Origin of the sequence: Pseudomonas sp. NBRC 111132, from assembly GCF_001320565.1 — a bacterium.
Taxonomy (GTDB): domain Bacteria; phylum Pseudomonadota; class Gammaproteobacteria; order Pseudomonadales; family Pseudomonadaceae; genus Aquipseudomonas; species Aquipseudomonas putida_P.
In genome coordinates this window covers 1-94,280 of sequence record NZ_BCBI01000019.1, presented here as the reverse complement: position 1 = coordinate 94,280, position 94,280 = coordinate 1, and the positions used below count along the sequence as shown (strand labels likewise).

Annotated in this window: 88 protein-coding genes and 1 pseudogene; 57 read left to right on the top strand and 32 right to left on the bottom strand. The window is 63.2% G+C overall.

Annotation, left to right across the window (positions count from 1 at the left end):
* Together APH35_RS11695 and APH35_RS11690 are read right to left on the bottom strand one after the other, a co-directional pair.
* Nucleotides 1-927 (bottom strand): CBS domain-containing protein (locus APH35_RS11695; protein WP_060514832.1); only part of this gene is annotated, 927 nt, incomplete at its 3' end.
* 9 nt (nucleotides 928-936) lie between these two features.
* Complete coding sequence (locus tag APH35_RS11690) at nucleotides 937-1,746, bottom strand: cytochrome C assembly family protein (RefSeq protein ID WP_012270757.1); 810 nt, start codon at nucleotides 1,744-1,746, stop codon at nucleotides 937-939.
* A gap of 230 nt (nucleotides 1,747-1,976) precedes the next feature.
* Between APH35_RS11690 and ffh the strand changes: the two genes are divergently transcribed.
* The 6 genes from ffh (at nucleotide 1,977) to APH35_RS11660 (ending at nucleotide 6,055) form a co-directional block, all read left to right on the top strand.
* On the top strand, nucleotides 1,977-3,353 hold the full coding sequence (gene ffh / locus APH35_RS11685) for a signal recognition particle protein (RefSeq protein WP_012270758.1): 1,377 nt from the start codon (nucleotides 1,977-1,979) through the stop codon (nucleotides 3,351-3,353).
* 257 nt (nucleotides 3,354-3,610) lie between these two features.
* Nucleotides 3,611-3,862 carry a 30S ribosomal protein S16 gene (gene rpsP / locus APH35_RS11680; RefSeq protein ID WP_003252142.1) on the top strand — a complete coding sequence of 84 codons (252 nt, stop codon included), beginning with the start codon at nucleotides 3,611-3,613 and terminating at the stop codon, nucleotides 3,860-3,862.
* A 5-nt stretch (nucleotides 3,863-3,867) separates the two neighbouring features.
* Complete coding sequence (gene rimM, locus APH35_RS11675; protein WP_012270759.1) at nucleotides 3,868-4,404, top strand: ribosome maturation factor RimM; 537 nt, start codon at nucleotides 3,868-3,870, stop codon at nucleotides 4,402-4,404.
* A 3-nt stretch (nucleotides 4,405-4,407) separates the two neighbouring features.
* Nucleotides 4,408-5,160, top strand: a complete 753-nt coding sequence (gene trmD, locus APH35_RS11670) for a tRNA (guanosine(37)-N1)-methyltransferase TrmD (RefSeq protein WP_003252146.1) — start codon at nucleotides 4,408-4,410, stop codon at nucleotides 5,158-5,160.
* 42 nt (nucleotides 5,161-5,202) lie between these two features.
* Entirely contained in the window at nucleotides 5,203-5,553 is a 351-nt protein-coding gene (rplS, locus tag APH35_RS11665) for a 50S ribosomal protein L19 (RefSeq protein WP_003252148.1), read from the top strand.
* A gap of 94 nt (nucleotides 5,554-5,647) precedes the next feature.
* Nucleotides 5,648-6,055 (top strand): acyl-CoA thioesterase, encoded by a 408-nt coding sequence (locus APH35_RS11660; protein ID WP_012270761.1) that lies wholly within the window; start codon nucleotides 5,648-5,650, stop codon nucleotides 6,053-6,055.
* A 3-nt stretch (nucleotides 6,056-6,058) separates the two neighbouring features.
* On the opposite strand, the gene APH35_RS11655 is transcribed toward APH35_RS11660, so the two are convergent.
* Nucleotides 6,059-7,864 carry a cation:proton antiporter gene (locus APH35_RS11655; protein ID WP_060514831.1) on the bottom strand — a complete coding sequence of 602 codons (1,806 nt, stop codon included), beginning with the start codon at nucleotides 7,862-7,864 and terminating at the stop codon, nucleotides 6,059-6,061.
* 68 nt (nucleotides 7,865-7,932) lie between these two features.
* On the opposite strand from APH35_RS11655, the gene xerD reads away from it, so the two are divergent.
* From xerD to APH35_RS11625, 6 genes are all read left to right on the top strand, one after another.
* Nucleotides 7,933-8,829 carry a site-specific tyrosine recombinase XerD gene (gene xerD, locus APH35_RS11650; RefSeq protein ID WP_060514830.1) on the top strand — a complete coding sequence of 299 codons (897 nt, stop codon included), beginning with the start codon at nucleotides 7,933-7,935 and terminating at the stop codon, nucleotides 8,827-8,829.
* 153 nt (nucleotides 8,830-8,982) lie between these two features.
* Entirely contained in the window at nucleotides 8,983-9,726 is a 744-nt protein-coding gene (locus APH35_RS11645; RefSeq protein WP_012270764.1) for a thioredoxin fold domain-containing protein, read from the top strand.
* A gap of 83 nt (nucleotides 9,727-9,809) precedes the next feature.
* Nucleotides 9,810-11,114: a homoserine dehydrogenase gene (locus APH35_RS11640; protein ID WP_012270765.1), complete on the top strand. Its 1,305-nt coding sequence runs from the start codon at nucleotides 9,810-9,812 to the stop codon at nucleotides 11,112-11,114.
* A gap of 61 nt (nucleotides 11,115-11,175) precedes the next feature.
* A complete protein-coding gene (gene thrC, locus APH35_RS11635) occupies nucleotides 11,176-12,585 on the top strand; it encodes a threonine synthase (protein ID WP_012270766.1) in 1,410 nt (469 codons plus the stop codon).
* A gap of 131 nt (nucleotides 12,586-12,716) precedes the next feature.
* Nucleotides 12,717-13,136, top strand: coding sequence for a response regulator (locus APH35_RS11630; protein WP_012270767.1), 420 nt, complete (start codon nucleotides 12,717-12,719; stop codon nucleotides 13,134-13,136).
* A gap of 79 nt (nucleotides 13,137-13,215) precedes the next feature.
* Nucleotides 13,216-13,497 carry a DUF3509 domain-containing protein gene (locus tag APH35_RS11625; protein ID WP_012270768.1) on the top strand — a complete coding sequence of 94 codons (282 nt, stop codon included), beginning with the start codon at nucleotides 13,216-13,218 and terminating at the stop codon, nucleotides 13,495-13,497.
* A gap of 184 nt (nucleotides 13,498-13,681) precedes the next feature.
* On the opposite strand, the gene APH35_RS11620 is transcribed toward APH35_RS11625, so the two are convergent.
* Entirely contained in the window at nucleotides 13,682-14,557 is an 876-nt protein-coding gene (locus tag APH35_RS11620) for a TIGR02285 family protein (RefSeq protein ID WP_012270769.1), read from the bottom strand.
* 20 nt (nucleotides 14,558-14,577) lie between these two features.
* On the bottom strand, nucleotides 14,578-15,777 hold the full coding sequence (locus tag APH35_RS11615) for a CaiB/BaiF CoA transferase family protein (protein ID WP_012270770.1): 1,200 nt from the start codon (nucleotides 15,775-15,777) through the stop codon (nucleotides 14,578-14,580).
* A gap of 131 nt (nucleotides 15,778-15,908) precedes the next feature.
* Here APH35_RS11615 and APH35_RS11610 point away from each other — a divergent pair, with 131 nt between their 5' ends.
* Together APH35_RS11610 and recJ are read left to right on the top strand one after the other, a co-directional pair.
* Nucleotides 15,909-16,451: a YaeQ family protein gene (locus APH35_RS11610; protein ID WP_003252169.1), complete on the top strand. Its 543-nt coding sequence runs from the start codon at nucleotides 15,909-15,911 to the stop codon at nucleotides 16,449-16,451.
* 8 nt (nucleotides 16,452-16,459) lie between these two features.
* Nucleotides 16,460-18,169 (top strand): single-stranded-DNA-specific exonuclease RecJ, encoded by a 1,710-nt coding sequence (recJ, locus tag APH35_RS11605; protein WP_012270771.1) that lies wholly within the window; start codon nucleotides 16,460-16,462, stop codon nucleotides 18,167-18,169.
* 149 nt (nucleotides 18,170-18,318) lie between these two features.
* Here recJ and APH35_RS11600 read toward each other — a convergent pair whose 3' ends face one another.
* Nucleotides 18,319-18,564 (bottom strand): hypothetical protein, encoded by a 246-nt coding sequence (locus tag APH35_RS11600; protein ID WP_060492691.1) that lies wholly within the window; start codon nucleotides 18,562-18,564, stop codon nucleotides 18,319-18,321.
* Nucleotides 18,565-18,673: 109 nt separating this feature from the next.
* On the opposite strand from APH35_RS11600, the gene APH35_RS11595 reads away from it, so the two are divergent.
* On the top strand, nucleotides 18,674-19,780 hold the full coding sequence (locus tag APH35_RS11595; protein ID WP_060492690.1) for an NADH:flavin oxidoreductase/NADH oxidase: 1,107 nt from the start codon (nucleotides 18,674-18,676) through the stop codon (nucleotides 19,778-19,780).
* Between the two features lie 69 nt (nucleotides 19,781-19,849).
* Here the strand turns inward: APH35_RS11595 and APH35_RS11590 are convergent, their stop codons facing one another.
* The 5 genes from APH35_RS11590 to ydcS all read right to left on the bottom strand — a co-directional run bounded on the left by APH35_RS11590 (nucleotide 19,850) and on the right by ydcS (nucleotide 25,272).
* Nucleotides 19,850-21,274: a gamma-aminobutyraldehyde dehydrogenase gene (locus APH35_RS11590; protein ID WP_060514829.1), complete on the bottom strand. Its 1,425-nt coding sequence runs from the start codon at nucleotides 21,272-21,274 to the stop codon at nucleotides 19,850-19,852.
* A 17-nt stretch (nucleotides 21,275-21,291) separates the two neighbouring features.
* A complete protein-coding gene (locus APH35_RS11585) occupies nucleotides 21,292-22,098 on the bottom strand; it encodes an ABC transporter permease (RefSeq protein ID WP_012270777.1) in 807 nt (268 codons plus the stop codon).
* Nucleotides 22,088-22,999, bottom strand: coding sequence for an ABC transporter permease (locus APH35_RS11580; RefSeq protein WP_012270778.1), 912 nt, complete (start codon nucleotides 22,997-22,999; stop codon nucleotides 22,088-22,090). Before APH35_RS11580 ends, APH35_RS11585 begins: the two co-directional genes overlap by 11 nt.
* Before the next feature lies 1 nt (nucleotide 23,000).
* The gene (locus APH35_RS11575) at nucleotides 23,001-24,032 is read right to left on the bottom strand and encodes an ABC transporter ATP-binding protein (RefSeq protein ID WP_041166392.1); all 1,032 of its coding nucleotides are present in this window, start codon (nucleotides 24,030-24,032) and stop codon (nucleotides 23,001-23,003) included.
* Between the two features lie 88 nt (nucleotides 24,033-24,120).
* On the bottom strand, nucleotides 24,121-25,272 hold the full coding sequence (gene ydcS / locus APH35_RS11570) for a putative ABC transporter substrate-binding protein YdcS (protein ID WP_012270780.1): 1,152 nt from the start codon (nucleotides 25,270-25,272) through the stop codon (nucleotides 24,121-24,123).
* A 217-nt stretch (nucleotides 25,273-25,489) separates the two neighbouring features.
* On the opposite strand from ydcS, the gene APH35_RS11565 reads away from it, so the two are divergent.
* The 15 genes from APH35_RS11565 to APH35_RS11495 all read left to right on the top strand — a co-directional run bounded on the left by APH35_RS11565 (nucleotide 25,490) and on the right by APH35_RS11495 (nucleotide 41,560).
* Entirely contained in the window at nucleotides 25,490-26,170 is a 681-nt protein-coding gene (locus tag APH35_RS11565) for a tellurite resistance TerB family protein (protein WP_012270781.1), read from the top strand.
* Between the two features lie 159 nt (nucleotides 26,171-26,329).
* Entirely contained in the window at nucleotides 26,330-27,952 is a 1,623-nt protein-coding gene (locus APH35_RS11560) for a methyl-accepting chemotaxis protein (RefSeq protein ID WP_012270782.1), read from the top strand.
* A gap of 5 nt (nucleotides 27,953-27,957) precedes the next feature.
* Nucleotides 27,958-28,464: a chemotaxis protein CheW gene (locus APH35_RS11555; RefSeq protein ID WP_060514828.1), complete on the top strand. Its 507-nt coding sequence runs from the start codon at nucleotides 27,958-27,960 to the stop codon at nucleotides 28,462-28,464.
* On the top strand, nucleotides 28,461-29,735 hold the full coding sequence (locus APH35_RS11550; protein WP_060514827.1) for a CheR family methyltransferase: 1,275 nt from the start codon (nucleotides 28,461-28,463) through the stop codon (nucleotides 29,733-29,735). Before APH35_RS11555 ends, APH35_RS11550 begins: the two co-directional genes overlap by 4 nt.
* Nucleotides 29,732-30,397, top strand: coding sequence for a chemotaxis protein CheW (locus tag APH35_RS11545; protein WP_060514826.1), 666 nt, complete (start codon nucleotides 29,732-29,734; stop codon nucleotides 30,395-30,397). Before APH35_RS11550 ends, APH35_RS11545 begins: the two co-directional genes overlap by 4 nt.
* On the top strand, nucleotides 30,394-32,697 hold the full coding sequence (locus tag APH35_RS11540) for a hybrid sensor histidine kinase/response regulator (protein WP_060492685.1): 2,304 nt from the start codon (nucleotides 30,394-30,396) through the stop codon (nucleotides 32,695-32,697). Before APH35_RS11545 ends, APH35_RS11540 begins: the two co-directional genes overlap by 4 nt.
* Nucleotides 32,694-33,707: a Wsp signal transduction system protein-glutamate methylesterase WspF gene (wspF, locus tag APH35_RS11535; protein WP_012270787.1), complete on the top strand. Its 1,014-nt coding sequence runs from the start codon at nucleotides 32,694-32,696 to the stop codon at nucleotides 33,705-33,707. Before APH35_RS11540 ends, wspF begins: the two co-directional genes overlap by 4 nt.
* Nucleotides 33,708-33,758: 51 nt before the next feature.
* The gene (wspR, locus tag APH35_RS11530; protein ID WP_012270788.1) at nucleotides 33,759-34,763 is read left to right on the top strand and encodes a Wsp signal transduction system regulator diguanylate cyclase WspR; all 1,005 of its coding nucleotides are present in this window, start codon (nucleotides 33,759-33,761) and stop codon (nucleotides 34,761-34,763) included.
* A gap of 131 nt (nucleotides 34,764-34,894) precedes the next feature.
* Nucleotides 34,895-35,990, top strand: a protein-coding gene (gene prfB, locus APH35_RS28830; protein ID WP_123109230.1) for a peptide chain release factor 2 whose coding sequence is annotated in 2 segments (ribosomal slippage) — nucleotides 34,895-34,966 and nucleotides 34,968-35,990 — 1,095 coding nt in all. Because the reading frame shifts where the segments join, the coding sequence is not laid out codon by codon here.
* 93 nt (nucleotides 35,991-36,083) lie between these two features.
* Nucleotides 36,084-37,586 (top strand): lysine--tRNA ligase, encoded by a 1,503-nt coding sequence (lysS, locus tag APH35_RS11520; RefSeq protein WP_012270790.1) that lies wholly within the window; start codon nucleotides 36,084-36,086, stop codon nucleotides 37,584-37,586.
* A gap of 144 nt (nucleotides 37,587-37,730) precedes the next feature.
* Nucleotides 37,731-38,435 (top strand): TetR/AcrR family transcriptional regulator, encoded by a 705-nt coding sequence (locus APH35_RS11515; protein WP_012270791.1) that lies wholly within the window; start codon nucleotides 37,731-37,733, stop codon nucleotides 38,433-38,435.
* Nucleotides 38,436-38,464: 29 nt separating this feature from the next.
* Nucleotides 38,465-39,013, top strand: a complete 549-nt coding sequence (locus APH35_RS11510) for a hypothetical protein (RefSeq protein ID WP_056796298.1) — start codon at nucleotides 38,465-38,467, stop codon at nucleotides 39,011-39,013.
* Nucleotides 39,014-39,064: 51 nt separating this feature from the next.
* On the top strand, nucleotides 39,065-40,342 hold the full coding sequence (locus APH35_RS11505; protein ID WP_012270793.1) for a flavohemoglobin expression-modulating QEGLA motif protein: 1,278 nt from the start codon (nucleotides 39,065-39,067) through the stop codon (nucleotides 40,340-40,342).
* Nucleotides 40,314-41,237 (top strand): alpha/beta hydrolase, encoded by a 924-nt coding sequence (locus tag APH35_RS11500; RefSeq protein WP_060514825.1) that lies wholly within the window; start codon nucleotides 40,314-40,316, stop codon nucleotides 41,235-41,237. The genes APH35_RS11505 and APH35_RS11500 overlap by 29 nt, the downstream gene beginning before the upstream one ends.
* On the top strand, nucleotides 41,234-41,560 hold the full coding sequence (locus tag APH35_RS11495; protein WP_060514824.1) for a hypothetical protein: 327 nt from the start codon (nucleotides 41,234-41,236) through the stop codon (nucleotides 41,558-41,560). Before APH35_RS11500 ends, APH35_RS11495 begins: the two co-directional genes overlap by 4 nt.
* 104 nt (nucleotides 41,561-41,664) lie before the next feature.
* Here APH35_RS11495 and APH35_RS11490 read toward each other — a convergent pair whose 3' ends face one another.
* From APH35_RS11490 to APH35_RS11475, 3 genes are all read right to left on the bottom strand, one after another.
* Complete coding sequence (locus APH35_RS11490) at nucleotides 41,665-42,456, bottom strand: OmpA family protein (RefSeq protein WP_012270796.1); 792 nt, start codon at nucleotides 42,454-42,456, stop codon at nucleotides 41,665-41,667.
* A 50-nt stretch (nucleotides 42,457-42,506) separates the two neighbouring features.
* Nucleotides 42,507-42,920 carry a DUF4398 domain-containing protein gene (locus tag APH35_RS11485; protein WP_012270797.1) on the bottom strand — a complete coding sequence of 138 codons (414 nt, stop codon included), beginning with the start codon at nucleotides 42,918-42,920 and terminating at the stop codon, nucleotides 42,507-42,509.
* Nucleotides 42,921-43,194: 274 nt separating this feature from the next.
* Nucleotides 43,195-43,539 (bottom strand): hypothetical protein, encoded by a 345-nt coding sequence (locus APH35_RS11475; protein WP_012270798.1) that lies wholly within the window; start codon nucleotides 43,537-43,539, stop codon nucleotides 43,195-43,197.
* A gap of 165 nt (nucleotides 43,540-43,704) precedes the next feature.
* Between APH35_RS11475 and ppc the strand changes: the two genes are divergently transcribed.
* The 7 genes from ppc to APH35_RS11440 all read left to right on the top strand — a co-directional run bounded on the left by ppc (nucleotide 43,705) and on the right by APH35_RS11440 (nucleotide 50,849).
* On the top strand, nucleotides 43,705-46,332 hold the full coding sequence (gene ppc, locus APH35_RS11470; protein ID WP_060492682.1) for a phosphoenolpyruvate carboxylase: 2,628 nt from the start codon (nucleotides 43,705-43,707) through the stop codon (nucleotides 46,330-46,332).
* Between the two features lie 257 nt (nucleotides 46,333-46,589).
* A complete protein-coding gene (gene adk / locus APH35_RS11465) occupies nucleotides 46,590-47,240 on the top strand; it encodes an adenylate kinase (protein WP_012270800.1) in 651 nt (216 codons plus the stop codon).
* Nucleotides 47,241-47,331: 91 nt separating this feature from the next.
* On the top strand, nucleotides 47,332-48,006 hold the full coding sequence (tsaB, locus tag APH35_RS11460; protein WP_012270801.1) for a tRNA (adenosine(37)-N6)-threonylcarbamoyltransferase complex dimerization subunit type 1 TsaB: 675 nt from the start codon (nucleotides 47,332-47,334) through the stop codon (nucleotides 48,004-48,006).
* A 131-nt stretch (nucleotides 48,007-48,137) separates the two neighbouring features.
* Nucleotides 48,138-48,428 (top strand): hypothetical protein, encoded by a 291-nt coding sequence (locus tag APH35_RS11455; RefSeq protein ID WP_012270802.1) that lies wholly within the window; start codon nucleotides 48,138-48,140, stop codon nucleotides 48,426-48,428.
* 3 nt (nucleotides 48,429-48,431) lie between these two features.
* A complete protein-coding gene (locus APH35_RS11450; protein WP_012270803.1) occupies nucleotides 48,432-49,301 on the top strand; it encodes a DUF72 domain-containing protein in 870 nt (289 codons plus the stop codon).
* A gap of 28 nt (nucleotides 49,302-49,329) precedes the next feature.
* On the top strand, nucleotides 49,330-50,160 hold the full coding sequence (locus APH35_RS11445; protein WP_012270804.1) for an isocitrate lyase/PEP mutase family protein: 831 nt from the start codon (nucleotides 49,330-49,332) through the stop codon (nucleotides 50,158-50,160).
* Complete coding sequence (locus APH35_RS11440) at nucleotides 50,160-50,849, top strand: extensin-like domain-containing protein (protein WP_060514823.1); 690 nt, start codon at nucleotides 50,160-50,162, stop codon at nucleotides 50,847-50,849. Before APH35_RS11445 ends, APH35_RS11440 begins: the two co-directional genes overlap by 1 nt.
* A 2-nt stretch (nucleotides 50,850-50,851) precedes the next feature.
* Here the strand turns inward: APH35_RS11440 and APH35_RS11435 are convergent, their stop codons facing one another.
* Nucleotides 50,852-51,472: a hypothetical protein gene (locus APH35_RS11435; RefSeq protein ID WP_060492679.1), complete on the bottom strand. Its 621-nt coding sequence runs from the start codon at nucleotides 51,470-51,472 to the stop codon at nucleotides 50,852-50,854.
* A gap of 103 nt (nucleotides 51,473-51,575) precedes the next feature.
* On the opposite strand from APH35_RS11435, the gene APH35_RS11430 reads away from it, so the two are divergent.
* Nucleotides 51,576-52,352, top strand: a complete 777-nt coding sequence (locus APH35_RS11430; protein ID WP_012270807.1) for a class I SAM-dependent methyltransferase — start codon at nucleotides 51,576-51,578, stop codon at nucleotides 52,350-52,352.
* Nucleotides 52,353-52,584: 232 nt separating this feature from the next.
* Here the strand turns inward: APH35_RS11430 and APH35_RS11425 are convergent, their stop codons facing one another.
* A complete protein-coding gene (locus APH35_RS11425; RefSeq protein WP_012270808.1) occupies nucleotides 52,585-53,226 on the bottom strand; it encodes a TetR/AcrR family transcriptional regulator in 642 nt (213 codons plus the stop codon).
* 237 nt (nucleotides 53,227-53,463) lie between these two features.
* Between APH35_RS11425 and APH35_RS11420 the strand changes: the two genes are divergently transcribed.
* On the top strand, nucleotides 53,464-54,849 hold the full coding sequence (locus APH35_RS11420; RefSeq protein ID WP_012270809.1) for an LLM class flavin-dependent oxidoreductase: 1,386 nt from the start codon (nucleotides 53,464-53,466) through the stop codon (nucleotides 54,847-54,849).
* Nucleotides 54,850-54,885: 36 nt separating this feature from the next.
* On the opposite strand, the gene APH35_RS11415 is transcribed toward APH35_RS11420, so the two are convergent.
* Nucleotides 54,886-56,127 carry an acyl-CoA dehydrogenase family protein gene (locus APH35_RS11415; protein ID WP_060514822.1) on the bottom strand — a complete coding sequence of 414 codons (1,242 nt, stop codon included), beginning with the start codon at nucleotides 56,125-56,127 and terminating at the stop codon, nucleotides 54,886-54,888.
* Between the two features lie 283 nt (nucleotides 56,128-56,410).
* On the opposite strand from APH35_RS11415, the gene APH35_RS11410 reads away from it, so the two are divergent.
* Together APH35_RS11410 and APH35_RS11405 are read left to right on the top strand one after the other, a co-directional pair.
* A complete protein-coding gene (locus APH35_RS11410; RefSeq protein WP_012270811.1) occupies nucleotides 56,411-57,511 on the top strand; it encodes an efflux RND transporter periplasmic adaptor subunit in 1,101 nt (366 codons plus the stop codon).
* A gap of 6 nt (nucleotides 57,512-57,517) precedes the next feature.
* A complete protein-coding gene (locus APH35_RS11405) occupies nucleotides 57,518-60,583 on the top strand; it encodes an efflux RND transporter permease subunit (RefSeq protein ID WP_060514821.1) in 3,066 nt (1,021 codons plus the stop codon).
* A gap of 36 nt (nucleotides 60,584-60,619) precedes the next feature.
* On the opposite strand, the gene APH35_RS11400 is transcribed toward APH35_RS11405, so the two are convergent.
* The 3 genes from APH35_RS11400 to plsB form a co-directional block, all read right to left on the bottom strand.
* On the bottom strand, nucleotides 60,620-61,309 hold the full coding sequence (locus APH35_RS11400; protein ID WP_012270813.1) for a DUF4197 domain-containing protein: 690 nt from the start codon (nucleotides 61,307-61,309) through the stop codon (nucleotides 60,620-60,622).
* 33 nt (nucleotides 61,310-61,342) lie between these two features.
* Nucleotides 61,343-61,741, bottom strand: a complete 399-nt coding sequence (locus APH35_RS11395) for a YbaY family lipoprotein (RefSeq protein ID WP_012270814.1) — start codon at nucleotides 61,739-61,741, stop codon at nucleotides 61,343-61,345.
* 76 nt (nucleotides 61,742-61,817) lie between these two features.
* Nucleotides 61,818-64,304, bottom strand: a complete 2,487-nt coding sequence (gene plsB / locus APH35_RS11390; RefSeq protein ID WP_012270815.1) for a glycerol-3-phosphate 1-O-acyltransferase PlsB — start codon at nucleotides 64,302-64,304, stop codon at nucleotides 61,818-61,820.
* Nucleotides 64,305-64,537: 233 nt separating this feature from the next.
* On the opposite strand from plsB, the gene APH35_RS11385 reads away from it, so the two are divergent.
* Nucleotides 64,538-64,747, top strand: coding sequence for a cold-shock protein (locus tag APH35_RS11385; protein WP_003252255.1), 210 nt, complete (start codon nucleotides 64,538-64,540; stop codon nucleotides 64,745-64,747).
* Nucleotides 64,748-64,811: 64 nt separating this feature from the next.
* On the opposite strand, the gene APH35_RS11380 is transcribed toward APH35_RS11385, so the two are convergent.
* Genes APH35_RS11380 through dapE form a run of 3 tightly spaced genes read right to left on the bottom strand, consistent with a single transcriptional unit; the run spans nucleotide 64,812 to nucleotide 67,171 of the window.
* A complete protein-coding gene (locus APH35_RS11380) occupies nucleotides 64,812-65,189 on the bottom strand; it encodes a hypothetical protein (RefSeq protein ID WP_012270816.1) in 378 nt (125 codons plus the stop codon).
* Between the two features lie 18 nt (nucleotides 65,190-65,207).
* A complete protein-coding gene (locus APH35_RS11375; protein ID WP_012270817.1) occupies nucleotides 65,208-66,020 on the bottom strand; it encodes a putative RNA methyltransferase in 813 nt (270 codons plus the stop codon).
* A complete protein-coding gene (gene dapE, locus APH35_RS11370) occupies nucleotides 66,020-67,171 on the bottom strand; it encodes a succinyl-diaminopimelate desuccinylase (RefSeq protein ID WP_060514820.1) in 1,152 nt (383 codons plus the stop codon). Before dapE ends, APH35_RS11375 begins: the two co-directional genes overlap by 1 nt.
* A 206-nt stretch (nucleotides 67,172-67,377) precedes the next feature.
* On the opposite strand from dapE, the gene APH35_RS11365 reads away from it, so the two are divergent.
* The 4 genes from APH35_RS11365 (at nucleotide 67,378) to APH35_RS11350 (ending at nucleotide 72,355) form a co-directional block, all read left to right on the top strand.
* Complete coding sequence (locus APH35_RS11365; protein WP_060514819.1) at nucleotides 67,378-68,025, top strand: DUF1120 domain-containing protein; 648 nt, start codon at nucleotides 67,378-67,380, stop codon at nucleotides 68,023-68,025.
* 106 nt (nucleotides 68,026-68,131) lie between these two features.
* The gene (locus APH35_RS11360) at nucleotides 68,132-68,845 is read left to right on the top strand and encodes a fimbria/pilus chaperone family protein (RefSeq protein ID WP_012270820.1); all 714 of its coding nucleotides are present in this window, start codon (nucleotides 68,132-68,134) and stop codon (nucleotides 68,843-68,845) included.
* Nucleotides 68,846-68,889: 44 nt separating this feature from the next.
* Nucleotides 68,890-71,241: a fimbria/pilus outer membrane usher protein gene (locus APH35_RS11355; protein WP_060514818.1), complete on the top strand. Its 2,352-nt coding sequence runs from the start codon at nucleotides 68,890-68,892 to the stop codon at nucleotides 71,239-71,241.
* Nucleotides 71,207-72,355 carry a DUF1120 domain-containing protein gene (locus APH35_RS11350; RefSeq protein ID WP_082425774.1) on the top strand — a complete coding sequence of 383 codons (1,149 nt, stop codon included), beginning with the start codon at nucleotides 71,207-71,209 and terminating at the stop codon, nucleotides 72,353-72,355. Before APH35_RS11355 ends, APH35_RS11350 begins: the two co-directional genes overlap by 35 nt.
* 30 nt (nucleotides 72,356-72,385) lie before the next feature.
* Here the strand turns inward: APH35_RS11350 and APH35_RS11345 are convergent, their stop codons facing one another.
* On the bottom strand, nucleotides 72,386-74,974 hold the full coding sequence (locus APH35_RS11345) for a glycosyltransferase (RefSeq protein WP_012270823.1): 2,589 nt from the start codon (nucleotides 74,972-74,974) through the stop codon (nucleotides 72,386-72,388).
* 119 nt (nucleotides 74,975-75,093) lie between these two features.
* Here APH35_RS11345 and tcdA point away from each other — a divergent pair, with 119 nt between their 5' ends.
* Nucleotides 75,094-75,903, top strand: coding sequence for a tRNA cyclic N6-threonylcarbamoyladenosine(37) synthase TcdA (gene tcdA, locus APH35_RS11340; RefSeq protein ID WP_012270824.1), 810 nt, complete (start codon nucleotides 75,094-75,096; stop codon nucleotides 75,901-75,903).
* Nucleotides 75,904-76,065: 162 nt separating this feature from the next.
* Here tcdA and APH35_RS11335 read toward each other — a convergent pair whose 3' ends face one another.
* The 4 genes from APH35_RS11335 to APH35_RS11320 all read right to left on the bottom strand — a co-directional run bounded on the left by APH35_RS11335 (nucleotide 76,066) and on the right by APH35_RS11320 (nucleotide 79,173).
* Nucleotides 76,066-76,476 carry a SufE family protein gene (locus APH35_RS11335; RefSeq protein ID WP_012270825.1) on the bottom strand — a complete coding sequence of 137 codons (411 nt, stop codon included), beginning with the start codon at nucleotides 76,474-76,476 and terminating at the stop codon, nucleotides 76,066-76,068.
* Nucleotides 76,473-77,678 carry a cysteine desulfurase gene (locus APH35_RS11330; RefSeq protein WP_060492669.1) on the bottom strand — a complete coding sequence of 402 codons (1,206 nt, stop codon included), beginning with the start codon at nucleotides 77,676-77,678 and terminating at the stop codon, nucleotides 76,473-76,475. Before APH35_RS11330 ends, APH35_RS11335 begins: the two co-directional genes overlap by 4 nt.
* Before the next feature lie 81 nt (nucleotides 77,679-77,759).
* Nucleotides 77,760-78,794 (bottom strand): 2,3,4,5-tetrahydropyridine-2,6-dicarboxylate N-succinyltransferase, encoded by a 1,035-nt coding sequence (gene dapD / locus APH35_RS11325; RefSeq protein WP_012270827.1) that lies wholly within the window; start codon nucleotides 78,792-78,794, stop codon nucleotides 77,760-77,762.
* Between the two features lie 31 nt (nucleotides 78,795-78,825).
* Nucleotides 78,826-79,173 (bottom strand): ArsC family reductase, encoded by a 348-nt coding sequence (locus tag APH35_RS11320; protein ID WP_003252272.1) that lies wholly within the window; start codon nucleotides 79,171-79,173, stop codon nucleotides 78,826-78,828.
* A gap of 308 nt (nucleotides 79,174-79,481) precedes the next feature.
* On the opposite strand from APH35_RS11320, the gene APH35_RS11315 reads away from it, so the two are divergent.
* Entirely contained in the window at nucleotides 79,482-81,128 is a 1,647-nt protein-coding gene (locus APH35_RS11315; RefSeq protein WP_012270829.1) for a Na+/H+ antiporter, read from the top strand.
* A 56-nt stretch (nucleotides 81,129-81,184) separates the two neighbouring features.
* Here the strand turns inward: APH35_RS11315 and APH35_RS11310 are convergent, their stop codons facing one another.
* From APH35_RS11310 to map, 4 genes are all read right to left on the bottom strand, one after another.
* Nucleotides 81,185-81,415 carry a hypothetical protein gene (locus APH35_RS11310; protein WP_060492668.1) on the bottom strand — a complete coding sequence of 77 codons (231 nt, stop codon included), beginning with the start codon at nucleotides 81,413-81,415 and terminating at the stop codon, nucleotides 81,185-81,187.
* Nucleotides 81,416-81,556: 141 nt separating this feature from the next.
* Nucleotides 81,557-82,756 carry a succinyldiaminopimelate transaminase gene (gene dapC / locus APH35_RS11305; RefSeq protein ID WP_012270831.1) on the bottom strand — a complete coding sequence of 400 codons (1,200 nt, stop codon included), beginning with the start codon at nucleotides 82,754-82,756 and terminating at the stop codon, nucleotides 81,557-81,559.
* Nucleotides 82,757-82,786: 30 nt separating this feature from the next.
* The gene (locus APH35_RS11300; RefSeq protein ID WP_012270832.1) at nucleotides 82,787-85,489 is read right to left on the bottom strand and encodes a [protein-PII] uridylyltransferase; all 2,703 of its coding nucleotides are present in this window, start codon (nucleotides 85,487-85,489) and stop codon (nucleotides 82,787-82,789) included.
* A gap of 42 nt (nucleotides 85,490-85,531) precedes the next feature.
* Nucleotides 85,532-86,314: a type I methionyl aminopeptidase gene (gene map / locus APH35_RS11295; protein ID WP_012270833.1), complete on the bottom strand. Its 783-nt coding sequence runs from the start codon at nucleotides 86,312-86,314 to the stop codon at nucleotides 85,532-85,534.
* 345 nt (nucleotides 86,315-86,659) lie between these two features.
* Here map and rpsB point away from each other — a divergent pair, with 345 nt between their 5' ends.
* The 9 genes and pseudogenes from rpsB to APH35_RS29715 all read left to right on the top strand — a co-directional run.
* Complete coding sequence (rpsB, locus tag APH35_RS11290; protein WP_012270834.1) at nucleotides 86,660-87,397, top strand: 30S ribosomal protein S2; 738 nt, start codon at nucleotides 86,660-86,662, stop codon at nucleotides 87,395-87,397.
* Between the two features lie 185 nt (nucleotides 87,398-87,582).
* Complete coding sequence (gene tsf, locus APH35_RS11285) at nucleotides 87,583-88,446, top strand: translation elongation factor Ts (protein WP_012270835.1); 864 nt, start codon at nucleotides 87,583-87,585, stop codon at nucleotides 88,444-88,446.
* A gap of 180 nt (nucleotides 88,447-88,626) precedes the next feature.
* Nucleotides 88,627-89,370 carry a UMP kinase gene (gene pyrH / locus APH35_RS11280; protein ID WP_012270836.1) on the top strand — a complete coding sequence of 248 codons (744 nt, stop codon included), beginning with the start codon at nucleotides 88,627-88,629 and terminating at the stop codon, nucleotides 89,368-89,370.
* Entirely contained in the window at nucleotides 89,367-89,924 is a 558-nt protein-coding gene (gene frr, locus APH35_RS11275) for a ribosome recycling factor (RefSeq protein ID WP_012270837.1), read from the top strand. The genes pyrH and frr overlap by 4 nt, the downstream gene beginning before the upstream one ends.
* A gap of 15 nt (nucleotides 89,925-89,939) precedes the next feature.
* The gene (gene uppS, locus APH35_RS11270) at nucleotides 89,940-90,695 is read left to right on the top strand and encodes a polyprenyl diphosphate synthase (RefSeq protein ID WP_012270838.1); all 756 of its coding nucleotides are present in this window, start codon (nucleotides 89,940-89,942) and stop codon (nucleotides 90,693-90,695) included.
* Entirely contained in the window at nucleotides 90,695-91,510 is an 816-nt protein-coding gene (locus APH35_RS11265; protein ID WP_060514816.1) for a phosphatidate cytidylyltransferase, read from the top strand. The genes uppS and APH35_RS11265 overlap by 1 nt, the downstream gene beginning before the upstream one ends.
* Nucleotides 91,507-92,697 (top strand): 1-deoxy-D-xylulose-5-phosphate reductoisomerase, encoded by a 1,191-nt coding sequence (ispC, locus tag APH35_RS11260; protein ID WP_060514815.1) that lies wholly within the window; start codon nucleotides 91,507-91,509, stop codon nucleotides 92,695-92,697. Before APH35_RS11265 ends, ispC begins: the two co-directional genes overlap by 4 nt.
* Nucleotides 92,698-92,768: 71 nt before the next feature.
* Complete coding sequence (gene rseP / locus APH35_RS11255; protein WP_060514814.1) at nucleotides 92,769-94,121, top strand: RIP metalloprotease RseP; 1,353 nt, start codon at nucleotides 92,769-92,771, stop codon at nucleotides 94,119-94,121.
* A gap of 74 nt (nucleotides 94,122-94,195) precedes the next feature.
* A pseudogene (locus tag APH35_RS29715) lies at nucleotides 94,196-94,280 on the top strand (POTRA domain-containing protein); the annotation flags it as partial.

Here is a 94,280-nt window from a genome sequence, read left to right as displayed (position 1 = left end):
GAACTCGCCGACGATCTCTTCGAGGATGTCTTCCAGGGTGACGATGCCCAGTACCTCGCCGTATTCGTCCACCACCACGCCCAAGCGGCGTTGTTGTTTGTGGAAGTTCAGCAGTTGCATTTGCAGGGGCGTGCTTTCGGGTACGAAATAGGGTTCGTAGCAGGCGCTGTGCAGCGCATCCAGGGTCAGCTCGGCCTTGGGCAGCAGGTGGCTGATCAGCTTGGTGTTGAGGATGGCTTCGACTTGGTTGATGTCGTTGTGGTAGACCGGCAGGCGGGTGTGGCGGCTGACGATCAACTGCTCGATGATCCGCTCGATCGGCTCGTCGAGGTTGATGCCGTCCACTTCGTTACGTGGCACCAGGATGTCGTTGACGGTGACCTTGTCCAGCGACTGCAGGCCGTCGAGCAGGCCGTGGCGAGGTGGTTCGTGTTCCTCGTCTTCGTCGAAGTCATCCGATTCCTGAGCATGCAAGGCCACGGCTGTGGGCTGTACGCGGAACGGGCGCAGCAGCAGCTTGGCGAAGCCGTCCAGCAGGTAGGCCAGCGGCTGCAGCAGGGCGAGGGGGACTTTCAGCAGGCTGGTGCCCAGGCTGACGAACGCCTGCGGGTTGCGCCGGGCCAGGCGCCGCGGCAGGTATTCGGCGAACACCAGCAAGCTGAGGGTGGCGGCCAGACCGGCCAGCCAGAAGCCGTGCTCGCCACTGTAGCGCTGGCCCACCAGGCAGGCCAGGCCCAGCACCAGCAGTTTGCCCAGGCTGGCACACAGCACCAGGGCCTGGGCTGGCAGCATGGGCTGGCCAACTTCGCCAGCGCGTTGCGTGCCATTGAGTTGCAAGCGGGCGGCATCCACGGCGGTGAACAGTGCTGACCACAACAGGGCCAGTGCCAGTGTGCCGAATAGCGGTGCGTACGGCAGGGTGTCCATGGGCGGCCGTCAGATATGCAAGATGAATTCGCGAACCAGCTTGCTGCCGAAATAGGCCAGCATCAGCAGGCAGAAACCGGCCAGCGTCCAGCGGATGGCCTTGTGGCCCCGCCAGCCCAGGCGGGTACGGCCCCACAGCAGCACGCTGAACACCACCCAGGCGACACAGGCCAGCAACGTCTTGTGCACCAGGTGCTGGGCGAACAGGTTGTCGAGGAACAGCCAGCCGGAGATCAACGACAGCGACAGCAGGCACCAGCCGGCCCAGAGAAAGCCGAACAGCAGGCTTTCCATGGTTTGCAGCGGTGGGAAGTTGCGGATAAGCCCGGACGGGTGCTTGTTCTTCAACTGGCGGTCCTGCAGCAGCAACAGCAGTGACTGGAAAACCGCGATGGTGAACAGCCCATAGGCCAGGATCGACAACAGGATATGGGCGAGAATGCCCGGTTCTTCGTTTATCAGTGGCACCGTGCCGGGTGGCGCGAACTGCGCCAGCAACGCTGTCACCGCGCCCAGCGGGAACAGCAACAACAGCAGGTTTTCTACCGGTATGCGCAGGCAGGCCAGCAGGGTCAGGGTGATGACGGCCACGGCGATCAGGCTGGCGGCGCTGAAGAAGTCCAGGCTCAGGCCCAGCGGGGTGATCAACTGGAAGAACAGCGCGCCGGCCTGGGCCAGCACCGCGACGGCGCCCAGCAGGCCAAGCAGGCGCTTGTCGGCCTTGCGGCCCTGGGCCAGGTACGAGCCCTGGTAGATGGCCGCAGCTATATATAGGCCGGCAGCGATCAGGTTGGGGATGAGGCTGGGAGAGGAGACCATAAGTCCTGGTTGGCGAGCCTTAAAGAGACGGAGTTTGGCATAGATTCCGCTGCTCTAGGAAGACTGGTAGGCCGCGTCGCGGCATTCGCGGGTAAAGCCACCGAATATCTCCCAAGGTGTGCGCCGCCGCCGCACTTCGCTATAATCGCCGCCTTGCTGTGCCCGGCGGGTGTGTATTTCCCCTGGGCGCCTGACAAACCTCGGCTTTTACTGGGCCTGAAAGGATCACCATGTTCGAAAACCTGACCGACCGCCTGTCACAGACGCTGCGCCATGTCACCGGCAAGGCCAAGCTGACCGAAGACAACATCAAGGACACGCTGCGCGAAGTGCGCATGGCCCTGCTCGAGGCCGACGTTGCCCTGCCGGTGGTCAAGGATTTCGTCAACAGCGTCAAGGAACGTGCGGTCGGCACCGAAGTCTCGCGTAGCCTGACCCCGGGCCAGGCATTCGTGAAGATCGTCCAGGCCGAGCTGGAAAGCCTGATGGGCGCGGCCAACGAAGACCTCGCACTGAACGCCGCCCCGCCTGCCGTGGTGCTGATGGCCGGCCTGCAAGGCGCCGGTAAGACCACCACCGCCGGCAAGCTGGCGCGCTTCCTTAAAGAGCGCAAGAAAAAGAGCGTGATGGTGGTGTCCGCCGACGTTTATCGCCCGGCGGCGATCAAACAGCTGGAAACCCTGGCCAACGACATCGGTGTCACCTTCTTCCCGTCCGATATCAGCCAGAAGCCGGTGGCCATTGCCGAAGCGGCCATCCGTGAAGCCAAGCTGAAGTTCATCGACGTGGTCATCGTCGACACCGCCGGCCGTTTGCACATCGACGCCGACATGATGGACGAGATCAAGGCGCTGCACGCCGCGGTCAAGCCAATCGAGACGCTGTTCGTGGTCGACGCCATGACCGGCCAGGACGCCGCCAACACCGCCAAGGCCTTTGGCGAGGCGCTGCCGCTGACCGGTGTGGTACTGACCAAGGTCGACGGTGACGCCCGTGGTGGTGCTGCGCTGTCGGTGCGTGCCATCACCGGCAAGCCGATCAAGTTCATCGGTATGGGTGAGAAGACCGAGGCTCTCGAGCCGTTCCACCCCGATCGCGTCGCTTCGCGCATTCTCGGCATGGGTGACGTGCTCAGCCTGATCGAGCAGGCCGAGCAGACCATCGACAAGGCCAAGGCCGACAAGCTGGCCAAGAAGCTGAAGAAGGGCAAGGGCTTCGACCTCGAGGACTTCCGCGACCAGCTGCAACAAATGAAGAACATGGGCGGCCTCGGTGGCCTGATGGACAAGCTGCCGAGCATCGGCGGTGTCAACCTGTCGCAGATGGGCAACGCCCAGGGCGCCGCCGAGAAGCAGTTCAAACAGATGGAAGCGATCATCAACTCCATGACCCCGGCCGAGCGCCGTGACCCTGACCTGATCAGCGGTTCGCGCAAGCGCCGTATCGCCCTGGGTTCCGGTACCCAGGTGCAGGACATCGGCCGCTTGATCAAGCAGCATAAGCAGATGCAGAAGATGATGAAAAAATTCTCTGCCAAAGGCGGCATGGCCAAGATGATGCGCGGCCTGGGCGGGATGCTGCCAGGCGGCGGCATGCCGAAGCTGTAACTTATTCCGGGTGCCTGCCTTTCGTCGGGCTGGCGCCCAGAACCCCCGCTGTAGTGGGGTAACGGCCGCGGATTTCGCGGCACAACCGGCAAATCTGGACGGTAGGGCATGGCCTTGCCGAAAAAGTCATTTGCAAATGTCCGTGTATTCCCCGAGAATATGCGGCCTTTTGGGCACCCGTGTGCCTATTTGGCATTCAGATTTGCAGTACCAGCTGCTGTATCAACTGCAGCACCGACTATAGGAACGATGTTCACATGGTAACCATCCGTCTGGCCCGTGGCGGCTCGAAAAAGCGCCCATTCTACCACCTGACCGTGACCAACTCGCGTAACGCCCGTGATGGCCGTTTCGTTGAGCGCGTAGGTTTCTTCAACCCGATCGCTGCTGGCGCCGAAGTTAAACTGTCGGTCAACCAAGAGCGCGTCACCTACTGGCTGAGCCAGGGTGCACAGCCGTCTGAGCGTGTTGCTCAGCTGCTGAAGGAAGCTGCCAAGGCCGCTGCCTGAATAGTATGAACGCGACGCCAGAAAAGGCTGACGACCTGATCGTCGTTGGCAAGATTTTTTCGGTTCACGGCGTTCGCGGCGAGGTGAAGGTGTATTCCTTTACCGATCCGATTGAAAACCTGTTGGATTATCCGCGCTGGACGCTTCGGCACGAAGGCAAGGTAAAGCAGGTCGAGCTGGTCAGCGGTCGTGGCTCCCAAAAGGGCCTGGTCGTGAAGCTCAAAGGCCTCGAAGATCGCGATGAAGCCCGTCTTCTGAGCGGTTACGAAATCTGCATTGCGCGGAGCCTTTTGCCCAACCTGGCTGCCGACGAGTACTACTGGTACCAGTTGGTCGGTCTGAAGGTCATCAACCAGGACGAACACCTGTTCGGCAAGGTCGATCACCTGTTGGAGACCGGTGCGAACGATGTAATGGTGGTCAAACCCTGCGCAGGCAGCCTGGATGATCGCGAGCGTCTGTTGCCCTATACGGCGCAATGCGTGCTGGCAATCGACCTGGAAGCAGGCGTGATGCGGGTTGAGTGGGACGCGGACTTCTAAACGATGGGTAACCTTCGCGTAGACGTCATCACGTTGTTCCCCGAGATGTTCTCGGCCATCACGGAGTACGGCATTACCAGCCGCGCGGTGAAACAGGGGTTGCTTCAGGTAACTTGCTGGAACCCGCGGGACTACACCACAGATCGTCACCACACGGTAGATGATCGGCCGTTTGGCGGTGGTCCGGGCATGGTGATGAAAATCAAGCCTCTGGAAGATGCCCTGGTTAGCGCCAGGCAAGCGACCGGAGCTGCGGCAAAGGTGATCTACCTTTCGCCACAAGGCCGCAAGCTGACTCAGCAGGCGGTCAAAGGCCTGGCCGAACAGGAATCGTTGATCCTGATCGCCGGTCGTTATGAAGGCATCGACGAGCGCTTTATCGAGGCTCATGTCGATGAGGAGTGGTCGATTGGCGACTATGTGCTTTCCGGTGGCGAGCTGCCGGCCATGGTACTGATCGATGCGGTTACGCGGCTGCTGCCCGGAGCTTTAGGGCATGTGGACTCGGCGGAAGAAGATTCCTTCACCGACGGTCTGCTCGATTGCCCGCACTACACCCGACCTGAGGTGTATGCGGATCAGCGTGTTCCCGACGTGTTGCTAAGTGGCAACCATGCACATATCCGGCGTTGGAGGATGAAGCAGTCCCTTGGTAGGACCTTCGAACGACGCGCCGATCTTCTGGAAAGTCGCTCGCTTTCTGGAGAAGAGAAGAAGCTGCTCGAGGAATATCTCCGCGAGCGGGACGATAGTTAAACGTATCGATGGTGGATCACGTATCCATCTTAGGAGCACAGCATGACCAACAAGATCATCCAGCAGCTCGAAGCCGAGCAGATGAGCAAGGAAATCCCGACCTTCGCACCAGGCGACACCGTTGTCGTTCAGGTTAAAGTGAAGGAAGGTGAGCGTTCCCGTCTGCAGGCGTTCGAAGGCGTCGTTATCGCCAAGCGTAACCGCGGTCTGAACAGCGCCTTCACCGTGCGCAAGATCTCCAGCGGCGTTGGCGTAGAGCGTACCTTCCAGACCTACAGCCCGCAAATCGACAGCCTGGCCGTGAAACGTCGTGGTGACGTGCGTAAAGCCAAGCTGTACTACCTGCGCGACCTGTCCGGCAAAGCCGCTCGCATCAAGGAAAAACTGTCCTGAGTACAGTTTGCCCGGTGGCCGAGGCCGCCTAGCGAGAAAAAAGCAGCCTTCGGGCTGCTTTTTTGCGTTTTGAAACCCCGAAGATGTGATTGCCATGACTACCCGAGACCAGGAAATCCAGCGCCGCACCGAGCTGTCGGTGACCCGCGTGACCAAGGCGGTGTTCCCCAACACCACCAACCACCACAACACCCTGTTCGGCGGCACCGCACTGGCCTGGATGGACGAAGTGTCGTTCATCGCCGCCACGCGCTTCTGCCGCCTGCCGCTGGTGACCGTTTCTACCGACCGCATCGACTTCAAGCACCCGATCCCGGCGGGCTCGATCGTCGAGCTGGTGGGGACGGTGATCAAGGTCGGCAATACCAGCTTGCAGGTGCAGGTGGATGTGTTTGTCGAGAACATGTACCTGGACGGCCGTGAGCGGGCGATCCATGGGGTGTTCAGCTTCGTCGCCATCGACGAGGACAAGCGCCCGGTGCCCGTGCTGCCAAGCGCCTGAAGATCAGGGTTCTGGCGCTGGCTCGATCAACGCCACCAGGGTCCAGCCCGGTTGCGGCTGCAGCGGGTTGTCGGGGCTGGCTACATGCACCCAGCCATGGCCATCGCGGGCGAACAGCAGGTGTGCACGTTCGCCATGCAGTGCCTGGTAGGCATCCCAGCCAAAGCCTTCGGTGAGGTTGGTGCTGTACAACTCGGCGCCTTGATGCAGGCGGTTGGCCAGTTGCAGGTAGGTCATCGGGTTGGCCCCCAGCAGATGGCCACGATGCTCCTCGGCCGCCCGGTGCTTGTCGCTACGTTGTTTCTCCAGGCCGCTGGCCAGCACGAACAGCCGCCCGTGCCCGAAATCATGGCGAAACCTTGCGCAGGCCAGGGCATTGATTTCGCCAGCGGGAGAAAGGCCCAGCAAGTGCCCGAGGCCGACCAGGTCCAGGTGGGCATCGGCATGCTGCGAGGCGGGGTTGCCAAAATAGGTCGGAAGACCGTCCATGCGCGCAGCGCGGATGTTTTCCCAGCTGGAGTCCGTCAGCAACACCCGGCAGCCCAGCTGCTGCAGGGCTTTGGCGATGGCGCGGGCTGGTTCGTTGGCACCGACGATGAGAAACCCGCTGGGTGCTGGTTCGGCGACCTTGAGCAGGCGTGCCAGCGGCCTGGCCGTGGCGCTTTGCAGTACCACCGTGCCGATGATCACCGCGAAGGTCAGCGGCACCAGCAGCAGGGCGTCCTGGTGGCCGGCCTGGTGCAGGCGGATGGCAAAGATCGCGGAAACAGCGGCTGCGACGATGCCGCGGGGCGCAATCCAGGCCAGCAGTGCGCGCTCGCGCCAGCTGAGTGTCGAGCCCAGCGTGGACAGCCACACGTTGAGCGGGCGTGCCACCAGCTGGATCACCAGCAACAAGGCCAGCACCGCAGGGCCGAGGCCTAGCAGGGCATGCAGGTCAAGGCGCGCGGCGAGCAGGATGAACAGGCCGGAAATCAGCAGTACGCTGAGGTTTTCCTTGAAGTGCAGGATTTGTCGCACATCGACCCCGCGCATGTTGGCCAGCCACATGCCCATCACGGTCACCGCCAGCAGCCCGGATTCATGCATGATCTGGTTGGCGGCGATGAAAATGCCCAGTACCGCCGCCAGCGATGCGAGGTTGTGCAGGTACTCCGGTAGCCACTGCTCGCGCATGATCTGCCCCAGCAGCCACCCGCCGGCCGCGCCCAGGGCTGTGCCGCAAAAAATCACCCCGGCAAAAGTGGTCAGGCTCTGGCTCAGCCCGTTGCCATCGGCGCTTGCGATGATGAAGCTGTACACCACCACGGCGAGTAGCGCGCCGATGGGGTCGATCATGATCCCTTCCCAGCGCAGGATGTTGGCGATCGTCGACTTTGGCCGCACCACGCGAAGCATGGGTACGATCACCGTGGGCCCGGTCACTAGGGTCAGGGTGCCGAACAGAATCGACAGCGGCCAGTCGAACCCGAGTAGCCAGTGGGTCGCCAGGGCGATCACCAGCCAGGTGAGCAGGGCACCCACGGTGACCAGGCGATGCACCACGCTGCCGATCTCGCGCCACTGCGACAGGTGCAGGGTCAGGCTGCCTTCGAACAGGATCAGTGCCACTGCCAGCGACACCAGCGGCATCAACAACGGGCCGAACAGTGCTTCGGGATCGAGCCAGCCCAGTGCCGGGCCGGCGATGATCCCGGCCAGCAGCAGAAACAGAATCGCCGGCAGTTTCAGGCGCCAGGCCAGCCATTGGCAGGCAAGCGCGGCGGCACCGATACCGCCGACGCTGAGAAGAATCTGCTGTTCGCTCATACGGGCTCCCTATGCCTGCAGTGTTATGAAAGACTAAGCGTCAATTCGCCGTTTGCCACCGAGTCTTCATGCCCGCCCTCGATCACCCCCTGATAGACCAGTTTCTCGACGCCCTGTGGCTTGAAAAAGGCCTGTCCGAAAACACCCGAGTGTCCTACCGCAGTGACCTGGCCTTGTTCAATGGCTGGCTGCAGGAACAGGCAGTGTCGCTGCCGGATGCCGGCCGCGAGCTTATCCTCGATCACCTGGCCTGGCGCCTCGACCAAGGCTACAAGCCGCGCTCCACGGCGCGCTTCCTGTCCGGCCTGCGTGGTTTTTTCCGCTACCTGCTGCGGGAAAGGCTGGTGGCCATCGACCCGACCTTGCAGGTCGACATGCCACAACTGGGCAAACCACTGCCCAAGTCACTCTCCGAAGCCGATGTCGAAGCCCTGCTGCAGGCACCGGACCTGGGCGAAGCCATCGGCCAGCGCGACCGTGCCATGCTCGAAGTGCTCTATGCCTGCGGCCTGCGCGTCACCGAGCTGGTCAGCCTGACCCTCGACCAGGTCAACCTGCGCCAGGGTGTGCTGCGGGTAATGGGCAAGGGCAGCAAGGAGCGCCTGGTGCCCATGGGTGAAGAGGCGGTGGTGTGGCTGGAACGCTACCAGCGCGATGGCCGCGCCGAACTGCTTAACGGCCGCCCCAGCGACGTGCTGTTCCCCAGCCTGAGAGGCGAGCAGATGACTCGCCAGACCTTCTGGCACCGCATCAAGCATCATGCCCGGGTTGCTGGCATCGACAAGCCGCTGTCGCCGCACACCTTGCGGCATGCCTTCGCCACCCACCTGCTCAACCACGGTGCCGACTTGCGTGTGGTGCAGATGCTGCTGGGCCACAGCGACCTGTCGACCACGCAGATCTATACCCACGTCGCCAAGGCCCGCCTGCAGCAGTTGCACGCCCAGCACCACCCGCGTGGATGAATGTTTTTCATGTTCCGCCGGCCGGTCCTTGCCAGCCCCTTCACCGGCAGCGTGATGTGGTAGGCTTGGGCGGTTTGCACCAAGGGCCGCACGGTCACCGCGTATTTTCCGCAGGTGGCGCCCTCCGGCCCCTGTCCGCCTTCAGGAGTTCCCATGCGCGTGACCCAGTTTTTCGCCGCCGCCGCTTTGGCGCTGGCCAGTACCTTTGCCGTCGCTGCGGCAACCGATAGCAACGCCGGGGCCGAGCAGGCCATCCGTAAATCGTTGCAGAACCTAGAGCTGGAAGTGCCCGTGGAAAGCGTGGCCAGCAGCCCCCTCAACGGCCTGTATGAAGTCAAGCTGCAGGGTGGTCGCGTGCTCTACGCCAGCGCCGACGGCCAGTTCGTGATGCAGGGTTACCTGTTCCAGATCCAGGACGGCAAGCCGGTCAACCTCACCGAGAAGACCGAACGTCAAGGCATCGCCAAGCTCATCAACGGCATTCCAGCCGCCGAGATGGTGGTTTATCCTGCCAAGGGCGAGACCAAGTCGCATATCACCGTGTTCACCGACACCACCTGCCCGTACTGCCACAAGCTGCATGCCGAAGTGCCCGAGCTGAACCGTCGCGGTATCGAAGTGCGCTATGTCGCGTTCCCGCGTCAGGGCCTCGGCTCGCCGGGTGACCAGCAGTTGCAGGCGGTGTGGTGCTCCAGCGACCGCCGTGGGGCGATGGACAAAATGGTCGAAGGTGAAGAAATCAAGGCCGCCAAGTGCACCAATCCTGTCAGCAAGCAGTTCCAGCTGGGCCAGTCGATCGGTGTCAATGGCACGCCGGCCATCGTCCTTGAAAGCGGCCAGGTCATTCCGGGCTACCAGCCGGCACCGCAAGTTGCCAAGCTGGCACTTGCCAAGTAATTCAATCAAGTACGCCGTCGTCATGGGGTGACGGCATGTTTCACGGTCGGCAAGCGTGTCGACCGTTCAATGGGGAGTTCACAGTGAAACCGGTCAAAGTAGGCATCTGTGGGTTGGGGACCGTCGGTGGCGGAACCTTCAATGTACTTCAGCGCAACGCCGAGGAGATTGCCCGCCGTGCCGGGCGCGGTATTGAAGTGGCACAGATCGCCATGCGCTCGCAGAACCCGAACTGCCAGATTACCGGTACCCCCATTACCGCTGACGTGTTCGAAGTTGCGAGCAACCCGGAGATCGACATTGTCATCGAGCTGATCGGTGGCTATACCATCGCCCGCGACCTGGTGCTCAAGGCCATCGAAAACGGCAAGCACGTGGTCACCGCCAACAAGGCGCTGATTGCCGTGCACGGCAACGAAATTTTCGCTAAAGCCCGCGAGAAGGGCGTCATTGTCGCCTTCGAAGCGGCTGTGGCCGGTGGCATCCCGGTCATCAAGGCTATCCGCGAAGGCCTGTCGGCCAACCGCATCAACTGGCTGGCCGGCATCATCAACGGCACCGGCAACTTCATCCTCACCGAAATGCGTGAGAAGGGCCGCGCCTTCCCGGACGTGCTCGCCGAAGCGCAGGCGCTGGGTTACGCCGAAGCCGACCCGACGTTCGACGTCGAAGGCATCGACGCCGCGCACAAGCTGACCATCCTGGCGTCCATCGCGTTCGGCATTCCGCTGCAATTCGACAAGGCCTACACCGAAGGCATCACCCAGCTGACCACGGCGGACGTGAACTACGCCGAGGCCCTGGGCTACCGCATCAAGCACCTGGGTGTTGCCCGTCGCACCGCCGAAGGTATCGAGCTGCGCGTGCACCCGACGCTGATCCCAGCCGACCGCCTGATCGCCAACGTCAACGGCGTGATGAACGCCGTCATGGTCAACGGTGACGCGGCCGGGTCTACCCTGTACTACGGCGCGGGCGCTGGTATGGAGCCCACCGCTTCGTCGGTGGTCGGCGACCTGGTCGACGTGGTCCGTGCCATGACCTCCGACCCGGAAAACCGCGTGCCGCACCTGGCCTTCCAGCCAGACTCGTTGTCGGCCCACCCGATCCTGCCGATTGAAGCCTGCGAAAGCGCCTACTACCTGCGCATTCAGGCCAAGGATCACCCGGGCGTACTGGCCCAGGTGGCCAGCATTCTCTCGGAGCGTGGCATCAACATCGAGTCGATCATGCAGAAGGAAGCCGAGGAGCAGGACGGCCTGGTGCCGATGATCCTGCTGACCCATGGTGTGGTCGAGCAGCGTATCAACGATGCCATCATCGCCCTGGAAGCCCTGCAGGACGTGGTCGGCAAGGTTGTGCGCATTCGCGTCGAACAGCTCAACTAACAAAATTAGTGCCGTCGGGCCGCCAGCGCGGCCCCGGCCCCAGCATCGAAGGTTTGCACCCATGCGCTATATCAGTACCCGCGGCCAGGCACCGGCCCTGAATTTCGAAGACGTGCTGCTGGCTGGCCTGGCCAGTGACGGCGGCTTGTACGTGCCGGAAAACCTGCCACGCTTCACCCAGGAAGAAATCGCCTCGTGGGCCGGTCTGCCGTACCACGAGCTGGCTTTCCGAGTGATGCGCCCGTTCGTCGAAGGCAGCATCGCCGACGCCGACTTCAAGAAGATCCTCGAAGAAACCTACGGCGAGTTCGCCCACGCGGCGGTCGCACCGCTGCGCCAGCTGAACAGCAACGAATGGGTGCTGGAGCTGTTCCACGGCCCGACCCTGGCGTTCAAGGACTTTGCCCTGCAGTTGCTCGGCCGTCTGCTCGACCACGTGCTGGCCAAGCGCAACGAGCGCGTGGTGATCGTCGGCGCCACCAGTGGTGACACCGGTTCCGCCGCCATCGAAGGCTGCCGCCGTTGCGACAACGTCGACATCTTCATCCTGCACCCGCACCAGCGCGTGTCGGAAGTGCAGCGTCGGCAGATGACCACCATCTTCGGCGACAACATCCACAACATCGCCATCGAAGGCAACTTCGACGACTGCCAGGAAATGGTCAAGGCCAGCTTCGCCGACCAGTCGTTCCTCAAGGGCACCCGCCTGGTAGCCGTCAACTCGATCAACTGGGCGCGGATCATGGCCCAGATCGTCTACTACTTCCACGCAGCGCTGCAGTTGGGCGGCCCGGCGCGCTCGGTGGCGTTCTCGGTACCGACTGGCAACTTCGGCGACATTTTCGCCGGCTACCTGGCGCGCAACATGGGCCTGCCGGTCAGCCAGCTGATCGTCGCCACCAACCGCAACGACATCCTGCACCGCTTCATGAGCGGCAACCAATACGTCAAGGACACCCTGCACGCGACCTTGTCGCCGTCGATGGACATCATGGTCTCGTCCAACTTCGAGCGCCTGCTGTTCGACCTGCACGGCCGCAACGGGGGGGCGATTGCCGAGCTGATGGCCAACTTCAAGCAAGGTGGCGGCTTCAGCGTCGAGCAAGACCGCTGGACCGAAGCGCGCAAGCTGTTCGACTCGCTGGCTGTGAGCGACGAGCAAACCTGCGAGACCATTGCCGAAGTATTCGCCGCCACCGGTGAAGTGCTCGACCCGCATACCGCGATCGGCGTCAAGGCTGCCCGCGAGTGCCGCCGTAGCCTGGATACGCCGATGGTGGTGCTGGGCACCGCGCACCCGGTCAAGTTCCCGGAAGCGGTGGAGAAGGCCGGTGTGGGCAAGGCGCTGGAACTGCCGGCGCACCTCAGCGACCTGTTCAGCCGTGAAGAGCGTTGCACGGTGCTGGCCAATGACCTGAAAGCTGTACAGGGCTTTGTCAGCCAGCACGGCAACCGCGGCAAGCCGCTGTAACCGAGTGGGTTTGGGGGGCCGCTACGCGGCCCCAGCTTCTCGGACTTTTCCCACGATCGCCTCTGAAAAGCCCTATTCAGCCTGCTGGGCGCAACGCCTAGATTAGCCGGTCCTCCCATCCGGAGCGGCTCATGCACCAGACCTACGTGTTGATCCACCAGGCACGCCCATCCCACCAGATCCTGCTGCACCAGGCGCTCAATAGCCAGGGTGTCTTCAACGTGCGCATCAGCGCGAGCACCGGTGACCTGGATGCCTGCCTCAGCGCTGAGCATCGCCCCGATTTGTTGATCCTCGACCACGCCATGTCAACGCGGGCCGGTCTTGCCTTGCTCGCCCAGCAACACAATGCGCGCGCATTGCTGTTCGTCGGCCAGCCCGCGCCCAATCGTCAAAACCTTGCCCAAGAGGCCAGAAAACGCGGCCTGTGGGTGCTCGCCGAGCTGCCCTGGCCGCTGTCGATGCCGGGCCTGCAGCACGCCCTGCAAACACTGCAGGTGCGCCCAGGGCGGTGTAGTAAAGCTGTCATGTCGGCCCCGCATGCTCACTGAGACAGCCGCAGTGTGACGAACTTTCTGCTGTGCCTGTTGGTCAGTTCCTTTAGATCCCACCACGCAGCGAGTGATCCGGATGGAAAGAATCTGCAGCCTGCTCAACGACGCCCTAGCCCCCTATCAGGCACACCTCGGCAGCGCCGATGCCAGTGGCAATCGCCAATTGACCGTTCATGACCGCCTTGCCGGTATTACCTTGCGGCGCATGGTCAGCGAGCGACAGTTGCAGGAGCAACGCCTGCTGATCGATTTGGTGGATGGCTTGCACCGTGACTTGCAAATAGCAGAAGGGCGTTTGCAGCCGTGTGTGATTGCCGCATTGCAGCAGCGTCAGCAACCCCAGGGAACCTTTGCCTGAGTGGCTTATCAGACACAGTAGGGGCAGCCGGCCAGCGCTTTGCTCCGGCGCTGGCAGGGCTGTCACGGGAAGTCTCCAAGGACTTTCGCTTGGCCCCGGGCGTCTTCCCCAGCGTCCGGGGTTTCTTTTTGGGTTCTGCGCAGTCGCCTGTAGGCGCGGCTTTTTTTGGCGCGATGGGCTGCAACTACTGCGCTTCGAAGAAACGCTTGCTCTCTTCCAGGTAGTCTTCCTGCAGCGCAGGGTCCAGCCAGCGCGCATACAGCGCCGGCAATACATCCTGGCGCAGCCTGGGTAACAGCTGATCGATATGCGCAATCGCTTCGCGCCCCAGAGGGTTGTCCGAGCAACCCACATGCAGAAACTGATAGCGTTCTACCCCCTGCACAGGATGAAACTGGTAATCAGCCAGTGAACCACCTTGTTGCTGGATGAGATAGCGCACCTCAGGCCAGTAGCCGAGCACCAGGCGCAGACGCCCCAGTTGTTGCATCTGCAGCAGGTTGGCAGTGGCGTCGTTGCCATAATGGCGGCTGAGCGCGGTGTCGGGCAACTGACGCAGAATGGCGTCGATCTGCGTGCCGTAACTGCGTTCTGCAACAATCCCCAGCTTCAGCGCGTTGTTGCTCAGCAAACCATGCAGGTCTACCTGCTGGCCGTCGAGGTAGGGCGCCATCAGCGCCTGGTTTTCCTTGCGCAGCACCAGCCCGCCGCTGACCACACCCAGCGACGGCATGGAAAAACGCACGTATTCGGCCCGTTCCGGGGTCCATAGCAGGGTCGGGTCGCAGGTGAAGCTGTTGCGGTCTTGCAGCATCTGAAGGCCGCGGGCGCGGTTGACCCGCAAAATGGTGTGGTCGTACTCGGGCATCTGCCCGATCAGCAGTGGCAACAACTGGTCGATCACCCCCTGGCCTTTTTCCGGGCCTTCGAAAATGGTGAACGGCGGCAGGTCGCGCACCAGCCAGAAGATGTGTTCCTTGGCACTGACAGGCTGTAGCAGCAGTGCGGGCAATAGCCCGCACAGCAGGACCAGGTGACGTAGGCAGCGGGCCGCGCGCATGAAACCGGGCAGCGCCAGAGTCAGACCGTGCCTGCTACGCGCAGGCTGGCGATGGCCGCCGCGTCATAGCCCAGGCTGGCGAGCAGTGCCTCGGTGTGCTCGCCAAGGGCCGGGCCGACCCATTCGCTGGAACCGGGGGTCTCCGACAACTTGGGCACAATGCCGGGCATGCGAAATGGCTTGCCATCCGGTAGCTTGGCCTGCAGGAACATCTCGCGTGCCAGGTACTGCGGGTCGTTGAACATGTCTTCGGCTGAATAGATACGGCTGGCCGGTACTTCGGCGGTGGTAAGCACCTGCATCAATTGCTCCAGCGGCAGGCTGTTGGCCCAGCGATCGATCACCCCGTACAACTCGTCACGACGCAGGTCGCGGCCGTCGTTGCTGGCCAGGGTCGGGTCGTCGGCCAGGTCGTCGCGGCCGATCGCTTGCATGAAGCGCTTGAAGATCGCATCGCCGTTGGCGCCGATCTGCACATGCTTGCCGTCGGCGCTGGTGTGGATGGAGGAGGGCGTAATGCCTGGCATGATGTTGCCAGTGCGTTCGCGGATAAAACCGAACACATCGAATTCCGGGACCATGCTTTCCATCATGGCAAAGATCGCTTCGTACAGCGCCACGTCCACCACCTGGCCCTGGCCGCCATTGACTTCCCGGTGGCGCAACGCCATTAGTGCGCCGATTACCCCCCACAGGGCGGCAATCGAATCACCGATGGAAATGCCCGTGCGCACCGGCGGGCGGTCGTCGAAACCGGTGATGTAGCGCAGGCCGCCCATCGACTCGCCCACCGCGCCGAAGCCCGGCTGGTCTTTCATCGGCCCGGTTTGGCCAAAGCCTGACAGGCGCACCATTACCAGGCGCGGGTTCAGCGCATGCAGTACATCCCAGCCCAGGCCAAGCTTTTCCAGCACGCCTGGGCGAAAGTTTTCGATCAGGATGTCGGCCTCGGCCAGCAGGCGCTTGAGAATCTCGCGCCCCTCGGGGTGCTTGAGGTTGAGGGTGAGCGACTGTTTGTTGCGGGCCTGCACGAACCACCATAGCGACGTGCCCTCGTACAGCTTGCGCCACTTGCGCAACGGGTCGCCGCCATCGGGCGATTCGACCTTGACCACCTCGGCGCCGAATTCGGCACAGATACGCGAGGCGAACGGCCCGGCGATCAAGGTGCCGAGTTCGACAACTTTAAGGCCGGCGAGGGGTTTGCTGGGCGTCGACATGGGGCATCCGTGGCAGTTGGGCAGTGCCGTGGTTTTATCACACGTCGGTTTCGCCGGGTACTGCTGCGGCGCATGGAAGGTGCGGATGGGGTAGACTGTGCCACTTTTCTTTTGCACGAAGCCCGTCGACCATGGCCCAGCCGTCCACCACCTACAAGTTCGAATTGAATCTCACCGACCTTGACCGCAACGTCTACGAAAGCGTCAAGCAGACCATCGCTCGCCACCCTTCGGAAACCGAAGAGCGTATGGCGGTTCGTCTGTTGGCGTATGCGCTCTGGTACAACGAGAACTTGTCGTTTGGCCGTGGCCTGTCGGATGTCGATGAGCCGGCGCTTTGGGAAAAGAGCCTGGACGATCGCGTGTTGCATTGGATCGAAGTGGGCCAGCCAGACGCCGACCGCCTGACCTGGTGCTCGCGCCGTACCGAACGCACCAGCCTGCTGGCCTACGGCAGCCTGCGGGTGTGGGAGGGCAAAGTGGTGAGCGCGGTCAAGAACCTGAAGAACCTGAGCATTGCCGCTGTACCGCAAGAGGTGCTGGAAACCTTGGCGACCGACATGCCGCGCAGCATCAAGTGGGACGTGATGATCAGCGAAGGCACGGTATTCGTCACCGACGACCGTGGCCAGCATGAGGTACAACTGCAGTGGCTGCTTGGTGAGCGTGGCTGAAGCAACCCATGCGCATCGAACCTCGCCCTCTGCCGCCGACCCTGCCATTTCTGGGTAATCTGCCACCTTTGCTCACCCGTCTGTACGCCGCGCGCGGCGTGCAGAGCGAGGCCGAGCTGGACAAAAGCCTGGCGCGCCTGCTGCCGTACCAGCAGCTAAAGGGCATCGAGGCAGGTGTCGACCTGCTGGTCGAGGCGCTCGACCAGCGCCAGCGTATCCTCATTGTTGGCGATTTCGATGCCGACGGTGCCACCGCAAGCACCGTAGGGGTGCTGGGCCTGCGCCTGCTGGGTGCGGCCCATGTCGATTACCTGGTACCCAACCGCTTCGAGTATGGCTATGGCCTGACCCCGGAAATCGTCGAAGTGGCGCTGCAACGCCAGCCGCAACTGCTGATTACCGTGGACAACGGCATTTCCAGCGTCGAGGGTGTGGCGGCGGCCAAGGCCGCTGGGCTCAAGGTGCTGGTCACCGACCATCACCTGCCAGGCCAGCAGTTGCCCGACGCAGACGCCATCATCAACCCCAATCAGCCGGGCTGTACGTTCCCCAGCAAGTCGTTGGCCGGGGTAGGGGTGATCTTCTACGTGCTGATGGCCCTGCGCGCGCGACTGCGCAGCCTGGGGCGTTACGAGACGCAAGCACAGCCGAACATAGGCGAACTGCTCGACCTGGTCGCGTTGGGCAGCGTTGCCGACGTGGTGCCGCTGGATGCCAACAACCGCATCCTGGTGCACCAGGGCCTCGAGCGCATCCGCGCCGGTCGTGCCCGGCCAGGGCTGAAGGCGATTCTCGAAGTGGCCCGCCGCGATCACCGGCGTATCACCTCGACTGACCTGGGTTTCATCCTCGGCCCACGGCTGAACGCCGCCGGTCGCCTGGACGACATGAGCCTGGGCATTGAATGCCTGCTGTGCGAAGACGCGGCACTGGCCCAGGACATGGCCCAGCAGCTAGACGACCTGAACCAGGACCGCAAGTCCATCGAGCAGGGGATGCAGCGCGAAGCCCTGGCCCAGCTCAAGGACCTGCCGGTCGAGTCGATGCCGTATGGTCTGTGTTTGTTCGATGCCGACTGGCACCAGGGTGTAATCGGTATTTTGGCGTCGCGCCTTAAAGAGCGTTATCACCGTCCAACCATTGCCTTTGCCGATGCCGGCGAAGGCATGCTGAAAGGCTCGGCGCGTTCGGTACCAGGGTTCCATATCCGCGACGCGCTGGATGCCGTAGCGGCCCGTCACCCGCAACTGATCAGCAAATTCGGCGGCCACGCCATGGCGGCGGGGTTGTCGTTGCCTGAAGGCAATTTCCAGGCGTTTGCCGAGGCGTTCGACGAAGAAGTGCGGCGCCAGCTGCGCGAGGAAGACCTGACAGGCCGGCTGTTGTCTGATGGCAGCCTGGCCGTGGAGGAATTCCACCTCGACCTGGCCAAGGCCTTGCGCCATGCCGGGCCGTGGGGCCAGCATTTCCCCGAGCCGCTGTTCCACGGCGTGTTCCAACTGGTGGAGCAGCGCGTGGTGGGCGAGCGGCACCTGAAGGTGGTGCTCAAGAGCGAGTGTGGTTCGGTGCGACTGGATGGCATCGCCTTCGGCGTTGACCGCGAAGTGTGGCCGAACCCGACCGTGCGCTGGGTCGAACTGGCGTACAAGCTGGATGTGAACGAGTTTCGTGGCAATGAAAGTGTGCAGTTGATGATTGCCCACATGGAGCCACGCTGAGCCCAACGCTCCCAGAGGGCCGGCGGCTGGTTCAGGGCTTGCGCAGTACCTGTGGGAGCGGGTTTACCCGCGAACACCGGCAAAGCCGGTGCCATTCACCGCGTCACATTCTTCACGGGTAAACCCGCCCCCGGTGTCAGGTGCAACGGCTATTGACTGATCTCGGATTGTTTTTTCCGCTGCCGGTTTTGCCAGTGCATTACGCCTGCTGCGACAAACGAGGCCAAACCAAGCAGTGAGAAGAACACAATGCCTTCCACTGCTTCCCGGTTGTACGTCTCGATCACACACACCAGATCTGAGTCGTAGGGAACATCTGAAATTCCTATCAGGTATGGGCCCGCTAAAATCTGCCTTTGACCGACCGCCAGCCACCCCAAAATCCCACGGAACATCCCCCCCACCCATTCTGGTCTAGTCTGAAGTTATGACCGGACCTGGGCCAGGGACGTGCAATTGAGTGTCCGGGCCGGATCACCATTGGAGTCCTTGGGAGGTGCCCTCATGAGCCTGCTGCTTGAGCCTTACACCCTGCGTCAGCTGACCCTGCCCAACCGCATCGCCGTCTCGCCGATGTGCCAGTATTCCGCTATCGATGGCCTGGCCAACGATTGGCACCTTGTCCATTTAGGCAGCCGCGCCGTTGGTGGTGCGGGCCTGGTGATCACCGAAGCCGTGGCGGTCACCGCCGATGGCCGCATCACCGCCGAAGACCTCGGCCTGTGGGACGACACGCAGATCGCCCCGTTGCAACGCATCACTCGCTTCATCACCGCCCAAGGCGCCGTGCCCGGTATCCAGCTGGCACACGCCGGGCGCAAGGCCAGCACCTATCGCCCATGGCTGGGCAAGCAGGGTAGTGTGAAGCTCGAAGACGGCGGGTGGCAGCCGGTGGGCCCTTCGAAGATCGCCTTCGACCCGCAGCACACAGCGCCACGCGAGCTGACCGAGAACGAGATCCAGGGTGTTATCGACGCCTTCGTTGCCTCGACTGAGCGCGCCTTGAAGGCCGGTTTCAAGGTGGTGGAAATTCATGCTGCCCATGGCTACCTGTTGCACCAGTTCCTCTCGCCGCTGAGTAACCAACGCCGCGACGAGTACGGCAGCTGCTTCGAAAACCGCATCCGCCTGACCTTGCAAGTGGTGGAGGCCGTGCGCAAGGTCTGGCCGGCCGAGTTGCCATTGTTCGTGCGGGTATCGGCAACCGATTGGGTCGAAGATGGCTGGAACCCCGATGAAACCGTTGAACTGGCCCGACGTCTGCGAGGGTTGGGCGTAGACCTGATCGATGTGTCCTCTGGCGGGACCTCGGTAAACGCCGAAATCCCCACCGGCCCTGGCTATCAGACCCGCTTCGCCGAGCGCGTGCGCAAGGAATCGGAAATCGCCACCGGCACCGTGGGCATGATCACCGAACCGGCCCAGGCCGAGCATATTTTGCGCACCGGCCAGGCCGATATCATCTTCCTCGCCCGTGAACTGCTGCGCGACCCGTACTGGCCGCTGCATGCCGACGATGACCTGGGCGGCAACAAGGCGACCTGGCCTGCGCAATACCAGCGCGCGACCAGCCGGGCCAACCCGATTCACGAGTCGGATCTGCGGGACTGATCCAGGCCTTTACGCGGTTGTTGTAGGAACGCATGCGCGCACCTACAACAACCGCGTATGTTCAGCGGGCTAGTGCTTGATCATCACATGCCGCACGCAGGTGTAATCCTCAAGCCCATACATCGACATGTCCTTCCCATACCCTGAGTGCTTCTGCCCGCCATGGGGCATTTCACTGACCAGCATGAAGTGGGTATTCACCCAAGTGCAGCCGTACTGCAAGCGCGCCGCCAGGCGGTGGGCACGGCCTGTGTCGCGGGTCCATACCGATGAGGCCAGGCCGTAGTTGGAGTCGTTGGCCCATTCCAGCGCCTGCGCTTCATCGGTAAAGCGGGTGACCGATACCACTGGGCCGAACACTTCGTTGCGCACGATCTCGTCGTCCTGCTGGGCATCCGCCAGCACGGTCGGCTCGAAGAAGAAGCCGTCGCCGTCAATCGCCTTGCCACCGGTTACCAGGCGAATGTGCGGCTGGGCGATGGCCCGCTGCACCAGCCCGGCAACCTTGTCGCGGTGCTGGGCACTGATCAGCGGCCCCAGCTCGGTGTCCTCGGCCTCCTGCAAGCCCGGTTTCAGGCTCGCTACGGCTTCACCCAGGCGTTCGACAAAGCGCTCGTAGATACCGTCCTGCACATACAGGCGGCAGGCTGCGGTGCAGTCCTGGCCGGCGTTGTAGAAGCCGAAGGTGCGGATGCCATCGATGGCGGCGTCGATGTCGGCGTCGTCGAACACCAGCACAGGGGCCTTGCCACCCAGCTCCATGTGCATGCGCTTCACACTGTCGGCGGTGGCGCTGATGATGTGTGCACCTGTGGGGATCGAGCCGGTCAGCGACACCATGCGCACCTTGGGATGGTTGACCAGCGGGTTGCCGACGGTCTGGCCGCGGCCAAAGAGAATGTTCAGTACACCCGGTGGCAGCAGATCCTTGGCCAACTCGCCCAGGCGCAGGGCCGTCAGCGGCGTCAGCTCCGACGGTTTGATCACCACCGTATTGCCGGCTGCCAGGGCCGGGGCGATCTTCCAGGCCAGCATCATCAATGGGTAGTTCCACGGGGCAATCGAGGCCACCACGCCCAGCGGGTCGCGGCGGATCATCGAGGTGTGGCCTGGTAGGTACTCGCCCGCCGCCGAGCCGCCCAGGCAGCGCGCCGCACCGGCAAAGTAACGAAACACGTCGGCAATCGCCGGTATCTCGTCATTCAGCGCGGCGCTCAGCGGCTTGCCGCAGTTCTGCGATTCCAGCCGGGCCAGTTCATCGCCGTGGGCTTCGATGGCGTCCGCCAGCGCCAGCAAGGCCTGCGAGCGCTCTTTGGGGCTGGTTTGCGACCAGCTGTCGAAGGCCAGGTCGGCGGCGCGCACGGCGCTGTCAACCTGGGCCTCGGTGGCTTCGTTGATCTGCGCCAGGGCGGTGCCCTGCGCCGGGTCGAGCACGGTCCAGGCGGGGCCTTGGCCCGCGACCAGTTGGCCATTGATCAGCATCTGCGTTTGCATCGGGGACTCCTCCAGGGTCATTTGCCACTGCCCGCGACGCTTTCGCCGCCACGGGTCAGGTAATAGGCGCCAAGGATTGGCAGCATGGTCACCAGCATCACCAGCATGGCGACCACGTTGGTCACCGGTACGTCACGCGGGCGGCTGAGTTGGTTGAGCAGCCAGATCGGCAGCGTGCGTTCGTGGCCGGCGGTGAAGGTGGTGACGATGATTTCATCGAACGACAGGGCAAAGGCCAGCATGCCGCCGGCCAGCAGCGCCGAACCGAGGTTGGGCAGGATGATGTAGCGGAAGGTCTGCCAGCCATCGGCGCCCAGGTCCATCGACGCTTCGATCAGGCTCTGCGAGGTGCGCCGCAGGCGGGCGATCACGTTGTTGTAGACGATCACCACGCAGAACGTGGCGTGGCCGACCACGATGGTGAACACACCAGGCTCGATCCCCAAGGTCTTGAACGCCGAGAGCAGGGCGATGCCGGTGATGATGCCGGGCAGGGCGATGGGCAGGATCAGCATCAGCGAAATGCTCTCCTTGCCGAAAAAGCTGCGCCGGTACAGCGCAGCCGAGGCTAGTGTGCCCAGTACCAGCGCGATCAGCGTGGCGAGGCAGGCCACCTGCAGTGACAGCTTGATTGCCTCCAGCACATCGGGCCGGGCGAAGGCCACGCCAATCCACTTCAGGGTGAAGCCCTTGGGCGGGAAGCTGAACGCGGCGTCTTCGGTGTTGAAGGCGTACAGAAAGATGATCAGGATCGGGAAGTGCAGGAACAGCAACCCGCCCCAGGCCGCCAGGCGCAGCCCCGGTGATGCTTTTTCAGAGTGCATCGAAGGCCCCCAGGCGCTTGACGATGGACAGGTACACCGCGATTAGCACGATGGGCACCAAGGTGAACGCGGCAGCCATCGGCATGTTGCCAATCGCCCCCTGCTGGGCATAGACCATGCTGCCGATGAAGTAGCCGGGCGGGCCGACCAGTTGCGGCACGATGAAGTCGCCCAGGGTGAGCGAGAAGGTGAAGATCGAGCCGGCGGCGATGCCGGGGATCGACAACGGCAGGATCACCTGCACGAACGTTTGCCCCGGCCGTGCGCCGAGGTCGGCCGAAGCTTGCAGCAGCGACGGTGGCAAGCGCTCCAGCGAGGCCTGGATGGGCAGGATCATGAACGGCAGCCAGATGTACACGAACACCAGAAAGCGCCCCAGGTGCGAGGTCGACAGCGTGCTGCCGCCCACGCCAGGCACCGCCAACAGCGCCTGCAGCAGGGCATCCAGGTGCAACAACTGGACGAACCACTGGGCCACGCCGCCCTTGGCCAACAGCAGGGTCCAGGCATAGGTTTTGACGATATAGCTGGCCCACATCGGCATCATCACCGCGATGTAGAAAAATGCCTTGGTCTTGCCGCTGGTATAGCGCGCCATGTAGTAGGCGATGGGGAAGGCCAGCACCGCACTGGCCAGCGACACCGCCACTGCCATGCCCAGGGTGCGCAGGATGATGTCGAAGTTCGACGGGTTGAACAGCGCGGCGAAGTTGCCCAGGGTCAGGTCCGGGGTCACCGCCATGGTGAAATCGTCGAAGGTATAGAAACCCTGCCACAGCAGGTTCAGCAGCGAGCCCAGGTAGATTGCGCCGAACCAGGTCAGCGGCGGTATCAATAGCAGTGCCAGGTACAGGTTGGGGCGCCGGTACAGCAGGTTGGATAGGCCGCGCAGTGTGCTCATGTCAGCGGCCCTCGGTTTCCTGCAGCACCGTCATTGCCTCGCGGGGCCAGTGCGCCTGCAGCCGCTGCCCGGTCTGCCAGGCCTGTGCCTGTGCTTGCCAGCGGTCGTTGGCCTGGCTTACCGCCAGCAGTTGGCCGTTGTCCAATTGCAGCTCGTAGCGGGTGGCGCTGCCCTGGTACTGGATATCGCGCAACAGGCCGCTTACCTGCACTTCGTGGCTGGTGACCACAAGGTCGCCCAGGCGGATGTGCTCGGGACGGATGGAGAAGGGGGCCGGGCTGCCGTTGAGCTGCATGGCCAGCTCGCCACGTACCACGTTGGAGGTGCCGACGAATTCGGCGACGAAGGTGGTGGCGGGCTTCATGTACAGATTGCGCGGGGTGTCGACCTGTTCGATGCGGCCACGGTTGAACACCGCGACCCGGTCGGACATCGACAGCGCTTCGGTCTGGTCGTGGGTGACGAAGATAAAGGTGATGCCCAGCTGGCGTTGCAGCTTTTTCAGCTCCCCTTGCATCTGTTCGCGCAACTTCAGGTCCAGTGCGCCCAGCGGCTCGTCCAGCAGCAGCACGCGCGGCCGGTTGACCAGTGCACGGGCCAGGGCCACACGCTGGCGCTGGCCGCCAGACAGTTGCGCTGGTTTGCGCGTGCCGTAGCCGGCCAGGGCCACCATGGCCAGGGCTTCTTCGGCGCGACTATGGCGTTCGGCCTTGGCCACGCCCTTTACCTTCAGGCCATAGGCGATGTTGTCCAACACGTTCATGTGCGGGAACAGTGCGTAGTCCTGGAACACGGTGTTGACGTCACGTTGGTAGGGCGGCATGCCAGCGGCCTCCACCCCGTGGATGCGGATCGAACCGCTGGAGGGTTGTTCGAAGCCGGCGATCAGGCGCAGGCAAGTGGTCTTGCCCGAGCCGGAAGGGCCAAGCATGGAGAAGAACTCGCCATCGATGATATCGATGCTGACCTGGTCGACGGCCTTGACCTCGCCGAAGGTGCGGGAAACCTGGGTGAACTGGACGGCTAGGGGCATGCGTGGGCTCCGGGCAATGGGCTTGCTCCTGATCCTGCCTTTGCGCGCGTAAACCCGCGAAAAGGCAGGATCAGGCATTCAGGCAACCTCAGCGCCCACCCATGATTGCAATGTAGTCCTGGGTCCAGCGGCTATACGGCACGAACTTGCCGCCCTGGGCCTGTGGGGTTTTCCAGAAGGCAATCTTGTCGAAATTGTCGAAGCCATTGGTCTTGCAGCCCTCGGCGCCCAGCAATTGGCTGCCTGTACAGGCAGCCGGCACCGCCGGCAACGAGCCGAACCAGGCCGCCACGTCGCCCTGCACCTTCGGCTGCAGCGACCAGTCCATCCACTTGTAGGCGCAGTTGGGGTGCTTGGCCTCGGCGTGCAGCATGGTGGTGTCGGCCCAGCCGGTCGCACCCTCCTTGGGAATGGTCGAGGCCACTGGCTGGTTCTCGGCCTTCAGGCCATTGACCATGTAGCCCCATGAACTGGAGGCGACCACGCCTTCGTTCTTCACGTCGCTCATCTGCACCGTGGCGTCATGCCAGTAGCGGTGGATCAGCGGTTGCTGCTGGCGCAGCAGTTCCAGCACGGCCTTGTATTGCTCCTCGTTCAGTTCGTACGGGTCCTTGATACCCAGTTCGGGCTTGGCCGACTTCAAGTACAGGGCGGCGTCGGCGATGTAGATCGGCCCGTCATAGGCTTGCACGCGCCCCTTGTTCGGTTTGCCGTCAGGCAGGTCCTGCGGCTGGAACACAACGCTCCAGCTGGTTGGCGCCTGCTTGAAGGTATTGGTGTTGTACAGCAGCACGTTCGGCCCCCATTGATACGGGGTGCCATACACTTGCTTGTCGACCACGTACCAGCCGCCGTTCTGCAGGCGTGGGTCGATGTTTTTCCAGTTGGGGATCAAGGCGGTGTTGATCGGCTGTACGCGCTTGCCGACGATCAGCCGCAGCGAGGCGTCGCCCGAGGCGGTCACCAGGTCATAGCCGCCCTTGGTCATCAGGCTGACCATTTCGTCCGAGGTGGCGGCGGTTTTCACGCTGACCTTGCAGCCGGTTTCCTTCTCGAAACCGGTCACCCAGTCGTAGGCCTTGTCGCTTTCACCGCGCTCGATGTAGCCGGGCCAGGCGACGATGTCCAGGCGCCCCTCGCCGGCCCCCAGGGCCTTGGGCGGTTCGGCGGCCTGCAGGCTGGCGCTGGCCAGCACGGCGCCAGTCATGGCGCCGAGCAATGCGGTCTTGTGCACTGACATGGTGTTCCCTCTTCTTGGCGATCTTGTTCGGGGCAGTCATCAAGCAAGCGGTGAAGCAATCGTTATAAGCGTAGTGCGCGGGTGCGAGGTATTGGCGATATCGAGTCTAGTTGGCTTTTTGCCAGCTAACGCAACATCCGGAAGCAAATCCCTGCATGGCGTGTGCTGCGCCAAGCCTTACTCTGGCGCTTGAATCTTCTTACGTGGAGACACGCGCATGAATACTCGGGGTTTGCTTGATCAGCTCCTCAAGTCCGGCCAGCAATTGCTTGAAAAACAAGGCGGCGCCAACAAGCCTGGCGGCGCGTCAGGCGGGCTTGGCGGGCTGTTGTCTGGAGCAGGCGGCGGCCTGTTGGGTGGGGGGGCGCTGGGCTTGTTGCTGGGGAACAAGAAGGCGCGCAAGTACGGCGGCAAGGCTCTGACTTACGGTGGCTTGGCCGCGCTGGGCGTGTTGGCCTACAAAGCTTACGGCAACTGGCAGGCCAATCAGCGGGTAGCTGCAAGCGAGCCGCAAACCGTCGACCGCCTGCCGCCGGCCCAGGTCGAGCAGCACAGCCAGGCGGTGCTGAGGGCGCTGGTGGCAGCGGCCAAGTCCGATGGCCATATCGACGAGCGCGAGCGGGCGTTGATCGAGGGCGAGTTCACCCGCCTGGACAGCGACCGCGAATTGCAGCACTGGCTGCATGCCGAGTTGAACAAGCCGCTGGACCCGGCTGAAGTGGCCCGCGCCGCGCAAACGCCGGAGATGGCTGCCGAGATGTACCTGGCCAGCGTGATGATGGTCGACGAGGAAAACTTCATGGAGCGGGCCTACCTGGACGAGCTGGCCCGTCAGTTGCGCCTGGACCCAGGCTTGCGCCAGGCGCTGGATAGCCAGGCGCGGCTTGCCGCAGGTTAGTGATCGGGGCCGCGCAGCGGCCCCAATTGCCTTTGCCCAAATGGCGTGTCCATCAGCACTGCTGCCTGTTTACCCTTCACTTCACCCGCAAAACCGTAAGGCCTCTAGGCTATACTTCGGCGATTTTTCCCGCTCGTTGTGAATTCCTGAGGGCTGAATGTGAAAAACTGGACCTTGCGCCAACGGATCCTGGCAAGTTTCGCCGTGATCATCGCCATCATGCTGCTGATGATCGTGGCCGCCTATTCGCGGTTGGTGACCATCGAAACCGCCGAAGAGGCGGTAGGGACCGACAGCATTCCCGGGGTCTACTACAGCTCGATGATCCGCAGCGCCTGGGTCGATAGCTACGTCACCAGCCAGCAACTGGTGGGCCTGTCCAACCACCGTGAAATCACTTCGGCCGACATGGAGCTGTTCAAAAGCTTCGAAGACCGGCTCAAGCAACACATGGCCAGCTACCAGGCCACCATCCAGGACAAGGATGATCAAACCCGCTTCGACAACTTCGTGCAGTTGGAAGAGGGCTACCTGAAGATCGTCAACCAGGTGCTGGATACTTACCGCCAGCACAACTACGCCGAAGCCGAACGGCTGATCATCGAAGTGCTGACCCCGGCCTGGGTAGATGGGCGCAAGCACTTGAATGAAGTGATCGAGAACAACCGGGCATCAGCCGACGCCGCCACCAACGAGATCGTCAGCGCCGTGAGCACGGCCAAGGGCAGCATGGTCGTTTCGCTGCTGCTGGCAATCGTTGCCGCTGGCATCTGCGGCTTGCTGCTGATGCGCGCCATCACCGCGCCCATGCAACGTATCGTGCATGCCCTCGACAAGCTGCGCTCGGGCGACCTGAGCATGCGCCTGAGCCTGGACCGCAAGGACGAGTTCGGTGCCATCGAAAGCGGTTTCAACGAGATGGCCGAAGCACTGGCCAACCTGGTAGCCCAGGCGCAACGTTCGTCGGTGCAGGTGACCACCTCGGTTACCGAAATTGCCGCCACGTCCAAGCAACAGCAGGCCACCGCCACCGAAACGGCCGCCACCACCACCGAAATCGGCGCCACCTCGCGAGAAATCGCCGCCACTTCGCGCGACCTGGTGCGCACCATGACCGAAGTGACGACCGCCGCTGACCAGGCCTCCAGCCTGGCAGGCTCCGGGCAGCAGGGCCTGGCGCGCATGGAAGAGACCATGCACCAGGTGATGGGCGCAGCCGATCTGGTCAACGCCAAGCTTGGCATCCTCAACGAGAAAGCCAGCAACATCACGCAGATGGTGGTCACCATCGTCAAGGTTGCCGACCAGACCAACCTGCTGTCGCTCAACGCCGCCATCGAGGCAGAAAAGGCCGGCGAATATGGCCGCGGCTTTGCCGTGGTCGCCACCGAAGTGCGCCGCCTGGCCGACCAGACCGCCGTCGCCACCTACGACATCGAGCAGATGGTGCGCGAGATCCAGTCGGCCGTGTCGGCTGGGGTCATGGGCATGGACAAGTTCTCCGAAGAAGTGCGCCGCGGCATGTTCGAAGTACAACAGGTGGGCGAGCAGCTCAGCCAGATCATCCACCAGGTGCAGGCCCTGGCACCGCGCGTGCTGATGGTCAACGAAGGCATGCAGGCCCAGGCCACCGGTGCCGAGCAGATCAACCAGGCGCTGGCCCAGCTCAGCGATGCCAGCACCCAGACCGTCGAGTCGCTGCGCCAGGCCAGTTTTGCCATCGATGAGCTAAGCCAGGTGGCCGCGGGCCTGCGTGGCGGCGTGTCGCGCTTCAAAGTCTGACCGCGATGAACGACTTGCAACCGCGCCCCGCGCGGGCGAAAAACGCCAAGGGGGCGTTGTACCTGCAGTTTCGCATCAGGGCGCAGCGTTTTGCCCTGAGCGTGCACGAGGTGATCGAGGTGTTGCCGCGTCAGCCGCTCAAGCCGATTGCCCAGGCACCTGCCTGGGTCGCCGGTATCCTCGCTCATCGTGGCCAGCTGGTGCCGGTGATCGACCTTGCCGCGCTGAGCTTTGGCCAGCCAGCGGCGCAGCGCACCAGCACCCGCCTGGTGCTGGTGCACTACCGTGGCAGCCTGCAGCTTGGCTTGATTCTGGAGCAGGCCACCGAAACCCTGCGGTGCCAACCCGACGAGTTTCAGCCCTATGGGGTGGACACCGGCGAAGCGCCTTATCTGGGCCCGGTGCGCCAGGATGCCCAGGGCATGCTGCAGCGCATCGAAGTCAATGACCTGCTGCCCGACGCTGTGCACGAATTGCTGTACACGCAAGACCCGACAGGGATGCCTACATGAACGAACAGCGTTTATTCCGCTTCTTGCGCGAGCGCATTGGTCTGGACGTGGAGTCGGTGGGCGCGCCCATGGTCGAGCGCGCACTGCGCCAGCGCTGCGTGGCTGCAGGCGCGATGGACCTGGACGATTACTGGCTGCGCCTGCAGCAGTCGGCGGATGAGCAACAGGCGCTGATCGAAGCGGTGATCGTCCCGGAAACCTGGTTTTTCCGTTACCCCGAATCCTTCACTGCGCTGGCCAGCCTGGCCCATAAACGCCTGGCCCAGCTGGCGGGTGCACGCCCATTGCGCCTGCTCAGCCTGCCGTGCTCGACCGGCGAGGAGCCGTATTCGCTGGCCATGGCCTTGCTCGACGCTGGCATCGCGCCGGGGGCATTGCTGATTGATGCTATGGACATCAGCCCCAGTTCGGTAGCCAAGGCAAGGCTGGCCGTGTATGGGCGCAATGCCTTTCGTGGCAGCGAACTGGGCTTTCGTGAGCGCTACTTCGATGCCCTCGACGAAGGCCATCGCCTGCATGAACGGGTACGCCAGCAAGTCAGCCTGCAGGTGGGCAACGTGCTTGACCCGGCGTTGGCCAGCCGCGATGGCCTGTATGACTTCGTGTTCTGTCGCAACCTGTTGATTTATTTCGACGTGCCGACCCAGCAGCGTGTGTTCGAGGTGCTCAAACGCCTGCTGCATCCGCAGGGTGTGCTGTTCATCGGCCCGGCCGAGGGCAGCTTGCTGGCACGCCTGGGCATGCGTCCGCTGGGGATCCCCCAGTCGTTTGCCTATGTGCGTCAGGAAGGCGACAGCGCCCCGATGGACGTGGTACCCGCCCAACCGGTGAAGCGAACGTTGGCGACGTTGCCCACAGCGGGGTATCCACCGCCCAGCGCGCCGTTGCCACCGCCGCTGCGAGTGTTGCCTGTGGCGGCCAGGCCGGCGCCGGCCCGCGAGCACAAGCACGAGGGGGCCAGTGAGTTGCTGGCCAGCATTGCCCGCCTGGCCAATGCCGGTGCCAGCGAGCAGGCCCGGGGCGAGTGCCAGCGCTACCTGGGCCAGTACCCGCCGTCGGCGCAGGTGTACTACTGGCTGGGGCTGCTCAGTGATACCGAAGGCGATGCGCAGCAGGCGCTGACCCACTACCGCAAGGCCCTGTACCTGGAACCACAGCACCCCGAGGCGCTGGTGCACCTGGCGGCCTTGCTGGCGGCCCAGGGTGACCTGGCCGGTGCCCGGCGCCTGCAGGAACGGGCGGCGCGGGCTGGCCGGGAGTCTGAACGATGAACAGTGAATCCGCGATGCAGTTGCTGGCCGAGGATGACGCGCACATCGACGACTGCTGGAACCGCATTGGCGTGCATGGCGACAAGCAGTGCCCGCTGCTGGAGCAGCATGTTCATTGCCGCAATTGCGAGGTGTATGCCGCCGCGGCCACGCGTTTGCTCGACCGCTATGCGCTGATGCAGGACCACCAGGCTGCAGTAGCGCAGCCGGTCGAAGAAAACACCGGCCGCTCCATGCTGCTGTTCCGCCTGGGCGAAGAGTGGCTGGCGCTGGCTACCGCCTGCCTGGCCGAGATCGCCCCGTTGCAGGCGGTGCATTCGCTGCCGCATCAGCGCTCGCGGCTGCTGCAGGGGGTTGCCAATGTGCGCGGTGCGTTGGTGCCGTGCCTGTCACTGGCTGACTTGCTGGGTGTGCAAGCCGGTACCGCCGAGCAGCGTGGCGGCCGGGCGATGCCACGCATGCTGATTCTGGCCGCCGAAGGTGGGCCGGTGGTGATGGCCGTCGAGGAAATCGACGGTATTCACCGGCTCGACCCACTGTTGCTTGGCAGCGGCCAGGACGCCACACGCTTCACCTCCGCAGTCCTGCAGTGGCGCGGCCGCAGTGTGCGGGTGCTGGACGATCAACACTTACTGTCTGCCGTGCAGCGGAGCTTGTCATGACCCCAGAGCAAATGCGCGACGCATCGTTGCTCGAACTGTTCAGCCTGGAGGCCGAGGCGCAGACCCAGGTGCTCAGTGCCGGCCTGATGGCATTGGAGCGCAATCCCACCCAGGCCGACCAGCTCGAGGCCTGCATGCGCGCCGCCCACTCGCTCAAGGGGGCCGCGCGCATCGTCGGGGTGGATGCGGGCGTCAGTGTCGCCCATGTCATGGAGGATTGCCTGGTAGCGGCCCAGGAAGGCCGTCTGCGGCTGACCGCCGAGCATATCGATGCACTCTTGCAAGGCACCGACCTGCTGATGCGCATCGCCACGCCAGGCGATGCCGGCGCGCAGGCGACCTTGCCGGTGTTTCTTGCGCAAATGGCCAACCTGCTTGACCCAGGCGCTGCTGCCATTCCTGCGGCGCCGTTGGTGGCACCCGTGCTGCCGGAGCCACCCCCGGCAACCCCGACGTCGGCCCCGTTGGTGGTGCCAGCCGAACCGCCGGAACCAGAGCCCGAGCCCCAGCCGGCCCTGCGGCGCAAGGCCGGCAAGCGCGCCGGGGAAGGTGCCGAGCGGGTACTGCGTGTTACCGCCGACCGCCTCAATAGCCTGCTCGACCTGTCCAGCAAGTCGCTGGTGGAAACCCAGCGGCTCAAGCCTTACCTGGCCACCCTGCAGCGCCTCAAACGCATGCACGGCCAAGGCATGCAGGCGCTCGATGGCTTGCGTATGCAGCTGGAGGACAGTGGCCAGCGCAGCGAGGTGCTCGAAGCCCTGGCGCAAACCCAGCGCCTGCTGGCGGAAACCCAGCAGATCCTGCAGCAACAGGCTGCGGACCTGGACGAATTCGGCTGGCAGGCCAGCCAGCGTGCACAATTACTGTATGACACGGCTCTGGCTTGCCGAATGCGGCCGTTTGCCGACGTGCTGACTGGGCAGAGCCGCATGGTCCGTGACCTGGGCCGCTCGCTGGGCAAACCGGTGCGCTTGGTGGTGGAAGGGGAGAAAACCCAGGTCGACCGCGATGTGCTGGAAAAACTCGAAGCACCGCTGACCCACTTGTTGCGCAATGCCGTCGACCACGGCATCGAACTGCCCGAGCGGCGCCTGCTGGCGGCCAAGCCGGACGAGGGGGAGATCCGCCTGAGGGCGTCGCACCAGGCCGGCATGCTCAGCCTGGAGCTGATCGACGATGGCGCCGGCATCGACCTGGAGCGCTTGCGCAGCAGCATCGTCGAGCGTGCCCTGTCGCCGGCCGACACGGTGGCGCGGATGAGTGAAGCGGAGCTGCTGACGTTCCTGTTCCTGCCCGGTTTCAGCCTGCGCGACAAGGTTACCGAAGTGTCCGGGCGCGGCGTGGGGCTGGATGCGGTGCAGCACATGATCCGCGAGCTGCGCGGCTCGATCGAGCTGACTCAGGTGGCGGGGCAGGGGTGTCGCTTCCATCTGCAGGTGCCACTGACCCTGTCGGTGGTGCGCAGCCTGGTGGTCGAGGTGGGCGGTGAGGCTTACGCTTTCCCGCTGGCCCATATCGAACGCACGCTGGAAGTGACCGCCGAACAGATCGTGCAGATCGAAGGGCGTCAGCACTTCTGGCACGAAGGCCGGCATATTGGCCTGGTGGCCGCCAGCCAGTTGCTCAACCGCCCGGCCGGGCAAAGCGACGAAGCCAGCCTGCGGGTGGTGGTGATCCGTGAGCGCGAGCAGCTGTACGGCGTGGCCGTGGAGCGGCTGGTGGGCGAACGGGTGCTGGTGGTGATGCCCCTCGACCCACGGCTGGGCAAGGTACAGGACATTTCCTCCGGTGCCTTGCTCGATGATGGCTCGGTGGTGCTGATCGTCGATGTCGAAGACTTGCTGCGGTCGGTGGAAAAACTGCTCAGCACCGGTAGCCTGGAGCGCATCGAGCGCGGCAGCAGCGGTGCCCGTGGGGTGGCCCGCAAGCGCATCCTGGTGGTCGACGATTCGCTGACCGTGCGCGAACTGCAGCGCAAGCTGTTGGGTAACCGTGGCTACGACGTGGCAGTGGCAGTCGATGGCATGGACGGCTGGAACGCCCTGCGCGGTGAGGACTTCGACTTGCTGATTACCGACATCGACATGCCGCGCATGGACGGCATCGAGCTGGTCACCCTGGTGCGTCGCGACCAGCGGCTGCAGTCGTTGCCGGTGATGGTGGTGTCCTACAAAGACCGTGAGGAAGACCGACGGCGTGGTCTGGATGCTGGCGCGGACTACTATTTGGCGAAAGCCAGTTTCCACGACGATGCGTTGCTGGATGCTGTAGTCGAGCTGATCGGAGGTGCTCAGGGATGAAGATCGCCATCGTCAATGACATGCCCATGGCCGTGGAGGCGTTACGCCGGGCAGTGGCCTTCGAGCCCGCGCACCAGGTAGTGTGGGTGGCCAGCAATGGTGCCGAGGCGGTGCAGCGCTGCTGCGAACAACTGCCCGACCTGATTCTCATGGACCTGATCATGCCGGTGATGGACGGTGTCGAGGCGACCCGGCGGATCATGGCCGAAACCCCGTGCGCCATCGTCATCGTCACGGTCGACCGCAAGCAAAACGTGCACCGGGTGTTCGAGGCGATGGGCCATGGCGCTCTCGATGTGGTCGACACCCCGGCGTTGGGTGCTGGCGATGCCCGCGAAGCGGCGGCCCCCCTGCTGCGCAAAATCCTCAATATCGGCTGGCTGGTCGGTCAGCAGCGTGCCCCAGCCGCAAGGCCGGTAGCCGCTCCGCTGCGCGAGGCTTCGCAGCGTCGCGGGCTGGTGGCAATTGGCTCGTCGGCGGGCGGCCCGGCGGCGCTCGAAGTGTTGCTCAAGAGCTTGCCGGCAGCGTTTCCGGCGGCCGTCGTGCTGGTCCAGCATGTGGACCAGGTGTTTGCCGCAGGCATGGCCGAATGGCTCAGCAGCGCAGCCGGCCTGCCGGTGCGCCTGGCCCGTGAAGGTGAACCGCCGCAGCCAGGGCAGGTGTTGCTGGCGGGGACCAACCACCACATTCGCCTGCTACAGAACGGCCAACTGGCCTACACTGCCGAGCCTGTCAATGAAATCTACCGGCCCTCGATCGATGTGTTCTTCGAGAGTGTGGCACGTTACTGGAATGGTGATGCCGTGGGCGTGCTGCTCACCGGCATGGGCCGTGACGGTGCCCAAGGCCTGAAGCTGATGCGTCAGCAGGGCTTTTTGACCATTGCCCAGGACCAGGCCAGCAGCGCGGTGTACGGCATGCCCAAAGCTGCTGCGGCCATTGATGCCGCAGTGGAAATTCGCCCGCTGGAACGCATAGCCGGGCGCTTGACGGACTTTTTCGCAAAATGACGAAACGTATTGAATCACGCCGCAAGGCCGGTAGTGATCGGGTGAACAGGTATGAATGACTTACCGATCGAAGGTTTCGCGACCACCAACGAGAACTCGGCGATGGTGCTGTTGGTCGACGATCAGGCAATGATCGGCGAAGCGGTGCGGCGTGGTCTGGCCAATGAGGACAACATCGACTTCCACTTCTGTGCCGACCCGCACCAGGCGGTGCTCCAGGCCATGCGCATCAAGCCTACGGTCATTCTCCAGGACCTGATCATGCCTGGCCTGGACGGTTTGACCCTGGTGCGCGAGTACCGCAACAACCCGGCGACCCAGGACATTCCGATCATCGTCCTGTCGACCAAGGAAGACCCACTGGTCAAGAGCGCGGCGTTTGCCGCCGGGGCCAACGATTACCTGGTCAAGCTGCCGGACACCATCGAACTGGTGGCGCGTATCCGCTACCACTCGCGCTCCTACCTGACGCTGCTGCAGCGCGACGAGGCCTACCGCGCCTTGCGCGTCAGCCAGCAGCAACTGCTCGATTCCAACCTGATGCTGCAGCGGCTGATGAACTCCGATGGCCTGACCGGGCTGTCCAACCGCCGCCATTTCGACGAGTACCTGGAGCTGGAATGGCGCCGGGCGATGCGTGAACAGCAGCAGCTGTCGTTGCTGATGATCGACGTGGACTACTTCAAGGCCTATAACGACAGCTTCGGCCACCTGGCCGGCGACGAGGCCTTGCGCCAGGTGGCCGAAGCCATTCGTGGCTCGTGCTCGCGGCCGACCGACCTGCCGGCGCGCTATGGCGGTGAAGAGTTCGCCCTGGTGCTGCCCAACACCTCGCCAGGCGGGGCACGCCTGGTGGCCGAAAAGCTGCGCCAGACCGTGCTTGGCCTGGGCATCCCGCATACTGCGCCGGTGGCCGAATCGTTCCTGACCGTGAGCATTGGCCTGGCTACCCAGACCCCGGCCGTCGGCAGCCATTGCCGGCAGCTGATCTCGGCAGCGGACAAAGGCCTGTACCAAGCCAAGAACAGCGGGCGTAACCAGGTTGGCATCGCCTGAGCAGGATTGCGCGGACCGTGTAGGCGCGGTGCAGCTTTCTGAACAGACTACCGCCCGGCGGGTCTGCCGCCATGCTGCGGACTCGGTTATACTCGCAGGCTTTTCACCGAATTCGTGCGAGTAGCCAGCCCATGGAAATCCAACCGATCCTGAACACCATCAAGGACCTCACCGAGCGTTCCCAGTCCATTCGGGGGTATCTTTGACTACGATCACAAGCATGACCGCCTGATCGAAGTCAACCGCGAGCTGGAAGACCCCAACGTCTGGAACAAGCCCGAGTACGCCCAGGCCCTGGGCCGCGAGCGTGCCATGCTGGCGCAGGTGGTCGAGACCCTGGACAAATTGTCCAACGGCCTGGGTGACTGCCAGGACCTGCTCGACATGGCCGTCGAGGAAAATGACGAAAACGCCGTCGGCGACGTCGTGGCCGAGCTGGAAGAGCTGGAAGAAAACCTGGCCAAGCTTGAGTTCCGTCGCATGTTCAGCGGCGAGATGGACATGAACAACGCCTACCTGGACATCCAGGCCGGCTCTGGTGGTACCGAAGCGCAGGACTGGGCCAACATCCTGCTGCGCATGTACCTGCGCTGGGCTGACAAGCGCGGTTTCGACGCCACCATCATCGAGCTTTCCGAAGGTGAAGTCGCCGGCATCAAGGGCGCCACCGTGCACATCAAGGGCGAGTACGCCTTCGGCTGGCTGCGTACCGAAATCGGTGTGCACCGCCTGGTGCGCAAGAGCCCGTTCGACTCCGGTGCCCGTCGCCACACCTCGTTCTCGGCAGTGTTCGTGTCGCCCGAAATCGACGACAAGGTCGAGATCGAGATCAACCCGTCCGACCTGCGCATTGACACCTACCGCTCCTCCGGTGCCGGTGGTCAGCACGTGAACACCACCGACTCGGCCGTACGTATCACCCACGTACCGACCAACACCGTGGTGGCGTGCCAGAACGAACGCTCCCAGCACGCCAACAAAGACACCGCCATGAAAATGCTGCGGGCCAAGTTGTACGAGCTGGAAATGCAGAAGCGCAACGCCGCATCGCAGGCGCTGGAAGACAGCAAGTCGGACATCGGCTGGGGCCACCAGATCCGTTCCTACGTACTGGATGACTCGCGCATCAAAGACCTGCGCACAGGCGTAGAGCGCAGCGACTGCCAGAAAGTGCTGGACGGCGACCTCGACCAGTACCTGGAAGCAAGCCTCAAGCAAGGGCTGTAAGCCGCACTCCACTGCCGCGATACCTGGCTGCCCGCCGGTATCGCGTGCCCTGCCCGAAAAGGGCAACGAATACCTGATGGAAAGAATGACGACATGAGCGACCTCAAGACCGAATCGCAAGACCTGCAACAGGAAGAAAATGCCCTGATCGCCCTGCGCAAGGAAAAACTTGCCGCCGAGCGCGCCAAGGGCAACGCCTTCCCCAACGACTTCCGTCGCGACAGCTACTGCAACGACCTGCAGAAACAGTACGCGGACAAGACCAAGGAAGAGCTGGAAGCAGCCGCGATCCCGGTCAAGGTTGCCGGCCGTATCATGCTCAACCGTGGCTCGTTCATGGTTATCCAGGACATGACTGGCCGTATCCAGGTCTACGTCAACCGCAAAACCCTGCCCGAAGAAACCCTGGCTGCGGTCAAGACTTGGGACCTGGGCGACATCATCAGTGCCGAAGGCACCCTGGCCCGTTCCGGCAAGGGCGACCTGTACGTCGAAATGACCAATGTGCGCCTGTTGACCAAGTCGCTGCGCCCGCTGCCCGACAAGCACCACGGTCTGACCGACACCGAGCAGCGCTACCGTCAGCGTTACGTCGACCTGATGGTCAACGAAGAAACCCGCCACACCTTCCGTGTGCGTTCGCAGGTGATCTCGCACATCCGCAAGTTCCTCATCGAGCGTGACTTCCTCGAAGTCGAAACGCCGATGCTGCAGACCATTCCAGGCGGCGCGGCGGCCAAGCCGTTCGAAACTCACCACAACGCCCTGGACATGGCCATGTTCCTGCGCATCGCGCCGGAGCTGTACCTCAAGCGCCTGGTGGTGGGTGGCTTTGAAAAGGTGTTCGAGATCAACCGCAACTTCCGTAACGAAGGCGTTTCGACTCGTCACAACCCTGAATTCACCATGCTCGAGTTCTACCAGGCCTACGCTGACTACCGCGACAACATGGACCTCACCGAGGAACTGTTCCGTGAGCTGGCGCAGCTGGTACTGGGCAGCACCGACGTGCCGTACGGTGACAAGGTGTTCCACTTTGGCGAGCCGTTCGTGCGCCTGTCGGTGTTCGACTCGATCCTCAAGTACAACCCCGAGCTGACCGCTGCCGACCTGCAGGACGTCGACCGCGCCCGCGACATCGCCAAGAAGGCCGGTGCCAAGGTGCTGGGCCACGAAGGCCTGGGCAAGCTGCAGGTGATGATTTTCGAAGAACTGGTCGAGCACAAGCTGGAGCAGCCGCACTTCATTACCGAGTACCCGTTCGAAGTGTCGCCGCTGGCCCGTCGTAACGACGACAACCCAGCCGTTACCGACCGCTTCGAGCTGTTCATCGGTGGCCGTGAAATCGCCAACGCCTACTCCGAGCTCAACGATGCCGAAGACCAGGCCGAGCGCTTCCTGGCCCAGGTGGCCGAGAAGGACGCCGGTGACGACGAAGCCATGCACTACGACGCCGACTTCGTGCGTGCACTGGAGTACGGCATGCCGCCGACCGCCGGTGAGGGTATCGGCATCGACCGCCTGGTGATGCTGCTGACCAACTCGCCGTCGATCCGCGACGTGATCCTGTTCCCGCACATGCGTCCGCAGGCCTGAGTGATTTGAACGAGCCGCCTTTCGAGGCGGCTTTTTCTTGCCTGAAGCTTTATGTTGTTTGTACTGGCCTCTTTGCGGGCACGCCCGCAAAGAGGCCGGCACTGATGAAACGTTGTCCAATGAGGTATACCCGTGACACCCGCCATGCCTGACCAGGGCGCCGCCGGCATTGCCACCGCCGTCGCCGAAAGCGTGCAATACCAAGGGCGCAAGACTGCCCGCCAAGGCAGCGAACAGCGTCGCCAGCTGATCCTCGACGCCGCCATGCGCATCGTCGTGCGCGATGGTGTACGCGGCGTGCGCCACCGCGCAGTGGCCGCCGAGGCTGGTGTGCCATTGTCGGCCACCACCTACTACTTCAAGGACATCGAGGACCTGCTCACCGATACCTTCGCCCAGTACGTCGAGCGGAGCGCGGCCTACATGGCCAAGCTGTGGGCCAACACCGAGGTGGTGTTGCGCCAGTTGCTGGCCCAGGGCGATGGCAGCCAGCAGGCACGGGCGCGGTTGGCCGACGAAGTGGCGCGCATGACCGCTGACTATGTGCAGCGGCAACTGCTGAACCGCCGTGACTTCCTGATGGCCGAGCAGGCCTTCCGCCAGGAGGCGCTGCTTTGCCCGCGCCTGGCCGAGCTGGTGTGCGCCCATGAGCAGATCCTGTTGCACGGCACCCGGCAATTGCTGCAGGTAGTGGGTTCGCGGCAACCGGAACAGGACGCCCAGATGTTGACGGCGATTATCGAGCAGATGGAATATCAGGGCCTGCTCAAGGATGCGAATGCGCAAGCCGATGGGCAGATGCTCGCTATGCTTACCCGATACCTGCAGCTTGTGCTGGCATCGGCCTGAGCCGAGATCGACTTTTCAAGGAGAACCTGATGAAAGCCTGGCGTGTGGTGTTGTTGACTCTGTCATTCCTGCTGCTGGGCGGTTGTCTGGTGACCTTCCATGAGCCATTGCCCAGCAACCAGGCGGCGCCCAAGGCCCTGCTCGGCAAGTGGAGCAGCAAGGACGCCTGGGGCGAGCCGCTGAAGCTGACCATCAGCCGCAGTGGTGGCGATGCCTACAAGGCAGTGGCCACGGCCAAGGGCAAGGCCCCTGAAGAATACGTGTTCACTGTGTCGCGCCACGGCAACCGCTGGTACCTGTCGGCTGGTGTGCCCAAGCGCCTGGGTGGCAACTTCCTGATTGGCGGTTTCGACATCGTCGATGGCAAGGAACTGGTGGTCTACAACCTGGATGTCGAGCAGGTGCAGCAGGCGGTGGACAAGAAAGAACTGACCGGGCGTAGCACCGAGGTGCCAGAAGACAACGGCGATGGCGTGTTGATCGACAGCCCGTCGGCGCGGGTGCTGGCGTATCTGGACGACCCGGCCAACTCCGACCTGTTCGTCGAGGTGGCGCGGTTCCAGCGCTCCGGCAAATGACCGTGTTGGCTTCCTCGCGGGCAGGTTTCTTGTACTAGAAAGGAGTCCCCGGTGGACGAATACCAGCAAACCATCCGCGCCCTGTCCGACCGCATCGTCGCGGCGCAGACCCCGATCCGGGTCCTGGACGCGGTGAAGTGGGACGACAACATTCGCCAGGGCTTCCTCAAGGCCAAGGGCAAGGAGCCGCCGGCGGTTGACCGCGCCTACTACCAGTCGCGCCCGCTGTCGTTCGACTCCAGCGCGGTCAAGGCCGAGTTTCAGGGCATCGAGCGCGACATCATTCGCCAGCTCGGCCAGTTCAACCCGGTTGGGCAGATCATGAAGCGTATGTGCCGCGAGTACCGCATGGTCGTGCGCATGCTCGAAGCGCGCGGCACCGAGGACTTCGGGTTGATCTCCCAGGAGCTGTACGGCGCGGCCTCGGATGCCTTCCACGCCGGTGACCCGACCCTGGCCGACCTCGGCATGATGTTCTCAGACTACCTGAACAACATTGACGGCCGTGGCGACCTCAAGGACGAACCCAAGAATCTGACGGCCAAGGAGGCCGTGGACATTCTCCAGCGCCGGCTGAACAAGGTGTTCGGCGAGGCCGAGGAAACCATTCGCGTATTCGAGTCTGACGGCATCGTCGCCGATGCTGCGGCCGGTGCCGACTACATCAAGGTGCGCGCCGACGCCATGTTCAACGTCCGCGACGTGCGCGCCCTGGAGGTGCACGAAGGGCTGGTGCACGTGGGCACCACACTGAATGGCCAGAACCAGCCTATCTGTACCTTTCTGGCCAAGGGCCCGCCCTCGTCGACGGTGACCCAGGAAGGCCTGGCCATCCTCATGGAAGTGATCGCCTTTGCGTCCTACCCCAGCCGCTTGCGCAAGCTCACCAACCGCACCCGCGCGATCCACATGGTCGAGGAGGGCGCCGATTTCCTCCAGGTGTTCAACTTCTTCCGCGAGCAGGGCTTCGAGATGGCGCAGAGCTACAGCAACGCCAGCCGGGTGTTCCGCGGCTCGGTGCCCAATGGCCTGCCATTCACCAAGGACTTGTCCTATCTCAAGGGCTTCATCATGGTTTACAACTACATTCAGTTGGCCGTGAAGAAGGGCAAGCTCGAACAGATCCCGTTGCTGTTCTGTGGCAAGACCACCCTGGAAGACATGCGCACCCTGCGTCAGCTGGTCGAGGAGGGTTTGGTCGAGCCACCCAAGTACCTGCCCGAACAGTTCCGCGACCTTAACGCGCTGTCGGCCTGGATGTGCTTCTCCAACTTCCTCAACCACCTGAGCCTGGATCGTATTGAAGCCGACTACGCGAACATTCTCTGAGTGCTGCCGCCTGCTGGCCCTGGGCTTGGTTCTGCTGGGGCTTGGCGGCTGCAGCAGCCTGCTGTTCTACCCCGAGCGTGGCCAGGCCTTCACCCCTGAGCGGGCCAAGCTGGCGTATCGCGATGTCACCCTGAACACTGCTGATGGCCTGCGCCTGCACGGCTGGTGGCTGCCGGCCAAGGCCGGGGTCGATGTCAAAGGCACGGTGCTGCACCTGCATGGAAACGGCGGCAACCTGCCTGGACACCTGGGGGGGAGCTACTGGCTGCCGGAGCAGGGTTACCAGGTGTTGATGATCGATTATCGCGGCTACGGCTTGTCCCAGGGCCAGCCGAGCCTGCCGGACGTGTACCAGGACATTGCCGCCGCCATGGTTTGGCTGGACCAGGCGCCCGAGGTCAAGGGCAAGCCACTGGTGCTGCTGGGGCAGAGCCTGGGTGGCGCCATGGCCATTCATTATCTGGCGGCCCACCCTGAGCAGCGCCAGCGCTTCAGCGCGCTGGTGTTCGATGGCGTGCCGGCCAGTTACCGCGAGGTGGGGCGCTATGCCCTCAGCACCTCGTGGATGACTTGGCCGCTGCAGGTGCCGCTGTCGTGGCTGGTGCCGGACAGCGACAGCGCGATCCGTTCGATCGAGCAGCTGAGCAGCCCGCCCAAACTGTTCTTCCACAGCATCGACGACAACCTGGTGCCGATGGACAACGGCATTCGCCTGTACCAGCACGCACCAGCACCAAGGGTGCTGCAACTGACCCGAGGCGGCCATGTACAGACCTTCGCTGACCCGACCTGGCGCCAGGTGATGCTGCGTTTCCTTGATGACCCCAGCCATTTCAACGGCCTGCGGCGGCTTGCCGAAGTGCCCAATTTCCCTGACGAGAAGAACAAGCAATGAGTGAAGAACGCAACGCCATCCCGCTGATCCTGACCGGCATCGGTAGCATCATCGTGACGGTGGGGGCTTTGTGGTACTACGGTTACCTGCATTTCGCCAAACCCGAGGATGCCCTGTTGCTGCAGGACTTCACCATGCTCAAGACCATCCCCGGCGAAGACTACAAGGTGTCGCTGGACCCGGCGGCGCAGGTGGCCCAGTGTGTGGACGGCGTGCTGGTGCTGTTCGACAACCAGCAAAAAGGCCTGACCGGCGTGCTGGTGGACAACCGCAAGCGCGCCGTGCGTTGCATGGGCGAGGAAACTCCACAGCAGGTGCAGTGATGTTGCCTGTATCGGCCCCGTAGCGGGTGTGCCCGCGAGAGGTCGGAACAGGCAAAAGAAAGCCCCGCGTCGATCGCGGGGCTTGTCATTTCAGCTGGCCAGTCTTACTGCTGGGCCTGACTCACCGTACGCGGTGCCACCGGCTGGTTGTCGTTGGAGATGGTCACCTCCACCCGACGGTTTTGCGCCCGCCCCGAGTTGCTGCCGTTGTCCGCTACCGGGTACTCCTTGCCATAACCCTGGGACACGATGCGTGCAGGGTCCACGCCGGCGCGCACCAGTGCCATGCGCACGGAGCCTGCGCGGCGTTCGGACAGGCTCTGGTTGTAGTTGGCCGAGCCGACACTGTCGGTGTAGCCCTCGACAATCACCTTGCGCTCCGGGTTTTCCTGGAGGAACTGGGCCAGCTTGGTGATGTTCGGGTAGGCGTTGCTCTTGAGTTCGGCTTTGTTGAAGTCGAACAGCACGTCGCCGAAGGTCACCAGCGTACCGCGGTCGGTCTGCTTGGCATTGAGGCTGTCCTGCAGCTTGGCGATCTGCGCGTCGCGGGCATCCAGCTTGGCCTGGGCACGCTGGGCCGAGGCATTTTTCAGCTCGCCTTCGGCGGTGCGCAGGGCAATGGTCTGTTTCGCCACTTCAATACGTTGGTTGGTCAGGTAGGCGAGCTGGTCGACCTGCTTCTGGTCTTCACGGTCCATGTAGGCCTTGTCGGCCTTGTTCAGCCAGTCCTGGGCGTCCTTGGTCTCCAGGGCCGCGACCTTGCTCGATTGCGGGTCGCTCTGCAGCGAGGAGAAATTGGTGCGGGCCGCTTCCAGGTTGGCATTCGGGTCGTGCGAGCAGGCAGCGAGACCGACGCTCAGGGCCAGCAGGGCGGGAATCATGACGTGTTTGCGCATAGTGTTCATCCTTTGATCGTGTGCGAAGGCTAAGGTTGGCGGGGCAGGGCTCACTGAGCGCTGCGCAGGCCTTCCTCACGTACGTCCTGAATGCCCTGGCGGGCATCCTGCACGGCCTTCTGGGCCTTGGCCGCCTGGGCCTTGCGTTCGGCGAGGCGTGCGTCCCACTCGGCCTGTTGGGCCAGGCGCTTGGCCTCGTCGTACTTCTTGTCATGCATGGCGATCTCGGCCTGCTTGAACTTGTCCTGGGCCGCTTTCATTTCCACGGCGGCAAACTCGGTACCGCCAGCACTGACGGCGGAGTTCACAGCAGACTGGGTAACGGCATACTGCTCGGTGGGTGGGTTGCCCGCACAGCCGGCCAGGACCAGGCTACTGCCGAGGGCCAGCGCGGCCAGCTTGAACCCGCGCACATGAGTGGATGACAGTTTGCGGGTGCGGGTCTTCATGATGGTCAGCTCCATTGGATCACTCCTGATAACGACGATGTCCGTAGCAGTCCATCGCTCAATCCCTGACAAAACCGCGCGCTTCAGCTCAACGGTGCACGAGGGCAGTGTGCAGGGTTTTAGCGTGATGGCTATTGGCTCCGACTCGACCGTTTTTCGAATGGTTCAGAAAAAAATGCGCTGCGAGCGGATTTTTTTCTGACTGATTGGTCAGCGAGGATTTGCTGGAACTTTCTCGGCCGAGGGCGGTATTCCGGGCCTTTCAGGGGCCCGGAACATGGAGGGCAGGCTATTTTTCGTTATCGACGGCAGTGTTGCTCAAGCTGTGCAGGTGCTGGCGCGACAGGGTGAGAAAGCGTGGAGTAGGGCCGACATCCTCGTACAGCGGGTCGCCTTCTTCATCGGTGGCGATGACCTGCCGGCCCTGCACATAGGGGAAGCTGGCTTCAAGTTCTTCGAGGGCGGCGGCGACCAGTTCGCCGAGCAGTTCTTCGGCGGTGCGCTTGGGGTACATGTCGATCAGCGCGGCCAGGCGCGCCTCGGACTCCAGGTCCAGATGCAAGACATGCCCTGTGCGACTGAGCGTGCCAGCGGCATTCTGTTCCCAGTGCTGGGCGAGTTCACGGATTTTCATGATGACCTCTGGTTACGCCTGCTAAGGCTGCATGGCATGGGAGTGCTGTGCTTTCACTTTAGTTTGCTTTGACCGATCACGGCTTGCCATGGCTGCGCGGCAAGGGGCACTCTTTGACAGAGCTGTGTACAGGAGTGCGCCAGAGCCGCGCCAAAGAGAGGGCCAATGACCGATATCGATGTGCGTTTGCGTGAAGATGTCCATGTGTTGGGTGAACTGCTTGGCGAAACCATTCGCCAGCAGCACGGTGATGCGTTCCTGCAGAAGATCGAGGACATTCGCCACAGTGCCAAGGCCGACCGCCGTGGCCCCGGTGAGCAACTGAGCTCGACCCTGGCGGACCTTGCCGAAGACGACCTGTTGCCTGTGGCCAGGGCCTTCAACCAGTTCCTCAACCTGGCCAACATGGCCGAACAGTACCAGTTGATCCGCCGCCGCGACGCCGATCAGCCCGAGCCTTTCGAAGCGCGGGTGTTGCCTGAGTTGCTGGCGCGTCTGAAGCAGGCTGGCCACAGCAACGATGCCTTGGCCCGACAACTGGCCAAGCTCGACATCCAATTGGTGCTCACCGCTCACCCCACCGAGGTAGCCCGCCGCACGCTGATCCAGAAATACGACGCCATTGCAGGCCAACTGGCCGCGCAGGACCACCGCGACCTGAGCCCGGCCGAGCGCCAGCAGGTTCGCGAACGCCTGCGCCGGCTGATCGCCGAAGCCTGGCACACCGAAGAAATCCGCCGCACCCGCCCCACGCCGGTAGACGAAGCCAAGTGGGGCTTCGCAGTGATCGAGCATTCGCTGTGGCACGCCATCCCCAGCCATCTGCGCAAGGTCGACAAGGCCCTGCTGGAGGCCACTGGCCTGCGCCTGCCGCTGGAGGCCGCGCCAATCCGCTTTGCCTCGTGGATGGGCGGTGACCGTGATGGCAACCCCAACGTGACCGCTGCCGTCACCCGCGAAGTGCTGCTGTTGGCGCGCTGGATGGCCGCCGACCTGTTCTTGCGCGACATCGATGCATTGGCTGCGGAGCTGTCGATGCAGCAGGCCAACGACGCCCTGCGCGAACGGGTCGGCGACAGTGCCGAGCCTTACCGCGCCGTGCTCAAGCAACTGCGCGACCGCTTGCGGGCGACACGAGCCTGGGCGCACTCGGCCCTGGCCAGCAACCAGCCGGCCGGTGCCGAGGTGCTGGTGGATAACCGCGACCTGATCGCGCCGCTGGAGCTGTGCTACCAGTCGCTGCATGATTGCGGCATGGGTGTGATCGCCGAGGGGCCGCTGCTCGACTGCCTGCGCCGCGCCGTTACCTTCGGCCTGTTCCTGGGCCGCCTGGACGTGCGCCAGGACGCTGCCCGCCACCGTGATGCGCTGACCGAGATCACCGATTACCTGGGCCTGGGGCGTTATGCCGATTGGGACGAAGAGCAGCGCATCGGGTTCCTCCAGGCCGAGCTGAAAAACCGCCGGCCGCTGTTACCTGCGCATTTCAAACCGCAGGCGGATACCGCCGAAGTGCTGGCCACTTGCAAAGAAGTCGCCGCCGCGCCGGCTGCCTCGCTGGGCTCGTATGTCATCTCCATGGCGGGTGCCGCCTCGGATGTGCTGGCCGTGCAACTGCTGCTCAAGGAAGCTGGCCTGACTCGCCCCATGCGCGTGGTGCCGCTGTTCGAAACCCTGGCCGACCTCGACAACGCCGGCCCGGTGATGCAGCGCCTGCTCGGCCTGCCGGGCTATCGCGCCGGCCTGCGTGGCCCGCAGGAAGTGATGATCGGTTACTCGGACTCGGCCAAGGACGCTGGCACCACCGCCGCTGCCTGGGCGCAGTACCGTGCCCAGGAAAATCTGGTGCGAATCTGCGCCGAGCATCAGGTCGAGCTGCTGCTGTTCCACGGCCGTGGCGGCACCGTTGGGCGCGGCGGTGGCCCGGCGCATGCGGCGATTCTGTCGCAGCCACCGGGTTCGGTGGCGGGGCGTTTTCGCACTACCGAGCAGGGCGAAATGATCCGTTTCAAGTTCGGCTTGCCGGGTATCGCCGAACAAAATCTCAACCTGTACCTGGCGGCCGTACTCGAAGCCACACTACTGCCACCTCCGCCACCGCAGCCGGCTTGGCGCGAGTTGATGGACCAGTTGGCCGCCGATGGTGTGAAGGCTTACCGCAGCGTGGTGCGGGAGAACCCCGATTTCGTCGAGTACTTCCGCCAGTCGACGCCAGAACAGGAGCTGGGGCGCCTGCCGCTGGGCAGCCGCCCGGCCAAGCGCCGCGCCGGGGGCATCGAAAGCCTGCGGGCCATCCCATGGATCTTCGGCTGGACCCAGACCCGGCTGATGTTGCCGGCCTGGCTGGGCTGGGAGACCGCACTGAGCAACGCCTTGGCCCGTGGCCAGGGTGAGTTGCTGGCGCAGATGCGCGAGCAGTGGCCGTTCTTCCGCACCCGCATCGATATGCTTGAAATGGTGCTGGCCAAGGCCGATGCGCAAATTGCCGAGGCCTACGACGAACGTCTAGTGCAACCGCACTTGCTTCCTTTAGGTGCGCACCTGCGCGACCTATTGTCGCAGTCGTGCCAGGTGGTGCTGGGCCTGACCGGGCAGCCGGTGCTACTGGCGCACAGCCCCGAGACGCTGGAATTCATCAGCCTGCGCAATACCTACCTGGACCCACTGCACCGCCTGCAGGCCGAGTTGCTGGCTCGCTCGCGCAGCCGCGAAGCCGCTCTGGACAGCCCGTTGGAGCAGGCCTTGCTGGTGACCGTGGCGGGTATTGCCGCCGGGTTGCGCAACACCGGCTGAGGGCATGCCCGGGCCATGCCTGGCGAGTGCCGGGCAGGCCCGGCACAAGGACGGGGAGGGTGGTTGCGCCGGGCGCAACCGCCAGTCTGCTGAGCCGCAAGTGGCGCATTCCTGCAACTTTGGGACGCTTGTCTGGCTGCCGAGCGCTGTGTATCTTGAGCAGCCTTCTGACCGATTTATGGTCATACCCGATTTTCCGGACTTGGCCCTGGTTGCCGAATCCATTGAATTTCATAAAAAAATTTGAGGAGCACGAGATGCGCGTAATTCTGCTGGGAGCTCCCGGGGCCGGTAAAGGTACTCAGGCAAAGTTCATCACCGAAAAGTTCGGTATCCCTCAGATCTCCACCGGTGACATGCTGCGTGCCGCCGTCAAGGCCGGCACCCCGCTGGGCCTGGAACTGAAGAAAGTCATGGATGCCGGCCAGCTGGTTTCCGACGAGTTGATCATCAGCCTGGTCAAGGAGCGCATTGCCCAGCCTGATTGCGCCAACGGCTGCCTGTTCGATGGCTTCCCACGCACCATCCCGCAAGCCGAAGCCATGGTGGCTGCTGGTGTCGACATCGACGCCGTGGTCGAAATTGCCGTGGATGACGAAGAAATCGTCGGCCGCATGGCTGGCCGCCGTGTGCACCTGGCCTCGGGCCGCACCTACCACATTCAGTACAACCCGCCGAAAGTGGAAGGCAAGGACGACGTCACTGGCGAAGACCTGATCCAGCGCGACGACGACAAGGAAGAAACCGTTCGCCATCGCCTGTCGGTCTACCACACCCAGACCAAGCCGCTGGTGGACTTCTACCAGAAGCTGTCGGCCGCCAATGCTGGCAAGCCGAAGTACAGCCACATCGAAGGTGTCGGTTCGGTCGACGCCATCACTGCCAAGGTCCTGGCAGCCCTGAGCTGATCCTGGATTGACGCACATCGACAACGGCCCGCTTGCGGGCCGTTGTCGTTTATACTGCCGCTCTTTTCATTCGCACCTGGATACCCGTTCGATGACCACCCTGCTGGCCCTGGATACCGCCACCGAAGCCTGTTCCGTCGCGCTGCTGCATGACGGCAAGGTAACCAGCCATTACGAGGTGATCCCGCGCATGCATGCCCAGAAGCTGCTGCCGATGATCAAGCAACTGCTGGCCGAATCTGGCGTGGCACTGAATGCGTTGGATGCCATTGCCTTCGGCCGTGGCCCAGGTGCGTTCACCGGTGTGCGCATCGCCATCGGCGTGGTCCAGGGCCTGGCCTTTGCCCTCGAGCGCCCGGTGCTGCCGGTGTCCAACCTGGCCGCACTGGCCCAGGGTGCGTTGCGCGAGCAGGGCGTGCAGCAGGTGGCGGCTGCCATTGATGCGCGCATGGATGAAGTGTACTGGGGCTGCTACCAGGCTACGGCGGGCGAAATGCGCCTGGTCGGCCGTGAGGCGGTATTGCCGCCTGAGCAGGTGGCTCTGCCGGCGGGCAGCAATGGCGAGTGGTTCGGTGCCGGCACCGGGTGGGGCTACGCAGAGCGGCTGGCGGTGCAGGTGGCGGCCAGCAACCCTGGCGCGTTGCCCAATGCCCTGGACGTGCTCAGCCTGGCGACCTTTGCCTGGGCACGTGGCGAGGCAATCGTCGCCGAGCAGGCGCAACCGGTGTATCTGCGCGATAATGTAGCTACGCCCAAGAAGCACTGAGTGCTGTTCGTCGGTTATCGCCGATCACGCTAAAACCTTTTGTGCGATCTGTGGTCCAGTTATCACTCAAGCATTAGCGACGGAACTCTGATGCTGCTAAATTGCCATCATTGGTCCTGAGTGCTCATGCCATGCGTATCGACGGTTTCTCCTCGCAGTCCTATCCGGTCAAGCGCGCCCCGCGCAAGGCAGCGGTGCGTGACGAGGCCATCGACGATGCCGAGGTGGTCGAGGAGGCCGAAACCGCCCCGCAGGAAGCCACCGCCCGCCGCCGCAGCGGTGGCCTGCCAGCCCGCCAGCAGGACATGGTCTTCCCCCGCGCCCGTGACCGCCGCACTGCCACCGCGCTGGCCAGCTACCTGAGCACCGCCGGTTTTAACGACTGGGACATGGAAGTACTGGGGCTCGACCTGTACATTTAGTGGATGAGTCCATCCCCACTGCCTTACTTTCTCGGTTGCCCGTCATGGAGCGAAAACGCCTGGCGCGACTACTTGTACCCTGCCGACGCCAGCAGCAATGAAATGCTTGGCTTCTACAGCCAGGTGTTCAACGCCGTCGAAGGCAACACCACCTTCTACGCACGCCCCGCCCCCGGCACCATTGCCCGCTGGGCGCAGGTGATGCCCGCGCACTTTCGCTTTACCGCCAAGTTTCCAAGGGACGTCAGCCACGAGGGCGACCTGCGCGATCAGCTTGAGCCTGCCTTCGATTTCACCCGGCTGATGGCCCCGCTGGGCCAGCGCGTATCGCCCTACTGGCTGCAGCTTCCGGCTCAGTTCGGCCCTGCACGCCTGGGCGAGCTATGCCACTTCCTCGATGAAATTGCCGTGCCAGTGGCGGTGGAAGTGCGCAACCAGGCCTTTTTCGCCAAGGGGGAGGAAGAGCGGCTGCTCAACCGCCTGCTGCACGAACGTGGCGTCGAACGTATCTGCCTTGACCCGCGTGCGCTGTTCAGTTGCACCTCCCGCGACCCTGCCGTGCTGCATGCGCAGTCCAAGAAGCCCAAGGTGCCGCCACGGCCGGCCGCCTTCAGCCAGCATCCGCAGGTGCGCTTCATTGGCCATCCCGAACTGCAGGCCAACGAAACCTTCCTTACGCCCTGGGTAGACAAGGTTGCTGGCTGGATCGAGGAGGGCCGCAACCCGTACATCTTCCTGCACACATCGGACAACCGCTTGGCAGCCGCCTTGGCTCAGCGCTTTCACCAGCGGCTGATGGCACGCCTACCGGGCCTTGCACCTTTGCCGGAATTGCCCCGTGCGCCCGAGGTCGAACAACTGGGGCTACTCTGACCTTTCCCTGACTGCCGGAGGTTGAACCATGGACGTGCAAACCCTGAGAGCCGAAGCTTTCAAGGCGCTACACGCGCGCGAAGGCGCGTTCGTCATCCCCAACCCGTGGGATGCCGGTTCTGCCAAGTTGCTCGCCAGCCTGGGGTTCGAAGCGCTGGCCACCACCAGTGCGGGCCTGGCCTTCAGCCTGGGTCGGCCAGACGCCGAAGGCGCCTTGAGCCTGGACGATACCCTGGACAATGCCGGCGAGATCGTCGATGCCACCGCGTTGCCGGTGGCCGCCGATCTGGAGAACGGCTTTGGCGACTTGCCTGAAACCTGTGCCCAGACCATCCTGCGTGCTGCCGAAGTCGGCCTGGTCGGTGGCTCCATCGAAGATGCCAGTGGCCGCAGTGATGCGCCCATCTACGATTTAGGGTTGGCCGTGGAGCGTGTGCGCGCCGCTGTGCAGGCGGCGCGTAGCCTGCCATTCCCGTTCACCTTGTGCGCCAGGGCAGAAAACCTGCTGCACGGCCGCATGGACCTGGACGACACCATCCTGCGTCTGCAAGCCTATGCCGAGGCCGGCGCCGATGTGCTGTACGCCCCCGGCCTGCGCACGGTGGAAGAAGTGCGCGCGGTGGTGCAAGCCGTCGCACCGCGCCCGGTGAATGTGCTGATGGGCATGGCGGGCGTGCCGCTGAGCGTGAACCAGTTGCAGGACCTGGGGGTGCGCCGTATCAGTGTTGGTTCGTCGCTGGCCCGTGCTGCACTCGGGGCCTTGCACCGGGCCGCGCTGGAAATTCGTGATGAGGGCACGTTCGGCTATGGTGAGCAGGCACTGCCGTTCGCTCAGCTCAACGACCTGTTTCGCCGCTGATGAGGGCAGTGCTGGCGCTGTTGGCCGGCCTGCTGCTATTGGCGGGCCTGGCCTGGCACCTCGGCTGGCGCTTGCCTGGCGCATGGAACCCGTGGGCGCCGCTGGACGTGCGCCAGCCGCCCAACCTGCTGACGCCGTACAAGCTGTCGCGCTTGCGCGATGACCCGGCGTTGTGCCGTCAAGCGCTTGAAACCAGCCAACTGCGCTACCGGGCACAAGCTGACAGTCAGGCTTCGGCCGACTGCCTGCTGCAAAATATCTGGCGCATTGACGGCGGCCAGGCGCGGCTCAGCAGCAGCTTCCTGGCCAGTTGCCCGTTGGCGGTGGCCTATGCGCTGTTCGAGAAGCATGGGTTGCAACCGGTGGCGCAGCGGTTACTGGGCCAACCCGTGGCGCAAGTCGATCACCTGGGCAGCTTTGCCTGCCGCAATGTCTACCACCGCAAGCAAGGCCGCTTGAGCCAGCACGCGACGGCCAATGCGCTGGATATAAGCGGTTTCCGCTTGCAGGACGGTCAGCGCATCGTGCTGGCGCGTGACTGGCAGGCGGGTGGGCAGAAGGCGGAGTTCTTGCGTCAGGTGCAGCAGGCGGCTTGCAAGAGTTTCAGCACGGTGCTTGGCCCGGACTACAACGCCGCGCACCGTAATCACTATCACATGGACATGGGGCGCTGGCAGATCTGCCGTTAGCCTCAGGCGTGAACGCGCACGTTGTTCAGCACCACCGGGCGCGCCCAGTGCATGTCGAACTCCAGGTCGTTCTGCTGCTTGGCCAGGGTGGCATGGTCGAACGGCTCGGGTGCTGGGTCCAGCAGGTTGGTCTCGAACTCGGCGATGGGCAGGAACAGCGAGCGCGGAGCAGGGCCTGGGCCGGGCTCGGCAAGCGGTTGGCCCTGGTTCATCACGACGGGGCGCAGCCAGCTGTTGTTGATGTCCAGCTGGCGTTGCTGCTCGATCAGCTCGATGGCGCTGAACGGCTCGGGGGCCGGTGGCAGCAACTTGGCTTCAAGCTCTGCCTTGGGCAGGAACAGCGGTTCGGGTGGTGCCACCACGGTGTCTTGCACCGGGCAGGCGCGCTGGGCGTCGATCATGGCCAGCGCACGCGCACCGCCGACGGGTTCGCCGCTGTCCTGGTCGTATTGCGCGAACGACTGGCTGACGCTGTCTACCGGCTCTTCCTGTTGCTCGGCCATGGCCCGGGCAAAAAAATCCTGCCACAGGTGGCTGACGCCCCCGAGTGCCTGGGTGTTGTGCTGACTGTAGTTGCCGACTGGCGACAAATAGGTCAAGCCGATGGGAAGAGTATCTGACATGGCAGTCGCGCGCGTTGTGCTCTGGCAGAATAGCGGGATATTGCCTGTATCGGCTGTGACGGCCGATACATTAATGGCGGGGTTCAATTTTCAGGTGTATGTGATGGAAGAGCAGGGCACAGGTATCCGGGTCGAGGCGTTGTCGGCTGAATTTGCGGCGCAAGCCGCTGCGTGGGCTGAGCGCCTGGAGCTGCCGCTGCACGACGAGGCCGCTGATTTCGCCGTGCAGGTTGGCGCTGATGGCTTGCAGATTCAACAGTTGGGGCCCCAGGCGCCTGGGCCGGTGCGGGTGGACTTCGTTGAAGGCCAGGCCGCGCACCGGCGCCAGTTTGGCGGTGGCAACGGGCAAATGATCGCCAAGGCCGTGGGCATTGCCCAAGGCGTGCGGCCACAAGTGCTGGACGCCACGGCGGGGCTGGGCAAGGACGCGTTCGTACTAGCCAGCCTGGGCTGCCAGATGACCCTGATCGAACGCCAGCCGCTGATTGCCGCGCTGCTGGAGGATGGCCTGGCACGGGCTCGCGCGGATGAAGAAGTGGGGGCGATCGTCGGGCGCATGCGCCTGCTGACCGGCAACGCCATCGAGCGCATGCGCGCCTGGGAAGGCGAGCCACCACAGGTGATCTACCTCGACCCGATGTTCCCGCACCGGGACAAGAGTGCGCTGGTGAAAAAAGAAATGCGCGTATTCCGGCCGTTGGTGGGTGATGACCTGGATGCCCCGGCCCTGCTCGAAGCAGCCTTGGCGCTGGCCAGCCACCGGGTGGTGGTGAAGCGCCCGCGCAAGGCGCCGATCATCGACGGGCCGAAGCCCAGCCATAGCCTGGAAGGCAAGTCGAGCCGGTATGACATTTACCCGAAGAAAGCGCTGAAAGCCTGATTCCTGAAATCTGACCGGCAAGCGCGGTCGTTGTAGGAGCGGCCTTGTGTCGCGAAAGGGCTGCAACGCAGCCCCAGGATTTTGGCGCTCACGCGAAAATTGCCGGGGCCGCTTTGCGGCCCTTTCGCGACACAAGGCCGCTCCTACAGTGATTGCATCGCCTGACAGCTTTACGTTCTACCTGTGGGGGCCGGCTTGCCAGCGATAGGCTCAGTACAGTCAGCCTGCTGCCTCAGGGTTTGAATGCCCGCAAGAACACCCCTACCACCTCGCGCACATGCGCCTCGGCTTCATCCCCTTCCAGTGGTGCTGCGCACCCCAGTAGCAAGCGGTAATCCGGGGCACCCTTGACCAGGCAGAAAAAGTGCTCCGCCGCTCGCAACGGGTTGTCGACGCGCAGCAGCCCGCGCTCATGTGCGCCGCGCAGCAGCGCTTCCATCCCGGCCAGCACACGCTTGGGTCCGGCTTCGTAGAAGTACTCGCCAAAACTCGGGTCCAGGCTGCCCTGGGCCATGATCAGGCGGCTGAGCTTGACCGCCTCGTCACTGCTGATCAGCGCCTGGAAGCCACGGGCAATGGTCAGCAGCACTTCGTCCACCGGTGCCCCCTCGGGGTACTCGAACAGCAGGTCTGGCAGCTGGATCTGGCAGGTGGCCATGACCGCCGAGCAGAACAGGGTCTGCTTGTCGGTGAAGTGGCTGTACACGGTAAGTTTTGAAACACCTGCCGCCGCAGCGACCGCATCCATGCTGGTGTTGGCGTAGCCAAGGCTGAGGAACAGCGTCTTGGCCGCTTCGAGAATCGCCTCGCGCTTGGCCAGGTCCTTGGGCCGGCCCGGGCCGATGGGTGCGTCGTTGGACATTGTGGTCTGCATCTGGTTGAAGAATCACCATCTTAACGGGTCAAGCGCGATCCGGCTAAAACCCGGTCACATTGCCTGCTGTCCGCCAGCCGACAGTTGATCGACAGTGATGTCGTCGTTCAGGCACCAGGTTGTTGTGTTTTTAAATAAATTACTGATTTATAAGCATTATTTTGTTGGCATGAATCGTGTTGATAGAGCATCAAGGGTGCCTGACAAGGGTGCCGAGCCTATTGAACAGGAGTCCCCATGCCACGTGAAATTCGTTTGAACGCCTTCGAGATGAACTGTGTCGGCCATCAGTCGCCCGGCCTGTGGCGCCACCCCAAGGACCGCGCTTGGCAATACAAGGACCTGGACTACTGGACCGACCTGGCCAAGCTGCTGGAACGCGGCAAGTTCGACGGTGTGTTCATCGCCGACGTGATCGGCATCTACGATGTGCTGGGCGGCAATGGCGACGCGGCCATCCGTCAGGCGGCCCAGGTGCCGGTGAACGACCCCTTGGCCCTGATCACCCCGATGGCACTGGTGACCGAGCACCTTGGTTTCGGCCTGACCGCCTCGCTCACCTTCGAGCACCCGTACCCGTTCGCCCGTCGGTTATCGACCCTGGATCACCTGACCAAGGGCCGCATCGGCTGGAACATCGTCACGTCTTACCTCGACAGCGGTGCACGCAACCTGGGACAGAAGGCGCTGAGCGACCATGATGCTCGCTACGACTACGCCGACGAGTACCTGGAGGTGCTGTACAAGCTGTTCGAGGGCAGCTGGGAGGACGGTGCGGTGGTGCGCGACCGCGAGACCGGCCTGTTCACCGACCCGCGCAAAGTCCACGAGATCCGTCATCAGGGCAAGCACTTCCAGGTTCCGGGCATACACCTGTGCGAACCGTCCCCGCAACGCACTCCCGTGCTGTATCAGGCAGGGGCGTCCAGCCGTGGTAAAAACTTCGCCGCGGGCCACGCCGAGTGCGTGTTCGTCGCCGCGCCCTCCAAGGTCATCCTGAAAAAGACCGTGGCCGACATTCGTCGCCGGGCCGCCGAGGCAGGGCGCGATCCGCGCAAGGTGCTGATCTTCAACATGCAGACGGTGATAGTCGACGAAACCGACGCCAAGGCCCAAGCCAAATGGCAGGAGTTGAAAAGTTACGCCAGCTACGAAGGCGCCCTGGCGCTGATCTCTGGCTGGACTGGCATCGACTTCAGCGAGTACCAGCCCGACCAGGTGCTGGAGCATATCCACACCAATGCCATCCAATCGGCTGTGGAGGCGTTTTCCACCGCCGACCCGAACAAGCAGTGGACGGTGCAGGAACTGGCCGACTGGGTCGGCATTGGCGGCTTTGGCCCGCTGATCGTCGGCAGTGCGCAAACTGTGGCGGACGAACTGCAGGCCTGGGTCGAAGAAACCGATGTCGATGGCTTCAACCTGACCTATGCCCTGGCCCACGAAACCTTCCGCGATGTGGTCGAGCTGCTGGTGCCCGAGCTGCAGCAACGTGGCGCCTACAAGACCGAGTACCGCCCCGGCACCCTGCGCGAGAAACTGTTCGGCGACGGCCCACGGCTGCCGGCCAGCCACCCGGCCGCTGGCTACCGCGACCTTGCCCGTCAAGCCGAACCTGTCTGAAATACCCGGGGCTGCGCAGCAGCCCCAGTCGATGACTCAGGACTGCTTGGCACCCCCACCAATCTGCCATACATACGGTGGTTCGGTACCGTTCACCTGCCAGTCGCCGATAATCCGCTCCTTGTAGATCACCGGGTTGTGTGAAGCCGCCGTGCGGGCGTTGCGCCAGTGGCGGTCGAGCTGGCGGCTGGTGCTGGTGGTGGAAGCGCCCAAGGCATTGAACAGGTCGCTGGTGGCGCGCAGTACCAGATCGATGGTGGCCACTTGCGCCTGGGCCGATTCCAGCTCGGCAACCACATTGGCCTGCTGCTCAGCGGCCGAATCATTGGCGAAGCGTGCCAGGTAGGCCTGCTGGATGGCCTCGGCGGCACGCAGGGTCGCAGCTTCGGCGGCATACACCTGGCCCGAGGCCTTGCCGATCACTTGCAGCACCTGTGGGTCCTGGCTGACGGCAGCACCGTTGCCATGGCTGAATACCCGTGTGCGCTTGCTGGTTTCCTGGCCGAAGTCGCGCACGGCTGCACGCCCGGAGCCGGTGATCACCGCCAGCAGCACCAGTTGGTAGAACGCGGTCTGGTATTTGAAACGGGTGGCGAAATCGATGATGTTCTCTTCCTCGACCACGGCATTTTCAAACACCGAAGTACCGCTGCCGGTGGTGCGCTGGCCGAAGCCGTCCCAATCATCGTTCTGGCGGATACCGGGCTGCTGAGTGCGGATGGCAGCGATTACATCGGCGCCGGTGTCCTCGCGCCGGGCGAACAGGTCGATCCAGTCGGAGAACAGGCTGCCAGTGCTGTAGTACTTGGTGCCGTTGACTACCCACTGCTCACCCAGGCGCGAAACGCGGGTGATGACATCGCCAATCTTCACTGCGCCGATCTCGGTCCAGGCACAACCCACCAGATCACCGGCGACAAAACGCTGGAACCAGACATCCTGCGGTGCGCTGGCGTGGGCATTGAGGCGGTCTTCGACGAAGGCGAAATGGCCGCGCAGGGCCTGGGGCACGTTGGAGTCGGCTTCGGCCAGCTCGATCAGCAACTGGAACAACTGCGGCAAGGATGCCCCGCCACCGCCATGCTCGACCGGCACGCGCACGGCGCCAAAGCCGGCCTCCTTCAGCCACTGGATAGGTGCATGGGGCAAGGTACGGTTGCGCTCGCGCTCCACGCTGCTATCGGCAATGCGGGTGAAGATGGGCCTGAAGCGTGCGGCAAGCGTGGCGTAGTCGGTGCCGTTGGCGGGGACGGGCAGGTGTTGTTCGAGGGCAGTCATCGGAATACTCCAGGTACATGAAGGAGGGGTATGTACCCGGTGATTGCACAGGTCGTGCCGAGCGCAGAAACGCACGGGGGCCGGGGTTTGCGGCGTGTTTCGCGGTTTGCGGGCTGTGGCGGGACAGGGCAAGTTGTTGATTGGCTGTGGGCCGAACAACAGCGGGTAGCGGTTGGAAAAGCGCCAGGATTTCTTTGTAACGCTGGCTTCACGCCATCGCTCGGCTGACTTAATATACCCGCCAGTACAAATATTCGAAGTGCCCACCGCGAAAGGATTCATCATGTTGCGCCATGCCTTGTCCATCGCCTTGCCCGCCGCCGCCGTGCTGTTTCTGGCGGCGTGCGGCCAGGAAGCCGCCCCACCTGCCGCGCCCCGCCCGGCGCTGGTGGTGCAGCCGCAGCCGGCCGCAGCCGCTGCCGACAGTTACCCCGGTGAAGTGCGTGCGCGCTTCGAGCCGGAGCTGGCTTTCCGCATTGGCGGCAAGGTCAGCAAGCGCTTGGTCGAAGAGGGCCAGCGGGTCAAGGCCGATCAGCCGCTGGCCGAACTGGACCCGCAAGACGTGCGCTTGCAATTGGAAGCCAACCGCGCCCAGATGGCGGCCGCCGAGGCCAACCTGTCGCTGGTGCGTGCCGAGCGCGACCGCTACCAGAAGCTGCTGGAGCGGCAGATGGTCAGCCACTCGCAGTACGACAACGCCGAAAACCTCTACCGTGCAGGCCTTGCCCGCTTGAAGCAGGCCAAGGCCGAGTTCGACGTGGCCGGCAACCAGGCCGAGTACGCCGTGCTGCGTGCGCCGCAGGCCGGGGTGATTGCCAAGCGCCAGGTTGAAGTGGGCCAGGTGGTCGCCGCCGGGCAGACCGTGTTCACCCTCGCCGCCGATGGCGAGCGGGAAGTGGCCATCGGCCTGCCGGAGCAGCAGTTCGCCCGCTTTGCCGTGGGCCAACCGGTAAGCGTGGAGCTGTGGTCGCACCCGCAGGAGCGTTTCCAGGGGCGCATTCGCGAGCTGTCACCGGCTGCCGACCCGCGCTCGCGCACCTTCGCGGCGCGTATCGCCTTTGCCACGGCGGCCACACCGGCCGAGCTGGGCCAGAGCGCCCGGGTATTCATTGCCCATGAAGGCCAGATCCCGCTGGCGGTACCGCTGTCGGCTGTGACGGCGGAAAACGGCCAGGCCTACGTGTGGCGGGTGAACAAGGACAGCCGCCTGGAGCGGGCAGTGGTGCGCTTGGGCGCCTACGGCAGCGACAGCGTACCGGTGCTCGAGGGCCTTGCCCCCGGCGACTGGGTGGTTGCCGCCGGTGGCCATGTACTGCGCGAGGGCCAGGCGGTACGGCCTGTGGACCGCAGCAACCGTGTAGTGAACCTGACGGCCAAGGAGTAAGTCCCGATGGGTTTCAACCTTTCTGCCTGGGCGCTGCGCAACCGCCAGATCGTCCTGTTCCTGATGATTTTGCTGGCGGCCATTGGCGCCATGTCCTACACCAAGCTCGGCCAGAGCGAGGACCCGCCGTTCACCTTCAAGGCCATGGTCATTCGCACCCTGTGGCCCGGCGCCACCGCCGAAGAAGTGTCGCGCCAGGTGACCGAGCGTATTGAGAAGAAGCTGATGGAAACCGGCGAGTACGAGAAGATTGTCTCGTTCTCCCGCCCCGGCGAATCGCAGGTCACCTTCATGGCCCGCGACTCGTTGCATTCCAAGGACATCCCCGAGCTGTGGTACCAGATCCGCAAGAAGGTCGCGGACATCCGCCACACCTTGCCGCCGGAAATCCAGGGCCCGTTCTTCAACGATGAATTCGGCACCACCTTCGGCAATATCTATGCGTTGACTGGCGAGGGCTTCGACTATGCGGTGCTCAAGGACTACGCCGACCGTATCCAGATCCAGCTGCAACGGGTCAAGGACGTGGGCAAGGTCGAGCTGATCGGCCTGCAGGACGAGAAAGTCTGGATCGAGCTGTCCAACCTCAAGCTGGCCACCTTGGGCGTGCCGCTGGAAGCCGTGCAGAAGGCGTTGCAAGAGCAGAACGCGGTGAGCACCGCCGGCTTCTTCGAGACGCCCAGCGAGCGCCTGCAGCTGCGCGTGAGCGGGCGATTCGACAGCGTCGAGCAGATCCGCCAGTTCCCTATTCGCGTGGGTGACCGCACCTTCCGCATCGGCGATGTGGCCGAGGTGCACCGTGGCTTCAACGACCCGCCCGCGCCGCGCATGCGCTTCATGGGCGAGGATGCCATTGGCCTGGCGGTGTCGATGAAAGACGGCGGCGATATCCTGGTACTGGGCAAGGCCCTGGAAGGTGAGTTCGAACGCCTGGCGCACAACCTGCCAGCCGGTATGGAGCTGCGCAAGGTCTCGGACCAGCCGGCGGCGGTGAAGGCCGGCGTGGGGGAGTTCGTCCAGGTGTTGGCCGAGGCGCTGGTCATCGTGCTGCTGGTGAGTTTCTTCTCGCTGGGCCTGCGCACCGGCCTGGTGGTGGCGCTGGCCATCCCGCTGGTGTTGGCCATGACCTTTGCCGCCATGCATTACTTTGGCATCGGCCTGCACAAGATCTCCCTCGGTGCGCTGGTGCTGGCCCTGGGCCTGCTGGTGGACGATGCGATCATTGCCGTGGAGATGATGGCGATCAAGATGGAGCAGGGCTACGACCGCCTTAAAGCGGCCAGTTATGCCTGGACCAGCACGGCCTTCCCGATGCTCACCGGCACCCTGATCACGGCGGCAGGTTTTCTGCCGATTGCCACGGCGGCCTCCAGCACCGGCGAATACACCCGGTCGATCTTCCAGGTGGTCACTATTGCGTTGCTGGCCTCGTGGGTGGCGGCCGTGGTGTTCGTGCCGTACCTGGGCGAGCGCCTGCTGCCAGACCTGGCCAAGCTGCATGCCGCGCGCCACGGCAAGGACGGCCACGCGCCAGACCCTTACGCCACGCCGTTCTACCAGCGTGTGCGGCGGGTGGTGGAGTGGTGTGTACGGCGGCGCAAGACGGTGATTCTGCTGACCGTTGCCGCCTTTGTCGGCAGCATCGTGCTGTTCCGCTTTGTGCCCCAGCAGTTTTTCCCGGCATCCGGGCGCCCGGAGTTGATGGTTGACCTGAAGCTGGGCGAAGGCGCTTCGCTGGCCAATACCGCAGAGCGGGTCAAGCAGTTGGAGGCGCTGCTCAAGCAGCAGGACGGCATCGACAATTATGTGGCCTATGTGGGCACCGGTTCACCGCGCTTCTACCTGCCGCTGGACCAGCAACTGCCGGCAGCCAGCTTTGCCCAGTTCGTGGTGCTGGCCAAGTCGATGGAAGACCGCGAGCGCCTGCGCAGCTGGCTGATCGACACCGTGGACCAGCAGTTCCCAGACTTGCGTGCCCGGGTCACGCGCCTGGAAAACGGCCCACCCGTGGGCTACCCAGTGCAGTTCCGGGTCACCGGCGAACACATCGAGAAGGCCCGTGCCCTGGCCAGGGAAGTGGCTGACAAGGTGCGTGAGAACCCGCATGTGGTGAACGTGCATCTGGATTGGGAGGAGCCGAGCAAGGCCGTGTTCCTTGAAATCGACCAGGACCGTGCCCGCGCCCTGGGCGTGAGTACCGCGCACCTGGCGAGCTTCCTGCAGAGTTCGCTGATCGGCAGCACCGTCAGTCAGTACCGCGAGGACAATGAGCTGATCGAGATCCTGCTGCGCGGCACCCTGCAGGAACGCAGCGAACTGGGCAACCTCGGCAGCCTGGCGCTGCCCACCGACAACGGCCAGAGCGTGGCCCTGTCGCAGGTAGCGACCCTGCAGTACGGCTTTGAAGAAGGCATTATCTGGCACCGCAACCGCTTACCGACGGTGACCGTGCGCGCCGATATCTACGACAAGGAGCAGCCGGCCACACTGGTGAAACAGATTCTGCCGACCCTGCAGGACATCCGCGCCAAGCTGCCCGATGGTTACCTGCTGGAAGTGGGCGGCACGGTTGAAGACGCCGAGCGTGGGCAGAAGTCGGTGAACGCCGGCATGCCGTTGTTCGTGGTGGTGGTGCTAAGCCTGCTGATGATCCAGTTGCGCAGCTTCTCGCGCACGGTGATGGTGTTCCTCACCGCGCCGCTGGGGCTGATTGGCGTGACCCTGTTCCTGCTGGTGTTCCGCCAGCCGTTCGGCTTTGTCGCCATGCTCGGCACCATTGCCCTGGCGGGGATGATCATGCGCAACTCGGTGATCCTGGTGGACCAGATCGAGCAGGACATTGCGGCGGGGATGGAGCGTTGGCAGGCGATCATCGAGGCCACGGTGCGGCGCTTCCGGCCAATCGTGCTGACCGCGTTGGCGGCGGTGCTGGCGATGATCCCGTTGTCGCGCAGTGTGTTCTACGGGCCGATGGCGGTGGCGATCATGGGCGGTTTGATCGTGGCCACGGTGCTGACGCTGTTGTTCCTGCCGGCGTTGTATGCGGCGTGGTTCAGGGTGAAAAAGGGCTGAAGACGCGGGGGAGGGCATAGCCCTCCCCCTGTGCCGTCACAGGGCGCCGAAGACCTTCTTGGCCAGGCTGGTAGCCGCCTGCGCTGGGTTCTGGCGAATGCTCTGCTCCTGCTTGCCAATCATCTCGAACAGGCCATCCAGCGCCTTTTCGGTCACGTAGTTCTCAATGCTGGCGCTCTTGGCGTCGACCACGCCCAGTGCCACCGCCTGCCCGGCAAAGTTGTTGTACTGCTGGGCCAGGCCGACCTTGTCGGTCGCCTGCTTGACGATTGGCAGGAACTTGGCGCGGATCTGCTCGCGGCTGCTCTTGTTCAGGTACTGGGTGGCCGAGTCGTCACCACCGCTGAGAATGCCCTTGGCATCGGTCACGCTCATGTTCTTCACGGCATCCACCAAAATCGCCTGGGCCTGCGGCACGGCGGCTTCGGCGGCCTTGTTCATGCTGGCTTCAAGGGCATCGACCTGTTCACCTTTGCCGAACATCTTCATGGCCTTGGCCGCTTTGCCCAGGTTGCCAGGCAATTCGATGCGCACGTCGGGGTTGTTGCTGAAGCCACCTGGGGTGCTCAACTGCTTGACGGCGAGCTGTGCGCCTTGGGTCAGGGTATCTTTCAGGCCGCCAGTGGCGTCTTTCTGGCTCAGGTCGCCCAGCGACAAGGCCAGGGCGCTGGCCGATAGCAGCAGGCCGGCGCACAGGGTAGTGAAGCGCAGGGAAGTGCGGATCATGAAGCTTTCCTTGTAAACGGATGAATACGGGTATCAGCGAATCGGGTCGACTTTGATACGTACCGATTGTGGGTCACTGCCGTCGAGCGCGACACCATGGTGTTCGGTATTGATGAACAGCAGCTTGCCATCCAGCTCGATGCGCGCGCTTACCGCGTAGCGGTGGCCAGGTTTGACCTGGGCCGGGTCGTAGGTGAGGTGGAACGGCAACGGTACGTTGCCTTTGACCGGGCCAGCCTGGCGGGCCAGGGTTACGGCGGGTGCGTCCATCAGCGACACGTCCTGCAGTTCCACGCTCAGGGTGGCGGCAGGTGGCAGGGCGATACGCTGCAGGTAGAAGACTTCACCGTCCAGGCTGGCCTGGTTGGATGGGGTTTGGCTGGAACAGGCTGCGAGCAGGGATGCGCAACACAGCATAAAGAGCTTTTTCATGGTATCTCCGAAGTCCTTGGCGTTGGCTTGTGGCCAACCCCAGGGACTGTAGCGGATTTTCCCGACGGATAAAGCCTCAGATGGTCGAAGATTCCAGCCCGTCGTCACGGTGCAGGGCCACCTGGCGGATCGACAGGCGCAATTCGGCCGACAGCACACGCTTGGCCACGCCCTCGGCCAGCTCGCCGAGCTTGTCGTGATACCCCAGCTTGCCTTGTGTGTCGGTGTGCAGCACGCCTTGCTGCAGCAGGGTCTGGATGAAGTGGCGGAACAGCGTCTTGTCGAAGAATTCCGGGGCGTTCAAGCCATGCAAAATCGACAGGCGCTGGGCCATCATCACGCACAGGTCTTCCAGCGCTTCGGCGCTGAGGCTGTTCTGCCCGCTGTTGATCAGCAGCGAAGTGGCCATGTAGAAGCGCTGCAGGGTCTGGGTGATAGTGCGGGCGAGCAGGGTTAGTAGCACGAACTGCCGCGAGCTTGGCGCCGGGCGTACGTACACGTCGTTCTCCTGGCGCAGCAGGCCTTGCTCGACCAGCGCGGCCAGCCATTGGTCGATGACCTCGTCCAGCTGCTCCGGCGCCCAGCGCAGGAACAGCTCGGCCTGCAGGTAGGGGTAAAGCGCGTGCACATACTGGCCCAGCAGTTCGCGGCTCATGCGCGAGCTGCTGAGGAAGAAGCTGGCCAGCAGCGCCGGCAGGGCGAAGATGTGCAGCACGTTGTTGCGGTAATAGGTCATCAGTACCGCATTGCCTTCATCCAGGAAGAGGATGCGGCCCAGGGCGTCCTTCTGCTCAGCCACCAGGTTCATGCTGCGCACGTGTTCGATCAGCGCCTGGCCGTCGCCATCGGGCAAGGTGGTGTGCGGCGAGTAGGGCACCTGGCGCAGCAGGGCCAGGTACAGGTCGAGCACGCGGGTCAGGGCGCGCTCGTCCAGGGCCAGGCGGCTGGTGGACAGCAAAGCCAGGGCCACCAGGTTGACCGGGTTGATGGCGGCCGCCTCGTTGAGGTGACGGGCCACGGTTTCACCCAGGCGGGTGGTGGTGGCGTTGAGCCAATCCGGGCGGTACTGCGGGCCGTGATCCTGTTCGCGCCAGCCGGGCTGCTGCTGGTCGAGGAAACCGGCCAGGCGGATCGGTTCGCCGAAGTTGACGTAGACCTGGCCAAAGCGCTGCTTGAGTGCACCGAACACCTTGAAGATGTCGAGCACCGATTCTTTCTTCTTGCTGGCGCCGCGCAGTTCGCCCAGGTAGGTGCGGCCTTCGAGCACGCGCTCGTAGCCGATGTACACCGGCACGAACACGATTGGCGTACGTGACGAACGCAGGAAGCTGCGCAGGGTAATGGCCAGCATCCCGGTGCGCGGCTGCAGCATGCGCCCGGTACGCGAGCGGCCGCCTTCGACGAAGTACTCGACCGGGAAGCCCTTGGTGTACAGGGTGTGCAGGTACTCGTTGAACACCGCCGTGTAAAGCGGGTTGCCCTTGAAGGTGCGGCGCATGAAGAACGCGCCACCGCGGCGCAGCAGGTTGCCCACCACTGGCATGTTGAGGTTGATGCCCGCAGCCACGTGCGGCGGGGTGAGGCCGTTGCGGAACAGCAGGTACGACAGCAGCAGGTAATCGATGTGGCTGCGGTGGCACGGCACGTAGATCACTTCGTGGCCGGGGGCTATGCCCTGAACCTGTTCGATGTGGTTGACCTTGATGCCGTCGTAGATCTTGTTCCAGAACCAGCTGAGTACCACTTCGAGAAAGCGTATGACGGTGTAGGTGTAGTCCGAGGCGATTTCGTTGCCGTAGCGCAGTGCCTGGGCTTCGGCCTTGGCAAGCGGCAGGTTTTCTCGCTGGGCCTCGTCGGCGATGGCCTGGCGCACCAGTGGCGCGTGAACCAACCCCTTGACCAGGTTGCGCCGGTGCGAGATGTCCGGGCCGATGACGGCAGTCTTGAGGTTGCGAAAATGCACGCGCATCAGGCGCTGGGCCATGCGCACGGTGCGCGCGTGGCCTTTGTTGTGCTGCACCAGTTCACGCAGGTGGATCGGCGCGGAGAACTGCACCCGAGTCTTGCGCCCCAGAATCAGTACGGTCAGCAGCCGGCGCAGGCGCCCGGTCACCGCCCAGCTGTCGGCGAACAGCAGCTTCCATGGGCTGGATTCGCTGGCCGGGGTCTGCCCCCAGAACACGCTGACTGGAATGATCTGCGCATCTTCTTCGGCATGCTGGCTGACCGCCGCCACCAGGCGCTCAAGCGTAGGCGGGGCACCACTTTTGTCCTGGCGCCCGAGCCAGTCCGGGTCGGGGGTCAGGTAGAAGAACGCGGCCGGCTCTTGCAGTGGGCCGACGGCTACCGGCAGCACCGGGCGCGGCAGCCCCGCCTTGGTGCATTCGTGGTCGAGCACGGCCAGGTCGGTGAGCGACGGCGAGGGCAGGGCATAGAACACTGGCCGGCTGCGGTCGAGGTTGAGGGTCATGGAAGACTGGTTGATGGTCTCGGAGCGCACCCACAGGTACAACAGGCGACGCAGGCCGCCGAAGATCAGGCGGTGCAGGGGGGAACGGGTCATGGGGTGTGTGCCCTGGGTGTGATTTTCAGGTGAGTATCCAGCTATTTAGTCTGCCGTATCGGCGTAAGTTCAGCAAAAATCGGCCAACTGCGGGACCGTCATCAATTTTTTTTGTTCTGTGTCATATACTCGGCCTGCCACTTGCAGGATATTTCAGCAAGCGGCGTTGGCACGGGGCAGGTCGCCTCATGCCTGCAAGGCGATCTTCACAATAAAAAACCGGAGTAGTTCAGATGTCGTCTCGTGAGACTGGGAATGTAAAGTGGTTCAACGATGCCAAGGGTTATGGCTTCATTCAGCGCGAAGGTGGTGCGGATGTATTCGTCCACTATCGGGCGATCCGCGGTGAGGGGCATCGTACCCTGGTCGAAGGGCAGCGGGTGGAATACGCCTGCGTGCAGGGCCAGAAAGGCCTGCAAGCCGAAGACGTAGTGGGCCTCTGAGCCTTTTGCGGTAGGCCTCAAGCTGCAAGTTGACCGTGTAACTTGCAGCCTGAAGCAACCTGTTTCAGCTGGTACGCCAGGTGATTTCCTCTTCACCATCGGCACTGATGCGGACCCAGCGGTCGGCATCTTCTTCCCCGTCTTCCTCGACCCAGCCACCCGGCGCGCAGCGTACTTCCACACCGAGTGCGGCGAATGCGGCGTGGGCGCAGGCCACGTCATCAGCCCACGGCGTCTGGTCGCTTTCCAAGTAAAGGCTGTTCCATTTCCCTACAGCCTTGGGTAACCAGGTGACCGGAATGTTACCGGCCCGACATTTGAAGGTATGGCCTTTCTGCTGCCATTCGCTGCACGGGCCGATTGCTTGGGTGAGCCACTCGGCAATCTGCTTGTGGTCGACGTCGGCGTCCTTCAGGTAGATCTCGATATCAGGTTGGCGCATAAAGGGCTCCGGGTGTGCTCAGTCTTGGCGCACGAAATAGTCATAACGCATGGAAACCGTAACTTCGAACGGCTCGGGCTGGTCGATGACCCGGGCACGTTTTTCGGCGCTGGCGCGCCAGCCGTGCGGGGTCATGGCCAGCAGGTCGGCGCGGGCCTTGGGCGCAGCCAGGCTCAGGCGGAACTCGAGGGTTTCGCTGTGGGCATGGGCCATGCCTTCAGGGATCAAGGCCAGGTGTTTGTCGTCGGCGTAAGGGCGCACTTCATCGTAGAGCACTTCGCGCAGTTCCATCAGGTGGCCGCTGGTCGGTCCGACCCGCATCAGCCCACCGCCAGGGCTGAGCAGGCGCTTGGCCTCGGCCCAGTCCAGCGGGCTGAATACACTGGCGATGAACTGGCAGCTGGCGTCGGCCAGCGGCACACGGGCCATGCTGGCGACCATCCAGGTGACTTCCGGTGCACGGCGGCAGGCACGCTTGACCGCTTCGCGGGAAATGTCCAGTGCATAACCGTCGGCGGCCGGCAGGGCCTGGGCGAGCTGCGCGGTGTAGTAACCCTCGCCGCAGCCAATGTCCAGCCAGGCGCCAGGTTGACGCTCGGCAGCCAGCTCGGCCAGGCGACGGGCGACCGGCGCGTAGTGGCCACCGTCGAGGAAGTCGCGGCGGGCCTCGACCATAGCCTGGTTGTCACCTGGGTCGCGGCTGTTCTTGTGCTGCACCGGCAGCAGGTTCAGGTAACCCTGGCGGGCGCGGTCGAAGCGGTGGCCTGCCGGGCACGCCACACCGTTGTCGACTTGCGCCAGGGGCGCCTGGCAAAGAGGGCAGGCGAGCATCAGGCGAGCAACCGGACCAGGGTCTGGTAGTAGATCTCGGTCAGCAGGTCGAGGTCGCTGGCCAGGATCCGCTCGTCCACCTGGTGAATGGTGGCATTGACCGGGCCCAGTTCGACCACTTGGGTACCCATGGTGGCGATGAAGCGACCATCGGAAGTGCCACCGCTGGTGGACGGCTGGGTGTCGCGCCCGGTGACGCCCTTGATGCTGGACGCTACCGCGTCGAGCAGTTCGCCCGGTTCGGTGAGGAATGGCAGGCCCGACAGTGCCCAGTCGATCGACCAGTCCAGTTCATGCTTGTCGAGAATCGCCGACACCCGCGCCTGCAGGCCTTCGACGGTGGACTCGGTGGAGAAGCGGAAGTTGAACAGCGCGGTCAGCTCGCCCGGGACCACGTTGGTAGCGCCGGTACCGGAATTGAGGTTGGAGATCTGGAAGCTGGTGGGTGGGAAGAATGCGTTGCCTTCATCCCAGTGCTCGGCGGCCAGTTCTGCCAGCGCCGAGGCGGCGAGGTGGATCGGGTTGCGTGCCAGGTGCGGGTAAGCCACATGGCCCTGCTTGCCGCGCACGGTCAGTTTGGCGCCCAGCGAGCCACGGCGGCCGTTTTTCACCACATCACCCAGCAGGGTAGTGCTGGACGGTTCGCCGACAATGCACCAGTCCAGGCGCTCGTTACGCGCTTTCAGGCGCTCGACCACTGCCTTGGTGCCGTGGTGGGCCGGGCCTTCTTCGTCGCTGGTGATCAGGAACGCGACCTTGCCGCGGTGGTTGGGGTAGTCCTGCACGAAGCGCTCGCTGGCGATCACCATGGATGCCAGGCTGCCCTTCATGTCGGCGGCGCCGCGGCCGCAGAGCATGCCGTCGGCGTCGATCAGTGCTTCGAACGGTTCATGCTGCCATTGCTGCACCGGGCCGGTGGGCACTACGTCGGTGTGGCCGGCGAAACACAGAACCGGGCCGTCCTGGCTGCCGTGGGTGGCCCAGAAGTTGTCGACGTCTTCAATGCGCATTGGTTCCAGCTCGAAGCCCACGGCGCCCAGGCGGTTCATCATCTGCGCCTGGCAGTCGGCGTCGACGGGGGTGACCGAGGGACGGCGGATCAGGTCGCAGGCCAGTTGAAGGGTAGGCGAGAGCTCGGCAGGCGCCGTCATGGTAAATCTCCGAAAGCAGGGCAAGGCAGGCAAGGAGCGGTAGTTTAAAGCAAAACCTTAGTGTGAAGCGTGTGGTGTCGATTGATCGCAACAGAACGCTTGCCTTGAGGGGAGGTATTTCACGCTGAATACGCAGTGCGGGTGGGGGTAGGTTGCATCGGCCCCTAGAGGGTCAACCAACTCGCATCGAAAGGTACAAGAGCGCTATGAATATCAAGCAGTGGATTGCCATGGGTATGGCACTGGGATGCAGTACAGCCGTGTTCGCCAATACGACAGATGTCATCGTCAGCGGAGTGATCAAGCCAAGTGCATGCACGCCGTCGCTCAGCGGAGGCGGAACGTTCGACTTTGGTGTCATCACGGCTGCCGAGCTCAGAGAGGATTACGTGACCCGGTTCAAATCGCAGCCCCAGCAGCTTGCCGTGAACTGTGGTGCGCCAACTCGGTTCGCCTTGCGGGGCGTTGATGGTCGGGCAGACAGCAATATGTTGCCTTCCAACGTTACGTTCGGCCTGGGTACCAATGATCTCGACCAGCGTATTGGTGCTTATTTCCTGCAAGGGGTTGCAAGCTCTGTTGTCGTCGACGGGAACAGTTCAGTGACTCGTCTGATTACAGCCGACAGCGGCAAATCCTGGGCGCCGGACAGCAACTCAATTAATTTCAGCCTGTACAACGGTAAGGAGGGCCACTTTCACGGCTTTGCGGTAGACGCGCAGATACCTACTGCCATCAAGCAGTTGACCGCTGACCTGCAGGTCGACATGACCATCGCCGCGCTCAAGAACCTGACGGTCACCGACGACATCACCATCGATGGTGCTTCGACCATCGAGGTGTCCTACCTCTAAGGGCGCACCGAGCGTGCGTTTGCCGCTACGATGGCAAGCGCGGGCTCGGTCCCTTCCCTCGCTCGCTGCCTTTCGGGCAGCGAGCCTGTCTTGTATCGAGTCGAGCATGAGCAAATTGAAGCAATTGCTGTTGAGTGCTGGCTGCATGCTGCTGTCGATCAGCGGCGCCCAGGCCGCCGGCATGGTCCCGGAAACTTCCGTGGTGATCGTCAATGAAGCCGAAGGCGAGGCAACGATCACGGTGCGAAATGATGATCCAGCCCCAGCGCTGTTACTGGTAACCCTGCAGAACCTGCCGGAGGATGAGGAGCCCCTGTTGTTCCTCACCCAGCCCGCCTGGCGTGTCGAGGCCGGCGAGCAGCAGCAGGTGAGGTTCATGCTGCGTGCAACCGCGCCTCTGCACACCCAGCGGTTGAAGCGGGTTGTATTCGAAGGCGTGCCACAGCAGGAAGTGGCAGGTAAGCGTATTGCCAGGGTGGGGGTCAGTGTAAGGCAGAACCTGCCGGTCATCATTCACCCCAAGGGCCTGGCCCCCAACCGCTCGCCCTGGGAGGGCTTGCAGTGGCGCTACGGCACGCAAGGTTTACAGGTTGATAACCCGACGCCCTATGTGGTTAGGCTGGCGCAGGAAGTGAGGTTGATGCCTGCGAATGCGCAAGGCTACTTGCCACGCGCCTACATTTTGCCTGGCGAGTCGCTTGAGGTTCGCCTGGAATCGCCAGCCCCACAGGCCCCGCAAAGTGTCAGGCTGTTCCCGGCCACAGTGTACGGCTTTGCCGTCGATGAATTTGAAGCGCCGTTACTCAGGGGCGGCAATTGAATGGGCGGGCCAAGAGCAGCCGAACAGCGAACTGGCAATGTCTGATGGCGCTCCCTTGGGCCTTTCTATTTCTTGAGTGCAGCGCCAGCGATGGCCTGACATTCGATCTCGAACTCCTGCGTCAACGGGGTTTGAGTGAGGAACTTGCGGCCTACTTTCGTGACATGCCGCGTTTCACCCCAGGCAATCACATCGTGAGCCTGACTATAAACGGCTCACGATCAGGAACGGTACAGGCACGCTTTCTGGACGACGGCAGCTTGTGCATTGACACTGGCCTGCTCGAGGCGGGTGGGATTCGGTTGCCGACGGCTGCGGCGAGCGAAAACCAGGGCTCCTGCATCGACTTGCTGTCAAGCTACCCACAGAGTCAGATACAGGCAGACCCTCAGTCCGCCAGTGTGACCATGGTGGTGCCTGCGCAAGCCCTGCGCCCGGCCGCCGCAGGCGATGACCTTTCGGCTTATGACTCAGGTGGGTTCGCTGCAATGTTCAACTACGACGTGTCGATGCTCGATACGCGTTTCAAGGACGGCAGCAGCAGATCCTGGACTGCCCTTACCGAGCCGGGTTTGAACCTGGGGGACTGGATCGTGCGCAGCCGTCAGATTGCCAGTCTGGGGCAACAGGCAAGTCGGCTCAACGCACTGGAAGCCTACGCCCAGCGAACGTTCGCCGATCAGGCGACTGTCCTGCAGGTCGGTCAGATCCAGATGGGTAACCCCGTGCTGAGCGGCGTTTCGGTTGACGGTTTTCAGCTGTTTTCCGAGCAGGCGTTGGGCCATCTACAACAACGTCGCGTGGTTCAAGGCATCGCCAAGTCCCAAGCGAGGGTGGAGATCTACCAGCGCAACCGCCTGGTGTATGCCACCGTCGTGCCGCCAGGCCCGTTTTCCATTGATAGCCCTGCACCAGTCGATGCCTTTGCTGAACTGGAAATGGTTATCCATGAAGCGGACGGTGAGGAGCGTCGCCTGACCTTGCCTGCCTCGCCGATGGCGGCGGGGTTGTCAGGAGGATACCAGTTCGGCATTGGTCAACTTCGCCACAGTCGCGCCGCGTCACCTTGGGTGCTTAGCGCCGGGTGGAGCGGGAGTGTGCTTGATGGCTTGGAAGTGGGGGGAGGGCTAATTGCGACCGACAGCTATCAGGCTACCGGGTTCGCGCTCGGTGCTCAGCCGTGGACGCAGGCTCAGATGCAATGGTCGCTGGGCTACTCGCAGCCGTTGCATCAGGAGAGGGGGATGCAAAGCCAGATGACCCTGAACCAGCAGTTTGCCGGCGGATGGGGAGCGGGCTTGACCTATGGGCTGCAGAGCCAAAGTTATCAGGACCTCCAGCAGGCGCTTGAGCCGTCAGGTCGCTTGGAGGGCTTGCGCGATTTTTTCAGCGTCGGCCTGTCATGGCAGGGCACTGGGCTGGGCAACTTCAGTGTCGGGGGCGGCCAATCGCGCACGCGTAATGGCCAGACCAGCAGCCAGGCAAACCTGCGCTGGGGAGCGACGTTGGGGCAGGTGTCATTGAATGCTGGTGTGGAATGGAGCCTCAGAGGAGCAGATGATCGAGGGCGTCTTCTTTACATGAGCGCTAGCGTGCCATTGGGCACCAATCGTCGTCTTGGTGCCTCGACCCGAGCTTCAGGTGACCAGTACCGTTCTTCATTCGACCTGCGAGAACAGGTCAGCGATACGTTAGGTTATCGCCTGAGTGGCAGTCACGATAGCCATGATCCGGCGCTGCTACCCAGTGTGGGGGTTTCCTGGCTGGCCCCCTTCAGCCAGGTGCAGCTGGATTACTCAAAGACTGGCGATTCTGCACGAACCCTGGCAGCCAACCTGCGCGGTGGGGCCCTTGGGCATGCACAGGGCATCACGCTAGCACCTTATTCCATTCAGGATACTTTCGCGCTCATCGAAGTGGGTGATCTTCACGGGGTGAAGGTCGATACGCCCAGCGGCCCCGTATGGACCGATCGCCAAGGCCGAGCCATTGCCTCACGGATTACCCCCTACGCAGACAATCGAGTGCAGGTGCAGCCCCGAAGCCTGCCGCGCAGTGTCGATCTGGCCAACAGCCTTGGCATCGTACGGGCAGGTCGAGGCGCGGTTTCCCAATTGAGTTTCATCGTCGAGCGGACCAGGCGCGTGCTGTTGCAGACTTTGCAGGGCGACGGGCCGCCCTTGGCGGACAGTTCCATGGTAGTGGATGCCAACGGAAGCTTCGTGACCATGGTGCAGGCCGGAGGCTTGATATTCCTGCATGACTTCCAAGAGGAAGAGCGCTACCACGTGACCTCGCCAGACGGCTCTGGTTGTGCCCTTGAATTCACCCTCAGCGACAGCCCGGACCCGGAGCAATATTATGAAACGACCACCGCACGCTGCCATGCGATCTGAATGCGTGTGCAGACAGCTGTGCCTGGCCTTGCTGTTGATGGGCATGAGCTGTGCTGCGGCCGCACAGGGTTGTCAGATTACGCTCGGCCAGCCCCAGATCGATTACGGCAAGGTCAACAAGACCCAGTTGCAGAAACAAGGCAATCGCTACCTACTGGGAGAGCGGCACCTGCAGATGACAGTCCAGTGTTCCAGAGATACCGATATGGTCCTCAGCTATCTGGCTGATGGCATCAATGGTGATGTTTTCGGTTTTGCTGAGCGAGGGCAGTATTCACTGCTGCTTTCTGATGCGCGGCTCGATGGCCGTCCGGTGGCCTTGGGAGCAGCAAGCGCGCGCAGCCCCTGGCAGATGAAGGGCGACAAGGTTCACTGGTTGCCAGCAATGCAGCTCGCGCCACTAGAGGCCAATGTACCCCTTCAAGGCACAACCTTCACGGCTCGCCTGACCGTTGATGCATGGCTCGACGCAACGTCGGATCTGTCGAGCACGGCCGAGCTGCAGGCAAGTGGCATGATGGCTGTCGACGATGCTGCCGTGAGCCTGGCACTGCAAGCCAATGTTGTACCCGCAGCGTGTAAATTGCATCTGGGCAATGACGGCCTCGTGGATTTTGGCGTGATCGCGACCGGGGAGTTGTCTGCCAGTAAAACCAGTACCTTGCGACGGTCTTTGTCCGCCGCGGTGACTTGTGACAGCCCCACTCGGTTTGCCCTTCGCGCGATTGACAACCGCCAGTCAGGAACGTTCGCCCATGTGCAAGGCCTTGCACGTTCTGTCTTGTTTGGCGCGGGTAAAAAGGCCAGCGACAGCCTGGCGTGGTCGTTGCGGTTCGACGGTGCGGTGGTAGGCGATGGGCTTGCATTGCAACCCCTGTATTCCTCTCAAGGTCGTGCTGGCTGGGAGCCAACCCCACGAACAGCGTTCCTTCACACCGACAATCGCCTGCACGGGTTCGCGGCCAGCGAACGCACTGCTGCCGGGCCTACCTTGATCAGGCAGCTCGACGCTATGCTGATGGTCGAGCTGTATGTTGCGCCTATGCGCCAGCTCGACCTGCGTGACGAGACGCTCATCGATGGGGCGGCCACGCTGGAGCTCATCTATCTGTGAGGATGAGCTGCAGGTGGCCGGCAGTCCAGGTCAAGTGTGCGCGGGATGTACCTGGGGTGCAGGCTTGGGCAGCGATGACAGGAACGCCATCACCAGCGCCGCCAGATAAGGCAACGACTGTACCAGCAGCATCGCCACCCAGAAGCGCATGTCCGAGCTCGGCAGCCCCTGCACCAGGTAGATGCCCAGCGCCGCCCCCCACAGCAGCAACATGATGAACAGCTCTTCACGCGCTTCGGAAATCGCCACCAGCAACCCGTGGCTGTCGGCATTCTTTGGCGTGCGGAAGAACGGCATGCTGCTGGTGAAGAACCCGTACAGCACCGCCTTGGCGATGGTATGTGACAGCGCCAGCCCCGCCAGCGCCGCCGCAAAGGCATCCTTCAGGTTCACCCCCACAGCACGGCGGTAGAGGAAGATGATCTTGCCGACCTTGAAGAAGAACAGCGCCAGTGGCGGGATGGCGAAGATCATCAGTGGCGGGTCGACCCGGTGCGGCACGATGATCATCGCCGCCGACCACAGCAACGCACCGACGGTGAAGAAGATGTTCATGCCATCGGCGATCCATGGCAGCCAGCCGGCCAGGAAGTGATAGCGTTGGCCACGGGTCAGCTCACTGCCCTTGCCGCGCAGCAGGGCGCCGGCGTGGTGCTTGATGATCTGGATGGCGCCGTAGGCCCAGCGGAAGCGCTGCTTCTTGAAGTCGATGAAGGTGTCGGGCATCAGGCCTTTGCCGTAGCTGTTGTGGGCATAGGCGGCCGACAGGCCCTTCTCGAATACCCGCAGGCCCAGTTCGGCGTCCTCGCAGATGCACCACTCGGCCCAGCCCAGCTCTTGCAGCACGCTGCGCCGGGTCATGGTCATGGTGCCGTGCTGGATGATCGCATCACGGTCGTTGCGGGTGACCATGCCAATGTGGAAGAAGCCCTTGTATTCGCTGTAGCACAACTTCTTGAAGGCGCTTTCGTGCTGGTCGCGGTAGTCCTGCGGCGACTGCACCACGGCAATTTTCGGGTCGGCGAAGTGCGGCACCATGTGCTTGAGCCAGTTGCGGTCGACGCAGTAGTCCGAGTCGATGACCGCGATCACTTCGGCGTCCTTGGCCGTGTGCGGGATCAAGTAGTTCAGCGCGCCACCCTTGAAACCGGCCAGGGGCGCGACGTGGAAGAACTTGAAGCGCTCGCCGAGCTTCTCGCAGTGGGCCTTGAGCGGCTCCCACACGGCTGGGTCCTTGGTGTTGTTGTCGATCACCAGCACTTCGTAATCGGGGTAGTCCAGGGCAGCCAGGGCGTCGAGGGTTTGTTTCACCATTTCTGGCGGTTCGTTGTAGCACGGCACATGCACCGACACCTTGGGCCGGTAGGCACTGTCGGCCTGCACCGGCAGGAACTCGCGGCGGCGCTTGTGTATCCAGACGGCCTCGGCCAGTTCGTGGGCTTCGGTGAGCAGCACGATGAACACGCCCAGCGCGCCGAGGGCCAGCAGCACGCCCACGGTCAGGCTGAACCAGGTGCTGTACTGCTGGCTGTAGTCGTAGGCGATCCACACCAGCACCGACCCGCACAGGAAGGTGATGAACGTGAGGAAGGTCCGGCCACGCTGGCGCAGGGCCGAGCCGTCGATGAACAGCACCATCAGGGCAATCATCGCCAGCACCACCGAGGCCACCGCCAGAGCACGCCACTGCGGGATCGCCACCACCGGGCCGTCGAAGTTGAACTTCTGCTGGCGCTCGGCGTTGTACACGCCCCAGTAGGCGCCTACCGAGCCTTCGTCGCTGGCTTTCCACGGCTGGTCGTAGGCTTCGATGACAAAGTAGTTGTAGCCACGGCGGTTGAGGGTGTTGACCAGGGTGCGCAGGTAGATGGCCTGGTCGGCCTGGGTGGCATCGGCACCCCCGCGCATGCGGCCGTTGCTTGGCCAGCCGACTTCCGACAGCAGCAGGGGTTTGCGCGGGAACTGGTGCTTCAGCTCACGGGCGCGGTCGAGGACGAACTCGACCGAGTCCTTCATCGGCACGAACTCCCAATAGGGCAGGATGTGCGCGGCAATCAGGTCGACGTGCTTGGCCAGTTCCGGGTGTTCCTTCCAGATGTGCCATTGCTCACTGGTGGTCACCGGCACTTTTACGGCCGCACGTACCCGATCCAGGTATTTGATCAGGTTTTCCGGGGTGACTTCTTCGCGGAATAGCGCCTCGTTACCGACCACTACCCGCACCACACTGCGCGAGGTGTTGGCCAGCTCGATGGCGGTGGCGATTTCGCGTTCGTTGCGTTCCAGGTCCGGGCTGATCCAGATGCCCAGCGTCACCCGCAGGCCGAACTCCTCGGCCAGGCGCGGGATGTCGGCCTGGGTGCCTTCCACGGTGTAGATACGGATGCTGTCGGTCAGTTTGCTCAACTGCTCCAGGTCCTGGCGCATCTCGTCGTCAGTAGGGTACTGGCCCTTCTGCGGGCTTTCACCCAGGCGGAACGGCGAATACGAAAAGCCAGAGATCTGCTCTGGCCAGGCGGGGGCGGAAACCGGGCGGTTGATCAGTGCCCAGAACCCGGTGAACAGCGCGGCGATGGCCAGCACCACAACCAGGTTCAGGCCGAATTTACGTGAAGACATTGTCGTCCATTTGTGTCGAAGTGATAGGACATTAAAGCAGGGTTGGTAGTCTCTTTCCTAACGATGCAGGCGATGGGCCCGCTGGCATATAATGCGCGCCGGTTTTTTGGGGTATGAACATGAGCACAGAAGATCCACGCTTCGCCGGCGTTGCCCGGCTGTACGGCGACCAGGGGCTGCAACGCCTGGGCCAGGCCCATGTGGCGGTGGTCGGTATTGGCGGAGTGGGCTCCTGGGTGGCCGAAGCGTTGGCCCGCAGTGGCGTGGGCGAAATCACCCTGTTCGACCTGGACGATGTCTGCGTCAGCAACACCAACCGCCAGGCCCATGCCCTGGAAGGCCAGGTGGGGCGGCCCAAGGTCGAGGTCATGGCCGAACGCCTGCGAGCGATCAACCCGGCGTGCAAGGTGCATGCGGTGGCTGACTTCGTCACCCGCGAGACCATGGTCGAGTACATCCATGAGCAGCTGGATTGTGTGATCGACTGCATCGACAGCGTGATGGCCAAGGCGGCGCTGATCGCCTGGTGCCGGCGGCGCAAGATCGCGATTGTCACCACCGGTGGTGCGGGTGGGCAAATCGACCCGACGCAGATCCAGATCGCCGACCTGAACAAGACCTTCAACGACCCGCTCGCTTCGCGGGTGCGCTCAACCCTGCGCCGCGACTACAACTTCTCGCGTAATGTCAGCCGCAACTATGGCGTACCGTGCGTGTTCTCCAGCGAACAGCTGCGTTACCCCAAGGGCGATGGCAGCGTTTGCCTGCAGAAAAGCTTCGTGGGTGAGGGCGTAAGGCTGGACTGCGCGGGTGGCTTTGGCGCGGTGATGATGGTGACCGCGACCTTTGGCATGGTGGCAGCCAGCAAGGCGATCGAGAAGCTGGTGGCCGGTGCGCGGCGCCCTTCGGAGCGTATCAAACCTGAGTAACCATTCTCATGCCTACTCGGTCTTTGTAGGAGCGGCCTTGTGTCGCGAAAGGGCCGCAAAGCGGCCCCAGCAATTTTGGCGGCGAAGCTGAAAATGTGGGGGCCGCTGCGCGCCCCATCGCGACACAAGGCCGCTCCTACAGGGAGCAGCGTTGCCCTGGATTTAGCGGTTGGACGCCAACTCCGCCATCCGCTGCAGCACCGCATGCAGCCCATTGCTGCGCGACGGCGACAGTTGGCGCTCAAGCCCCAGCTGTGTAAACCACGCGCGCAGATCGAGCATGGCCAACTCGTCACTGGCCAACCCCTGCACCCGCACCAGCATCAACGCCAGCAGCCCGCGCAACAGGCGTGCATCGCTACTGGCCTTGAACCGCCACAAGCCGTCGACCTGCTCGGCCACCAGCCAGACCAGGCTTTCGCAGCCATGCACCCGGTTGGCTTCGGTCTTTTCAGTCTCGGCCAGCGGTTCCAGTCGCTCGCCCCATTGCATCAGCAGCCGCGCGCGCTGCTCCCAGCCCTTGCCCTGTTCAAAAGCGTCCAGCGCCTGGCGTGCCTGCTCCGGCATGTTCATCGCAGCAGCTCCAGGCCCTGATCCAGCGCCGTGAAAAAGCGCTGCAAGTCATCGCTGTCGTTGTACAAGCCCAGCGACACCCGAATTGCGCCTTCCAGGCCCAAGCCTTTCAGCAGCGGCATGGCACAGTGGTGACCGGCGCGCACGGCAATGCCTTGCTCGGTGAGCAGGTGGGCAATATCGGCATTGTGCACGCCCTCGATGACGAAGCTGGCCAGGGCCGCCTGTGGCGTACCGAGTATGCGCACGCCTTCGCGGTCAGCCAGGCCGCGCAGCAGGTGCTGGTGCAGGCTGGTTTCGTGGGCCGCGACCGCTTGGGCATCGAGGCTGGCCAGGTAGCCCAGGGTTGCGCCAAGGCCGATCACCCCGGCTATGGGCGGCGTACCTGCCTCGAACCCCAGCGGTGCCGGGCGGAAGCTGGCGCTGTGGTACTCGGCAAGTTGCACCATCTCGCCACCGAACTGCCAGTGGCGCAGCAGCCCCAGCGCTTGGCTGTGGCCATAAAGCACGCCGACGCCGTCCGGGCCGTACAGCTTGTGGCTGGAAAACACATAGAAGTCGCACCCCAGTTGCTGCACGTCATGGCGGCCGTGCACCACGCCCTGGGCACCATCGACCACGGTCAGCGCGCCTTGGGCGCGGGCATGGGCCAACAGCGCCGGTAGCGGTTGCCAGGTACCCAGTACGTTGGACAGCTGGCTGACTGCCAGCACGCGGGTGCGCGGGCCGATCAGTTGCAGTGCCTGGTTCAGGTCGATGTAACCATGAGCGTCCAGCGGCAGTACCACCAGGCGCAGGTTGCGCCGGTGCGCCAGCTGTTGCCAGGGCAGCAGGTTGGCATGGTGCTCCAGGGCACTGACGGCAATTTCGTCCCCGGCTTCGAGGCGGTGTTCCAGGCCGTATGCCAGCAGGTTCAGTGCCGAGGTGGCGCCGTGGGTGAACACCACTTGCCGTGAGTCTGCGGCATTGAGCCAGGCGGCGACCTTGTCGCGGCTGGTTTCGAAGGCCTGGGTCGCCAGCGCACCGGGCAAGTGCTGGGCACGGTGCACGTTGGCTGCGCCATGGCCGTAGTAATGGCTCAGGGCATCGAGCAGGGCTTGCGGCTTCTGGCTGGTGGCGGCGCTGTCCAGGTAAGTCTGGTGCTGCCGTTGCAGGGCGGCGATGGCGGGAAAGTCGGCACGCCAGGGGGAGGGCTGGAACATGTTCGCGGGGCCTGGAATGAAAATCGGGTCTGGCGCGTTGGCGCCAGACCCGATCTTAACACTTCAAACCCGACAAGGTTCTCAGTTGTGGGCGTGCAGTGCTTCGTTCAGCTCGATGGCCGACTTGTGAGTCTTGCACTCTACGGCGCCGTTCAGCGAGTTGCGGCGGAACAACAGGTCGGTCTGGCCAGCCAGGTCGCGGGCCTTGACCACTTTCACCAACTCGTTGTTCTCGTCCAGCAGGTTCACCTTGGTGCCGGCGGTGATGTACAGGCCGGCTTCGACGGTGTTGCGGTCGCCCAGCGGAATGCCGATACCGGCGTTGGCGCCGATCAGGCAGCCTTCGCCGACCTTGATGACGATGTTGCCGCCACCGGACAGGGTGCCCATGGTCGAGCAACCGCCGCCCAGGTCCGAACCTTTGCCGACGAATACGCCAGCGGACACGCGGCCTTCGATCATGCCTGGGCCTTCGGTGCCCGCGTTAAAGTTGACGAAGCCTTCGTGCATGATGGTGGTGCCTTCGCCGATGTAGGCGCCCAGGCGCACACGGGCGGTGTCGGCGATACGCACGCCGGCCGGGACCACGTAGTCGGTCATTTTCGGGAACTTGTCCACCGAGAACACTTCCAGCAGCTCGCCCTTCAGGCGCGCTTCCAGTTGCAGCTCGGCCAGTTCGGCCAGATCGACCGCGCCCTGGTTGGTCCAGGCCACGTTCGGCAGCAGCGGGAAGATACCGGCCAGGCTCACGCCGTGTGGCTTGACCAGGCGGTGCGACAGCAGGTGCAGCTTGAGGTAGGCCTCTGGGGTGGAGGTCAGGGCAGCGTCTTCGGCCAGCAGGGTGGCGACCAGCGGCTTGTGGCTCTCGGCCAGGCGGGTCAGCAGGGCGGCCTGGGCAGCATCAACGCCTTTCAGGGCTTCGGCCAGTTGGGCGGCCTGGCCGTTGCTGAAGGCGATGGCCTGGTTGCCACCTTCGTAACCGAGAACAGGGGCTACCGCAGCAACCAGTTCGGCGCTCGGGTTAAGCAAAGGTTGTGCGTAGAACACTTCCAGCCAGGCGCCCTGGCGGTTCTGGGAGCCGACACCGAAGGCCAGGCTGAACAGGGTATTGGACATGTGATTACCTCGTGCGAAATAGGGTAGGGGCTCAGGCCAGGGCAGCGGCGTACAGGTCGGGCTTGAAGCCGACCAGGGTACGCGCGCCAAGGTCCAGCACCGGGCGTTTGATCATCGACGGCTGGGCCAGCATCAGCTCGACGGCCTTGGCCTGGTCGAGGTCTGCCTTGCTGGCGTCGTCCAGCTTGCGGAATGTGGTGCCGGCACGGTTGAGGATGACTTCCCAGCCGTGTTCGTCGCACCAGCGGTTCAGGCTGTCACGGTCGATGCCTTGGGTCTTGTAATCGTGGAATTCGTAGGCGATGGCCTTGTCTTCGAGCCAGGTACGCGCCTTTTTCATGGTGTCACAGGCTTTTATGCCGTAGAGCGTGTAGGTCATTGTGTACATTGGGGGTGCAGGTTGCCCCAATCTCTCCGTTTTTCGATGTCAGTCGCGGGATTATGCGGGAACCAAACTGTGAGCGCCACGGGTGTGCTCGCCTTGAGTCTTGCAGTGGGTCGGCGATTGGGTGCCGGCCGTGCGGCGCTCGATCTCACAGACGAAGAAGTATCATCATGTTACATATTCACCTGCCACCTGCGACTATCGTGCAGCGGCCCCAAACCGTCGGTCGCCGCTAACATATTGTTTCAATGGCGATGTTTCGCCCTGCTATCGTTTCTGGTTCACAAAGGAAGCTCTCCCGGATGCAGTCCGCCTACACCGTCCTCATCCTGCTGACGCTGGTCAGCCTGTCGAAGCTGGTCGGCCGCATGATTCCGCTGCCCTTGCCGCTGGTGCAGATCGCCGCCGGTGCCTTGCTGGCCTTGCCGACACTGGGCCTGCATGTGGCCCTTGACCCCGAACTGTTCCTGTTCTTGTTCTTGCCGCCGCTGCTGTTTGCCGACGGCTGGCGCATCCCCAAGCGGGAGCTGTGGCGCATTCGCGGGCCCGTGGTGGCGCTGGCCGTCGGGCTGGTCCTTTTCACCGTGGTCGGGGCTGGTTACTTCATTCACTGGCTGCTGCCGAGCATCCCGTTGCCAGTGGCCTTCGCCCTGGCAGCGGTACTTTCGCCAACCGACGCCGTGGCGGTTTCGGCCATTGCCCAAGACCGCCTGCCCACGCCGCTGATGCACATGCTGCAGGGCGAAGCCCTGATGAACGATGCGTCGGGCCTGGTGACCTTCAAGTTTGCCTTGGCAGCGGCGATTACCGGGGTGTTCTCGCTGACCGATGCAAGCTTCAGTTTTGTCCTGGTCGCGCTTGGCGGTCTGGCGGTGGGTGTGGGCTTGAGCTGGCTGGTCGGCCGCCTGCGCGCCTGGATGATCGCTCGCGGCTGGGACGACCCAGCCACGCATGTGGTGTTCATGCTGCTGTTGCCATTTGCTGCCTATGTGCTGGCCGAGCGTCTTGGCGTGTCGGGCATCCTTTCGGCGGTGGCGGCGGGCATGATGCAGAGCTGGCTCGACCTGCTGCCACGGCAAACCAGCACCCGCCTGCTCAACCGCAGCGTCTGGTCGCTGCTGGAGTTTGCCTTCAACGGCCTGATCTTCCTGCTGTTGGGCCTGCAGTTGCCGGACATCATCAAGGCGGTGGTCAGCCACGAACCCACCGTCTGGCCGACCCTGGCCTACCGCTGCCTGGATGTGGTGGCGATCTTTGCCGCGCTTATCCTGCTGCGTTACATCTGGGTGCAGAGCATCTGGCGCTCGATCGGCGTGGTGCGTCGCTGGCGTGGGAAACCGGCGCTGGTGCTGATGCCTACAGCGCGCTCCTGCTGGCTGCTGACCCTGGGCGGGGTGCGGGGGGCGGTGACCTTGGCAGGTGTGATGTCGGTGCCGTTGCTGATGGGGGCGGGCAAGGCCTTCCCGGAACGTGACTTGTTGATCTTCATTGCCGCCGGGGTGATCCTGCTGTCGTTGATCAGTGCCTGTATCGCGTTGCCGCTGTTGCTGCGCGGGGTGACCAAGAGCCCGGACGAGCGCCTGCGCCAGGAAGTGCAGGAAGCCTGGCGGCGCACGGCCGAAGCGGCGATCCATGCCCTGGAGGCAGAGGAGGTGATCGACAGCAATGCGCCGCAGGACGCCGCGCAGGCGACCTTGGCGACCGAACTGAAAGCGCGGTTGATGGCAGAATACCGGGATGAGCTGGACAGCTACAACGACAGCGCCGAAGCCAAGGCGCTGGCCGAGCAGATGGACCTGCTGGAGCGGCATTTGCGCTTGCGTGCACTGAGGGCGCAGCGGTTGGAGCTATACAACCTGCATCGCCAGCACCTGGTCGGAGATGAGGTCGTGCGCCAGGTCCTGGGGGAGCTGGACATGAGTGAAGCGAACCTTGGGCAAGTCAGGTAGGGCGTCGAAATGGCGAGGATTGCCCGCGCTCACCGAGAGCACGGGCGTTGCCTGGCTTACTTGCAGGCAGGGGAGCCATCGAGGCGCAGCAGGGTTTCGCCCACCTCTATGAAACCGTCGCCGTTCACATCCATCAGTGCCAGGATGGCATCCCTCTCATCGCTACTGTGCAAGTTGTCGAAGCGCTTCTTGAATTCTTCCAGCGAAACCTTGCCGTCGCCGTTGTCGTCCATTTCGAGGAGCCAGCTTTTGGCATCCTGACATATATCGCTGCTGATCTGGGTCATGGGTGTTGCCTCGTCTGCGGTGGAGGAGGCTTAACCTTAAGGTCGGGGTGATTGGGGCGATATTGGCGTATTCAGCCTGGCCGGTAGGGCAATTCGACGGCGTCGATCTGCCCTGCCGGTCGGCAAGGTTTTCAGGAAGGTTCAGCGCTTTTGCAAGAACGCGCGAATACGCTCCGCCGCCTCGATGCACTCGGCCAGGGGGGCAACCAGGGCCATGCGCACACGCCCGCTGCCGGGGTTCACGCCGTCGACTTCGCGGGACAGGTACGAACCCGGCACCACGGTCACGTGTTCGGCTTCGAACAGGTCACGGGTGAAGGCGGCATCGTCGTTGCCCGGCACCTTGGCCCACAGGTAGAAGCTGCCGTCCGGGCGTTGTACGTCGAGCACCGGTTGCAGGATATCCAGCACGGCATCGTACTTGGCTCGGTACTGGTCGCGGTTGGCGCGCACATGTGCCTCGTCCTGCCAGGCGGCGACGCTGGCCAGTTGGGTCTGCACGGGCATGGCACAGCCGTGGTAGGTCCGGTACAGCAGGAACGGCTTGATGATCTCGGCATCGCCAGCGACGAAGCCCGAGCGCAGGCCCGGCAGGTTGGAGCGCTTGGACAGGCTGTGGAACACCACGCAGCGCTTGAAGTCACTGCGGCCCAGTTCGGCGCAGGCGGTCAGCAGGCCCGGTGGCGGTGCGTCCTCATCGAAGTACAGCTCGCTGTAGCATTCGTCGGCCGCAATCACGAAGTCGTGCTCATCGGCCAGTGCAATCAGCTTTTTCAGGGTGTCCATCGGCACCAGCGCGCCGGTGGGGTTGCCTGGCGAGCACAGGAACAGGACCTGGCAGCGCTTCCATACCTCGGCCGGGACGGCGTCGAAGTCGGGGTTGAAGCCGTTGCTTTCCAGGCACGGCAGGTAGTGCGGGGTGGCACCGGCCAGCAGTGCTGCGCCTTCGTAGATCTGGTAGAACGGGTTGGGGCTGATGACCAGGCCGTCATCGGCACGGTTGACCACGGCCTGGGTGAAGGCGAACAGGGCTTCACGGGTGCCGTTTACCGGCAGGATGTGGCGGTCGGCATCCAGCCAGCCGGCCGGTACGCCAAAGCGCCGTTCGCACCACTGGCCGATAGCCTGGCGCAGGGCCGGCAAGCCGAGGGTGCTGGGGTATACCGCCAGCTTGTCGAGGTTGTCGGCCATGGCCTGGGCGACGAACGCCGGCGATTCGTGCTTCGGCTCACCGATCGACAGGGCGATGGCGCGTTTGTCCGCCGCAGGCTTCACGCTGCCCAGCAGGGCGCGGAGCTTTTCGAACGGGTAAGGCTGAAGCTGGGTCAAGGCATGGTTCATCTGCGCAAGGTCTCGTCAATCGTCTAATCGTTAAAAAGTCACGCGGGTCGGGCTGGTGTCGCTACCTTGGCCGGCCTGTAGCTGCTGCACGATGGCTTCCTGCAGGCGGCTGCACAGCTGCGGGTCCGACAGCGGCTGGTTGTCGGCATCGGTGATGAAGAACACGTCTTCCACCCGCTCGCCGAGGGTGGCGATTTTGGCGTTCTGCAATGACAGGTCGAACTCCAGGAAAATCCGCCCCAGCCGGGCCAGCAGACCAGGGCGGTCGGGTGCAGTAATTTCGAGGATGGTCACTGGCCGCTGGGCATCGTTGAGGATGGTCACCTGCGGTGGGAAATCGAAGTGCTTGAGCTGGCGCGGCACTCGGCGCTGGATGATGGTCGGGTAGTCCTCGGGGTTGCGCAGCGCTTCGGTCAGGCCGTCGCGAATCTGCTTTACCCGCTGCGGGTTGTCGCCGATCGAGCCACCGTCGTTGTCCAGCACGATGTAGGTGTCGAGGGTGAACTGGCTGCTCGACGTGATGATGCGCGCATCGTGGATGTTCAGGTTCAGCTGCGACATGGCCGCCACCGTCACGGCGAAGAAATCGTGCTGGTCGGGGGCGTAGATGAAGATCTGCGTGCCGCCTTCGAACTCGCGCTGGGTGGTTTCCTTGATCAGTACCAGCGGCCCACCATCGGCCGGTTGCTGGAGAATTGCATCCGTGTGCCAGGCCACATCGGCGGCGTTGTGCTTGAGGAAGTAGTCGTCACCCAGCTGCGACCACAATTGTTCCACGTCGTCTGGGTCGGTGCCCTCGCGCACCAGGATATCCAGCGCTGAGGACTGGGTCTGGCGAATCTGCTCCTCGCGGTCCAGCGGGTTTTCCAGGCCGCGACGCAGGGCGCGCTTGGTCTCGGTGTACAACTGGCGCAGCAGGCTGGCCCGCCATGAGTTCCACAGGCTGGGGTTGGTGGCGTTGATATCGGCCACGGTCAGCACGTACAGGTAATCGAGGCGGGTCTCGTCGCCCACGTGCAGGGCAAAGTCATTGATCACTTGCGGGTCGGACAAGTCCTTGCGCTGGGCAGTGGTCGACATCACCAGGTGGTTTTGCACCAGCCAGACGATCAGGCGGCTGTCCCAGGCCGGCAACTGGTGGCGCTCGCAGAATTTTTGCGCGTCCACCGCGCCGATTTCCGAGTGGTCGCCCTGGCGGCCCTTGCCGATGTCGTGGTACAGGCCGGCCAGGTAGATCAGCTCGGGCTTGGGCAGGCGCCCCATGAGCTTGCTGGCCAGCGGAAATTTTTCGGATACCGGCGTGTATTGCAGCTTGCGCAGGTGCTTGATGAGGTTGAGGGTGTGCGCATCGACTGTGTAGATGTGGAACAGGTCATGCTGCATCTGCCCGACGATCAAGCCGAACTCTGGCAGGTAGCGGCCAAGGATGCCGTAGCGGTTCATCCGCCGCAGGTTGCGGTGAATGCCGATTTCGCACTTGAACAGCTCGATGAACAGGCTGGTGTTGCGGATATCGGTGCGGAACGTGTCGTCGATCAGGTGCCGGTGCTCGCGCAGCAGGCGCACGGTATCGGCACGTACGCCCTTGATTTCCGGGCGCTGGGCCATGAGCACGAAAATTTCCAGCATGGCGAACGGCGTGCGCTTGAACACGTTCGGGTTGGCCGCTTCTATATAGCCGTCATGCAGGCGGAAGCGCGCATTGAGCGGCTGGGTGCTGCCACTTTCCTCGTCGGCGAGGATGACCTCTTCGAAGTGCTGGACGATCAGGTCGCACAGCTGGCTGATGCTCATCACCACCCGGTAGTACTGCTGCATGAACTGCTCGATCGCCCGCTTGGGGTTGTCGTCGCCGTAGCCCAGCAGTGTGGCCAGGCTGCGCTGGTGGTCGAACAGCAAGCGGTCTTCGGCGCGTCCGGCAAGCATGTGCAGGGCGTAGCGCACCTTCCACAAAAAGTCCTGGGACGAGGCCAGCAGTTCATTCTCGCTTTCCAGCAAGAAGCCCTCGCCGGCCAGTGCATGCAAGTTCAGGGTGCCGTACTGGCGGCGGGCCACCCACAGCACCGTCTGGATGTCGCGCAGGCCACCTGGCGAACCCTTGACGTTGGGTTCCAGGTTGTACTCGGTATCGTTGTACTTGTGGTGGCGGGCCTTGAGCTCGGCGCGCTTGGCCAGGAAGAACTCCTTGCTCGGCCACATGTGCGCGGTGCTGGTCACCTCCAGCATGCGCTGGCGCAGGGCCTCTGGGCCGCAGATGGTGCGGCTTTCCATCAGGTTGGTGATGACCGTCAGGTCGGCGCGGGCCTGTTCGGCGCATTCGTCGACGGTGCGCACGCTTTGGCCCACTTCCAGGCCGATGTCCCACAGCAAGGTAAGGAAGCGTTCGATAGCGTCGCGGTACTGCTCGTGCTCGGCAGCGCCCAGCAGTATCAGCAGGTCGATGTCCGAGTGCGGGTGCAGCTCACCGCGCCCGTAACCGCCTACCGCGACCAAGGCGATGCCGCTTTGGTCGCCCCAGTCGAACTGGTTCCACGCCTGTTGCAGGATGTTGTCGACGAGCCAGGCGCGGGCTTCGATCAGTGGGCGGATTTCGCTACCAGCACGAAAACGCTTGTCGAGCACCTCGCCGGCCAGACGGATGGCTTTCTTGAAGGCGGCGATAGGGCTCGCCTTGAGGGCCAGTTCCGCCTGGAACTGGCCACGGTCGAACAGCTCGGGATCCACCTGGGGCATCGCGTCACATTCCTGTCGTGGGGTGGCCTGTGGGGGGCGAGGTCAGGCCGAAGTGCGCGGGATGGTGTCGTCCTTGCGCAGGGTGAAGATCTCGTAGCCGGTCGCGGTCACCACCAGGGTGTGCTCCCACTGGGCTGAAAGCTTGCGATCCTTGGTAATGGCAGTCCAGCCGTCGCCCAGCACCTTGGTGTCGGCCTTGCCCTGGTTGATCATCGGCTCGATGGTGAAGGTCATGCCTTCTTTAAGCTCCATGCCGGTGCCGGCGCGGCCGTAGTGCAGGATCTGCGGCTCTTCGTGGAACACCTTGCCGATGCCGTGGCCGCAGAACTCGCGCACCACGGAGAAGCCGTTCTTTTCCGCGTGCTTCTGGATCACTTCGCCGATATCGCCCAGGCGGCAGCCCGGCTTGACCAGCTCGATGGCCTTGTACATGCACTCCTGGGTAACCTTGGACAGGCGCTCGGCCCATACCGGCACGTTACCGACGTGGAACATGCGGCTGGTATCGCCGTGGTAGCCGTCCTTGATCACGGTGACGTCGATGTTCAGCGTGTCACCGTCCTTGAGCGGTTTGTCGTTGGGGATGCCATGGCAGACCACATGGTTGATCGAGGTGCAGATCGACTTCGGGTAGCCCTTGTAGTTGAGCGGCGCCGGGATGGCCTGCTGGACGTTGACGATATAGTCATGGCACAGGCGGTCGAGCTCTTCGGTGGTAACACCGGGCTTGACGTGTTCCTCGATCATTTCCAGCACGTCGGCGGCCAGGCGGCCGGCGATGCGCATCTTCTCGATGTCTTCTGCGGTCTTGATGTTGACGGTCATTACAGGCTCTCTACAGCGCCGCATGCGGCGCGAACAAACGGGAAAGGCCGGATTCTAGCAGAGCAGGGCGGCATTCTGTCGGGATAAAGGCGGCCATGCTGCTCTCTACAGGAGGCATTTTGGCCTGTTTGACGGGGCGCTGCAAAAACCGCTGACGGACGCGACCTCATCCGGGTTTCGTTCGCTCGCGGTCTGTGGTATAACATGCGCCGCTTTCGGGGACGACCCCGTCAGCTTAAACCCACACACGTGTCGACACGATGACCTGGGTGCCCCGGATTCTCGAATTTGCGGGTTGGTCATTGGGACGCGTGGAGGCCCAACCCGACTTATCAAGGAACTATCATGTCCCAAGTCAATATGCGCGATATGCTGAAGGCCGGTGTGCACTTCGGCCACCAGACCCGTTACTGGAACCCGAAAATGGGCAAGTACATTTTCGGCGCGCGTAACAAGATCCACATCATCAACCTGGAAAAAACCCTGCCAATGTTCAACGACGCTCTGGCGTTCGTAGAGCGTCTGGCTCAGGGCAAGAACAAGATCATGTTCGTCGGCACCAAGCGTTCCGCCGGCAAGATCGTCGCCGAGCAAGCTGCTCGCGCTGGTTCGCCATACGTTGATCACCGCTGGTTGGGCGGCATGCTGACCAACTACAAAACCATCCGCGCTTCGATCAAGCGTCTGCGCGACCTGGAAACCCAGGCCGAAGACGGCACCTTTGCCAAGCTGACCAAGAAAGAAGCTCTGATGCGTTCGCGCGATCTGGAAAAGCTGGACCGCAGCCTGGGTGGTATCAAGGACATGGGCGGTCTGCCTGATGCCCTGTTCGTGATCGACGTTGATCACGAGCGCATTGCTATCACCGAAGCAAACAAGCTGGGCATCCCGGTTATCGGCGTTGTCGATACCAACAGCAGCCCGGAAGGTGTTGACTACATCATCCCAGGCAACGACGACGCCATCCGCGCCATCGAGCTGTACATGACTTCGATGGCTGACGCCATCATCCGCGGCCGCAACAACGTTGCTGGCGGCACCGAAGTCTATGTTGAAGAAGCGGCTGCACCTGCTGCTGAGTAATAGGCGCTAGCGTCTACTTGGCACGCAAAAAGGGGGCTCTGCCCCCTTTTTGCCACCTTGAAATCCTGCTGTCAGCATCGGCCCCGCATCATGGGCGTGCTGAAATGAAAACAGCGGATTAGCAGAATTGAACGCCCGTGATCAACGGGTGGAATGGTTGAAAAACTTTCCAAGAGGATTTTGAAATGGCAGCAATTACTGCAGCGCTGGTAAAAGAACTGCGCGAGCGTACCGGCGAAGGCATGATGGATTGCAAAAAGGCCCTGGAAAAGGCCGGCGGCGACATCGAAAAAGCCATTGACGACATGCGTGCCTCGGGCGCCATCAAGGCCGCCAAAAAGGCTGGCAACGTCGCTGCTGAAGGCGCTATCGCCGTCAAGACCGACGGTAAATCCGCCGTCCTGCTGGAAGTGAACTCGCAGACCGACTTCCTGGCCCTGCAAGACGACTTCAAGAACTTCGTTGCCGAAAGCCTCGAAGAAGCCTTCGCCCAGAAGCTGACCGATGCTGCTCCGCTGATCGCCTCGCGTGAAGCTGCTCGTGAAGCCCTGGTTGCCAAGTGCGGCGAGAACGTCAACATCCGTCGCTTGGTGCGCGTTGAAGGTGACGTTGTCGGTGCCTACCTGCACGGCAACAAGATCGGCGCTGTCGTCGTTCTGAAAGGTGGTGACGTAGAGCTGGCGAAAAACATCGCCATGCACGTTGCAGCGTCGAACCCTGAGTTCCTGGATTCGTCGGAAATCTCCGCCGAGGCCATCGAGCGCGAGAAGGGTGTCTTCCTGCAGCTGAACGCCGACAAGATCGCCGGCAAGCCGGAAAACATCGTTGAAAACATGATCAACGGCCGTATCACCAAGTTCAAGGCCGAAGCCTCGCTGAAAGAGCAAGCCTTCGTCATGAACCCAGAAGTCAAGGTTGGCGAACTGGCCAAGAAAGCCGGTGCTGAAATCGTTTCCTTCACCTACTTCAAAGTAGGCGAAGGCATCGAGAAGCCAGTCGACGACTTCGCTGCTGAAGTTGCCGCTCAGGTAGCTGCTGCCAAGCAGTAAGACAGCCCCGTCTGTCGCCCCAAAGAGGCTGCCCGCTCACGCGCGCAGCCTCTTTGTCAAAACGGCAAAGGGTTTATAAGGCCCGCCGCCGCTGGCGCCAAAACGGTGCCACGCTACAGTTAGCAGGCTGCAAACAGCCCGCATGAATTTTCTAAAAGTACGCCGCAGGAGAGACTCGCAATGGCTCAGCAGGTGAGTGGTCGCCAACCTCGCTATAAACGCATTTTGCTCAAACTTAGCGGCGAGGCCCTGATGGGCTCGGAAGACTTCGGGATCGACCCGAAAGTGCTGGATCGTATGGCCCTTGAAGTTGGCCAGTTGGTAGGGATCGGTGTCCAGGTCGGCCTGGTGATCGGCGGTGGCAACCTGTTCCGCGGTGCCGCGCTCAGCGCAGCCGGCATGGACCGTGTCACCGGTGACCACATGGGCATGCTGGCCACCGTGATGAACGGCCTGGCCATGCGCGACGCGCTGGAGCGCTCGAACATCCCGGCCCTGGTCATGTCGGCCATTTCCATGGTCGGTGTCACCGATCATTACGATCGTCGCAAAGCTATTCGCCACCTCAACTCCGGGGATGTGGTAATTTTCTCCGCCGGTACTGGCAACCCGTTCTTCACCACCGACTCCGCAGCCTGCCTGCGTGCCATCGAAATCGATGCCGATGTGGTGCTGAAGGCGACCAAGGTCGATGGTGTGTACACTGCCGATCCATTCAAGGACCCGCACGCCGAGAAGTTCGATCACCTGACCTACGACGAGGTCCTGGATCGCAAGCTGGGTGTGATGGACCTGACTGCAATCGTTCTGTGTCGCGACCACGGGATGCCATTGCGGGTATTCAACATGAACAAGCCTGGCGCCCTGCTGAACATCGTGGTGGGTGGCGCTGAAGGTACTCTGATCGAGGAAGGCCAAGCATGATCAACGACATCAAGAAAGACGCGCAGGAGCGCATGACCAAGTCCCTCGAGGCCCTGGGCCGCAACCTGGCGGCAATCCGCACTGGTCGCGCGCACCCAAGCATCCTGGATACCGTCAAGGTCACTGCCTGGGGCAGCGAAATGCCGCTGAACCAGGTTGCCGCGATCACCGTCGAAGATGCTCGCACCCTGAAGATCGTCGCTCACGACAAGAACCTCAGCGCTGCCATCGAGAAGGCCATCCTTACCTCCGACCTGGGCCTGAACCCATCCAGCGCCGGTACCACCATTCGTGTGCCGATGCCGGCCCTGACCGAGGAAACCCGCAAGGGCTACACCAAGCAGGCCAGCGGTGTGGCCGAGGACGCCAAGGTAGCTGTGCGCAACGTGCGCCGCGACGCCCTGGCTGACCTGAAGAAGCTGACCAAGGACAAGGAAATCAGTGAAGACGAAGAACGTCGCGCCGCTGATGAGATCCAGAAGCTGACCGACAAGTTCGTTGCCGAAGTCGATGCTGCCTTCAAAGCCAAGGAAAAGGACCTGATGGCCGTTTAAGGCCGGGGTTTTTTAATGGAAAAGACCAAGCCAGCGGTGCCGTCCTCGGTGCCGCGTCATGTCGCGATCATCATGGATGGCAACAACCGCTGGGCGAAGAAACGCCTGCTGCCCGGCGTTGCCGGGCACAAAGCGGGTGTCGACGCCGTTCGCGCGGTCATCGAAGTCTGTGCCAAGTCCGGGGTCGAGGTGCTGACCCTGTTCGCCTTCTCCAGCGAAAACTGGCAGCGCCCCGCCGAAGAAGTGGGTGCGCTGATGGAGTTGTTTTTCTCGGCCCTGCGCCGTGAGGCCAAGCGCCTCAACGAAAACAACATCAGCCTGCGCATCATCGGTGACCGTTCGCGTTTCCACCCTGAGCTGCAGGCTGCCATGCGCGAAGCCGAGGCAGTGACCGCCGGTAACAATCGCTTCATCCTGCAGATTGCAGCCAACTACGGTGGCCAGTGGGACATCGCCCAGGCCGCCCAGCGGCTGGCGCGGGAAGTGCAAGCTGGGCACCTGCGCCCGGAAGACATCACCCCGGGCCTTTTGCAGGCCTGCCTGGCAACCGGCGAGCTGCCATTGCCGGACTTGTGCATCCGCACCGGTGGCGAGCACCGCATCAGTAATTTCCTGCTGTGGCAGCTGGCCTATGCCGAGTTGTATTTCTCCGACCTGTACTGGCCGGACTTCAAACACGAGGCCATGCGCAATGCCCTGGCCGATTTCGCTTCGCGCCAGCGCCGCTTTGGTAAGACCAGCGAGCAGGTCGAGGCTGGAGCTCGTGCTTAATGCTTAAACAACGCATCATTACTGCGCTGATCCTGCTGCCGATCGCGCTGGGCGGTTTCTTCCTGCTCAACGGTGGCGATTTCGCCCTGTTCATCGGCTTCGTGGTGACCCTCGGTGCCTGGGAGTGGGCGCGCCTTGCCGGGCTGGTGGCCCAGCCGCTGCGTATTGCCTATGCCGCGGTGGTCGCCGGGGCGCTGATGCTGCTGTACATCCTTCCAGAGCTGGCGCCCTGGGTGCTGGGCGCCGCGGTGATCTGGTGGGGGCTGGCAACCTGGCTGGTGCTGACCTATCCGCGCAGCAGCGAGCTGTGGGCCAGTGCTGCCTGCCGGCTGCTGATCGGCCTGCTGGTGCTGCTGCCCGCCTGGCAGGGGCTGGTGCTGCTCAAGCACTGGCCGCTGGGCAACGGGTTGATCCTGTCGGTCATGGTGCTGGTGTGGGCTGCCGACATTGGCGCGTACTTCTCTGGGCGGGCGTTCGGCAAGCGCAAGCTGGCCCCGCAAGTCAGCCCGGGCAAGAGCTGGGAGGGCGTGTACGGTGGTCTGGCGGTCAGCCTGTTGATTACCCTGGGTGTCGGCATCAGCCGCGACTGGAGCTTTGGTCAGGTCCTGCTCGGCCTGCTGGGCGCCGCGCTGCTGGTCATGGCCTCGGTAGTCGGTGACCTGACCGAAAGCATGTTCAAGCGCCGCTCCGGCATCAAGGACAGCAGCAACCTGCTGCCCGGCCACGGTGGCGTGCTTGATCGCATCGACAGCCTGACTGCGGCAATCCCGATTTTTGCGGTGCTGTTGTGGGCTGCCGAATGGGGTGTGATGTGAGTCGCCCGCAGCGTATTACCGTGCTCGGGGCCACTGGCTCCATCGGCCTGAGCACGCTGGATGTGATCGCGCGGCACCCTGATCGCTATGAGGCGTTTGCCCTCAGTGGCTATTCGCGCGTCGACGAGCTGTTGGCGTTGTGCGTGCGTCATCGCCCGGCGTTCGCCGTGGTGCCGAGCGCCGAGGCAGCCGCAAGGCTGCGCGCAAGCCTGGCTGCAGCCGGCTGCGCCACCGAGGTGCTGGAAGGCGAGGCCGGGCTGTGCCAGGTGGCGTCGGCAGCGGAAGTGGATGCAGTGATGGCGGCCATTGTCGGTGCCGCCGGCCTGCGCCCTACGCTGGCGGCTGTCGAGGCTGGCAAGAAGGTATTGCTGGCCAACAAGGAAGCGCTGGTGATGTCGGGTGCGCTGTTCATGGAGGCAGTGCGGCGCAGTGGCGCCGTGTTGCTGCCGATCGACAGTGAGCACAACGCGATCTTTCAGTGTATGCCTGGCGACTACGCCCGAGGCTTGAGTGCCGTTGGTGTGCGCCGGATCCTGCTGACCGCTTCCGGTGGTCCGTTCCGCGAGACGCCGGTCGAGGCGTTGTTGGACGTGACCCCGGAGCAAGCCTGCGCGCACCCTAACTGGTCCATGGGGCGCAAGATTTCCGTGGATTCGGCCAGCATGATGAACAAGGGGCTCGAACTGATCGAAGCCTGCTGGCTGTTCGATGCTGCGCCGGCCAAGGTCGAGGTGGTGGTGCACCCGCAGAGCGTGATCCACTCGCTGGTCGACTATGTGGACGGGTCGGTGCTCGCGCAACTGGGCAACCCGGACATGCGCACACCGATCGCCAATGCCTTGGCCTGGCCTGAACGGATCGACTCCGGGGTCGCGCCGCTGGACCTGTTCGCCATCGCCCGTCTGGATTTCCAGGCGCCCGACGAACAACGCTTCCCTTGCCTGCGCCTGGCGCGGCAGGCTGCCGAGGCCGGCAATAGCGCGCCCGCCGTGCTCAATGCGGCCAACGAAGTGGCGGTCGAGGCATTTCTTGAGCGGCGTATCCGCTTCCCGGAGATCGCGGGTATGATCGAACAGGTACTCGACCAGGAGCCCGTCGTGCCGCTGCCGTCGCTGGACGCGGTGTTTGCCGCCGATCAGCGTGCCCGGGAGCTTTCCCGTGAGTGGCTGAGGCGTCACGGTCGCTGATGCAGGCTCGCCACGGTTCGTGAGGGGACTGGGCGTGACGCCGGCCCGCTGAACATCATTCGGAGATGGACATGACAGCGCTCTACATGATTATCGGCACCCTTGTGGCCTTGGGGGTGCTGGTCACTTTCCACGAATTCGGCCACTTCTGGGTGGCGCGCCGCTGTGGCGTCAAGGTGTTGCGTTTTTCGGTGGGCTTCGGCACGCCGCTGCTGCGCTGGCATGACCGCCACGGCACCGAATTCGTGGTTGCGGCTATCCCGTTGGGTGGCTACGTCAAGATGCTCGACGAGCGCGAAGGCGATGTGCCGCCAGCGCTGGCTGGGCAGTCGTTCAATCGCAAGTCGGTACGCCAGCGTATCGCGATCGTCGCGGCAGGCCCGATTGCCAACTTTCTGCTGGCTATCCTGTTTTTCTGGGTGCTGGCGATGCTGGGTACCCAGCAGGTCCGTCCGGTAATCGGTGCGGTCGATAGTGGCAGCCTGGCAGCATCGGCCGGTCTGACCGCAGGTCAGGAAATCGTTTCTATCGATGGCAAAGCGACCAACGGTTGGTCAGCGGTCAATCTGCAACTGGTTCGTCGCCTGGGTGAGAGCGGTACGTTGCAGGTTGGCGTGCTTGAAGAGGGCGCCAGCGCTGAGCGCCAACTGCAGGTCAAGCTGGACAGCTGGCTCAAGGGCGCTGACGAGCCGGACCCGATCCAGTCTCTGGGGCTGCACCCTTGGCGCCCGGCGATCACGCCAGTGCTTGCCGAGATCGATCCGAAGGGGCCGGCAGCCGCTGCGGGCCTGAAAACCGGTGACAAGTTGCTGGCTGTCGATGGCCAGGCCGTCACTGAATGGCAGCAAGTAGTCGACAGTGTTCGCGCCCGCCCAGATGCCAAAGTAGTGGTGCGTGTGGAGCGCGACGGTACGGCCCTGGAGCTGCCGGTGACCCTGGCCCGCAAGGGCGAGGGCAAGGCAGTTGGTGGCTATCTGGGTGCCGGGGTAAAAGGTGGCGAATGGCCTGCCAACATGCTCCGCGAAGTCAGCTACGGCCCGCTGGATGCGGTGGGTGAGGGCTTGTCGCGCACCTGGAACATGAGCGTCCTGACCCTTGAATCGCTGAAGAAAATGCTGTTCGGGGAGCTCTCGGTAAAAAACTTGAGTGGACCGATAACCATTGCTAAAGTGGCGGGCGCTTCAGCCCAGTCCGGCGTGGGGGATTTCCTGAATTTCCTGGCCTACCTGAGCATAAGCCTGGGGGTTCTTAACCTGCTGCCCATTCCAGTACTGGATGGGGGGCATTTGCTGTTTTACCTGGTCGAGTGGGCGCGCGGTCGTCCGCTATCCGATCGGGTGCAAGGTTGGGGGGGCCAGATCGGTATCAGTTTGGTCATAGGGGTGATGTTGCTCGCCCTGATCAACGATCTGGGTCGACTATAAAAGCTTCGCTCAATTGCGAACCTGCCGTTTTGTGGCGGCAGGTTGTTTATTGCCAGTTGGAATAAAAGGACTTCATGAAACGTCTGCTGCTAACTGCGGTCATGTCCGCACTGATGATCGCTGAAGTTCACGCCGAGTCCTTCACCATCTCCGATATTC

Bases quoted from the DNA above. Each gene is read 5' to 3' on its own strand.
- APH35_RS11265 (WP_060514816.1), top strand. From the start codon at position 90,695: ATGCTTAAACAACGCATCATTACTGCGCTGATCCTGCTGCCGATCGCG.
- APH35_RS11540 (WP_060492685.1), top strand. From the start codon at position 30,394: ATGACCCCAGAGCAAATGCGCGACGCATCGTTGCTCGAACTGTTCAGC.
- APH35_RS11545 (WP_060514826.1), top strand. From the start codon at position 29,732: ATGAACAGTGAATCCGCGATGCAGTTGCTGGCCGAGGATGACGCGCAC.
- adk (WP_012270800.1), top strand. From the start codon at position 46,590: ATGCGCGTAATTCTGCTGGGAGCTCCCGGGGCCGGTAAAGGTACTCAG.
- APH35_RS11375 (WP_012270817.1), bottom strand. From the start codon at position 66,020: ATGCTCGCCTGCCCTCTTTGCCAGGCGCCCCTGGCGCAAGTCGACAAC.
- plsB (WP_012270815.1), bottom strand. From the start codon at position 64,304: ATGACCCGTTCCCCCCTGCACCGCCTGATCTTCGGCGGCCTGCGTCGC.
- APH35_RS11455 (WP_012270802.1), top strand. From the start codon at position 48,138: ATGCGTATCGACGGTTTCTCCTCGCAGTCCTATCCGGTCAAGCGCGCC.
- APH35_RS11420 (WP_012270809.1), top strand. From the start codon at position 53,464: ATGCCACGTGAAATTCGTTTGAACGCCTTCGAGATGAACTGTGTCGGC.
- APH35_RS11475 (WP_012270798.1), bottom strand. From the start codon at position 43,539: ATGAAAATCCGTGAACTCGCCCAGCACTGGGAACAGAATGCCGCTGGC.
- dapC (WP_012270831.1), bottom strand. From the start codon at position 82,756: ATGAACCATGCCTTGACCCAGCTTCAGCCTTACCCGTTCGAAAAGCTC.
- APH35_RS11355 (WP_060514818.1), top strand. From the start codon at position 68,890: ATGGCGCTCCCTTGGGCCTTTCTATTTCTTGAGTGCAGCGCCAGCGAT.
- APH35_RS11490 (WP_012270796.1), bottom strand. From the start codon at position 42,456: ATGCGCAAACACGTCATGATTCCCGCCCTGCTGGCCCTGAGCGTCGGT.
- APH35_RS11440 (WP_060514823.1), top strand. From the start codon at position 50,160: ATGAGGGCAGTGCTGGCGCTGTTGGCCGGCCTGCTGCTATTGGCGGGC.
- APH35_RS11405 (WP_060514821.1), top strand. From the start codon at position 57,518: ATGGGTTTCAACCTTTCTGCCTGGGCGCTGCGCAACCGCCAGATCGTC.
- APH35_RS11630 (WP_012270767.1), top strand. From the start codon at position 12,717: ATGCACCAGACCTACGTGTTGATCCACCAGGCACGCCCATCCCACCAG.
- wspF (WP_012270787.1), top strand. From the start codon at position 32,694: ATGAAGATCGCCATCGTCAATGACATGCCCATGGCCGTGGAGGCGTTA.
- APH35_RS11430 (WP_012270807.1), top strand. From the start codon at position 51,576: ATGGAAGAGCAGGGCACAGGTATCCGGGTCGAGGCGTTGTCGGCTGAA.
- APH35_RS11450 (WP_012270803.1), top strand. From the start codon at position 48,432: ATGAGTCCATCCCCACTGCCTTACTTTCTCGGTTGCCCGTCATGGAGC.
- ydcS (WP_012270780.1), bottom strand. From the start codon at position 25,272: ATGTCAGTGCACAAGACCGCATTGCTCGGCGCCATGACTGGCGCCGTG.
- pyrH (WP_012270836.1), top strand. From the start codon at position 88,627: ATGGCTCAGCAGGTGAGTGGTCGCCAACCTCGCTATAAACGCATTTTG.
- APH35_RS11360 (WP_012270820.1), top strand. From the start codon at position 68,132: ATGAGCAAATTGAAGCAATTGCTGTTGAGTGCTGGCTGCATGCTGCTG.
- APH35_RS11565 (WP_012270781.1), top strand. From the start codon at position 25,490: ATGAATACTCGGGGTTTGCTTGATCAGCTCCTCAAGTCCGGCCAGCAA.
- APH35_RS11345 (WP_012270823.1), bottom strand. From the start codon at position 74,974: ATGTCTTCACGTAAATTCGGCCTGAACCTGGTTGTGGTGCTGGCCATC.
- APH35_RS11395 (WP_012270814.1), bottom strand. From the start codon at position 61,741: ATGAAAAAGCTCTTTATGCTGTGTTGCGCATCCCTGCTCGCAGCCTGT.
- APH35_RS11485 (WP_012270797.1), bottom strand. From the start codon at position 42,920: ATGGAGCTGACCATCATGAAGACCCGCACCCGCAAACTGTCATCCACT.
- APH35_RS11615 (WP_012270770.1), bottom strand. From the start codon at position 15,777: ATGTCGACGCCCAGCAAACCCCTCGCCGGCCTTAAAGTTGTCGAACTC.
- APH35_RS11515 (WP_012270791.1), top strand. From the start codon at position 37,731: ATGCCTGACCAGGGCGCCGCCGGCATTGCCACCGCCGTCGCCGAAAGC.
- xerD (WP_060514830.1), top strand. From the start codon at position 7,933: ATGCCCGCCCTCGATCACCCCCTGATAGACCAGTTTCTCGACGCCCTG.
- APH35_RS11350 (WP_082425774.1), top strand. From the start codon at position 71,207: ATGAAACGACCACCGCACGCTGCCATGCGATCTGAATGCGTGTGCAGA.
- APH35_RS11310 (WP_060492668.1), bottom strand. From the start codon at position 81,415: ATGACCCAGATCAGCAGCGATATATGTCAGGATGCCAAAAGCTGGCTC.
- APH35_RS11320 (WP_003252272.1), bottom strand. From the start codon at position 79,173: ATGACCTACACGCTCTACGGCATAAAAGCCTGTGACACCATGAAAAAG.
- ppc (WP_060492682.1), top strand. From the start codon at position 43,705: ATGACCGATATCGATGTGCGTTTGCGTGAAGATGTCCATGTGTTGGGT.
- APH35_RS11590 (WP_060514829.1), bottom strand. From the start codon at position 21,274: ATGCAAACGCAGATGCTGATCAATGGCCAACTGGTCGCGGGCCAAGGC.
- APH35_RS11660 (WP_012270761.1), top strand. From the start codon at position 5,648: ATGACTACCCGAGACCAGGAAATCCAGCGCCGCACCGAGCTGTCGGTG.
- APH35_RS11595 (WP_060492690.1), top strand. From the start codon at position 18,674: ATGAGCCTGCTGCTTGAGCCTTACACCCTGCGTCAGCTGACCCTGCCC.
- APH35_RS11410 (WP_012270811.1), top strand. From the start codon at position 56,411: ATGTTGCGCCATGCCTTGTCCATCGCCTTGCCCGCCGCCGCCGTGCTG.
- dapE (WP_060514820.1), bottom strand. From the start codon at position 67,171: ATGACGGCGCCTGCCGAGCTCTCGCCTACCCTTCAACTGGCCTGCGAC.
- APH35_RS11330 (WP_060492669.1), bottom strand. From the start codon at position 77,678: ATGTTCCAGCCCTCCCCCTGGCGTGCCGACTTTCCCGCCATCGCCGCC.
- rplS (WP_003252148.1), top strand. From the start codon at position 5,203: ATGACCAACAAGATCATCCAGCAGCTCGAAGCCGAGCAGATGAGCAAG.
- map (WP_012270833.1), bottom strand. From the start codon at position 86,314: ATGACCGTCAACATCAAGACCGCAGAAGACATCGAGAAGATGCGCATC.
- trmD (WP_003252146.1), top strand. From the start codon at position 4,408: ATGGGTAACCTTCGCGTAGACGTCATCACGTTGTTCCCCGAGATGTTC.
- APH35_RS11315 (WP_012270829.1), top strand. From the start codon at position 79,482: ATGCAGTCCGCCTACACCGTCCTCATCCTGCTGACGCTGGTCAGCCTG.
- tsf (WP_012270835.1), top strand. From the start codon at position 87,583: ATGGCAGCAATTACTGCAGCGCTGGTAAAAGAACTGCGCGAGCGTACC.
- frr (WP_012270837.1), top strand. From the start codon at position 89,367: ATGATCAACGACATCAAGAAAGACGCGCAGGAGCGCATGACCAAGTCC.
- recJ (WP_012270771.1), top strand. From the start codon at position 16,460: ATGCGCATCGAACCTCGCCCTCTGCCGCCGACCCTGCCATTTCTGGGT.
- APH35_RS11600 (WP_060492691.1), bottom strand. From the start codon at position 18,564: ATGTTCCGTGGGATTTTGGGGTGGCTGGCGGTCGGTCAAAGGCAGATT.
- APH35_RS11445 (WP_012270804.1), top strand. From the start codon at position 49,330: ATGGACGTGCAAACCCTGAGAGCCGAAGCTTTCAAGGCGCTACACGCG.
- uppS (WP_012270838.1), top strand. From the start codon at position 89,940: ATGGAAAAGACCAAGCCAGCGGTGCCGTCCTCGGTGCCGCGTCATGTC.
- APH35_RS11555 (WP_060514828.1), top strand. From the start codon at position 27,958: ATGAACGACTTGCAACCGCGCCCCGCGCGGGCGAAAAACGCCAAGGGG.
- rimM (WP_012270759.1), top strand. From the start codon at position 3,868: ATGAACGCGACGCCAGAAAAGGCTGACGACCTGATCGTCGTTGGCAAG.
- wspR (WP_012270788.1), top strand. From the start codon at position 33,759: ATGAATGACTTACCGATCGAAGGTTTCGCGACCACCAACGAGAACTCG.
- tsaB (WP_012270801.1), top strand. From the start codon at position 47,332: ATGACCACCCTGCTGGCCCTGGATACCGCCACCGAAGCCTGTTCCGTC.
- APH35_RS11510 (WP_056796298.1), top strand. From the start codon at position 38,465: ATGAAAGCCTGGCGTGTGGTGTTGTTGACTCTGTCATTCCTGCTGCTG.
- APH35_RS11380 (WP_012270816.1), bottom strand. From the start codon at position 65,189: ATGCGCCAACCTGATATCGAGATCTACCTGAAGGACGCCGACGTCGAC.
- APH35_RS11385 (WP_003252255.1), top strand. From the start codon at position 64,538: ATGTCGTCTCGTGAGACTGGGAATGTAAAGTGGTTCAACGATGCCAAG.
- APH35_RS11495 (WP_060514824.1), top strand. From the start codon at position 41,234: ATGAGTGAAGAACGCAACGCCATCCCGCTGATCCTGACCGGCATCGGT.
- APH35_RS11435 (WP_060492679.1), bottom strand. From the start codon at position 51,472: ATGTCAGATACTCTTCCCATCGGCTTGACCTATTTGTCGCCAGTCGGC.
- APH35_RS11655 (WP_060514831.1), bottom strand. From the start codon at position 7,864: ATGAGCGAACAGCAGATTCTTCTCAGCGTCGGCGGTATCGGTGCCGCC.
- APH35_RS11365 (WP_060514819.1), top strand. From the start codon at position 67,378: ATGAATATCAAGCAGTGGATTGCCATGGGTATGGCACTGGGATGCAGT.
- APH35_RS11690 (WP_012270757.1), bottom strand. From the start codon at position 1,746: ATGGTCTCCTCTCCCAGCCTCATCCCCAACCTGATCGCTGCCGGCCTA.
- APH35_RS11400 (WP_012270813.1), bottom strand. From the start codon at position 61,309: ATGATCCGCACTTCCCTGCGCTTCACTACCCTGTGCGCCGGCCTGCTG.
- APH35_RS11645 (WP_012270764.1), top strand. From the start codon at position 8,983: ATGCGCGTGACCCAGTTTTTCGCCGCCGCCGCTTTGGCGCTGGCCAGT.
- APH35_RS11620 (WP_012270769.1), bottom strand. From the start codon at position 14,557: ATGCGCGCGGCCCGCTGCCTACGTCACCTGGTCCTGCTGTGCGGGCTA.
- APH35_RS11585 (WP_012270777.1), bottom strand. From the start codon at position 22,098: ATGCACTCTGAAAAAGCATCACCGGGGCTGCGCCTGGCGGCCTGGGGC.
- lysS (WP_012270790.1), top strand. From the start codon at position 36,084: ATGAGCGACCTCAAGACCGAATCGCAAGACCTGCAACAGGAAGAAAAT.
- APH35_RS11575 (WP_041166392.1), bottom strand. From the start codon at position 24,032: ATGCCCCTAGCCGTCCAGTTCACCCAGGTTTCCCGCACCTTCGGCGAG.
- thrC (WP_012270766.1), top strand. From the start codon at position 11,176: ATGCGCTATATCAGTACCCGCGGCCAGGCACCGGCCCTGAATTTCGAA.
- APH35_RS11550 (WP_060514827.1), top strand. From the start codon at position 28,461: ATGAACGAACAGCGTTTATTCCGCTTCTTGCGCGAGCGCATTGGTCTG.
- rseP (WP_060514814.1), top strand. From the start codon at position 92,769: ATGACAGCGCTCTACATGATTATCGGCACCCTTGTGGCCTTGGGGGTG.
- APH35_RS11335 (WP_012270825.1), bottom strand. From the start codon at position 76,476: ATGAACATGCCGGAGCAGGCACGCCAGGCGCTGGACGCTTTTGAACAG.
- APH35_RS11580 (WP_012270778.1), bottom strand. From the start codon at position 22,999: ATGAGCACACTGCGCGGCCTATCCAACCTGCTGTACCGGCGCCCCAAC.
- tcdA (WP_012270824.1), top strand. From the start codon at position 75,094: ATGAGCACAGAAGATCCACGCTTCGCCGGCGTTGCCCGGCTGTACGGC.
- rpsB (WP_012270834.1), top strand. From the start codon at position 86,660: ATGTCCCAAGTCAATATGCGCGATATGCTGAAGGCCGGTGTGCACTTC.
- APH35_RS11425 (WP_012270808.1), bottom strand. From the start codon at position 53,226: ATGCAGACCACAATGTCCAACGACGCACCCATCGGCCCGGGCCGGCCC.
- dapD (WP_012270827.1), bottom strand. From the start codon at position 78,794: ATGTCCAATACCCTGTTCAGCCTGGCCTTCGGTGTCGGCTCCCAGAAC.
- rpsP (WP_003252142.1), top strand. From the start codon at position 3,611: ATGGTAACCATCCGTCTGGCCCGTGGCGGCTCGAAAAAGCGCCCATTC.
- APH35_RS11625 (WP_012270768.1), top strand. From the start codon at position 13,216: ATGGAAAGAATCTGCAGCCTGCTCAACGACGCCCTAGCCCCCTATCAG.
- APH35_RS11610 (WP_003252169.1), top strand. From the start codon at position 15,909: ATGGCCCAGCCGTCCACCACCTACAAGTTCGAATTGAATCTCACCGAC.
- ffh (WP_012270758.1), top strand. From the start codon at position 1,977: ATGTTCGAAAACCTGACCGACCGCCTGTCACAGACGCTGCGCCATGTC.
- APH35_RS11300 (WP_012270832.1), bottom strand. From the start codon at position 85,489: ATGCCCCAGGTGGATCCCGAGCTGTTCGACCGTGGCCAGTTCCAGGCG.
- APH35_RS11415 (WP_060514822.1), bottom strand. From the start codon at position 56,127: ATGACTGCCCTCGAACAACACCTGCCCGTCCCCGCCAACGGCACCGAC.